This window comes from Gemella haemolysans (assembly GCF_001553035.1).
Taxonomy (GTDB): Bacteria; Bacillota; Bacilli; order Staphylococcales; family Gemellaceae; genus Gemella; species Gemella haemolysans_B.
The window spans coordinates 1-90317 of the sequence record NZ_KQ959924.1 but is presented as its reverse complement, the minus strand read 5'-3'; the positions used below and the strand labels follow the sequence as shown (position 1 = coordinate 90317).

The window sequence follows — 90317 nt, the reverse complement described above, 5'->3', positions numbered from 1 at the left end:
TGCTGCCTAGATTTCATTTCCTATTTTTCTCCGTGCCCCGAATTTGACAAAGAGCCGAAAAAATGTAGTCCATAATTAATATGAACTACATTTTTTCTTATAATTGTTCAGCTACCTTCAGACGAGCACAAGCTTTAGCTAAAGCTAATTCCGCACGTCTTACATCAAGACCATCTTCTTTTTTAGCAAGACGATCTTCTGCACGTTGTAACGCTCTTTTAGCACGTTCAACATCGATATCTTTACCTAATTCTGCTGTTTGAACTATAATAGTTACTTCGCCTTTATGTGTTTCCACAAATCCTTCACTTACAGCTAGATATTCTTCTCGTCCATCAGGAAAAATCACTTTAAGAGGCCCAACCTTTAATGATGCAACCATAGGAACATGGTTAGCCATTACACCAAGTTGTCCACTTGTAGTTCCCAATACAACCATAGAAGCTTCTTTTGCACTATAAGCTTCTCCATTAGGAGTAACAATGCTTACACTTAAAGTATTCATTTATTTACCTCCTATTTGTATTATACTTCTACTCCTAGTTTGCGAGCTTTTTCTAATACGTCTTCAATTCCACCAACTAGACGGAATGCATCTTCAGGAATGTGGTCATATTTACCTTCTAAAATTCCTTTGAAAGCTTGTACTGATTCTGATACTGGTACGTATGAACCAGGTTGACCTGTGAATTGTTCAGCTACGTGGAAGTTTTGAGATAAGAAGAATTGAACACGACGTGCTCTATCAACTGTTTTCTTATCTTCATCACTTAACTCGTCCATACCTAAGATGGCGATAATATCTTGTAATTCACGATATTTTTGAAGAGTTCTTTGAATTGTTGTCGCAACTTGATAGTGTTCTTCTCCTACGATTTCAGGAGCTAATGCTCTTGATGTAGAAGCAAGTGGGTCAACGGCTGGGTAGATACCCATCTCTGTTAACGCACGCTCAAGGTTTGTTGTTGCATCTAAGTGGGCGAATGTTGTCGCTGGAGCCGGGTCAGTATAGTCATCGGCTGGTACGTAAATCGCTTGGATAGATGTAACAGAACCTTTTTTAGTTGATGTGATACGCTCTTGTAAACGCCCCATCTCTGTAGCAAGTGTTGGTTGGTAACCAACGGCTGATGGCATACGTCCTAATAACGCAGAAACCTCAGAACCTGCTTGTGTGAAACGGAAAATGTTATCGATGAATAGAAGCACGTCTTGTCCTTCTTCGTCACGGAAGTATTCCGCCATTGTTAATCCTGTTAATGCTACACGCATACGAGCTCCTGGTGGTTCGTTCATTTGTCCGAATACCATGGCTGTTTTGTTAATAACACCAGAATCTTTCATTTCATAGTATAAGTCATTTCCTTCACGAGTACGCTCACCTACACCTGTGAACACTGATAATCCACCGTGTTGTTGCGCAACGTTGTTGATAAGTTCTTGGATAAGAACCGTTTTACCAACTCCCGCACCACCAAAAAGACCGATTTTACCACCTTTAATATATGGTGCAAGTAAGTCGATAACTTTAATACCTGTTTCAAGAACCTCAACGTGAGTTGATAATTCATCGAATGTTGGAGCTTCTTTGTGAATTGAATCTTTACGAACTTCTGCTCCTGCTTCTTCACCGTGGTCAACTGCTTCACCTAATACGTTGAACACACGACCTAATGTGTAGTTACCTACAGGAACTGTAATTGGTGCTCCTGTATCCACTACTTCTGCTCCCCTATTTAATCCATCAGTTGATGACATAGCAATTGTTCTTACTACGTTATCACCAATTTCTAGAGAAACTTCAAGAACTAATTTTTCTTTTTTCCCATCGCCTTTTTCTATGTAAACTTCTAAAGCGTTTAATAGATTTGGCATATGCCCTGATTCGAATTTAACATCTACTACAGGTCCCATAACTTGGAGAATATAACCTTTATTCATATGTTGTATGCTAACTTAATAGCTTCTCCTTTCTCATTACTATTTTGTTGCTGCTGCTCCACTTACAATCTCTGTAATTTCTTGTGTAATTGCAGCTTGTCTTGCACGATTGTATTTAATCGTAAGTGTATCAATAATATTTCCTGCATTATCAGTTGAATTTTTCATTGCTGTTTTCCTTGCAGAATGCTCACTAGCTTTACTATCTAATATACTTCCATAAATCATACTTTCAGCATATTGAGGTAGTATTACATCTAGTACAGCTGTCTCACCAGGCTCAAACTCGTAAGCTCCTGTAGGTTGTTGCTCTTCTGAATTTGCGAATTTATCTGTATTGTCAATAGGAAGAACTTTACTTTCAGTTACAACCTGTTGAATCATACTAACAAAGTGATTATAATGTAAATAAATTTCATCATATTCTTTATCAATAAAGTATCCTACTACTTTATTCGTAATTTGTTTAACCTGAGTGAAACTTGGCTCATCTGGTATATCTCTATAACTATCAACTACATTATAGCCATTTTTTCTAAAGAATTCTGCTCCATAGTTACCTATAGCAACAATACCATACTCGCTATTAGCATGTCTTTCATTAACAGTATTAACAAAGTTTCTAATAACGTTTGCGTTGAATCCTCCACATAAACCACTATCACTAGTAATTACCACATAAAGAGTTTTCTTAGCTTCTCTTTTTTCTAACATAGGGTGTTTAATACTAGAACTTTTACCAAAAATTGTTCCCATCACCTCTTGCATTTTTTGCATATATGGATTAAATTTTTGTGTGTTTGATTGTGCTTTTAAAAGCTTAGAAGTTGAAACCATCTCCATCGCTTTTGTAATATGACTAGTTTTCTTAGTAGAATTGATTTTGTTTTTTATATCTCTTAGTGACGCCAATTAGTTCACCACCTTTACTCTACTACTTATCATCTTAGGCAAAAGTTTTTTTGAATGCAGCGATTACTTCATCCATAACTTCTGTTGATGGTAAGTCTTTTGTTTCAATAATGTGCTTAACTGCTTCATTTTCATGAGCATCTAAGTATGAATATAATTCTTGTTCGAATCTGTGAATATCTTTAACTTCCACATCATCTAAGAATCCATGAGTTAAAGCATACAGAATCATAACTTGTTTTTCTACTGGAATTGGTTTGTGTAAGTCTTGTTTTAAAACTTCAACTGTACGTTTACCACGTTCTAGTTTTTCACGAGTCGCTGGATCTAGGTCAGAACCGAATTGAGCAAAGCTTTCTAACTCACGATAAGATGCTAAGTCAAGACGTAAAGTACCTGATACTTTTTTCATCGCTTTAATTTGTGCAGATCCCCCTACCCTAGATACTGAAAGTCCGGCGTTAATCGCTGGTCTAATACCTGAGAAGAATAAATCTGATTGTAAGAAGATTTGTCCGTCTGTAATAGAAATTACGTTTGTTGGAATATACGCAGAGATATCACCTGCTTGAGTTTCTACGAATGGTAGTGCTGTGATACTTCCTCCACCGAAATCTTCATTTACACGAGCAGCACGTTCTAGAAGACGTGAGTGTAAGTAGAATACGTCCCCTGGATATGCTTCACGACCTGGTGGTCGTTTTAATAGTAATGATAACTCACGGTAAGCAGCTGCTTGTTTTGATAAGTCATCATATACGATTACTACATCTTTACCATTAAACATGAATTCTTCTGCCATCGCAACTCCTGCATAAGGTGCAATGTAAAGAAGTGGTGCTGGTTGAGATGCTGATGCTGTTACTACGATAGTGTAGTCTAAAGCACCGTGTTCTTTAAGAGTTTCTACAACACTACGTACTGTAGATTCTTTTTGTCCGATTGCTACATAAATACAAATTACATCTTGTCCTTTTTGAGCTAAGATTGAGTCGATAGCAACTGCAGTTTTACCTGTTTGTCTATCTCCGATAATAAGCTCACGTTGTCCACGTCCAATAGGTACTAATGCATCAATCGCTTTAATACCAGTTTGGAATGGAACAGATACTGATTTACGTCCCATAACCCCTACTGCTGGAGATTCGATTGGACGACGTTTTGTAGTATTTACTGGACCACGACCGTCAACTGGTTGTCCTAGTGGATCAACTACACGTCCAATTAATTCTTCACCTACAGGTACGTCCATAACACGCCCAGTACGACGAACTTCGTCTCCTTCTTTAATATCAGTAGTTGGACCTAAAATTACGATACCAACATTTGTGTCTTCAAGGTTTTGAGCAAGTCCCATAACCCCTGTTTTAGTGAACTCAACTAGCTCACCACTCATTATTTCATTAAGACCGTATACACGAGCAATACCGTCCCCAACTTCTATAACTGTACCGACATCTGTTGACTTAACTTCAAACTGATAATTTTCTATTTGTGATTTTAGTAATGAACTAATTTCTTCAGCTTTAATAGCCATTTATGTCCCTCCTTGTTTCAACTTCTTCTAGATTGAAGAAATTTTTGATTTTATAGCATTCAATTTAGCCTTAATAGTAGCATCAACTACTTTGTTATTATAAGTAAGTTTTAAACCACCTAGAAGACTTGCATCTACAAAATTATTAATTTCTACATTTTCTAGTTGTAACTCATTTTTAATTTTTTCTTTTAGATTTTCTAACTGTTCTTCAGTTAAAGGTGAAGCTGATTCAGCTTTCACAACAACATTTCTTGAATATTTATTAAACAATTCAGTATATTGTTCTAAAACGAAATTAATTAATGAGATTTGCAGATTACCTGCTAAGATTTTAACAACATTCACAACATTTTTATTTACTCCTGCAAATGATGCATCAATCAAGTTAATTTTTTTTATTTTTTCTAAATTAGGGTTGTTCATCAATGTAACAAAATCAGAGTTTCCATTAACTACTTTTGCAACTTCCTTTAACTCATAAGAAACTTCTTCTAGTGTGTTATTTTCTTTTGCAACTTCAAATAATGAATATCCAATTTTATTAGCTAATACTGACTTACTCATTATTTCACCCCTACCTCTTTAATGACTTTATCAACATATTCACTTTGTGTTGAGCCATCTAATTCTTTTTCTAAAATTTTCGAAGCTACAAGCACTGATAAATCAGCAATTTGTTTGTTGATTTCTTCAAGCGCTCTTTTCTTCTCGTCCTCAATGTCTCTTTGAGCATTTACTTTTAATTGTTCTGCTTGTTTGCGAGCTTCTTCAAGAATAGCTTGTTTTTCAATCTTAGATTGTTCACGAGCTTCTTCCATCATAACTTTAATTTCTTGTTGCGCATTTTTTAATTTTTCTTGATTTTCTTCAAGTAAAATTAAAGCTTCTTTTTGATTTTTAGCTGCATCATCAAGTTGACCTTCAACTAATTTTTGACGCTCATCTAACATATCAATAAGTTTGTCCCAAGCAAATTTTTTCAGTAATACTAATAAGATTAATACAGCTACAATGTTAATAGCCATATTTCCTAGATTAAAACCTTGATGAGAAGAGTGTTCAGTAGCTAAAAATACTAAATTTTCCATTTACTAAATGCTCCTATTCTTCATAGTTCTTTTGTTTACAGTATTATACTAAATTATTTAGCTAAGATAACGAATGAAATAACGATAGCTAAGATAGGTACTGCTTCTACAAGTGCGAATAATACGAAAGCATTAGATTTTAATCTTGATTCTAATTCTGGTTGGCGAGATACACCTTCGATAAATTTACCGAATAAAAATCCGTTACCGATACCAGCACCAACTGCTGCTAATCCTGCTGCTAAACCTGCTCCAATTAATTCTACCATAATTATATTTTCCTCCTTGGATAATAAATGAATTTTATTAATTATTAGATTTTTGCACATATAGTGCGTTTAAAAAGATTAATGTTCATCACTAATTTTATGTGATAAATAAATGAATGTTAAGACAGTAAAGATATATGCTTGGATAAATCCTATAAATAGAGAGAATCCTTTCCATACTACTAGTCCTGCCATACCAGCTATTGCACCAAAGAATCCTACTGTTGTAAGAGTTGCTAATAGTGCTAATAATATTTCACCTGCATAGATATTACCGAATAAACGCATTGAAAAAGTCATCAAGTTTGTGAATTCTTCAATAACTTTAAATGGTGTAATACCTATACCTGAAGAAGTATATGTACCAAAATAGTGTTTAACTCCTTTATACTTAATTCCTGCAAAATGAGTAAAGACAATCACTAATAATGCAAGAGAGAAAGTAAATGTTGGATCCGCAGTTACAGAGTTGACATAGACTACTTCATTGTAACTAACTTCTATTAATACACCTATAGTATTTGCTACTGCAACAAGTGAAATAATTGTTAGAGCTGTTGCCCATAATCCTTTACCATATTTTTTCCAGTTAACATTACCTTTGATGACATTATCACTAACGAAATACGCAAGTAATTCAACCGCATTTTGACGTTTACTATCTGGTCTTAATTTTATTCTACTAGTTAGAAACATCACAATAACAAAGGTAAGTAATACTGTTATTAAAGTTGTGATTACACTAGGAATATTAACCGTTATATCATAGCCAAATAATTTGGTAATAAGATATGTGTGTTTTTCCATATATTCCCCTCACCTCTTTTCTTAAGTAACTTTTAGATTTCTAAATCTGTTGTAATATAAAAAATTAGAAATACATAATCATATTATAATATGATTTTATAATATTTGCTAGCGATTTCTTAAATTTTATATGATTTAATTAAAAATAATCTACTATTATTTAGTTCTATTTAGTTCCGAAGATTCTGTCTCCAGCATCCCCTAATCCTGGTACAATGTATCCGTGATCATTTAGTTTTTCATCTAGACCAGCGATGAAAATATCTACGTCTGGGTGTGCATCGTGTAATGCTTTTACACCTTCTGGAGCTGCTATTAAACACATAAATTTAATATCAGTAACACCACGTTGTTTAAGTGAGTCAATTGCTGCAATTGCTGAACCTCCAGTTGCTAACATTGGGTCAACAACTATAAAGTGACGTTCTTCTGGATTGCTAGGTATTTTAACAAAATACTCATGTGGTTGTAGAGTTTCTGGATCACGATATAGTCCAACGTGACCTACTCTCGCAGATGGGATTAAATTCATTAATCCATCTACCATTCCTAATCCTGCACGTAGAATTGGAACGAATACAACTTTCTTACCTGCAAGACGTTTACAAGTAGTAGTTTGGATTGGAGTTTCCACTTCAACATCCTCAAGCGGAAGATCACGAGTGATTTCATAAGCCATTAAAGAACCTACTTCGTTAGTAAGTTGTCTAAAGTCTTTAGAACCCGTTCTTTTATCTCTAATAAAAGATAATTTATGTTGGATCAATGGATGATCAAAAACATGAACTTTTGACATAATTATAGTTCTCCTTTGTATTATTATTATATTTATTTTACTCTAATTATTTCATTTTAACAAGGGATATCCGAAAATATTTCACTCGATTCAATAAATATTTTTTTATTAGTTTTGTTATATCACTAGACTTATACTACATAAAATATTACAATAATATAAACAATATTTATGGAGATTTTATCATGCAAAGAAAAACAATTTTGGGGATATTTTTACTCACTAGTATTTTATACTATATTGTTCCCCTACTTTTTTTGAAATTTTATAATGGAACTAGTGATAAAGCTGGCTTTATTTTGATTTTAACTTATGGATTTTCATCATTCGCGGTTACACTATTGGTAACATATTTTATACAAAGAACAATTTATACTCCTCTTCTAAGTATTGCTTTGGCTCTACCACTGTTTTTCATTTTTAATTCAAGTGCCTTAGTTTTAATACTTCTTATAATAGTATTTTCTTTTGTTGCCTATGCTTTAACTGTATTAATAAAATAAATAAGGAGATCATATGACAATTTTTAAACGTAATTTACTAATAGCAACTGGTATATATGTACTTTTTTATCTGTCACCAATATTGGCTAATCCCTTTATGGCTTTAAATTTATTGGAAGCTGCTGTCGTTGGAGCATTAATTTTTGGTGGATTCTACTTAAGTTATATTTTCATGTATACTAATAAAAGCAAACTTGATGAACGTACTAAGAATACTATTATTACAATATTAGTATTAATAATAGCACTATTAATATTTTTTAATCCTTTTAAATTTCCAACTGCATTCAATATTATTGTAAATAGATATTTAGCAATACTAATTCTTCTGCTAATATTAATTTTTATAATATTCTTAGCAAGAAAGATGGATAATTCTATAATACTAGTTTTACTTTTTGCACCATCGATTATCCAAGGATTACTAATGCGTCTATCTTATAAGGCTATGATATTTTATATTGCTAACCCTAACTTTAATTTATATTTAATAGTCGCTATTTTCATTGGATATTATATTTATAACAATAGGAAGTAATTAATACAACAAGGATTGACAATTCTTTTAAATCGCTTCTATCAAATAATAAAAAAACTGATAATCTAGATATTATTTCTAGACTATCAGTTTATTTTTTTAGTTATCTATTTCTACTTTTAAAACTTTACCCGATACAGCATCAACGACTACATCATACTCTAATCCATTTGCACGAGCTTCTACTTCATAAACATATAAAGGAACTCCATTATTTTGAACTGCGTAGTCATCCTCATACTCAGGTTTAATTTTTACAAAATTAATATTTTGTTCTGGCGTTGAAATTGCTTGTGCTACTATAGAACGAATTTCTTGTGGTGATTTTGCATTTTGAACATTTTGTTGAGTGTTGATGTTATTATTATTATTATTATTATTTTGAACATTTGAAGATTGGTTATCATTTTGCGAATTACTGTTTGAACCATTATCACCATTGTTACTATTATTGTTATTGTTTCCGTTATTGTTATTTTGATTTGTTTGCTGTCCAACATTCATCTTTACATTCGAATACGCTTCTTGAATCTTAGCTCTTTGCCCTTCTTCATATTTATCATAAGCATATGCACCAACACTACCAGTAACTATTACTGCTAAACTTCCTATAATTAACGGTTTTAAAAAGTTTCTTTTTGCTCTTTTGGGTTGTTCATTATATTGATTATTGCTATTCATTGTTTCTTCGTAAACTCCTTCTAATGTTTCAATCTCATTGTTATTAATTTTTTTAGTCATTTTATTTACCTCTTTTTTCTTTATGTTTTTATTATAAATTTCTTTTATGAATCTTAGATGAAAATTAAAATATTATTTTTTCTAGTCATCAATTTTCACTTTTAATACTTTTCCTGAAACAGCATCTACTACTACATCATACTCTAACCCGTTAGCTTTTGCTTCAACTTTATAAACATATAAAGATACTCCATTATTTTGTGGTGCATAATCATCCTCGTATTTAGGTTTGATTTTTACAAAGTTAATATTTTGTTCAGGTACCGATATTGCTTCTGCTACAATTGAGCGGATTTCTTGTTGTGATTTTATATTTTGAGTATTTTGTTGTGTATTATTGTTCTGAGTATTATTATTTGAGTTATTATTTCCACTATTGTTATTGTCATTTGAATTAGTTTGATTTCCTGTATTCAACTTAATATTTGAGTAACCATCTTGAATTTTAGTTCTTTGCGCAGTTTCATATTTCTCATAAGCATAAGCTCCAACTCCGCTCGTTACTACTACAGCTAACGCTCCAATAATTAATGGTTTTAGAAAATTTCTCTTAGTTTTTTTAGGTTGTTCGTTATATTGGTTATCATTTTCGATAGTTTCAACATACGTTCCTTCAATTGTTTCGATTTCGTTGTTATTAATATTTTTTGTCATTTTTAATTTACCTCTTTTTCTTTATATTCTCATTTTATATTTCTTTTATGAACGCTAAATGAAGATCTCATTTTTGTTCTTCTCTTTTGATATTTTTATTATATCTTCGTTTTATGAACACTAAATGAAGATTTCATTTTTGTTCATTTCTTTTGATATTTTTATTATATCTTTGTTTTATGAATGCTACATGAAGATTTTCATTATTTTAAAATTTTCTACAATACAAAAAGCACACCTTCCTATTTTAAAGGTGTGCTTCATTATTCTTATAGATTCACTACGAATCTTGTTCCTTTTGGTTTGTTATCTAAGACTGCTATTTTACCATCATGTAATTCTACTATTTTTTTTGTAATAGACAGTCCTAATCCTGAAGAATTATCTTCAGTCGTTGTTCTTGATTTATCTACTTTATAAAATCTATCCCAAATATGTTTTTTCTCATTATCACTTATTCCAATACCATCATCAGCAACTTCAAAAATTATTCTATTTCTTCTAGCTAAACAAACTGTTACTTCTGTTTCTGCGTATTTCAAAGCATTTGATAATAAATTATCTATCATACGCATAATTAGAGCTTCATTTGCATGAACTATGATATTCTCTTCTATATTTATGAATAACTTTATATTCTTATTATCAAATAATATTTTATAATCCTCTAGTGTAGATTTAATTTTATCAGATAATAAAAGTTCTTCTTTTGGAATCTCTAAACGACTATCTAGTCTAGATAATTCTAAAATTTGATTAATCATAGAAGTCATTCTTTTACTCTGCCTTTCAATTACATCAAACGATTCTTTAGCATCTTCTACAGAATCTGTATATTTCGCTCCATATTCACTTTCTGCCCTTATTACAGAAATTGGTGTACGGAGTTCATGCGATACATCCGAACTAAATTGGCGTTCTCTTTTCGATGAATTTTCTAGAGTTTCTAACATTTCATTAAATACTTTCCCTAATTTATGTACCTCATCCGCACCATCTTCTATATGGATTCGTTTAGTAAGGTCGTTACTTTTGGCAATCACCTCAGCAGTTTCGGTCATATCTCTTACAGGTTTCAATGAACTCCTTATTATTAAGTATCCACCATACATTATTACCAAAATAACGAATGGACTACCCACACCAATAATTAAAGGCAATATCCAACCGTTTATATTATTGGTAATTTGTACTATACCTCTCACATATTTTCCATTCCCTAATCTAGCAGAACTAGTTTCTGAATCATAATATAAATACTTATTATTATTTACATCTTTATATTCAGAAATAACTCCTAAACTAAAATCATTAACTTTAAAATTTCTAGGTACAGAACCTGCAACAAGATTCCCATCTTTATCATAAACAGATAAGGTCACTCCATCTTCATACGGGGTAAACTTATCAGATCCACTTGAGATTTCAGCCACCTCTTCTATCAATTTCTTTTCACTACTCTTTTCAACAACACTATCACTAACTAAAAATGTCCCGACTATCAGTGATCCTATTAATAAAACTATAAATGTTGTATACCATAAAGTGATTTTGAAAGTTAATGATACTTTTCTAAATGGAAATATCGATAATTTCTTATTTTTATTTAACAAAGTATCCTAGCCCCCTTTTAGTGTAAATAATAGTCTTATCTGTACCGTTATCTAATTTTTTTCTAATATTTTTTATAATAACATCTACTATATTAGAAGCACCATCATAATCATAATCCCAAACATGATTAAGAATCTGATCACGACTCAATATACTTTCTTTATTCTTCATAAGATACTCTAATACCTCATATTCTTTACCAGTCAATCCAATGTTCTCACCATTTCTAGTAACTTGTTTTTTAGAAATATCAAGTACAATATCATCGACTTGAATAACATTAGTTGCTAAACCATAGTTACGTCTCATTAAAACTCTTATTCTAGCAAGTAATTCATCAAATTCAAACGGCTTAACTATATAATCATCAGCTCCACTATCTAAACCGACAATTTTATCCTCTAAAGTATCTTTAGCAGTTAACATAATAACAGGTGTATTATTTTTACTCTCACGAAGCCTTTTGATAAACTCATAGCCATCAACATTTGGCATCATAATATCAGTAATAATCAAATCATAATCACTATAACTAACAAAATCCAATGCTTCCCCGCCATCGAAACAGCTATCTACACTATAATTATTTCTTTTTAAGTGTTTAGTAATTATTCTATTCAAATCGCGTTCATCTTCTACAACAAGAATCTTCATAACAATCTCCTCATACTAAATTTCTACTATATTTTACTTAATTCACTTATAAATGTAAAACAATTGTTCTTATATATTATAACTTCACTATTTAGAAATATTCTAAAACAAAAAAATGAATCTAAAATGAAAAAAGACACCTATTTAAAAATAGATGTCTTAGACGTAATAGCCCGGATTCGAACCGGAATCTCCTCCATCAAGGCACAATCCCTATATACTACTCCTTACGTTTATCCTTATTATATCATATTATCATGTGAAAAATAAATAGGAGTGACTTAAACTAGATTTTATCAAGTCACCCCATGTAGTTCTACTCACTTTCTTCTAAATTATAAAGTAATTCATATAATGCTTTTGCATCTAGTTTTTCTTTTTCTTCTTTACTGATATCACGAACTAATTCACCACGGTGCAACACTATTATTCTATTACCGTATTTCACCGCATCTTGAATATTGTGAGTTATCATTAAAGCTGTTAATTTTTTCTCTTCAATCTTTTGTCGAGTAAGTTCCATTATCTTCTTCTGTGTTTTAGGATCTAATGCTGCCGTATGTTCATCAAGAAGCAAAAGTTTAGGTGTTGTCATAGTCGCCATTAAAAGTGCAATAGCTTGACGTTGTCCACCAGATAAAAGACCCATTTCACTATCTAATCTATCTTCTAGCCCTAAGTCTAAAGTCACTAGCAATTCTTTAAAAAGTTTTCTATCTTCTTTAGTAGTTCCTGGTTTAAAACCTCTAACTTTACCACGTCGTAGTGCTAAAGACATATTCTGTGCTACAGTCATACGAGGAGCTGTTCCATCAAGTGGATTTTGGAAAACTCTACTAATAAATCCTGCTCTCTTGTGTTCTACTATATTACTTACATCTTTTCCTTCGATTAAAATTTCTCCACCATCTAGTGAGAATGAACCCGCTAAGGCATTAAGAAAAGTTGACTTCCCTGCTCCATTTCCACCAAGAATAGTAATAAAATCACCATCTTTTATTTCAAGACTAACATTTTTTAAAGCATGTTGCTCTCTAATAGTTCCAGGAAAGAATGTTTTATCTATTTTATTAATTTTTATAAACGACATTTTCTACGCATCCTTTCTCTTAGCTTTTAATTTTAGTTGAGGTAGAGTTAAGAAAATTGCAATTACTAAAGCTGAAACTAATTTAAAGTCGTTAGCTCCAATAATATTTAATTTTAACACTCCAACTAGCAGTAATCTATAAATTATCGCACCACAAATTACACAAATTAATCTTGTTGTGAAAGATACATCTTTGAAGATTACCTCTCCTATAATGATTGCTGCTAAAGCTACTACTATAACTCCAATACCACTATTTACATCTGAATAACCATTGTTTTGTGCTAAAATCGCACCAGCTAAAGAAATAATTCCATTAGCAAGCATTAATCCTAAAATCGTCATTGTTTTTGTAGAAATACCTAATGCTGTCGCCATTTTCTCATTATCTCCTGTTGCAATTAAACTCTGACCTAATTCCGTTGAAAAGAATAAAGACATAGCGATAATAATTAATCCAGAAAGAATAATTCCAACAAATACAGTATCATAATGAGTCGGTAAGTCTAATCCTTTAATTTTGCTAAAAATCGTATCTTTATTGATTAAACTTAAATTTGGTCTTCCCATTATTCTAAGATTCACCGATAATAATGCAGTCATTGTTAAAATTCCTGCAAGTAAACTTGGAATTTTACAAACGGTAATTAAGAATCCCGTAACAAGACCTGCTAACATACCTGCCACTATCGAAATCAATGTAGCTATAATAGGGTTGATCCCATTATGTGTACAAATAACACAGACAGCTGCTCCTAAAGGATACGCTCCTTCAGTTGTCATATCCGCAATATTTAAAACTCTAAAACTTATAAACAATCCAAGCGATAATATACCCCACAGCATTCCCTGTGAAATCGCTGAAATAAATAGATCCATCCTGCACCTCTTTTATTTAATATTCCTTCTAATTTGATTTTATATAATTTAGAGCGACTCATAAACAATAATTTTTTCTATTGATTTGATGAGTCGCTCCTTTTAATTATTTATAATTCAAATAGCTTCTTAATAATATAATATCAATAATATTATTTTTTATCTACTACTTTTGCTTTATCTTTAATTTCTTTTGGAATTTCGATTCCTAATTGTTTTACTTTCGCTTCATTTAGATAAATTACACCTTCATTAGCAAGAACGATTGGCATATCTTTAGTGTCAGCACCTTTTAATACTTTAGCAACAACTTTTGCAGTCTCAACACCGATTTGATATTGGTCAACACCTAGTCCTAAAAGTCCTCCATCAGCTACCATTGTGTCTGCAGATGGGAATACTGGAATTTTCTTAGCGTCTGTTACTTTTACCACTGTTGCCATTGCACTGGCGATTGTGTTATCGATTGGAACAAAAATTGCATCAGTTTGTGAAGCAAGACTTTCTGTTACTTGTTGAATATCATTTGTGTTTGCTACTGTTGATACCTTAACCTCTAATCCTAATTCTTTAGCTAATTTTTCAGCTTCTTGAGCTTGTTTCACAGCGTTATCTTCACTTGCTGTGTAAAGAATCCCAACTTTCTTCATGTTAGGTAATACTTTTTTCATGATTTCAAGTTGTTGTTTAATTGGAGTCCTATCACTAACACCAGTAATGTTGTTTCCTGGTTTATCTTCAGCTTTAATTAATCCTGCTTCAACTGGATAAGTAATACCACCCATGATGATTGGTTTATCTTTAGTTGCATTTGATAGTGATAAAGTAGCTGGTGTTGTAATACCTACTAAAATATCGTTGTTATCTGTAACTAATTTTTGACCCATACTTGCTAAGTTACTTTGATCACCTTGAGCATTTTGAAGATCAATTTTTAAGTTCTTACCAACTTCATATCCTTCTTTTTTAAGTCCGTCTTCTAAACCTTTATAAATTTGGTCAAGAGCTGGGTGACTAAGTAATTGAAGTACCCCTACTTTTACTTCTTTATTATCAACCTTTTTAGTTTCTTCTCCTTTTTTACTAGAGAAGAACCCATAACCTAATACACAAACTAATAATACCGCGAATGCTACAAAAATTTTATTTACTTTCATTTTAATAATCTCCTTTTACTTTTATCTTTAATAATATTTTTTATAATCAAATTTTAGAAGCGTATCCATAATAAAAAGACCACTAGCGTATATCTAGTGGTCCTTACGTATAATTTTTAATAATAAATATAAAAAACCACCTAGATATTTCTATGTGGCCTCGATTTTTCCATCACAAATAATCCACATAGATACTTACTTCTCACCTGAGAGCCGTATCTATGTCAAAAAGAAACAAGATCGACTCAGTATCTAGTGGCTTTGCCAACGAATATTTAATTGTAGCGTGTCAACTTGATACAGTTTCATAAATCTTTTTTCTCCTTTACGTTTAATTCTTGTTTACATTATAGCAACACTTTTTTTTATTGTCAATATGTTTTTTCAAAAAAAATATAAAAATTCTGATAATTCAAAAAACACTATATTTCATTATGTAAAACTATACTACTTAATCCCCTCATGATAAACTATTTTCAAGAAATATTATAAATATATTAACCCAACTTTATTTTATATTTCTGTACTGCTTATATCTATTCACATTCAAACTTATTTTTGAAAACTATGAAAATAAGTCGTTTTCATAATTATAAAATTAGTATTTTAAAATCAATATATCTTCTAAACCACTGATAATACTGTTACATATAGAGAATATATTACTTCTCATTGATTATATTTTTCATGAAAATAAAATTGAAAATATATCAATTTTATGAAAATTTACACTTGAAAATATATTTTCATAGGAGTATTATTAATATATATTATTAAAAAATAAGTTAGGAGAATTTTTATGGATAGCCATTCAGCTATAGAAAGAGAAAAATTATTTAATAAAGGATTTATTACAATAACTACAATTAACTTTATCGTATTTTTAATTTATTATTGTTTTGTAGTTATTACAGCAAAATATGCAACTGCTGAATTAGGTGCTACTGCAGCACAAGCAGGTTTTGCCGCAGGTATCTATATTATTGGAACACTTGTCGCTCGTCTTTATATCGGTAAAAAATTAGAAATCATCGGTCGTAAAGAGATCTTACGATTTGGTGCTTTAATTTACTTAATTACAACTGCTGCATATTTAATTTCATCAAACATTATTATTTTAGATACTGTTCGTTTCTTAAATGGATTTGCTTATGGAACTATTTCTACTGCAGCAAACGCAATCGTTACAGCATATATTCCAAAAACACGTAATGGTGAAGGTATTAACTACTATGGTTTAAGCACAAGTTTAGCCGCTGCTATCGGACCATTTATCGGTATGTTATTACTACCAATTACTGGATTCAACGCAGTTATCATCTTGGCAATTGTATTATCAGTTGCGGTTACTATAGCTTGCTTCTTATTCCCAGTGAAAAATATTCAGTTAGATGAAAAACAAAAAAAATTACTAAACAGTTGGTCATTAAATACATTTATTGAATACAGAGTATTATTTATCTCTACTGTAGCCTTCTTAATAGGTTTAGCATATTCAAGTGTACTAGGATTCTTATCAATTTATGCTGATAGCTTAAACTTATCTACTGCAGGTGCTTTCTTCTTTGTAGTATATGCATTAATTATTACAGCCACACGTCCATTTGCAGGTCGTATCTTTGATGCACGTGGTGAAAATGCAGTTATGTACCCAAGTTTCGTATTCTTAACTTTAGGTTTATTAATGTTAAGTTTCACAAATGGTAGCTTCATGTTACTATTCTCTGGTGCATTAATCGGTTTAGGTTATGGAACATTCATGTCAAATGGACAAGCAGTTTGTTTAAAACTTGTTGATTCTACTAAAGTAGGTATTGCTCTTTCTACTTACTTCATCGGATTAGACCTTGGTCTTGGATTTGGACCTTACGCACTAGGTACTGTTCACGGAATTCTTTCATATAGAGGAATCTACATCCTTTGTGCAGTAATCACTATTGGAGTTACAGTTCTTTACGCAATGTTCTACAAAGGTAAAGAAGTACGTGTCTTAAAAACTAAAACTAGTCGATAGTAATATTAAAATCATTAAAAAGTAGTCCTAATGAAGGGCTACTTTTTTTATATAGATTAATTTTCATATTGCATAAAAGAGGTCTGAGCACCACTCACACCTCTTTCTCTTTATTTTTCTGGATATCGTCTTGCGACATCTACTAATTTTTCTTTTATTATCTTCTTAGGATCCTCATTTAGATGATAACACATTGCAAGAGCGTAAATTAGTACATCTGCAAGTTCATCTTTTATCTCTTGAATATTATCCCCATCTTCATTCCATTGAAAATGTTCTAATAATTCTGCCGCTTCTATTGAAATACTTTTAGAAAATCTTTCTAAAGTATCATACTTTTCCCATCCTCTTTTTTCTCTAAATTCCGTTATTATAGTTTTTAGTTCTTCCATATTTTATTCCTTAGATTAAACTATTATTTGTTAAATTATTATATAGGTTATAAAATTCTGCTAAACTTAGAGTTTCACTCCTTCTACCCGGCTCAATATCACTGTCCACACAAGCATTTTGTAAGTCTTGTTTTTTGTCCTTACCATAACTTGAAATTAAATTATTTAATAAAGTCTTTCTGCGTTGTACAAAACATGAGCGTACGAATTTAAAGAACTTAGCATCTGTTTCAAATTCTCTAGTTTCTTTTGTCATGATTTTTACAACTGCACTCTCAACATTCGGTGCAGGTACAAATACTTTTTTCGGTACAGTAAATAGATACTCAACATCAGTGTAGTAATTTAATAAAATCGTTAATGAGTTGTAATCTTTTGTTCCTACTTTCGCATTTAATCTATTAGCAACTTCTTTCTGCATCATAACTACATAACCATCGATTTTCTCAGTATTCTCGATTAAATGAGTTAAAATTGGAGTTGTGATATAGTATGGTAAGTTTGCTACTACCATAATTTTTTCACAATCTGACATCTTCTCAGCGATTATTTTATCAACATCAACTTTTAAGATGTCATTATTAATAATCTCAACATTAGGATAATCAGCAAGTGTCTCAGATAAAATCGGTAAAAGTCTACCATCAATTTCAAATGATATTACTTTCTTAGCTTTTTTAGCTAAAGCTTCTGTAAGAGAACCAATCCCTGGTCCAATCTCTATTACTCCTACATTCCCATTTACTCCAGCTCCGTCTACAATTCTATTTAAGATATTCGCATCTATTAAAAAGTTTTGTCCTAAACTCTTCTTAAACGTGAATCCGTGTTTTTTTAGTATCTCAAAAGTTTTCTTAGGTGTTCCTATCATTATTTTAATCCTTTACTAATTTTTGTCATTTCGTCTAATAAACGTTCTTTAGAAATATTATACATGTTTAATTTATTCAATAGTTGTTTAGCATTGGTATATCCTATATTTAATCTTTCACAAAGTTCTTCTCTTAGAACTTTTGAAGTAGACCCTCCTACTAAACCTAACTCTATCAATATTTCATTACTTATATCATTTTTCACTTCATCCATCGGTGTATAATGATTTTTTATAGCCGCAATAATATCTTCTTTACTCGCAGCTTCTATTCCTATTTTCCCTTTACTATCTACGGCTTTTTTATTTGAAATATACGCATGTTTTGCTGTCGGTATATTTTTTTCTATTATACTTCTAATTCTTTTTCCCGCATAATCAGGGTCAGTTAAAACTATTAATCCTCTTGTTTTTTCCAGAAAGATTAGGCGTTCTATTTTTTTCTTAGTTAGGGCAGATCCATTAGTTTCAAATGTATCACAATCAATTGCTTCTTTAACCCTATTGGTATCATCTCTTCCCTCTACTACTATTATTTCTTTGATTTTCATTTTATTTTCCTTTAATAAATTCATCAGTTTATTATAACATATTTAGACAAATTTTGCTCATGCTAGCATGAATATTTCAAATAGTTGTATATTTCATGCGTAATTTCATTGTGAACTTTATACTTATAACCATCACAAAGAAAATTCTTTTTTAATTCAAATTTATCTTTAAGCTTAATTTTTTCTTGTGCTTTACCCTTCTTACATACTAGTATTTCCCAATGTTTATCAAACTTAACTAAGTAACAATCATAGGTTGTATCTTCCCCATATGCTCCAGCCAAATATAAAAGGCCCACAAGGTCTAATAGTATATGCCAAAATTTTACCGTTTTTCTTCTTTCTAATAAATATACCTTCTCACTTTTAGTAAGATAATTATATAATTCTTCCATAATACCCACCTCTTTATAGTCATTATAACACAAAAAATCCTCTGCAGAAAAACCTGCAAAGGAAATTTTATTAATGTATATCTTTTTTCTTAAAGTTAGCTCCACTTACCTCACTAACTGTTCCAATCGATAGAAAGGCATTCTTATCATTTCTAAAGACTATTTTTTTAAGTTTTGATTCTTCAATACGAGTGATTACACAAAAGATGATTTTTGTTTCATGCCCTGAATAACCACCTTCCCCATGTAATAGAGTCACACCACGACCTAAACGATCTTGAATTTCTTGACTTATTACTTGATAGTTGCTCGTAATAACCATAACCGATTTCGAGTCATTAAGTCCCTCAATAACGATATCCATTACTTTAGACGCAACAAAATAACTTATCATCGAATAAAGTGCCGCTTCCCATGTAAATACAAATCCAGAAGCAATAAATATAATAACATTTATCCCAAGGACCATTTCACCTACAGAAATCGGTAATTTTTTAGTAGCATAGATAGAAAACATCTCACTCCCATCTAGCGTACCGCCATTTCTAATTACTAACCCTACTCCTATTCCAAGGATTATCCCACCGAAAATACACGCTAAGAACGGATCTGTAACAAGTGGTGGAAAATTATGAAAATATGAGGTTGCAAAAGATAAAACCACGATACCAAAAATAGAAGCAATCGCGAATCCTTTACCTATCTGCTTATATCCCAAATATAAAAATGGAATGTTAAATATTAGTATGAAAATCCCAAGTGGTAATCCCAAATAGTGACGTGCAATAATAGATACACCAATCACCCCACCATCTAGAATATTATTTGGAATTAAGAAAAATTCTAATCCCGCCGCAAAAACTAATGATCCAATAATTATACTTATATATTTCTTTAAAAATTCTATTCTGCTTTCCATTGATTCTCCTTTTTATTTCATTTTTTGACAAATAGGACAAAAGTGACTTGAACGCCCTTTTATTGTAACATTTTCTACATCATGACCTAGAGGACAAACTTTTTTCCCATATATTTGATGGAAATTTTGCATATTTCCTTCTCCGCCATCAGCGTGAACATAATCTGAAATAGTAGAACCACCTTCTTTTATTGCAAGCTCCAAAATATCAACCAACTCTTTAAATAAACTCTCCTTCTTCTTTTTAGAGAGTTCACTTGCTTTAGTTAGAGGGTGAATTTTTTGGCGATATAATACCTCACAATCATAAATATTCCCGCAACCACAAAAGACATTTCCCTCAAGAAGCAATGCTTTTATAGAGTGATCTTTATATTTTTTTTCATCCAGTTTATTTAAAAAATATTTTTTTGCAGACTTATCAAATGGTTCTGGCGCAAGATTTACAAAAGGTTTGAATTTAGTTACATCATCAATATATCTTAGTTCTCCAAATCTTCTAATATCACTATAAACTAGCTTTTCTCCCGTTGATAATTCAAAAATTACGTGCTGATGATTATAATAATTTTTATTTGTAATCTCAGCTATATCCTTAACTAAAAAGAATGCTCCTGTCATTCCAAAATGTGTAATTATATATCCCTCATTTAATATGAAATATAAATACTTACCTCGACGCGATAATTTTTCTATTTTTTTACCTTTCACATTTTCTGAAAAAAAGCTAAGTTCTTGCTTCACTATAGCCATTTTATTTTCTTTATGGCTATTTTTTACAATATTAGAGTAAGTTATATCAACAATTTCTTTATCTATAACTCTATTTTCTAGACCAAATTTTATATTTTCAACCTCTGGTAATTCTGGCATAATGTACTCCTATTTTATATACTTACTATTTTATTTTAATACAAATATTTGAAAATTACAAAGATTTCCATTTATTTATATAATTTATAATAATCAAGAATTACAAGTTTTTACCTCATTATTCTAGCATCAAAGAAAAATATGTAGTATAATAATAAAGTTAAATGTAAATTAAAAGGGGTCTTTTATAGTATGGAAGAAAAAATGTCTAGACGAAAAAGAATTAGTTCACCCTCTTTTATAAATGGAGAAAAACCTCCTAAAAAAAGAGGATTTAAAAAAATATTAATGGCAATTTTAGCGCTAGTTATAGTTGGTATAGGTGGATTTTCCGCTTATACATTCTTCAACTTTTCTAGTTCCGCTCAAAAAGGATATAAGAATGTAGATTATTTGAAAGAAGTTGATCCTAACTTCAAAAAATTCTCAGTATTAATCCTAGGTATCGATATGAATGATGATCGTAAAGCTCAAGGACAAACTCGTGAGGACAGCAGAACAGATTCAATGATACTGGCTACTGTTAATAAAGATAAAAAACGTATGGATATGGTTAGTATCCCACGTGACTCTCTAAGTCTTATGAGAGAAAAAGATGATGAAAATAACAATAGTGCTTATTTCTATGATAAAATCACTCACGCACATGCTTATAACGATGTTAAAGGAACTACTAATGCAGTAGAAAACTTATTGCATACTCCTATAAACTTTTATGTACTAATCAACTTTAAAGCCTTTGAACAAACAGTAGATACTTTCGGTGGAATAGATTTATACGTTCCTTTCGATATGGATGAACAAAATGCTAACGGTGAAGAAAATACTGTTAAATTAAAAAAAGGATGGCATACTCTAAACGGTGAACAAGCACTTGCTTTTGCTCGTAGTAGATATTACGATAGTGATATCGAACGTGGTCAGCGTCAACTTCAAGCTATCCATGCTTTAATCGATAAAGCTAAAAGTCTAAACGCCTTAACTAAAATAAATGAGGTCATCAATATTGCTGGAGATAATGTTGAACATAACCTGTCTACAACTCAAATTTCTTCGGCTATCAAGATGTTTATTAACGAGGATATGGAAATAGTATCACACAGAATAGATGGTTATGACGTTTATTATGGTGGTGTGTATTATTACTATCCAAAACCACTATCACTACTTTATGCATCTTCAGCTTTACGAAACAACCTTGATTTACCATTGCCAAAAGCTACGGATCTACTAAATATTTACTATCAAGGTCATATATCTATCGGACTTAAACAATATAAAATCGATAATTTACGTCTAGCACAAAATTATCCAGTATCAAACCTTACGGTTATGTCTCCTGAAGATTTATTAGCTAATCTTCCTGAAAGACTTACAACAGATGATTTAAAAAATGATATTACGGTAAGTAATGAAAATAGACCTGATGAAAATAGTAATACTAAAAACAATGATAACAATAGCAATGAACAGTAAAATATAACAACTGTTGTAGGTACAACAAATACTCATCAAAATATCGGCGTAAATAATAACCAAGAATAATTAATATCCCATCAAAAACTATTTTTGATGGGATATTAATTATTTATTTGAAAATTTTACATTTACAGTTCCAGTTTCCGAAGAAGTGAATAACTGTTTCTTTTTATTTGAACTATTTGTGAAATTTGACTCATCGTCATTTATTTCAGCTATGATGTCACCTGTAGTAGACTTAAGAGTAATAGAATTATTTGCAGTAAGATTACTTAAAGTAATATTACCAGTAGTTGTTTTTAAGTTAATATTGTCTGAACTTTCACTAAGAAGATTACTTACCTTAATATTTCCTAGTTTATTTGTTATATTAATATTTTTTATTATTGATGATGACAGATCTGTATCTCCTGTTTTATTATCAACACTAATATCTTTTAAATCATTAATATTATTTAATTTAACATTTCCTGTAGCAACATTAATTTTTAGAGAATTATTTTTACTATTTAAGTTATCTATATTTAAATTTCCAGTTGCTAATTTAATATCAGCATCTGAAACTGAAATATTAGTTATATATACATCACCTAGTTTACTATTAATTATAAGAGATTTAACATCTAGATTCTTGATAAAATAATCTCCCATTTTATTAACTGAATTGATATCGATATTAGAAGATTTAGGTATTTTTATAATAAGTTTTCTTTTTTCAGTAAAGAAATTAAAATTAATACCCACAATATTTTTATTTTCTTTTATAGATAACTTATTTCCTGTGTGCTCTATATTAACTTTACGTTCTAGAGCAGTATAGTATTCTATTTCCATATTTTTAGAAGCAGTATTCTCTTCTATGGTTACATCAGAATCAATAATATCTAAATCTAAATTTTTAACATCATTAATTGAGACAGTATAATTCTTTTTCTCTAAATTAGAAGAAAATCTAGGTATATGACCATTATTTAAGTAAGTTGCTAATCCTATCAATACTAATCCAAAAATTATAAAACTAATAGAAATTTTTATAAATTTATTCATTTATATACACCTCTTTTTTGAAAATCTTCACAAAAATTGTTCTGATGTTTATACCATTTTGACGTGATTTTTTATATATTTTTATCAACCAGTAAATACCAATTAAACCAGCCCCTGAAATAACAAATCCAAATCCTAAAGTATCTAAGAAATACGAAATATTTCTTTCGTAAATAAGATAAAATGGGGATTTTAATATTAATAAGATTCCACCAATGAAAATAGCTATAATAGAAAGTACAATACTAAATATTATAGACAGAATAACTATAAAAAGACTAGCGACTAGAGAAAATATAGTTATCCAAGCAGGAAATAATAATACGGTAATAATAAAGCCGAGCTCTGTAGGGATTTTTCGAGGTATAAACCTCCATACTAGTTTTGTTTGTTTTTTCCCAATATTATGTTCATCTAAAATCTGACCAACGATGATATTAATATCCCCTAATTGCGATACAGCTTCTTCTTCACTTAAGCCCTCATCAATACGATCATCAATCATTTCTTCGAAAAAATTGAGTGTTTTATATATCTCTTTTGGCGATAAATATGGTTTTAATTTATTTCCCAAAAGAGCGCAAAACTGTGTCTTATTCATATTTTTCATCTCCTAATATATATTTATGTGCATTACTTATTACTTTCCAGTCGATAAGAAATTCCTGAATTTTATTGAGACCAACATCTGTAATTTTATAATACTTTCTTAGTCTACTATTATGTTCTACCGAATATGAGGTAACACAATCGTTTGCTTCCAAGCGTTTTAAGATTGGATATAACGTTGATTCCGATATAGGAATTACATTTGAAACATCTTTTATAATTTTATACCCATATGATTCAGAATTACGTAAAGTAGCCAGAACACATATTTCCAATAAACCTCTTTTTAATTGAGCTTCCATACTAATATCTCCTTTCACATAATACTATATATTACATAGTATAATTTGTCAAGTAGTATAGTGAGAAATATATTCTAATTATTGACATTTTATTTATAATACATCATAATTAATATAGTAAATTTAACAAATTATAAATCACAAAGGATGTACTATGACGAAGAAATTTATTACAATTAAAGAAGATTCATACGATGAATTTGTTGAAAAAAAATCTACATTTATTACTCATCTAATTAGAATCAATAGCGAAGAAGAAGCTAGAGATTTTATTCAAAAAATGAAAAAGAAACATTACGATGCTACTCATGTCTGTTCTTGTTATGTATTTGGTGACAATAACGAAATTACTCGTGCTAACGATGATGGTGAACCTAGTGGAACTGCTGGAGCTCCGATGTTAGACGTACTAGTAAAAAATGAAATAAAAAATGTTTGTGCCACAGTTATCAGATACTATGGAGGAACTAAGCTAGGAACTGGTGGTTTAGTTAGAGCCTACGGTGGTGGTGTAATCAATGCGCTAAAAAATGCAACGTTAGTAGAACGAAAAGATGCATTTGAAGTTAGACTAGAGTTAGACTATAGCCTTAACGGAAAAATAGAATATGAAATTGGAAAAACTAATTTCATCGTGAATAATTTAGAGTATACCGACAAAATCGTTTATACAATCTATGTAATACAGGAAGATTATGATAACTTTGAAAATTGGATTGCTAACCTAACAAATGGTCAATTCAAAATTCTATCATCTAAAGAAAAACAACTTGAATTCGATATTAAATAAAAACAAGAAGGTACAAGAAACCATATTTCACGGTCTCTTATACCTTCATTATTTATTCCTACTAGAAAATTCATCTATCCACTCTTTTAAAACAGAGATACCCTTCTCTACTATTTTTTCTTTATTATTAAATGCTAAATCCAAGCCCTCTACTCTTATAACTTTAACTTTGTCTATTCCTAGGACGCTAAAAATTCCTCTCACATATTGAACTGCAAAATCCAAATTAGTATATTGAATATGCTTGTCAAATTCTCCCCCACTTGTTATGACAAAGGTTATTTGTTTATTAGAATTATCTAAACCTATTAGAGATTCTTCCTCACATTTAAATGTCTCATTTACTATTACGATATTATCTACATAGTCTTTAAATTTTGATACTACGTTAAAATTATGAAGTGGCATATAAATAAACACTGCATCAGCACTTTTCCATTGATTCAGAATCTCTTTTTGCCTAATTTTATCATGTTGTTCTTTTTCTGTTAATTTTTCTTCTTCATAATTAAACATAAACTTATCCATGACTGGAATATTCACACTCGGATCATATAAATTAATCTTTTCTATACTACTGAAGCCTTTTTCAATTAATTTATCTTCACCAATTTTCGCCAAAATATTAGATACTCTATGCTCTCCGTTATAATCTGGATGACACATAATCTGTAAAATTCTCATAAAATCACCTCAAATAATATAATAATAAATAGCTTCTTGACTAAAACTAGACAAGAAGCTATATTCTTACTTAAATTCTGAGTAAATAGTATTTATAGTTTTTTCGTAATCATCGTTATGAACACCTACGATAATATTAATTTCATCATTAGTTTGTGAAATCAATGCAATATTTACCCCAGCTTCTCCTAAAGCTTTGAATAATCTGCCAGATAATCCTTTTGTATTTTTCATTTTTTCTCCAACAGTAGCAATAAGCGAAATTTCGTGAGTTACATTTATCTCGTCCGCTTCTAAAACAGATTTAATTTTAGCTACTAACTCATGAATAAATGGTCTCACATTACCAGTTTCAACAACTACTGAGAATGAGTCAATTCCACTAGGAATATGCTCAATACTAACATTAAAGTCTTCAAAAATCTTAAGTGCTTTCCCAATTAAACCAACTTCATTTGCCATGTGGCGTTTTTTAATCGTAATAATTGAGAAATCTTTTTTCCCTGCAATCCCTGTAACAATTTGTTTTTCGTCAAGGTGTTTATTATCTGAGATAATAGTTCCTTCAGCAGTAGGATCATTTGTGTTACGAATTTGGATTGGAATATCTTTATCACGTACTGGGAAGATAGCTTCTTCATGAAGTACACTTGCTCCCATATATGAAAGTTCACGAAGTTCTGTATAACTAATAACTTTAATCTCGTGTGGATTTTCTATAATACGAGGATCTGCCATTAAAATTCCAGATACATCAGTCCAGTTCTCATAAACACTGGCATTCGCAATATTAGCGACAATCGCTCCACTAACATCTCCTCCTCCACGAGTCATAATCTTAATTTCTCCATTCGGTCTACTTCCATAAAATCCTGGAATAAGCAGGCGATCATATTCTTTTACAACAGCATCAAAAGCTTCTTGAGTTTTCTCAAAATCAATCTCACCTTGATAATTGTAAAAAATTAAGTCTTTAGCATCAACAAAATGGTATCCTAAATATTCAGCCATTAATAAAGCTGTTAAATACTCACCACGACTTACTAGGTACTCTTCATCGATTCCTTTACTAATTTCCGCTTTTAACTTAGCCAGTTCTCCTTCAATATCGAATTTTAAGTTTAATTCGTTTTTGATTGCTACGAATTTATCTTCAATCATTTTAAAGATATTATCGAAATTTATATTATATTTAGTATGAGCATAACATAAATATAATAAATCTGTTACCTTATTATCTTCTTTATTTGCTTTCCCAACAGCACTTACTACAACAAAACGACGTGCATCATCAAGTTCCACAATATTTTTTACTTTTTTAAATTGCTCAGCACTCGCTACCGAACTCCCACCAAATTTTGATACTCTAACCATTTTATCTCCTTTTTCTATTTGTGTTATTTGTATTTTCTATTTCTAATATATATTATATAACTATTTACAAAAAAATCAATGAATTTTCTGAAAAATCCAAATTTTATTTACAATAATCATTTTATTATTTATGGAATTTAGCGACAACAAAACTACTATCTTTTTCTTTCACTTCATCAACTAAATTAGTAAGTTGTTTTAATGAAATCTCTTTTGTTTTCACATAGAAATTCCCTTTATACTGCTCAACACTCTCTACCAGTTCCCCTGATAATTCTACAGACGTACGAACTAAATAATTTCTTCTAGTCAGTTCTTCTGAATAAGATAAGTCGTTCTTAATTACAACATCAACTCTTGTTGAACCTTCATTAATGTCTACTATATCTTGAACAATCGCATTTCCTGTTGGGAATTTCCCTGCACCTTGTCCATAGAACTTAAGTTCTCCGATAAATGATCCATCTAAAGAAATAATATTGTTATTTAGAGGAACAGCAGCTTCTTGAGATTCTTTCCCAAAAATAGAAAGCATTACAGAAGTTTCATACTTACCACCTTCTACATTTGTTTCTCCAATATATTTAACAGCTAAATCATATTGCTTTAAGTAGTCAATATCATTTTTTGTAATATTTCTCATAGAATATGTAGGGAAATCAGGTTGAACATGAATATCAAAAGCAAGTGCGTTACTTAAGATAATCTTATTCACAACATCTCCACCATCTACATCAGCACTTGGGTCAGCTTCTGCATAGCCTAAATCTTGTGCTGTTTTTAATGTAGAATCAAATTCTTGATCATTTCTATACATATTATCAAGAATAAAATTACTTGTTCCATTAAAGATACCATATACACGTTTTACATCATCAACACGTCTAGTTCTTTCTAAGTTTACAAGCCAAGGAATCCCTCCACCTACACTAGCTTCAAAAATAAACTTCACATTATTTTTCTCAGCTAATTCAACAAATTCGTCTAAATATTTTGCAGCAACAGCTTTATTTGCTGTAACTACATGTTTCCCATTCTCTAATGATCTTTTAATGAAGTCATACGCAGGGTTAAGTCCTCCAAGACACTCAACAACTACTGAAATTTCTTCATCATTAATAATTTCATTAATATCATCAGTAGCTAGATGCATCTTATCACGGCTTCTTGCAAAAACACTCTTCACTTCTAATTTCTTTAATTCCTCTGTATTTCCATTTGTTATTATCTCATAAACTCCACTACCTACAGTTCCATATCCTAAAATCGCTATTTTCATTATTATTTTCTCCTAATTTCAATACTTATTTTCAATTTTATTTAAAAGTTTAACAAGTAATTTTCTTATGTCAATTATTTAATATCAAGAATTTTCAAAAAATTTCAATTTTTTGATTATTTCGACTGTTTTTATAACCTATTTTGGTGTAAAATTATAGTTATAAAAAAAATTAAAGTTCTTTTTATAAAAAACACTTGTATTTTTACAAAGAACATTGTATCATATATACAACGATAAAGCAAGGAGATTTTAAATGATTTACGAAAGTACAAGAGATATTAATAGAAAATTAAATCCAAGTGAAGCTATTCTTCAAGGTTTAAGTGAAGAAGGTGGCCTTTTCGTTTTAAGAGATTTAGGAAAAAATAAATTAGACTTAGAAAAACTAATCGGAAAAAGTTATTACGAAGTGGCTGAAGCAGTGTTAAGACTTTTTGTAGATTTTAGCGACGAAGAAATTAAAAAATGTATTGAGGAAGCATATAGAGGTAAATTTTCTCACGAAAACATCACTCCTCTAGTAGGATTAAAAGATAGCTATGTTCTTGAATTATTCAACGGACCAACTAGTGCATTTAAAGACGTAGGTCTTTCACTTCTTCCACAACTTACAAAAACGGCACTTACAAAAGTAGAAGACAAAAATGATATTCTTATCTTAACAGCGACTAGTGGAGACACTGGTAAAGCTGCTCTAGAAGGTTTCAAGGATGTAGATAGAACAAAAATTATGGTCTTCTACCCTAACGATGGTGTAAGTACAGTACAAAAAACACAAATGCAAACTCAAGAAGGGAAAAATACGAAAGTTTGTGCAATTCACGGAAACTTTGACGATGCTCAAAGTGGAATCAAAGAACTATTTGTTGATGAAGAATTCAAAAAAGAACTACTTTCTAAAAACATTAAGTTATCAAGTGCAAACTCAATCAACATCGGACGCCTTATTCCTCAAGTAGTTTATTACGTTGTTTCATACCTAGACCTAGTAAATACAAATAAAATAAAATTAAATGATAAAGTAAACTTTGTTGTACCTACTGGTAATTTCGGTAACATTCTTGCTGGTTACTATGCTGAAGAAATCGGTTTACCTATTAACAAATTAATCTGTGCAAGCAACAACAATAATGTACTTTATGATTTCTTAACGACTGGTGTGTATGATAAGAACAGAGACTTCTTAAAAACAGTATCACCAAGTATGGATATCTTAATTTCTAGTAACTTAGAGCGTCTACTTTACTACATTAGCGGTTGTGATAATGAATATATCGCTAAGCTTATGAAAGATTTAAAAGAAACTGGGCGTTTTGAAGTTACTGGTGACGTGCTAGCTAAGATTAAAGATAAATTCCAAGCTGGATTTGCTGATGACGAACAAACTAAAGAAACTATCAAAGCTATCTATGAAAAAGATAACTACCTACTAGATACACACACTGCGGTAGCCTATAAAGTTCTTCTTGATAATTTAGATAATGAGCATGCTAGTATTGTATTATCAACAGCATCTCCATATAAATTCACAGAAAGTGTCTACTCTTCTCTATTCGAAACACAAGGTGAAGATGAGTTTACTCTTATGAACAAACTTCATGAACAAACAAAAGTTGTTATCCCTGAGAATTTAAGAGATCTTGATAAAAAAGAAATTAGACATAAAGATGTAATTAATAAAGAAGATATGAAGAAATACATCTTAGAGAAACTAGGTGATTTATAATGGTAAGTGTTCGTGTACCTGCCACTTCAGCTAATGTTGGATGTGGATTTGATAGCCTTGGTGTTGCTTTGACACTTTACACTACTTTTAAATTCGAGAAATTAGACAGCGGTCTAGAATTCGTCGGATTTGAAGAACGTTTTTCAAATAAAAATAACCTAGTTTATCAAACATTACTAACTACACTAAAAAAATTAAACAAAGAAATTTCAGGTGTTAGAATATCTATCGAAAATGATGTACCAATTAGCCGTGGTTTAGGTAGTAGCTCTACATGTGTAGTTGCTGGAATTTATGGTGCATACTTATTAACTGACACACCTATTGATAAACAAGAAATCTTTACAATAGCTAACGAAATCGAAGGACATCCTGACAATGTTTCGCCAGCTATTTTCGGAAGTTTAAGTTCATCTTGCACTACTGATAGTAAAGAAGCGGTAACTGTAAGATACGAAGTCGATGAAAGATTTAACTTCTTGGCACTAATACCAAACTTCGAAACTTCTACTGAAGAAGCTAGAAAGGTAATGCCAAAAGAAATTAAACTTCAAGATGCAATCTACTCGTTATCACGTATCGGATCGGTTATTAAGGCATTTGAAACTTATGATTTAGAACTTCTTAATAAGGTTATGGGAGATAAAATCCATGAACCTTACAGAAAAGAAATAATACATGAATATCACGAAGTTAGAGAAATTTGTGAAAAAATTGATAGTTCAGCATTTTTCATTTCTGGAAGTGGTTCTACATTAATGAATATCGTTAGCGATACTAACAATATTGAAAAAATAAAAACTGAACTTGCTAAATTAAAATACAACTGGCAAGCAATTTTATTAAAAGTTGATAAAGAAGGAACAGTAGTTCTAAATTAATACGTTAAAATTTTTGAACTTCTTCTTTCATTACAAAGAAGGAGTTCATTTTGAAATAATTTTATATAAATAAAGGAGAAATTTATTATGCAAAAATCAAGAGTAGCTGTACTTGGGGCAACAGGAATGGTAGGTCAACGCCTATTAGTATTATTAGAAAATCACCCATACTTCGATGTAGTAAAATTAGCAGCATCACCTCGTTCTGCTGGTAAAAAATATGGAGAGCTTATGGAAAGTCGTTGGAAATTAGATCACGCTGTTCCTGAATACACTAAAGAATTAGTTGTTGAAGACTTATACAAAATTGATGAAGTTTCTGAAGGAATTGATATGGTATTCTGTGCCATCAACCTTGATAAAGAAGCTTTAATCAAACTTGAAGAAGACTACGCTAAACGTGAAGTTGTTGTTGTATCTAACAACTCTGCTAACCGTAACAAAGATGATGTACCGATGATTATTCCAGAGATTAACTCAGCACACCTAGATGTTCTTCCTGCACAAAGAGAACGTCTTGGAACTAAAAAAGGATTCATCGTTACAAAACCTAACTGTTCAATTCAAAGTTATGTACCTATCTTTGAAGCAATTAAAGAGTACGGTGTTAAAGAAGCTTCTATCTGTACTTATCAAGCTATCTCTGGAAGCGGAAAAACTTTCAATGAGTGGCCTGAAATGGTAGAAAATATCATCCCTTACATCGGAGGAGAAGAAGAGAAAAGTGAAAAAGAACCACTTAAAATCTTTGGTAAAGTAGTTGATGGGAAAATCGTTCCAGATGATTCTATGAAACTTTCAGCTCAATGTATTCGTGTTCCAGTTCTTGACGGACACCTTGCTTGTGTATCATTCAATTTAGAAAATAACCCTGGACTAGAAACTTTAGTTGAAAAAATTAAAAATCATGTTCCTGAAATTGCTAAACATGAATTACCACTAGCACCAACTCCATTCATTAAATATTATGAAGAAAACGATCGTCCACAACCGGTTCTAGATCGTGATAACGAAAAAGGTATGCAAATAACTGTAGGTCGTCTTCGTGAAGATAACCTATTTGACTACAAATTCGTAGGACTTTCTCACAATACATTACGTGGAGCAGCTGGTGGAGCTGTATTAACTGCAGAATTAATTAAAAAATTAGGATACTTAGATTAATATTATAAAACAATACTCCAAGAGATTTTCTCTTGGAGTATTGTTTTTATTAGTCTCTTATTTTCTATTTCACTATTTCTCTCAACTCTACTTTTCTATTTTCTTTTAAAGACAATGTACATGCATCAGCAGTCGCAATTGACTCTAGAGCTGCGACACCATTTAATAGTTTTTCATATTCTTTTGATACTTTTTCTCCATTCAAAATATTATGCAAATACAACATTTCTTTATCTATACAGCTTTGTAACCAAAGTGGACAACGTACATTAGGATTTCCATAAGCTATTCCTCCGTCCATTCCTCTACCTGTATAAATAGCCGTTCTATCATCATCTTCTTCTTTTGATTCATGGATTAAGAAATAACTCTCTCCTTCTCCCACTACTCTTAAAGTACCTTTAGTATTATATAAATCTAATTTTATAGCTCCTTTTGTACCTTCTATAAGGACATAATGTTCACCCCATCTAAATGCATTCCCATATTCAAGTACTGCATATCGTTTATTAGAAAATTCCAGATTAACTATTAAGAAATCATCTTCATCACCAAAATTTTCACCGACATGACATACATTTCCGCCTATCATAGTTGCTTGCTCAGGTAGACCATCCATAATAAATTGAATACAATCAAGTTCATGAATGTGATGGTATAAGTGTCCTCCAGATTGTGATCGAATTTTTTTCCAAGAAACAGTTTCTTGTTTTTCTTCCCATCCTGTTCTTGCAGCATGACAAAATATTACATCCCCAATTTTCCCTTGCTTAATCAATTCTTTTGCGTGACGTACTCCATTAAAAAAATTCATAATATGACCCGCCATAAAAATCACGTTATTTTCTCTACAAGTCTCAACCATAACCTTACAATCTTCATACGATAAAGAAATTGGTTTCTCACAAAACACATGTTTTCCATTTCTAGCCGCTAACACTACAGGTTCACGGTGTAAATTACTAGGTGTTGCGACGATAACACAATCTACCTCATCTAGACCAACCAACTCTTCCAACGACAAACAATTTTTTGCATTAAGCTCCCTAGAAACTTTCTCTCCATTTTCCGGATCAAAAACTGCAGTCACCTTCGCATCTTTTATTTTCTCTAATGAACGCGCTAAGTCTGCACCAAAATAACCTGTTCCAACAATTCCATAATTTGTCATAATAAAGTCCTCTTTTCATATTCCTAAACAATTAAGAAATAATATTCTATATCCTTATATTTATTATACAACTTACTAATACAAATTTAAAGATTTATTTTCTATTCATTTTTAATATAAATTTAAATCTTTAAATGCAAATCTCATATATTTCATTTACTTAACTTAATTTTAAACATAAAAAAACCCTAAGGACACCTCCTTAGGGTTTGGTAATATTTAAATTATTTAACGTCTAGAACTTGTCTACCTTTGTACATACCAGTTTTTCTATCAACACGGTGACCCATTACGTAGTTACCAGTTGTTGCATCGATAGTAATTGATGGTGCAGATAGTTTTTTGTGAGTTCTTCTTTTTCTTTTAGCTGTTTTTGATGTTCTTCTAAAAGGAACTGCCATAGTTAATTTCCTCCAATTATTTTAAATAATTCTTATTGTTCTTTAAATAATCCATTAAGAGCCGCAAATGGTGATTCTTTCTTTTCTTTAACATCAGTTAAAGATTCTTCAGAAACCACTTCCCAGTCATTACCAGAAACCATTTCTAACTCTTCTTCATCAGAAGTAGTTATTGGAATATTTAAAATTATAAGCTCATTTACTAAAGGTGTTAAGTCAATATACATATCCATTAAATTAACGTCGAATACCTCTTCGCCTGCAAATACAGACTTATCAACGTATTCTTCTCTCTCTTCAATTTCAAATGGAACCACCACTTCTTTAAGTGTTTTTCCTGAAATCATTTCGAAGTTTCCTTTAATTAATAGATAGGCATAGATTTTATCTTGTCCACCTCGAGTTAATTTTCCACTAACAACAACATCTCTAATATCTTTTAGAGAGTTATCATAGTGTTCTACTTTAACATTTATATTTTCTTCAAAAACAAAAGTATCACTATTATTTTTGAATAACGAAGATCTTAACCATTTCATTAAATATCACCTCATAAACACATTATTTATTATATATCTTTTACTTTAAGATGTCAACAAAAAAAGTTGACTCTTTTTATATTTTTTTTAGTTCATTAAATATTTCAGTATATTCGCTAACGACATTATGAATCCTACAAAAATCGTTAACTTAGCTGTTAACACCATGAATGGCGCCATTGTTTTTTTATGATTATTCTCACTAAAACCTTTAATTATTTTTATCGCTAAAGGAATAGTAACAAACACCAGTAGATTCCACCATGAAGCATATTTAGTAATTATAAATAAAACATTTAATAAATATACTACGATAAAGCTAATTGCCATTGTTTTAATAGCATTATTTCTTCCGACTAATATCGCATAAGTTCTTCTTCCTGATTCTTTATCATTATCTAAATCACGGATATTATTCGCTAATAAAATAGCTCCAATCATAATAAACAAAGGTATTGAAACTACAATAATATCAGTATTTACATATCCAGTTTGAAAGTAAAAAGATAAAGCAATAATTATTGTTCCCATAAAGAATCCAGAAACAACTTCTCCAAAAGGAGAATAAGCTATAGGATACTTTCCACCTGTATAAAAATATCCAGCAAGCATACATACTAGCCCTACCAGTAGTACATAAAAACTAGTTATAAAAGTCAAAATTAATCCCAGTACAAAAGCTAGTGCATATAATACCAATGCACCTACCATAACTTCTCTAGGACTTAGATTCCCCTTCACTATCGAACCAGAAATCCCCTCAGAATCAATTTTGTCCAAACCATGCTTATAATCATAGTATTCATTAAACAGGTTAGTTGCTGCTTGAATCAATAGACATGCCAGTAAAAACAAAATAAATTTTAAAATCGAAAACTTAATCTCATATCCTAAAGCATAAGTAGCGCCAAATAAGACTGGTGCTATTGATGCTGGATAACTATGTGGTCTTGTACACATGAAAAATTCTTTTAATTTACTTTTATTCACAATATCCTCCTAGTTATCTTCTTACCTTGAATATTATACCATATTTTGAAGTGCTATGATATTAAATTTCTTTCCTTCTATCTATAATCATTTAGCATAGCGTTTTCATCAATTTGTGATATAATTAAAGAACATAAAACTATTTATTGGAGGCATTCCCTATGAAAATTGCATGGATTGGAACTGGAGTTATGGGAGAAAGTATGGCTGGTCACCTTATGGATGCTGGTCACGAACTTTTCGTCTACAACAGAACAAAGAGTAAAACTGATAACTTAGTAAGTCGTGGAGCTACACTTCTTAACGAAGTAAAAGACGCACCTAAATTTGCTGATGTAGTATTTACAATAGTAGGTTACCCTAAAGATGTTGAAGAAGTTTATTTAGGTGAAAACGGACTTATTACAACAGCTAAAAAAGGTCAAGTATTTGTAGATATGACTACTTCTTCTCCTACTCTAGCTGAAAAAATTAGTAATGAATTTCTAAAAGTTGGTGCATACGCACTTGATCTTCCTGTAACAGGTGGAGATGTTGGAGCAAAAAATGCTACTTTATCAATTATGGCTGGGGGAGATAAGAAAGAATTCGAAGAAGTTGTTCTTCCACTAGTTGAAAAACTAGGTAAAAATATTACATATTTTGGTGAAGCTGGTAAGGGGCAATATACAAAACTTGCCAATCAGATTGCAATAGCTACAACTATGATTTCTGTCGCTGAGAGCTTTAAATTCGCCAAAGAAGTTGGTTTAGACTTAGACTCATTCTTCAAGACAGTATCAACAGGTTCAGGTGGAAGCTTCTCAATGACTTCATACGGACCACGTATCTTGAATAAAGATTTTAAACCTGGATTCTTTACTCATCACTTTATTAAAGATATGAAACTAGCTTTAGAAGAATGTGAAAAAATGAACATTAAACTACCTGGTCTTGAGACAGCATATAAAATTTACAACGAATTAGAAGAAGAAGTTCGTAACACAAATGGAACTCAAGCAATTTCAAAATGGTATAAACTATAAAAATAAATGAGTTGATCAGCTAGATCAACTCATTTTTAATATATATTTTCTCTCCAATTTTTAGTGCTTTAGAGTTTTTCGCATGTCCGACTTCTTGTGTTTTAGCTACTGCTAAAGAAGATGGAATATACTCTTGAACAAGTTCAAATAGTTCCTCTACAGAAATTTCTTTTTCAATTTTTGTAAAAGTTCCTATTAATAATCCTGAAATTTTATCAAAAACTTCAATTTGATATAACTATGTAAGATGTGTAACAAAGACTCTTCTTTTGAATAATTTTAATAAAATAAATAAAATTTTATGTAAACTTAAAAATTAAAACTTCATCAAAACCTAAAATCATGTAAAATAAACTTCTAAGAGCATAAAAAATGATATTTTAAAATTATATGATATAATTAAAGAATAAATTAATTTTATATAGGAGGAATAAAATATGAAAATTGCATGGATTGGAACTGGAGTAATGGGGAACAGTATGGCCGGACATTTAATTGATGCTGGACATGAGCTTTTTGTTTTCAACAGAACAAAAAGTAAAACAGATAATTTAGTAAGACGTGGGGCTACTCTACTTAAAGAAGCAAAAGAAGCACCGCTATTTGCTGATGTAATCTTTACCATAGTAGGTTATCCTAAAGATGTTGAAGATGTTTACTTAGGAGAAAACGGACTAATTAAAACAGCTAAAAAAGGACAAGTATTTGTGGATATGACGACATCATCTCCTACTTTAGCTCAAAAAATTACTAATGAATTTGAGAAAATAGGGGCATATGCATTAGATCTTCCAGTAACTGGTGGGGATATAGGAGCAAGAAATGCTACTCTATCAATCATGGCTGGTGGAGACAAAAAAACATATGAAGAAATTGTCCTACCACTTGTTGAAAAACTAGGGACAAATATTACATATTTTGGTGAAGCTGGTAAAGGGCAATATACAAAACTTGCCAATCAAATAGCTATAGCTACAACTATGGTTTCCGTTGCTGAAAGCTTAAAATTTGCAAAAGAAGTTGATCTTGACTTAGAATCTTTCTTTAAAACAGTATCAACAGGTTCTGGAGGAAGTTTCTCAATGACTTCATATGCTCCCCGTATTTTAAAAGGAGATTACAAACCAGGATCTTTTGTACACCATTTTATAAAAGATATGAAACTTGCTTTAGAAGAATGTGAAAAAATGAATATCAAACTTCCAGGGCTTGAAACAACATACAAAGTATATAATGAATTAGAGGAAAAAGTCCGTAAAACAAACGGAACACAAGCCATCGCTAAATGGTATGATATTTAATGAAAAATGAGTTGGTTTTATACCAACTCATTTTTCATATTTATCATTCCACCGATTCCCAATACTTTAGAATCTTTTGCATGTCCTACTTCACTTGTTTTAGCTACAGGTAAATGTTCAGGAATATATTCTTTTACAAGTTCAAATAGTTCCTCTACAGAAAATTCTTTTTCAATTTTTGTAAAAGTTCCTATTAATAATCCTGAAATTTTATCAAAAACTCCAATCTGCTTTAACTGTGCAAGATGTGTAGCTAATCCCTCTATAGAAGTTCCTAATCCTTCGATAAATAGAATCTTATTTTCTACTTTAGGAAAATATCTAGTACCTGCTAATTTTAGAAAACATCTAATATTTCCCCCGATTACTTCACCTTCCACACTACTACCTTGTAGAAATTTCCATTTTACATCTAATAGAGTCTGTTCATTTTTCATAAAAGTATTTTCAAAGCTATCTCTGATTTCTGTACTCTCAATAATGTTTAGTATTTGATACAAGTAATTCACTTCATTTGTTTGGCTACCCAAAGCATTTAAAATTGTTGTTAAATCACTATAACCAAAGAAGGGTTTATAATTTCTTTTTATTGCATCATAGTCTAAATAATCTAATACCTCATTTGCAATATCTCCACCAGAAATATCAAAAATTGCTTTTATTTCTTTATTTTTATAAAAGGACATTAACTCCTCAGCTCGAACCTGTACTTTTGCTCCACGTCCAACCTTATCTTTGTAGATATATTTAGTAAAGATAGGTACTAAACCCATCTTTACTAAAATATCCTCTAATTTTTCTAATCTACCTTTATCTTCAATATTTTTTCCATTTGAACATACTACCAACGCTATTTTATCATTTCTATTTAATATCATACCTTACTAATTTTCCTCATCATAAAGATTATTTTAATATGTATAAGAAAAGACAGGAATAAATCCTATCTTTCCATTTATTTTTTAGTATTAATTATTTGTTCGACTTTCGATGTAGTATTTAGAACGGCTTTGACCACCTTCATATACTTTATTATTTAATCGAAGAACCATTTGCCCCTTAATTTTCCCACCTTCAAAATTGTTTATTAATGGGATTATTATTTTATCTCCTTCTTCAGTCCATTTATCTGGTGACGTTAAGGTCATTCCCATAGCTCCACCAATTCCTCCAAAGGCTGCTAGATACATTTTATCTTTCTTGAAGTAAAGAACCTCCCCATTACCAATACTCTTATTATACTTAGATTCATTACCTTTATAGCTGTCATCAACTTCTCTATACTTAGCTTGTTTTAATCCTGAAACTTTTTTTATAAACCTGATCCGCATTGTATGTATCTGAAGTTGCAGCATTATACATATCAGTAATTTCAGCTAATGACATTGGAACAACTGTAAGTCCTAATTGAGCATCTGTAACATGCTTACTAAAATCAGAAGAATATGCAAAAATACCTAACATACTATCTACTCCTCCTCCAAGATCAACAGCGAAGAATTTATTAGCAACTGCTTTTGCAGCATCTTTGTCATGCACTTTATTATTTAAGTTAAGCTGCTTCCAGGTTAAATCACCATCATTGATTTTAGAACCTACTTTACCTAAATCGTCACCTGTTGATGTTAATTTTCCAGCATCAACCTTATAAGAACCGATAATTTCATTAATTCCATTGACCTTGCGATCTGTTAAATATCCACCTAAGCGGAAATAAACTTTATCATTTCCTTCGCTATTATCAACTGTATAATATACAGTCGGAGCATATTTTTTCAAAATACCAACAACTGATTGTTATAGGTGTAACTCTGAATTAAGTACATCAATATCATTTAAAGAAGATATCTTTTCAATAATTATCGTTGTTTCCTTATCTAATTTTTTACCATCAGCACTTCCTAAATTTTCACTATTATTTGAAGTAGAATTTTCTTGCATTTCTTCGTATTTTATAATCCCAAATACACATATTACAGCTGCGATAAATATCACAACAAAACCTAATAAATACTTCATTCCTTTATTCATATCTTTTTTCTTTTCCTTAATTATCTCCTTTATCGAACGTTGGAACATAGAAGTGTCTTCCTTCTAGACCAAATAGTTTATCACTAAATGTTCCAGGTTCCACATTCGCTAAGTTTTTCTCAAACATCATCATTCTAGCATCGATGTTATCTATAAAATTAATAATTTCCGCTTCTTTTATCATTGGTAATTTCGGAGAGCCAAATTCATATTTACCATGATGAGCAAGAATTATATGTCTTAACAGCGTAATTTCTTCAGCTTCAATTCCTAATTTGTCAGCCATTCGAGCTACTTCATCACTCATAATAACAATATGCCCCAAAAGTTCTCCCTCTAATGTATAAGATGTTCCTACAGGTCCGCTTAACTCGACAGTTTTTCCTAAATCGTGTAAAATAATTCCACTGTATAATAAATCTTTATTTAACGATGGATAGATTGCTATTAATGCTTTCGCAATTTTTAACATCGTTGTCGTATGATAAATCAAACCTGAATAAAAATCATGGTGCATTGATTTAGCTGCAGGATAACTAATAAATTGGTTTTTATATTTATTTAACAATTCAATAGTCACTGTTCTTAAATTATCATTCCCAATTTCCTTTAAGAAATAATTTAATTCATTTATCATTACATCTTTTGGAACAGGTGCTGTTTGAATATAATCTTGAATATCTATATTATCACTATCAGTTGCCATTCTATAATTTTTTATTTTTAACTGGAGCTTACCTCGATAATCTAGTAAAGTCCCTTCTACGTGGATCATCTTACCAGCTTTTAAATTTTCACTATCTTCATCTTTAACTTCCCAAATCTTACCATCAATACTACCTGTTTTATCTTTTAGATAAAGTGTTAAATATGGTTTCCCACTTGACGCTACTCCACGAATAACATTATCCAATAATAAAAACATACTAATTTCTTGATCAGTTTTAAATTCATTTATGAACATTTCCTCACTCCTTCTTTCTAGTATATTTTATATCCATCTTATATTTTACTTTGTATTACAAAAAAATTCAAATAAATTCGGTAATTTAGTTAACAAAACAAAAAACTCAGGATTTCAATAGGAAATTCAAAACTAAACTTTATATTAATTTTTGAATCTCCAATCTCTATCCTGAGTATATTAATTATTAATCAAATAAATCTTTTGCTTTTCTACTAACTTTGTCTAAAAAGCTTTCATCTTCTTCAACTTTCTCGTCATTTAACTTTGCAAGTTGAAGGTATAATTCACGTTCTTTTGTCGATAAGTTTTTAGGAATTTCAATAGATACTACAATGTAGTGATCTCCTTGACCATATCCCATAACACTTTTAACACCTTTACCTGAAAGACGGAATTTACGTCCATGCTGTGTTCCAGCTGGAACATTTAACTCTATTTCACCTGTTAAAGTACGTACATCTAGTTTTGTACCAAGAGCAGCCTGTGCTGGAGAAAGTTTTAATTCAGTATAGATATCATCACCTTCTCTTTGGAAGTATGAATCCTCAGCAACGATTACTTCTATGAATAAATCACCTGCTGGACCACCATTTTCTCCTGCTCCACCTTTACCACGAAGGCGAACACGTTGTCCTGAGCTAATTCCTTCTGGAATTTCTACTTCGTATTCTACCTCACGGTTATTGTATCCTTTACCGAAACAGTGTGCACATTTATCTTTAATGATTTTACCGCGACCTTGACATTCAGAACATGTACGTTGACTTTGCATACGTCCAAATGGAGTATCTTGAATTACGGCTTCTTGTCCACTACCGTTACATCTGTGACATGTATTTACAGATGAAGAATCTTTTGCACCACTTCCGTGACAGTGATCACATTCTACATCCTTACGAAGTTTAATAGTTTTTTTCGTACCGAATACAGCATCTTCAAAACTTATGCGAATACGGTGTAATAAATCTTCTCCTTGACGAGGTGCGTTCGGATTACGACGCGCTCCCCCACCTCCGAAGAAACTTGAGAAAATATCCCCAAGATCATCAAAACCACCTGAGAATCCAGAGAAGCCTCCGCCGAAGCCGCCAAATCCACCTTGACCTGCTCCGCCTTCAAAAGCTGCGTGACCAAATTGATCATATTGAGCTTTTTTAGTATCGTCACTCAGTACTTCATATGCTTCAGTAAGTTCTTTAAATTTATCCTCAGCGCCTGGCTCTTTGTTGATATCTGGGTGATATTGTTTTGATAATTTACGATATGCTTTTTTTATCTCAGCTGCACTTGCACTTTTACTTACGCCAAGTACCTCATAATAATCTCTTTTAGCCATCTTAATCTCTCCTATAATTAATTATTTAACAAAGGGCTAGCGCATAACGCTACCAGCCCTTAGACTATTTATTTAATTATTTTTTCTCAGTGAAGTCTGCATCGATTGTGTCATCATCGTTATTAGATGAAGTTGCTCCTGCATCTGCACCTTGAGCTCCAGCCGCTGCGTTAGCTTGTTCGTAAAGTTTCATAGTCATTTCTTGAACAGCTGTGTTTAATTCATCTTTAGCAGCTTTAATTTCTTCAAAGTTATTATTTTTAATAGCTTCTTTTAATGTATCATTTTTAGCTTTAATGTTATCTAATAAGCTTTGGTCTACTTTATCTTTAGCTTCTTCTAATGCTTTATCTGCTTGGAATGAAAGTTGATCAGCTTCATTACGTACATCAGCTTCTTCTTTACGTTTAGCATCAGCATCAGCATTAGCTTCTGCTTCTTTAACCATTCTATCGATATCAGCATCTGTTAATGAACTACTTGATTCAATAGTGATTTTTTGTTGTTTTTGAGTTCCAAGATCTTTAGCAGTAACATTTACAATACCATTTTTATCGATATCAAATGTAACTTCGATTTGAGGTACTCCACGTGGTGCTGGTGGTATATCTGAAAGTTGAAATCTTCCAAGAGTTTTGTTATCAGATGCCATTGGGCGTTCACCTTGTAATACGTGGATATCTACTGCTGGTTGGTTATCTGCAGCTGTAGAGAATACTTGTGATTTAGAAGTTGGGATTGTAGTATTTCTTGGAATTAATACTGTCATAACTGATCCCATTGTTTCAATACCTAATGATAATGGAGTTACGTCTAGTAATACAACGTCTTTAACATCACCTGTAATTACACCACCTTGGATAGCAGCACCCATAGCTACTACTTCGTCAGGGTTTACTCCTTTATGAGGCTCTTTACCCATTTCTTTTTTTACAGCTTCCTGTACTGCTGGAATACGAGTAGATCCACCAACTAAGATTACTTGATCGATTTCACTTGGGTTTAATCCAGCATCTTTAAGTGCTTGACGAGTTGGGATTAATGTTCTTTCTACTAAGCTGTGAGTAAGCTCATCAAATTTAGCACGTGTTAATGTGTTTTCTAAGTGAACTGGTCCGTTAGCTCCAGCTGAGATGAATGGTAATGAAATTTGAGTTGAAGTTACACCAGACAAGTCTTTTTTAGCTTTTTCTGCTGCATCTTTAAGACGTTGCATTGCCATTTTATCTTGAGATAAGTCGATAGCTTGTTCTTTTTTGAATTCTTCTACAAGGTAGTCGATAATAGCTTGGTCGAAGTCATCCCCACCTAATAAGTTATCTCCTGATGTAGCTAATACTTCGAATACTCCATCTCCTAATTCTAAGATAGATACGTCGAAAGTACCACCACCTAAGTCGAATACTAATACTTTTTGGTCTACATCTGTTTTTTCTAATCCGTATGCTAATGCAGCTGCAGTAGGCTCGTTAATAATACGTTCTACTTCTAATCCAGCGATTTTACCAGCGTCTTTAGTTGCTTGACGTTGAGCGTCGTTGAAGTAAGCTGGTACTGTAATAACAGCTTTAGTTACTTTTTCACCTAAGTAAGCTTCAGCAGTTGCTTTTAAGTTTTGTAAAATCATTGCTGAGATTTCTTGTGGTGAGTATTTTTTACCATTTACATCTTCTTTGTAATCTGTACCCATGTGACGTTTGATAGAAATTACTGTGTTAGGGTTAGTGATTGCTTGTCGTTTTGCTACTTCCCCTACTTGAATTTCATCACCTTTAAATGCTACTACAGAAGGTGTAGTTCTATTACCTTCTGGGTTAGGGATTACTTTAGCTTCCCCACCTTCTAATACTGATACACATGAGTTAGTTGTTCCTAAGTCGATACCTATAATTTTTGACATATTCTTGTCCTCCTTAAATTTATAATAACTATATTTTCAAATTTATTTGTTAAAATGATTATTTCACTCTAACAAAGTCTTATATTACTTTTTTAAATACTTTTCAGTTTTACACTGAAAATATTCTTCGCAGTAGCTAAATACCAAACTTTTCGTTTTAGGTATAGCTACTATGAGTTTACTTTCACCATTGCTGGTCTGATTACTCTATCTTTTAGTTTGTAACCTTTTTGGAATGTATCTAAGATTACTCCGCTTTCTTTATCACTTTCTTCCCCTTGCATTACTGCGTGGTGGAAGTTTGGATCGAACTGTGCATTTTCAGTTTCCACTAGCTCAACACCTTCTGATTTAAGCGCTGCTTGTAATCCTTCGTATACCATTTGTACACCTTTTAGAACTGTTTGTACTTCTTCATTAGTTGACTCAACTTGTAAAGCACGTTCTAAGTTATCCAAACTTGGTAAGATTTCTGTAATCACTTTTTGACTCTTATAAGCATTTATAGTGTCAATTTCTTGATTTTTACGTCGTTTAAAGTTTTCAAACTCTGCGTAAAGTCGTAAGTATTTATCTTCTGACGCTTTTACTTCTTCTTGCAGTTTTTCAATTTGCTCTTGTAATAACTCTTCTGCAGTTTTTTCAACTACTTCTTCTTTTAAATCTGTCGTTTTTTCAGTCTCAACAGTTTCTTCTGTTGTTACTTCTTCTTGTAGAGTTTCTTTTTGTTCTTCAGTAGCCATCTCTACCTCCTAATTATTTTAAATTATTATTTAAATTATCACGAACACAAGCTATAAGTGTCATGATTTTTGAATAGTCCATTCTCTTTGGTCCGAATACGGCTATTACACCTTGACCTTTAGATGTGTTATAACTACTAGACACTAATGAAAGATCATCTATATTTCCAAGCTTAAGCTCAGTTCCTATTTTAATAGATGGTTTGTCTGTTACTTCATTATTATCTAGAAGCTCGACTATCTTATCATCTTCTAAGAGCGATACTACTTCTTTTAATTTTTCTACATTATCTATATCGGGTTGCTTAAGTAAATTGTACTTACCCCCTAATGCTACAGTCTTTTTAATTTTATTCTGCAACAATCTATTTAAAGCCACTACTATCATATCGTAGTTATTAACTTTATTCTTTAGATATTTTTCTAACTCACCATGAATCATTACATGAGCTGTTGCCATATCTACATCATAGAAGTAACTTTGTAGAAGTTTATTAATCTCCGCTATATCCTCTACAGTGAAATCCGCATCAAGTTTATAGTTTTGTTGGAATACTTCTCCTATGTTTGTTACTAATATAACGAGAATACTACGACTACTTAGAAGAATAACCTCTATCTTATTAATGCGCCTATCCGTTTTTGTCGGGGCTAATATGACCGCCGTACAATCCGTTAAGTCTGATAGTACTATTGCATTTTTTTCTAAATAGTTATTTTCCGATACTATATCACCACCAGAGAGTTGTTTAAGTTTTTCATTCTCACTATTCGATAGTTCATAATCTTTTTTTATGTAATCTACATAATAGCGATAACCTTTTTCCGAAGGTACTCGACCTGATGAAATATGAGTCTTCTTAATCAATCCTTCTTTTTCTAATTTGCTCATATCATTTCTTATCGTTGCCGAACTGAAATCAATATTTTGAGCAATTTGCTTAGAACCTACAGGTTGATTAGTCGTAATAAAATTTTCGACTATAGATTGAAGAATGAGTACTTGTCTATCTATTAACATCGTCATCACCTATTCTCCAATTTTGTGTTTTAGCACTCTAAGCATCTGACTGCTAATAACATATATAATAATATCATTAAGGTCAAAATAAGTCAATAGATTTTTTGAATTATTTTTGACTTTTTTGACCTTTTATTTTACTATTCTTCTTATCCCTTGATACAATCGTATTTCTAAGAATAATTTTTGATGGAAAATTCAACTAATTCTTCCGTAGTATTGCTATACAAAATTAAAAATAAAATAATAATCTGTAAATGAAGCAACTTATAGCAAGAATTTCTAACCTAATTCCTAAATGTATATTTAATCAAAAAGTATTATAATTTGTTCCTACCTTCCTTGTATCTTCAGTAAAATTCTTGTATAATAAGTAAACGAAAGAAGTTAATAGAGGTAAAAATTTTGGAACTTATTGAACTTAGAAAAGAACTCGAAGAAATTAACAAAAGAATAACGGAATTCAAAACTTCACTAAAAATAGAAGATAAAACTGAACGAGTTGCTGAAATTGAAAATATGATGCTTGAAGCTGACTTTTGGAATGATAGCGAAGCAGCTAGTCTACTAGTTACCGAATCAAAAAGTATAAAAAAAGAACTTGACGAATTTAGTGAAATGATAGATTATTTGGAACACTCTGAAGAGATGGTTGAATTTCTAAAAGATGAAGATGATGAAGAAATTTATCAAGATTTACTAGAAACAGTAGTCAATCTAAAATCAAGTGTTGAAGATTTTAGCTTCAGATTATTATTCTCAGAAGAATATGATAACAACACTGCTATACTTGAAATACATGCCGGTGCTGGTGGAACTGATGCAACAGACTGGTCAGAATTAATGTTACGTATGTATGAGAGATTCTTCGCAAAACAAGGATTAAAATACAGTTACTTAAACTATCAATCTGGAGATATCACTGGAGTTAAATCAGCAACTATAAAAATTGAAGGTGACTTTGCATATGGATTATTAAAAGGAGAAAAAGGTGTTCATCGAGTTGTACGTATCTCACCTTTTGATCCGTCTGGAAAAAGACATACATCGTTCGCCTCAATTGATGTAATTCCAGAATTCAATGAAGATGAAATCAATATAGAAATTAATAATGAAGATTTAAAAATTGATACTTACCGTGCTCAAGGGGCTGGTGGTCAGCATATTAATACTACTGACTCTGCGGTTCGCATCACTCACCTTCCTACTGGTATCGTCGTTCAATCACAATCTGAACGTAGCCAAATACAGAATAAAGATGCCGCAATGAAAAACTTAAAATCAAAACTTTATCAATTAGAAATAGAAGAAAAAGAGAAAGAATTAGCAGCTATTCGTGGTGAACAAAAGGATATCGGTTGGGGATCACAAATTCGTTCTTATGTATTTACTCCATATACAATGGTAAAAGATCACAGAACAAACTATGAAGTATCTACAGTAGATAAAGTAATGGATGGCGAAATCATTGATTTTGTCGATGCTTATCTACATTATAATATTAAAGAAAAAGAAGTATTATAGATAAATACACGTAAGACACTTAAATTGTCTTACGTGTATTTATTTCTATATTTAAATTATAGTTTTTCGTATTCTGCCGGAACATCAAATGGATTTTCTTTATTAATGTGATCGTAGAACATAACCCCATTTAAGTGATCAATTTCGTGTTGGAAACAAATTGCTGGTAGGTCTGTTAAAGTTAAAGTAACTTTCTCATCATTTTCATTATAACCAACTACTTTAATTTTTGAATAACGAGGAACATATCCCTTAATATCTTTATCTACAGATAAGCATCCTTCTCCACCAGCTAAGTAACATTTTGCTGCTGAATTTGAGATGATTTTTGGATTGTATAATGCATAAGAAACAGTATCTTCTGGGAACTCCTCATCTGGAATGTGCACAGCTATCATTCTTTTTGAAACGTTGATTTGCGGTGCAGCTAAACCTATTCCAGGTTTTAGTCCTAATTTTTCTGCTTTTTCATCATCTTGAGATGCTATAACATATTCTAATAATCCACGTAAAATAGCTTTATCTTCGTCTGAGATAGGACTTTTTACTTCTTCGGCACGTGCTCTAAGTGTTGCATGTGGATCAATAATTATATCTTTAGTAGTAATCAAATCTTTTCTCCTTTATTTCTAATTATTTATTACGGTATCTTCATACATACATAATTATTTCATAAATACAACAGAATGTCAAAGGTCAAAGTTTCCTAACTGACATTTTTTTAAGAGTTTTATTTTACATAAAATACCCCTTTAATTTTCTATCTTTATTTTTGAATTTTCTGAAAGTTATTTTTGTATTTTTATTTATTTCGTGTTATCATAGTATTATTGATAATTTATAAATAAAAATTTTTAGGAGGGTGAATTATGACTTTTGAAAATTACCAATATACAAGACCAAATACAGATCAATTAAAAGAACAATTAGCAGCATTAGTGGAAAGACTAAACTCTGCAAATACCGCTAAAGAGACACTAGAAATTTTCAACGAATATAATGAACTTCGTGATAACGTAAGTACAATGGCACAATTATCAGAAATTCGTGTAACAATTGACACTACTGATAAATTCTATGAAGCTGAACAAGAATTTTGGGATGAATTCGGTCCTGAATTAGATTCTCTTTACAGCAAATTTGATGAAGCAATATTCAATTCGAAATTTAAAGAAGAACTAAAAAAAGAAATTGGGGAACATTACTTCAATCTAATTGAAACTTCTCTAAAAGTATTTAGCGATGAAATCATTGAAGATTTAAAAGAAGAAAACAAACTTTCTTCAGAATACACTAAACTAACTTCAAGTGCTAAAATTCCATTTGATGGTGGTGAACACAACCTAAGCGGTATGGCTAAATACACACAAGATGCTAACCGTGAAACTCGTCTATTAGCAAACCAAGCTGTAGCTAGATTCTTTAAAGAAAACTTAGAACAATACGATAGCATTTATGACCGTATGATTAAAGTTCGTACTCGTATTGCGAAAAAACTTGGATTTGATAACTTTGTAGAGGTTGCTTACCTACGCTTACGTAGAACAGACTACAATGCAAAAGACGTCGCAAACTACAGAAAACAAATTTTTGAGGAAATCGTACCTGTTGTTGAAGAACTTAAAAAAGCTCAAGCTAATCGTCTAGGACTTGAAAAACTTTCATTCCACGATGAAGGTGTAACATTCAAATCAGGTAATCCTACTCCAAAAGGAGATCGTCCAACACTTGTTGATTACGCAAAAACAATGTATAAAGAATTATCACCTGAAACTGATGAATTCTTCACATTTATGACTGAAAATAACTTATTAGATTTAGATACAAAACCAGGAAAAGCTGGTGGTGGTTATTGTACGTTTATTCCAAATTATAAAGCACCATTTATCTTCGCTAACTTTAACCAAACACCTCATGATGTTACAGTTCTAACTCACGAAGCTGGACATGCTTTCCAAGTTTTCCAAAGTAGACATCATATGCCAGATTATGTTTGGCCAACATACGAAGCTTGCGAAATTCACTCAATGAGTATGGAATTTTTAACTTGGCCTTGGATGAACTTATTCTTCCAAGATGAAACAGAAAAATTCAAATACTATCACATGGCAACATCAATCAAATTCTTACCATATGGTGTAACAGTTGATGAATTCCAACATGAAGTATATGAAAATCCGGAATTAACTCCAAAAGAGCGTCGTATGAAATGGTTAGAAATCGAAAGAAAATACTTACCATCTCGTTACTACGAAGAGATTCCAGAACTTGATGAAGGTCTATTCTTCTATAGACAAGGTCACTTATTCAGTGTCCCATTCTACTACATCGACTACACACTAGCTCAAGTTTGTGCATTCCAATTCTGGAAAAAAGCTAACGAAAATAGAGAAAAAGCATGGAAAGAATACCTACACCTATGTAAACTTGGTGGAACTAAACCATTCTTAGAGTTAGTTAAAGAAGCTAACTTAGAAAATCCATTCGAAGATGGAACTATTTCTAATATTGTTCCAGAACTTAGAAAATACATTGACTCTGTCGATGCAACAAAATTCTAGTAACGTTAAAGGCGAGTAAATCTCGTCTTTAACTTTATAGAAATAAATTTTTTAATATTAGGAGGATAAAATATGAATGAAAAAAAGATAGCAGCATTTTTTGATATTGACGGAACTCTTTATAGAGATTCTCTAATGACAGAACATTTTAAAAAATTAATAAAATACGAAGTTGTAGATGAAAAATATTGGCTAAATGGTGTAAAGGATAGTTACATTAACTGGGATAAGCGATTCGAAGACTACGATAACTATCTTTTCGGTGTTTCTGAAGCTTATGTACAAGCAATTACAGGTCTTCATAAAAAATATATTGACTTCGCGACTGAACAAGTAATGAAACTTAAAGCTGATCGTGTCTATAAATTCACACGAGATATTATAGAAAAACACAAGAAAAATGGACATCTTATCATCTTCATTTCAGGAAGTCCTGACTACCTTGTAGAAGCGATGGGTAAAAAGCATCATGCATTTTTAGCTATAGGTAGTAAATATATTATAGAAGATGAAAAATTCACAGGTGAAGTAGTTCCAATGTGGGACGCAGATAGTAAAAACAAAACTATCGATAGATTAGTTGAAGAATACAATATTGATCTTAATCAATCTTTCGCATATGGAGATACCAATGGTGATTACAACATGTTAAGACGTGTTGGAAATCCGGTAGCCATGAACCCGAGTCGTGAATTACTAAGTAAAATCAAAGAAAATCCAGAACTATCTGAAAAAGCTACTATTCTTATTGAACGTAAAGACGTTATTTATAAAACAAAAGCTAATATAGATATTGTAGAAATATAAAATAAAACTCAAGGTAATTGACTTTATGTCATACCTTGAGTCTTTTTATTAATTCTATGTATTGTATAGGAATTCAGAACCTTCTTCACTATTAAGATTAACTCCAGAAACCAATCTATTTCCTACTTTTTTATAAAGCTGAGGTTGAGTGGTAAAAGTTATCTTACTTCCATCTTCCTTAATAAGTTTAAAGCTCTTACCATTTACAGACCATTCAATTGATTCCCCATTATATTTTTTTAGAAGATATCCTTTATATCGATTAACAAGGTCAGAGCTCATTTTTCTCGCTCCTTCTTCACTTGTTGCTCCACCTATTCCTTGAGCATCTGCAGGCAATGAATTACTATCATTTAATAATGCAGGATTTGGACCTCCCAATTCAACATCAGATCTTTTTTTCTTACGTTCAAACTCTCTTGCTTTTTCGGCAAGTTCCTTAGCTTTTTGTGCAGCTTCTTGAGCTTTTTCATAAAGTTTATTACCTACATCACTTAATAATTGTTTTAGACTATTATTATTGAATTTATATTTTTCTAATATTTGAGAAAGATCTTTGTTAAAGTTCACATCTAGTTTAATATTTTTTATCTCTTCTTCTGCTCTCTTATAATTTTCAATGTCAGCATTTAACCAATTTATAGCTGCTGAAAAGTTTGAATTTGTATCAAGTTTTTTAGCTCTATCTAGACTATCTTTTGCTTCATCAATTTTTTTATCATTTAAACTAATAGAAGTATTTCTAACCTCTTTTGCAACTTTAATATCAGTTTTAATAGTAGGAATAACCTTCTGTGCAACATCTGTAGTTAGAGTTTCTAAACCTTTTGCACCAGCTTCGAAATCGTGACTGATATTAATCATATCAACATATTTTTGATACTCTTCTTTCACCTTCTTATCTTTTCCACTACCAAACATAAAATAGTAAGCTGTAGTACAAATAATAAGAGCGACTATAATGCTCGAAAATATAGCAATACTTTTTTTCATATATATTCTCCTCTAATATAAAATATCTCCATTATGTGGTTTATAAAACTATTATCTCATAGAAAACAATATTTTACTAGAATTTAATTAACATGATATATTTACCTTTAAACTTGATTCTAATTAGTCGTTTATCGAGCACTTTAATTTATAATTCGTACGTAAAAAAGCCGTTGACTCCTGCGCCTTGCAGTTGTCAACAGCTTTAAATCTGTAATTGTAGTTTATTTTATTTTTCAGAATCTTTCCATACAAATAATGCTCCAACACTATTAATGATGTAAAAGATATATTTACCAACGTTAGCGAAGTTTCCTTGAACTACTGCTTTTGTAAGTTGAACAATATTATACAGTAACCAGAATGGCCATTGTGTAGTTAGCTTAAATGTATTTAATCCATTACCCATTAATGAGAATGCAAATGCAATTGTAGTTATATATGCAAGAGTACTCATCTTACCATGATATCCAATGTAGTTTGTTGCATATGAGAATACAAATGAAAGAATCGCAATTGCTGTTAAAACTGTATATAATTTTGCTTTTGACATTGTATTTGGTTTATCTGTAGATTTATTCCATACATAGATCGCACCCAAATAGATTAAAAATGTTACAGGGTATGTGATAATCGCAGCTTTGTTACCCAGGATATAATCAATAACTCCTGATAATACGGCATTAATAATACCTAAGTAGTTACCAAGTTTACTTAATTTTCCTGTGAATCTTGTAGATAGCATTGAGATACCAACATTAATTACAGAAATAAGTCCAAATGGTACAAGTGCAGTCCATGGACCCCAATCAACGAATTTATCTAATCTCGTTGCTAAATAACCTGATGCAATAGCAATACTAATTACTAAAACAACCCCTAGTAAATCAAACCATTTTGATGTTGCGAATATTTTTAATTTTTGTTTCATAAAGCCTTTTATTCCTTTTTAAATGTATCACATTAAGTTAATGTAACCTTAATTTTTTAGGTTCTTAGTAGCTTTTTTATGACGCTTACTAAAAATCTACTTTCATTATACACAAAACATTTTCCACTTTCAATCAATTAATTTCTAATTTCCCACTTAACTATTATATAACATAAATATATTTTTATAAACTAAACACTGAAACATCTTTTATTTTAAATTTTATCTGATGCACAAAAGAGAAAATGCTTTTATTTAGTTTTCTTAAAACAATTTTATTCACCATATAAAACTTTTCTTTTTGTATCAATTTGTTTCTTATCACTTTACTTTCTAACTGATAATGATTATAATTTATAGTAGATAAAACATGAAAGTGAGTATATTTATTAATGAAGAAAAATAAATTATTTATGGCCCTAATGGCTGGTACTATCGTTATTAGCGGATGTGCTGCTAAAACTGATAAAAAAGAAGAAAGCAAAACTGCTCAAGTTGATACATCTAAAGGTACAAAAGAACAACTTAAACAAGCTACTGACCTTTATAAAAAATTCGTAGAAAACCAAGTAGATACTCTACTTAAAGATACTGAAAAATTCGCTGAAACTATTAAAGCTGGAAATCTTGAAGAAGCTAAGAAACAATACCCAGTAATTCGTATGGCTTATGAACGTTCAGAGCCAATCGCGGAAAGTTTTGGTGAACTTGATGTAAATATCGACTTCCGTCTTGCTGACTACTTAGAAGAAAATAAAACAGAAGAAGGATGGCGTGGATTCCACAGAATCGAAAAAATTATGTGGGAACAAAATACTACTAAAGGTACTGAAGAATACGCAGACCAGTTAGTAAAAGACATTAAAGAATTAAAAGCTAAAGTCGCTACTGTTGAAGTTACTCCTGATTTAATGGTAACTGGAGCTGTTGACTTACTTAACGAAGTTGCAACACAAAAAATCACAGGAGAAGAAGAAATTTACTCTCACACTGACCTATACGACTTTAAAGCTAACATCGAAGGTGCTGAAGAAATCTTTAAAATTTTCAAACCTTTAATCGAGAAAAAAGATAGTAAATTAGCTAAGGATTTAACTGAAAAATTTGCTACAATTAATGGATTATTAGACAAATATAAAACTGATGAAAAGCACTACAAACTATATACTGACCTAACAAAAGAAAACACTAAAGAACTTTCTGAAGCAGTAACAAAATTAGGAGAACCACTTTCTCAAATGGGTGTAATTTTAGACGAAGAGGCTAAGTAATATGGAAGAATCTGGTAAAAAATGGATTGACAAAAAAATAACAAGACGTGATTTCCTAAAAAAAGCAGGAATGACTGGAGCAGGTGCGGTTGTTGGAGCTTCTGCCCTTGGTGGATTTTTCGCAAACAAAGCTGAGAATAACCGAGCTATAGCTGACGGAGAAGAAAAAATTACATTCTATGGAAAACACCAAGCTGGAATTACTACTCTTATGCAAAAATGTGTTTATTTTGTCGTACTAGATTTACACTCGACTAAGCGTGATGATGTAATCGACATGTTTAAGGAATGGACTAAATATAGTGAAAAATTAATGAACGGTGAACTAGTTGAACCCGCCCTTAAAAACCATTATTTACCACCAAAAGATACTGGAGAAACGGTAGGGTTAAATCCCTATCGTTTAACTCTGACATTTGGGGTTAGTCCAAGTTTCTTAAAAAAAATGAACTTAGAGAATAAAAGTCTTGAAGAATTTAAAGACTTACCTCCTTTTGCTAGAGAACAATTAAAAGAAAAATATACGGGTGGGGACATTTGTATTCAAGCATGCGCAGATGATGAACAGGTAGCCTTCCATGCAGTACGTAACCTAGTTAGAAAAGCTCGTTCTACTGTAACTATGAAGTGGAGCCAATCTGGTTTTGCCGCTATTGGTAATCGTCTTGAAACACCACGTAACCTTTTCGGATTTAAAGACGGTACTGCCAATGCAACTAAAGAAGACCAATTTGATAAAATTGTATGGTGCGATAAAGATAACTGGATGAAAGATGGTAGCTATATGGCTGTAAGACGTATACAAATGCACCTTGAGACATGGGATAGAACAAGTTTAAATGAACAGGAAAATACCTTCGGAAGATATAAAGATAGTGGTGCTCCTTTCGGAGAAACTGACGAGTTCGCCCCAATTGATCTTAATAAAAAAGGTCCAGATGGGAAACCTTTAATTCCTGTAACTTCTCACGTCCACTTAGCACATAAACCTGGAGTAGAATTATTAAGGCGTTCTTATTCTTATTCAGACGGTATAAATGAAACTACAGGACAATTCGACTCTGGGCTACTATTTATCTCATTCCAAAAAGATCCAAAACAATTTATAACTATCCAGAATAGTCTAGGAAACGAAGATAAGATGAATGAATATATAACTCATATCGGTAGCGGTCTATTTGCATGTTTTGGAGGAATTAAGGAGGGAGAATATATTGGCAAAAAACTATTTGACTAAAATAATTTTAGCTTTTATCGTTCTTTTCAGTTTTAGTTCTCCATTTTTAAAAACTATTGTAGCAAAAGAATCATACAGTAATCTTTTTATAAAAATTACCGATGCTAATACTGCAATAAATAATAATGAACAAGACAAAGCTAAAAAATTAATTGAAGAATTTAAAACAGAATTTGAAGCAACAAAAAATTCAGATTCTGAAGCTGGAAGAAAAGTTAAACAAACATTAAAATCAAATGATATTAATGAAGAACAACTTAGGGAATTATCAACAGCGCTACTCGCTTTTGAAAATGAACAAAACCCTTTAGACGTTGAAGCCGAGAAAAAAACTTTTAAAACGAAACTTTACCCTGTATTTGATAAATTAGAAAAAGCTATCGACACTAAAGATGTTGAAACTATGAAAGCAGAATATGTTAAGTACAATGCTGCTTGGGTGCGCAATGAAGGTATCGTAAGAACACTTGAACCTGCTTACTATGGAAAAGTAGAAACAACAATGTCATTTCTACGTAGTTCTATGGAAGTTGAACCTTATGACTATCAAACTACAAAATTATATTTAACTGATCTAAAAACTTATCTAGATGATTTCCTTGCTGGGAAAAAGCTAGAACAAAATTCAGAAGTTAAAACACTTGAGCAAGGAATAAAACTTCTTGAAGATAGCCTTGCAGCTTTTAAAGATGGAAATAATGCACAAGGTTCACAGAAAATGAAGAAATTCATAGAAGTTTGGCCTATTATAGAAGGAGAAGTTCGAACACGAAACGCTTCACTATATACAAAAGTAGAAAGCGAAACTCCTATAATTATGGTTAAAGGTAGTGAACAAAAATATCAAGAACAACTTAAAAACTTAATTACAGAGCTAAAAAAAATCGATACGAAATCTAACTATACTGCACTAGATTCTATGCTGATCTTACTTCGTGAAGGTGTTGAAGCATTAATTATCGTCTTATCTCTAGCAAGTGCATTAAAAGCTGCTAAACAGAAAAAAGGGTTAATCTGGATTTATGCGGGTGCCTTAGTAGGTATTTTTTCTAGTATACTTGCAGCCGTTATTTTAAAATACTCATTCCCTGCTCTATCATCTGGTACTAACCGTGAAATCATCGAAGGTGTTGTTGGTATCTTTGCAGTAATTATGATGATAGGTATTGGAATCTGGCTACATAGTAAAAGTTCTGTTAAAGCATGGAAGAAATATATGGATACAAAGTTAAATCTAGTACTTTCTACTGGAAGCTTTATATCTATGTTCACACTTAGCTTCCTAGCAGTATTCCGCGAAGGTGCAGAAACTATTTTATTCTATGCTGGTATTATGCCATTAATTTCTACAAGTAACTTACTAATTGGGATAGCTCTTGCTATTGTCGCTTTAATAATCATCGGTATAATTATGGTTAAAGCTTCTGGAAAATTACCAATTAGCAAAGTATTCCTAGTTCTATCTTGGTTAATATACATTCTAGGATTCAAAATGCTTGGAGTAAGTATACATGCTTTACAAATAACTGATATGCTATCAAATAACATTATAGACTACTTACCTACCATCGAAATTTTAGGAATCTATCCTAGTTTTGAAGTAATAATAGCTCAACTCATTTATATCATTGTTGTAGCCATTAGTATATTCTATGAAAAATCTAAAAATAAATAGGTAACTAACGATGAAATATGGAGATAAAGTTTCTACCGTGGATCATCTAACCGAACTTAGAAAGAGACTAATACTAAGCCTTGTGTTTTTTATTGTCTCTTTCATAGTAAGTTTATTATGGTCAACGGATATTTATAAATTTTTAACTAGTAATTTTAATAATAAATTGATTGTTCTTGGACCTAATGATATACTATGGATATATCTAACTCTTGCAGGACTTTGTGCCTTCACATTTTCGATACCATTTATTTGTTATCAAATCTGGGCATTTATAAAACCTGCATTAGAAGAAAGAGAAGCTCGTGCATTATTAGTCTATATACCGGCGGTATTCATTTGTTTTTCAGTAGGATTAGCTTTCGGGTTCTTTCTAGTAACTCCTGCTATCTTAAACGTGCTTCTTTCTATCGGGGATGATTTATTCAACACTCAATTAACAGCTCAAAATTACTTATCATTTGTCATTAATACGACAATACCGATAGCAATACTTTTTGAGTTCCCCGTTATAGTTGCATTCCTAACATCATTAGGTATACTAACACCTAACTTCTTAACTAGAAATAGAAGATATGCATATTTTATACTAATTGTAATAGCAGTAGTCATTACACCTGCTGACTTTATTAGTGATATCGTTATGTCAATACCATTAATTTTAATTTATGAAATTAGCATTATTATTAGCAAGTATATTTACAACAAAAGAGGTGAAAAGTAATGGGATTTTTACGTGATATAGGAGCTCCTGGAGTTATAGTACTTATTATAGCTGCTCTAATAATCTTTGGTCCTAAACGTCTACCTGAACTTGGAGAATCAATCGGAAAAATGTTCACATCATTTAAAAAATCAATTTCGGGATTAACAGAAGAGGAAAACTCAGATAAAAAAGACGAAAAAAAAAGATAATTAAAAATAGACTTTACAATATGTTTTAAGCATATCTGTAAAGTCTATTGTTTTTATTTTCCTAACTCTGTTAAATCATATGGTGTTTGTTGATAAACTTGGTTTAACCAGTTGTGATAGAATAAGTAAGCTACTCCGCGCCATCTATTTTTTGGTGCCTTCGTATCATCATTTCCTGGATAATAATTCACAGGAACTTCGATTGGAAGATTACTATTCTTATCACGTACATATTCGTTATGAAGTGTATCAGCATCATATTCAATATGCCCCGTTACAAAAATCTTTCTAAGATCTTTAGTTGCAGCGATTAATGTCCCAACCTCTTCTGATTTCGCTAATACATCAAGTTCAGAAATAGTAGGTAGTTTCTCTTCTTCTATTTTAGTGTGTCTAGAATGAGGAGCTAAAAAAGTATCTGTAAATCCTCGTGTTAATGTATGATTTTCTATAAGAACATCATGTTCAAAAACTCCAAATATCTTATCAGCAACTTGTTCTTTTTTGACACCAAAATGATAGTATAAACTAGCCTGAGCTGCCCAGCAAATATTTAATGTTGAAAAGACATGAGTCTTACTCCATTCAAAAATGCTATTCAGTTCTCCCCAATAATTTACATCTTCAAATTCTAGTTGTTCAATAGGAGCACCTGTAATAATAAGTCCATCATAGTATTTATCTTTCACTTCATCAAATGTTTTATAGAATTTCTCTAAGTAAGACTGCGCTGTGTTTTTTGCAATATGACTTGTCGTATGAAGAAATTCTACTGTAATTTGAAGCGGAGAGTTTCCTAAAAGTCTTAGTAATTGACGCTCAGTTTCTTCTTTTTTGGGCATTAGATTTAAAATTAAAATTTTTAACGGTCGTATATCTTGATTTTTAGCTCTATTCTCTTCTATTACGACTACTCCTTCTTCTAATAATTTATTCTTTACCGGTAATTCATTTTGAATACATATTGGCATTATTTTATCTCCTTAACTGTTCATTATCTTAAATAAAAAAACTCGCCACTATTGCAAGTTAATGCAATAGGGACGAGTTTATCGTGTTACCACCCATGTTTATGGATATAAATATCCACCTTAATCGGTACGTGTTCATACCGCTGTGCTATATCGCGCACTGACGTAATTACCTATTAGATAATTATTACTCCGAGACCATTTTCAATTACATCTCTTCTTACTTTCTCACACCCACCGAAAGCTCTCTGTTTTGAATCAATTATAATCTACTTATCTCTTCAATGTTTCACATATTAATTTACTTAATAGTATAAAGAATTTAACACTATTTGTCAATAGAAAGCGTCTCAAAAATAAAATCTCTTAAATATTATTTTCGAGTAAAAATACTAAACTTATTTATTAAACTCTATAAGTTCAAACCTCTCTCCATCATAGTCAAGAATACTAACTGAAGTATTTATAATAACTCCACGTCCTACTTCTTTAATACCTTTTTGAGTTAAGAAAGAACGAATTAAACCGCCATGACATACAGCTAGCATTGTTTTCTCCGGATGCTCTTCATATTTTTCCTTAAAGAATGCTTCCACTCTATCAGCAGCTTCAGTATCTAGCTCCATTCCTCTCGTTTCTCCAGCCTTCATTCCTGCTCCATACTCGGCAAAAGAAACTCCTTCATATCCGCCATATGACTTTTCAATTAATCTTTTATCTTTAATTACAGCTAATTTTTTATTATCTTCACTATTTGAATTGTCTAACATATATCTAGCAGTATCAAATGCTCTTCCTAAAGTACTACTATACGCAACATCAATAGTATATCCTTCTATTTTTTTCCCTGCAGCAATTCCTTGGCGGATTCCCTCTTCGTTTAGAGAAATATCAGTATGCCCTTGAACTAATTTATTTTTGTTATAATCTGTTTCTCCATGTCTTGCTAAAATAATACGCATAATCTCATCTCCTTATTAAAAAATTAGGGAGCGACCAATTAAAACTATGATTTCTTAGCCGTTCCCTTAATAATTTTAAATATTAAATTTCTCTAATATAAACTCTTGTCCATCATAATGTACCACATTTAATGCAGTATTATTAATTAGTATATTAGACTCAGGATATAATCCTAATGTTCTTAAAAATACACGAATTAACGCACCATGACAAACTACTAAAATTGTATCATCTTTATGATTTAAGTATTTTTCAGTAAAAAATGAATTAGCTCTCTCATAAACATCTTCATCTTTTTCAACTGACTCTAAACCTTGATTATTTTCAAGAGCAGTAAAATACTCCTCAAATGTACTACCTTCAAAATCTCCAAAGAATTTTTCGATTAAACGCTCATCGGTAGTAATTTCTTTAGAAATATTTTGACTATTATTAGAGTTATCAAGCATAAGTCTTGCTGTTTCTACCGCTCTTTTCAAAGGACTACTAAAAGCATAATCAATATTATGATCAGTTAACTTTTCTCCCGCAGAAGTCGCTTGATTTCTACCAGTTTCATTTAATTCAATATCGCTATGACCTTGGATTAATTTATTTTTATTATAGTTTGTTTCACCATGTCTTACTAATAAAATTTTCATATCACTTACCTATTCAAAAATGAAATCCTCATCTTCAATTGATTCAACATTCATACTAACTACATATCCATCACCTTTAACACTAAAGAAGTCATGGTTCTTAGTATTAGTATTCATCGCATTTTCAATGATTGGGTTAATTTCTTTATCTTCGAAGTATCCAGGATATCCCAAGTTAGCTAAAGCACGGTTAGCATTATATTCAACATAGTCTTTTACTTCTTCATATAAACCAATTTCGCTATATATGTCTTTAGTGTATACTAATTCATTTTCATATAAATCTAATAATAGTTTATACATTTCTTTTTCAGCGCGTTCTTGCTCTTCTTGAGTAAGAGTTTTAAAGATTTCTTGAGCATCAAAACCAGTAAAACTTCCGTGGATAGTTTCATCTAACAAGATTTTACGAATAATTTCTCCAGAAGTAGTTACTTTACCTTGGCCAGCTAAATATAATGGATAGAAGAATCCACTGTAGAAAATGTAACTCTCTAAAAATACAGACGCTACACGAGCCATGTATAAGTCATATGTTGGCACTTCTGGCTTGAATAATCTCATATAATAATCTTCAATTAATTTCGCTTTAAATTGAAGTTCTGGATTACTTGGTACCCATTCATCTAGTAAATAGTCTGTTTCTTGTGAAGGAATTAATGACGTAAAAATAGTAGAATAACTTTTCGCATGAATTTGCTCCATCATTCCCATAAAGCTATAAACAGCTTGTTTTCTCATATCTTCAGTATGTAATGATACAAGTGGCATACCTTTATCACCTTGTTGAGTATCAAGACCAGTTAAACCAGCTAATACTTTTTTATAAGCTTCACGTTCTTTATCGTTTAAATCTTCATTCCAACTTTTAATATCTTTTGACACTTTAAACTCAGTATCAACCCAAAATTGTGCAATATTTTGACGCCAATACATGAAAGTTAAGTCATCTTGTTTATTCCAGTTTACTGCTTTCATAATTAGTAATTTTTCCTCTCTTTTCTATATAGAACAAGAAGTACATTCTTCTACTGAAAGTAGTTTGTTTCTTGTGTAATATAGTGATTTTAATCCTTTGTGATGTGCGTAAATATAGTATCTTGCAAGTTCTCTTGTTGTAATATCAGAATTTACGAATAAAATCACAGAAATACCTTGGTCTACGTGTTCTTGAATAACTGACATTAAATCAATAAGTTTCATTTGGTCCATAGTAAATGCTGATTTATAGAACCATTGAGTCTTTGGACTTAAGTATGGCATTGGATAGAATGTCTCAGCATTACCATAACTTCTTCGTTCAATTTTATCAACAATTGGTAATACGCTTGATGTTGAATTTTGAACATATGAAATACTTTGAGTTGGTGCTATAGCCATTCTATATGCATGATATAGACCATTTTCTTTTACTCTATTTTTTAGACTTCTCCAGTCTTCTTTTGTTGGAATATCAATCCCTTCAAATAATGCTTTCACTTTGTCCGTTACAGGTAAGTAGTCATTTTCAATATATTTTGTAAAGTAACTTCCATTATAGTAATCTGATTTTTCAAAGTCTTTAAATGTTTCATTACGTTTTTTAGCAATTTGCATTGAACGTTCTAATGTATAGTAGTTCATCATCATGAAGAAGACGTTAGCAAAATCTTTTGCTTCTTCACTTTCATAAGCTATCAAGTTTTTCGCTAAATATCCATTAAGGTTCATAGCTCCTAATCCAACAGAGTGGAATTCATCATTAGCTTTTACTACACCTGGTGCATTTTTGATTTTTGTAGAATTACTTACAAATGTTAATGCATCCATACCTGAGTAAATAGATTCTTTAATTTTTTTGCTTTCCATAACATTAACGATATTTAATGACGCTAAGTTACAAGAAATATCACGTTTAATAATATCCCCTTCACCGTAATCTTTAATTACTGAAGTTTCTTGTAATTGGAAAATCTCAGTACATAGGTTACTCATCTTAACTTGTCCAATTTCACGAAGTGCATGATTTTTGTTCGCATTATCTTTGAACATTAAGTATGGGTATCCTGATTGTAATTGAGTTTGTGCTATTAAGTTAAGCATATCACGAGCATCAAATTTACGCTTCATAATATTTTCATTCTCTACAAATTTATCATAGTATTTAGCAATATCGATATCATCTAATACTAAACCATATTCTTCATAAATTGAATGAGGTCCAAACATATAGAAATCTTTATTCTCACGAGCTAAATCAAAAAATAATGACGGTACGATAATACCTGTAGAAATCGTTGGAAGACGTAATTCTTCATCGGCATTAACCTTCTTAGTATCTAAGAATTCTAATACGTCATAGTGGAAGATGTTTAAGTAAACAGCTCCCGCTCCTGGACGTTGTCCAAGTTGATCAGCATATGCAAAACCTTGTTCTAAAGATTTAGCAACAGGAATAACACCCTTAGCTACTCCTTTAATTCCTTTAATACTCTCACCACGTGCACGTAGTTTTGATAAGTTAATCGCAACTCCCCCACCGATTTTTGAAAGTTGTTTAGCTGTTGAATCGATGTAGTTAATAGAGTTAAGTGAATCACCTACTTCTAATAAGAAACACGATACTAACTCACCACGACGACTTCTTCCTGAGTTTAGGAATGTTGGTGTTGCCGGTTGTAATCTTTGCTCAAGCATTGAAATCATAAGCTCTTTCGCTAAAGCAACATCACCATCAGCTAAGTACATAGCTACGATAAATACGTGTTGGTTAAAGTTTTCTAAATATTGTTTTTTATCATTTGTTTTTAATGCATAGTCCTTATAGAACTTACTTGCTGCCATATAACTCTTAAATTCAAACTTGAAGTTCATAGCTAATTCTAAACACTCTAAAATTTCATCTTCAATATACTTATCAAAAATATTATAGTAGAAATTCTCTTCTACTAAATATCTAAGTCTTTTCATTTCCGAATTGAATTTCTTTGTACGAAAGTCTACTTCACGAAGAAATTCTTCTATAGCTTCAACATCTTTTTCTAATTTAAAAAAGCCATTATCGCCTCTTTTTGTTACTTCATTATTTAGTTCAATATGGTTAAATTTCTCCATTCTCTACACTCTCCAAATATATTTTTTTAAATTCAATTATATCTTTTTTATTACCATGTAATTCAATTTTCATTAGTAACGGAATGTTATATTCGCTGCTAATAATTTCAGCAGCATTGGCAAATCGTTCGCCCCAATTTTTATTTCCACTACCAACAACACCTTTTAAATGGTTGTGGTTTTCTTCTAAAAAACTAGAGACCGCAACCGGTACTTCTCCAAAGCCAAATGTTGGTGTTATAAGGATATAATCGAAATTCACATCATAATCAATATCCTGTAAATAAATTACATCTTCTTTGGGAATCTCACACATGTCTACAAATCTTTTACAATTTCCAGTCAATGAATAAACAATAATCTTCATTATTTCCTCACACTCCCATAAAAATATTTCCGAAATTATTTCCCGGAAATTTCTAACATATATTTATTATACACTCTATTTTTTATTTTTTCAACGATTATTTTCGCTTTGAAAATCCATGAAAATATTTTTCAAAATTTCTATACTTATTTAATATTTCATTAGTTCATTTATTACCTTTTAGACAAAATTATAGTGAAAAATATTATAGTAAAAAAAATTACTTAAGAATTTTTCACTTAAAATTTTGAAAAAAAGAACTCAGAACAAATAATATTGTTCAAAGTTCTCTTCTATAAATTTTTTAATTTATTCTATTAGATTTTCTTCTAGCAAATTCTGAGAAATGGAATTTATCGACTCTATGTCGACTTTCTGTATAATGAAGAAAATCAGTTCCTTCCGTATATACATCACTTCTTAGTACTGCGATATGTTTATGACCATTTAAGTCAATATATGTAGAATCTTCCTCGCTAACCGGTTCAATTTTAAAATCTTTATTTCCATATGAAATTTTTATACCTAAGTCATTTTCTAAATATTCATATAACGATTCTTCTACACGGTCTGTAGGTAATTCTCCAATTGCACTCTTTCTAATATAATCTTTATCTAATATTACTGCTTCGCCATCAACAATTCTTTGGCGAACTAAATAAATTAATTTTTCTCCACGTTTCACAAGACCAAGGCGTACTAGAAAATCTGGAGCCTCAACTTCTTCATTTACTATTACCTTAGTAGTTGCTTCAACGTCTTGGAATTGTCGACGTTCTTTAAAACTTAAAAGTCCTGTTACCGGTAGTCTATATCTATGAACATCAAGAACAATAGATCCCTTGCCTTGAATTTTATGGATATAGCCATTTTCTAATAATAATAACAATGCTTTTCTTATAGTTTCCCTAGAAACATCATATTCTCTTGCGAGTTCATTTTCACTCGGCAAAAGGGAATTAGACCTATATTGCCTATTTTCTATTTTTTCTCTTAACTCTAAATAGATCTTAAAAAACTTATTCATGATTTCCCCCAATATAAATAACTATATACGTATATTTTAACATAATTCACCTAAATATTAAATATTTTTTACTCAAAAACTTTTATAAATCCATCTATTTTTGTTAATTCCTGTAAATATGTAAACCAAATTAAAAACAAACCTCTTATCTTCTACAATATTAATGTGCTATAATGTTTAGTGGAGGTATTAATATGAATAAATACATACGACAAACATTAATTGTTTTTCAAAATTTTTCACTATTTATTAGTGCAATACTAGGTATAATATTTTACAATTGTTTTAACCTGGACTTTTATAAAAATTTCTATTCAAAAGAAAATTTAGCACCTAATATCAATACATCAAATGATGAATTAATAAATAATACATCAAATCTTTTAGATTATCTAAATAGTAAAGCTGAGCTGAATACATCATGGTTTACAGAAAAAGATATTCTACACATGAAAGATGTTAGAACACTTTATAATGTAAGTTTTTATACAATGATATTCTTCATAGTATTATTTATAATTACTACAATACTAATTATAATATTGTCTAAACACAAGACAATGTTCTACATTACTAGAACATTCAATAAAACATTATTAGCATTCATTATATTAATAATAGTTTTAGCTGGTATAATTTCATACAATTTTAATTCGTTCTGGATAAAATTCCATCAGTTATTATTCTCTAATGATCTATGGTTATTGAGTCCTGATGAATCCAATCTAATAAAAATGGTTCCCGAAGAATTTTTTATCAGTTTAATTACAACAATTATTCTGCATATATTATTGCTTTTTGTAGCACTTCTTGTTTTAAACAACATATTAAAAAAAAGATTTAGAAATATTTAATTTTTCCATACAAGATTTAAAATGTTATTTATAAGAAATATGTGATATAATAAGTCTTAGTTTAAAATAAATAAAATATGAAAGGATAAATTATGGCTCAAAATGATAAAAATGTTGTTACTGAAGATAAAGTAACATTTAGATTATGCGATGATTGTCTTGGTGTTAATCTTAAAACTTTAATCCCAAAATTGAAAAAGAAAGCACCTAATGCTGAATTCATCATAGGTTGTCAATCTTATTGTGGACCTGGAAGAACACAAACTTTCACACTTGTTAATAGTAGAATCTGTATTGCTGATACTGAAGTTGAACTAATGCCTTTAGTTGATGAAAAACTTAGAGACCGCATGAGTGCTGAAGATGAAGAAAAATACAGAAAACGTCTTGAACGTCGTCTTGAGCGTACTTTCTACTTTATTATTCCTGAAAATGTCACTATTAAAGTAGGGGAAGAGGTTGATTTAGGTAAAGAAGGAATCATTGCTCGTAAGGCCGGAAAATCTTATCTTGACGATCTTATTATCGAAGGTGAAGTAGATAATACTAAACCAGGAACATACGAATTAGTATATAAAGTAACAATTGATGATAAAGAGCACAAAAGAAAACGCCTTATCACTGTGGTTGATGAAAACGTATAATCAATATTCATAAATTTATAAAAGATTAAACCTATAGGAAAATACAAAGTTGTATAGTCCTATAGGTTTTCTTAGCTTTATTTTTAAAAATTAATACTGTTTTCATGAAAATAGCGTTTACTTTTTTTGTAAATGTGATATAATATAAGTAAAGAAATAGAAGTCGGAGGTTCTGATCATGGAAAACAAATATTCTAAAATTTTAGTCGCAGTGGACGGTTCTAAACAAGCTGAGTGGGCATTTACAAATGCTGTAGCTATAGCATTAAGAAATGAGGATGCAGAGTTATATATCGCGTCTGTAATTGATGCGACAATCGCAACTTCTGGTTTATCAGATCCATATATTTTCAACTCATTCTACAAACGTACTAAAGAATTAGTTGATAGTTATGCGGACGCTGCTAAAGAAGCTGGGCTAACAAAAGTATTCGGCATTGTTGAACAAGGTATTCCAAAAATTGTTCTTAGTGAAGACATCGTTGATGAAAAAGGTATCGACCTTGTAGTTTGTGGTTCTTCAGGATTAACTGGATTCAAACGTATGCTTATGGGATCAGTTTCTGAAGGTATCGTTAGATATGCTAAATCTGACGTAATCGTAATTAAACAAAGTTCTATCCCTCAAGATTTTGAAGCGGAAATTGCTAAAAAATTCCAAGAAGAACAAGAAAAATAAGTATCTCTAATATATTTAGATTAATGTTTGTTAATTTAAATTCATTTAAAATTTTTCCTTTTTTAAAAGAAATGACACATGCATTTCATGAGTCATTTCTTTCTTTTATTTCTTTATAAAATTCACAAACAAAAAAAGAGAGTGAGTCAAAAATCACGATTTCTAAGAAATCGATCTTTTCGAATCATTCTCATTATTTTTAGTATATCTTCTTCACTTTCAAACTATTATAATTCAATGCAGCAAGTTGAACAGAATTCGGTCCGAAATACTTAGTATAGTCATGGAGCTGTTGTTTAGCATCATAAATATAAACTCTATCACCTATTTGTTCTTCTTCACCTATTTCTACAACTAAGTGACTCATCATAGTCGAATAAATACTTCTATCTTTTCCATTAATTATACAAGTTTTTCCTTTTAATCTATCTCTCAGTATTCCATCTCCATAACCAATATTAACGACCCCTACTTTCTTATCGTCATCAGCTATATACGAATTAGAATATCCTATGCATTCACCTTTATTTAACGTTACTATATTAATTATTTCACCATAAACGGTAATAGGGTTTTTAATAACTAAATTCTTAAGAGCTACTGGATTTTCCTTGATATTATATGGCATAGCTCCATAAAGAATTATACCTAATCTCTGGTGAGTTGTTTTTTCAAATGAACCATCACGTAAAAATGAGGCACTATTTTGCAAGTGGACTACTTCAAAATCATAATCTTTTTGCACTTTATCAAGAACATTTAATACTAACTCTTTTTCTTTTTCATAGAAACCATCAAACTCATCTGCAAATGAAAAATGAGACCAAAATCCTTTTAATTTTAGTTTGTTTTCTTTGCAGAAATTTATAATTTCTAGCACTTCTTCCAGATTTCTTGCTCCTGCACGTCTCATACTACCCGCAAATTCCAACTGCAACGTTAAATCTTTCAGTCTTTCAATATTTTCTTTTAAATATTCAAGACTCGCTATATTTATCTCGATATTGTATTCTCTTGCTAATGCAAAGTCATAAGTTGGATTTAAAAGAAAAATATTAGCATTCTCACCAAGTGTTTCTCTTATTATCTTGCACTCTTCTTTTTTTGTCGTAGCAAAATAATTAATTCCTACTTCTGAGTATAATTTTACACACTCTCGTAAATCTAAATTATACGCATTATTTTTAACTACAGCTATTATATCCTGTGCCTGTTCTTTTAAATTAATAGCATTTTGTCTTATATTATTATAATTTAACTCAATTATTGCCATAAAGATCCTTTCTTAGATAAAAGGAAGTGACTCAAAAATCGTGATTTTGAGAAATCGATTTTGTTAAGTCACTCCTACAAAGTTTATTAGATATCTAAAAAGTTAACATAAAGCGAATTTAGATATCAATAAACCACTACATTCATGAGTTCTCATATAAACTTTTTAAAAGTTTTGAACTTTTGGGTTAACTTCTATTTTATATTACAAAGTTATTTATTATAGTATCTCAATATACCAAGATAATATTGAACCCCTACTTTTAATATTTTTTCATCGAAGTTGAAAGTTGGTGTATGCAGTCCTGAAACATAGTTTTTCTCTTCGTTTCTCAAACCTAAAAAGCTATAGTTTATAGGAGAAAGCCTACTGAAGAATGAGAAATCTTCTCCATACAGATAAGCTTCCTCTAACTCAATATAGTCGATATTTTCTTTTTCTATAACTTCTCTAATTACTTGATAAGGAGCTTCATCATTAATTACCGCTGGATATCCTTCAGCAAAATCAACACGAATACTTGCACCAGTAAGATGCTCAAGTCCTACACGTGTATTTTCAATCGCAGCTTTAATTGTCGCTAAATCTTCCATACTGTATGTTCTAATCGTTCCTTCCAGATATGCATTCTCAGCAACGACATTCATCGCATCCCCACCGTACATTTTACCGATATGAATAATGTTAGTATTACGTGCTTTAGTATGCAATGCATTAAGCTTTAACATCTCCTGGAAGAACATTGTAGCTACATTAAGAGCATCGATTCCAGTATTTTTCAAACCAACATGCGCCGCACGTCCTTTAATATAAATTCTATATTCATTAGCACTGGCCATAATTTCTTTTGGTTTAGAAACAATATGACCTTCAGGATAATCTGGATTCATATGCAGGGCATAACTTGCTACAATATTATAAGGTGAAAAATCAAAATCATTGATTAATAAATTTCCACCGCCGAAAGTTTCTTCAGCAGGTTGGAATACAAAAATACTATTTACCTTTGTAGTATTATTTTTGTAATAATCAGCCGCTTCTATAACACTTCCTAAAAGCATAGTCGTATGTCCATCATGACCACACGCGTGCATTACGCCATCATTATTTGATTTAAAATCAACATCATTTTCCTCTGAAATAGGAAGTGCATCAATATCAGCTCTAAATAAAATCGTATCTTTAGTTTCCATACTAGCTTTAAAAATCACTACTAATCCTGTCTCAAGCGCTTCTTGATATTCTATATCGTATTCTTTTAAAACACTAGCAATAAATTCTTTTGTTTTATACTCTTCCAAAGATAACTCTGGATTTTGGTGCAAATGTCTACGCCATGATGTTAAATTCTCTTCAGTAATTACTTTCATCTTTTCTTCCTACTTTATTATAAGTTTCTTAATTCTGCAATAATGTCTACTTTTTCTTCTGCAACTTCACTACGTGTTTTAATTACTCGTGCCGGTACTCCCGCTACAACATCACCACTAGCTACATCTTTTGTTACTACACTTCCAGCTGCAACAACGGCATTATCTCCGATTTGTACACCTTCTAATACTACCGCATTAGCACCGATAAGAACATTGTTCCCTACACGTACTGGCGTTGCATTAGCTGGTTCAATAACTCCTGATAATACAGATCCAGCACCAACATGAGAATTTTCCCCAACTTCAGCACGTCCACCTAAAATAGCATTCATATCAATCATAGTGTTTTTCCCAATTTTTGCCCCGATGTTAATAACAGCCCCCATCATAATAACCGCGTTATCTCCGATACTAACATGTTCACGAATTGAACATCCTGGTTCGATACGAGCGTTAAACTGAGTTAAATCGATCATCGGTACACCACTATTACGTCGATCATTTTCCACACGGTGATTTACTACAAGAGCTTTGTTAGCTTCGTAAAATTCCACCCAATCAGCGAAATCCGCAAAAATAACTTTTGAGTTTCCTTCACCATAAACTTCTAATGTTTCTGGAAATTCTACTTCAGCGTTAAAATTAACGTAAACTTTTACAGGTGTTTTCTTTTTAGATGTTGCTATAAATTTAATAATCTCTTCTGTTGATTTCATTTCTTTCTCCTATTATCTATATGATTTTTTTCTATTTTATATTTAATTTTTACATATGTCAATCTAACTTTATTATAGTATTTTTAATTTAAGTGGTATACCAACCACTCTACTTATGAATATTTCTATAAACTTCATAAGGAGGACTCAATAAAACATCTTATAGTATAACTTTGAGTCGCTTCTGACTTTATTATTCTATACCTAGTACATCTTTCATAGAATATAATCTAGGTTCTTCAACACTGTTAAGCCACTGTGCAGCTGTAACAGATCCTTTTGCGAACATTTTTTTACTTAATGCTGTATGTTTAATTTCAATTACCTCATCCTCACCAGCAAAAATCACTTCATGTTCGCCTACTATAGTTCCACCACGAACTGCATGAATTCCAATCTCTTTTTCTTGGCGTTTCATATCTCCATGACGACCATAGACTCTATTATAATCTTCTACGTCTTTAACCGCATCTACTAACATTTTTGCAGTTCCACTAGGTGCATCAACTTTTTTATTGTGGTGTTTTTCAATAACTTCTATATCATATCCTAGTAATAACTCACTAGCTTTTTTCACTAACTCGACTAAGACATTTACTCCTAGGCTGTAATTCCCAGCGTAAACTACTCCAACATGAGTTGCTAGTTCATCGATTAATTCTAATTCTTCTGTAGTATGACCAGTTGTCGCTATTACAACCTTCGTTGCTGTACGTTTAGCATATTCAACTAGAGATGCAGTCCCTGCGTGATGAGAAAAATCAATAATCACATCAGCAACCTTCTCTAAACCTTTATATGAAGTATAAGTTGGAAATTTCTCTTCTAATAATTCTCGCCCTACTCCTGCAACAATTTCTAAATCAGTACTATCTTGAATATAGTTTTTTAGAACTTGTCCCATCGTTCCATTATAACCGCTTAATAAAACTCTCATTTTTACTCTCCTTGTAGTGAATTAAGTCTTGCAATCTCTTGCTCTAATCTTGTTGCTAATGTTGGAGCAACGTGTGTCATAGGTAGACGGTAATGACAAGCTGATTTTCCAATTAATTCTACACATTTTTTAACTGGCATTGGGTTTGGTTCAGCAAATAACATGTGGATGAAGTCTAAATATTTAAGTTGAAGAGCGAAAGCTTTATCCACTTGTCTTTCTAAAGCATATTTACACATTAAGTGCGTAGCTTTTGGATAAACGTTAGCTAAAACAGAAATTGTTCCTTTACCACCCGCTAAAATAATCGGTACATTAATATCGTCATTTCCTGAGTAAATATCAATTTTCTCACCTACTAAGTTTCTAACTGCTAAAGTATGAGCGATGTCACCTACAGCATCTTTATATGCCACGATGTTTTTGTGTTGAGATAAGTGTAAAATAGTCTCAGGCGCCATAACTTGTCCAGTTCTTCCTGGTACATTATAAAGTACGATTGGTAAATCAACACTATTAGCAATTGCTTCAAAGTGCTCGATTAAACCTTGTTGACTAGTTTTGATGTAGTATGGTGTTACTACTAATAATGCATCTGGTCCTAATTTTTCAATCTCTTGGCTTAATCTAATTGAGTGAGCCGTATCGTTAACCCCACTACCTGCGATAACTGGCACTCGTCCTGCTACTCTATCAATAGCGAATTTAATAACCGCTACTTGTTCATCATCAGGCATAGTTGAACTCTCACCAGTAGTTCCCGCTACGATAATCGCGTCTGTTCCTTCACTAATTTGAAATTCGATTAACTCTCCAAACGTATCATAATCTACACTTCCATCCTCTAAAAATGGTGTTACTATTGCTACTCCGCTTCCTGTATAAATTGTCATAATCTTGTTCTCCTCATATCTATGTTATTTTTGTGTATTTTTAATAATATTTTTTATTTTATTTTTTGAATTAAACGTCTTGTCTAATTAAATCTTCTAAAGTCTCACCTTTTACTACTAGGCGGCTAGTTCCGTCTTTTACAAATACTACTGGTAACTTCGGTAATCTATTGTAGTTACTACTCATACTATAGTTATATGCTCCAGTCGATGATACTAATAGTAAGTCACCTTGCTCAGCTTTAGGTAAATTCGCATCCATTACTAGCATATCTCCAGACTCACAGCATTTACCAGCAACTGTATAAGTTGTATCTGCTTCTTCATTCATCTTGTTTGCTAGCATAGCCTCATATTTTGCTTTATATAATGCATAACGAGGATTATCTGCCATACCTCCATCAACAAACACGTATTCACGACCAGCAAAAGTTTTCTTAACTCCACCAACACTGTATAATGTGCTACCTGCGTTACATGTTAAACTTCTACCAGGTTCAATAACTACCTTAGTTAGATCTAAGCCAAAATTATCACTTTCACGTTCAACCACTTCGATATACTCTCTTAAAAACTCAGCAAGTTCAAAAGGGCTATCTTCTTGAGTATAATAAACTCCAAAACCTCCACCTAGGTTAAGAACACTTATAGCTAAACCTAATCTTTCTTGAACTCTTCTAGTAAATTCCATAACCACTTTTACAGCTTCGAAAAATGAAGTTTTCTCAAAAATTTGTGAACCGATGTGTGAATGGAATCCTACGAAGTTAAGATTGCTTTGTTTATTAATATCTGTGATTAAATCATAAATCGACTCATCATATACTGAATAACCAAATTTTGAATCATCTTTTGCTGTTTTGATATATTCATGAGTATGAGCATCGATACCAGTATTAATTCTTAGAAGTACATCTACAGTATTTCCACTCTCTCTTACGATTTCATTAATCATTTCATATTCATAGTCGTTATCTATAACGATAGTTCCTACTCCAACTTCAAGAGCATATTGTAATTCTTCACGAGTTTTATTATTTCCGTGGAAATAAGCTCGTTTCATATCATAACCAGCTTTGTATGCCGTATGAATCTCACCAAGTGAAACCACATCAACACCTAAGCCCTCTCTACTCGCGATTCTTAATACCTCTAAACAACTAAAAGCTTTCGATGCGTAAAGAACTTCTGTATTGAACTTCGAACTTTTAAAATTATTAATAAAAGTTCTACATTGGTTCACTAACATATTTTCATCATAAACATAAAGTGGTGTACCATATTGAGCTTTTAACTCACTTACTCCAACTCCTGAAATATTCAGTTCACCATTTTCTACCGTCATACCATCAAATAATCTCATTACTTTCTCCTTCAAATAAGTTATAAAAAATAGACTACAAGAACAAAAGGTCCTTGTAGTCTAGCTTATAATTCTATCCTATTCCTCTTGCCCTTATTATAAAAAGCTCACCATGAAGAAAATGGGCATTTTCTAATGACAGTGTTATGCCTATTCGACATAACCCCAGTGAATTTAATCACTTCGGCGATGCTACCTTTTAAATTAGTCATCGCGGCCTCTTTTTATAATACTTATCTATTTACGTTATAAAAATGATATCACGTTTTAAAATTATTGTCAATAGTTTTCAGAAAATTTTTATAATATTCTATTTTTGCACCATGTATATACACAATTAATAATAGTTGTAATTAACTTTTAAAACAACTATAATATACACATATTAAAAGAAGACGGCAAACTTCACTGCTTCTTACTAAAATAACAAAAGGAAGATAAAATATGATTGACTTCTCAAAAAACGACAACTTAAATAAAATTATTAGTGACAATGACATAGCGATTATTCAATACGGAAGTGCCACATGTATGCCATGTCACTCAATAAAAAACAGAATTACTACGTGGCAAGAAGATCACAAAGATATTCCAACATACTATATTTCACTAGAAGAAAATATGGAAATTGCTGCACAGCGAGGCATTCTTTCAGCACCAACTGTAGAAGTATATATCGAAGGAAGACTATCTATTCAAAAAAGTGGCTACTTTAGCTTGGATGAGATTCTAGACAAAATAAGTGCTGTAAGTGAACAGATAAAATAAAAAAGAAAGATAAGAAATCACCGAGCTCCTACGGAATTCGGGACTTCTTATCTGTTATCATTGTACTATGAGTCAAATAAAATAGTAACATAAAAAAGAGATGTTAATCCCACACAGTTTATTAGATTTCTAAAAAGCTTTTATAAAGCGAATTTAGATATCAAAAAACACTGCGGTTATGAACTCTCATATAATTATTTAAAATTTGGAGATTTCGAATCACCTTTTATCTTTTATTTACATAATCTTAAAAATATAATTTTAATTCTAAATATTATAAAAATATCTTTTCTGATGAGATTTGTAATGCTATAATAAAAGTAGGCTACTTGCCCGGAAGGGAGGTGTTTATATGGTTGATATATTCATCCAAATCCTTGTTGGGCTATTAGTAGGTGTTATTCTCCTATTTATAGAATATTTTTATTTCCTAAATGATAAAAACAACAAGAAGAAGTAGTCGTATTTAGGCACGACGTACATGTGTCACTTCATGTATGAATATATATTAGCTTACTAAAATGAGTGTGATAGTACATATAAAAAAGCAACTGAATCCGCATTTCAGTTGCTTTTCGTGTTTATATGTGAATATATTCATCCAATTCACTTAAGTACATTCTAACACATTCATTTTCTCCTTGTCAATTAATTTGAAGGATAGGATATAGTAAAATTATTACATTAATTCCCAAAGTAAATTTCAGTTAAAGTAAACATACTGAAATTTACTTTAAAACTAGTTTTTATCTGGAAATTAACCTTTTATAATTAACCAAATTTGACTAAGAACAAAATTTTGTCTAACTTTTTGAGTACAGTACCCTTTTACTACTTTATCTTATCATACTTACACCACAACAAACCTACTTGCTAGTTTGTATACTTGTTTGATTTCCTTAGTTTCTAATTTCCAAGTTTTTAATTCTTCTTTTATTAACTCTGGGAATTTTCTACTTATATCCCTTAATGCATTTCCTACTGATTTTCTTACATATTCACTAGTATCTTCTTTTAATGGGGCTATTCTTTTTATTGCTTCTTGCGGATTTTCTTTGAAATATGGTCTACTAGTCCATATCCTTAATCCTTCTGTAACAGCTCTTCTCGTATTAGGATTATCAGACCTTAGCCACTCATCAATTACAGAGATTGAATTTTCATAACCTTTATTTTTACAATATTCATCGAATGCTTTCGCAAGTACCTCTTGCACTCTCCAATTATCATCTTTAGATACTTCATCCCTCATAAAAGTTAGAATCTCGCTATCATTTGATAAATATCCGAAAAGAAACACACCGTACATTCTAACTTGGTATACTTTTGATTCGTATGATAAGAAAGCCAACTTCTTAATGTAAGCTCTATCGTTATTTTTATAATCAGCCAAGGCTCTCTTCTCTTCTTCCTTAAATCCGCTCTTTATTAGAGAAAATTCTTGTTCTAGGCTTTTAATATATTCGTTCAACTAATGTCACCACCTTATTATCATAAAAAAGCATATAGAATGTTAGTCACTCTATATGCTTAAGGATGATTTGCTAAAATTAGTTGTTAGCTTTTAAGAAATCAACAGTTTTTTGGATTACTAACTCACCACGTAAGTCTTCAACACTAATACGTTGTTTGATTCCTTCTTCAGTCATGTTGTACATAGTAGCAAGTTCTTTAACTTCTGCATCGATGTCAGCTTCTGTTACTTCAACTTTTTCTACTTCAGCGATTTCACCTAGTACGAATGAAGTTTTGATTTTGTTTTCAGCGTCTGATTTCATTTCTGCTTTAAGATCAGCTTCACCTTTTCCAGTGAATTGCTCATATAAGTCGAATGATAATCCTTGACGAGATAAGTTTCCAGTGAATTGTTCGAACATAGAGTTAACTTCTTGTTCTACTAATTTTTCTGGTACAGAAACTTTTGCGTTTTCTACAGCTGTAGAAATTACTTTATCAGAGTAAGATTTTTCTGCTAAGTTTTCTTTTTCTAATTTGATTTCTTCTTTTAATTTTTCTTTGTATTCAGCTACAGTTGAAGCTGCTTCTTTAGAAAATTCTTTAACGAATTCGTCAGTTAATTCTGGTAAAACTTTTTCTTTTACATCGTGAACTGTAACTTCGAATTTAGCTGCTTTACCTGCAAGGTCAGCTACTTGGTAGTTTTCTGGGAATGTTACGTTAACTTCTGTGTCAACTGGTGCAACTTTTCCTTCTAATTGTTCTTCGAATCCAGGGATGAATGAACCTGAACCTAATTCTAATTCGTAACCTTTAGCTTCTCCACCTTCAAAAGCTTCGTCTCCGATGAATCCTTTAAAGTCGATAACTACGATATCACCTTTTTTAGATTCTCCTTCTTTGATTTGCCATTCAGCTTGACGGCTTAATAAGCTATCTAATCTTTCTTCTACATCAGCATCTGTAACTTCTACTGATTCTTTTTCTAATCCAAGGTTTTTGTATTCACCTAATTCAACGTTTGGTTTAACAGTAACAACTGCTTCGAATTTAACACCTTCTTCTTTGCTGATTTCTTTAACATCGATATCAGGCATAGCTAATGGTGAAACTTCTAATTCATCGATAGCTTTTGTATAAGCTGCTGGTAATACAAAATCTACTGCATCTTGGAATAATGCTTCTTCACCGTACATTTTGTTGAATACGGCTCTTGGTAATTTACCTTTTCTGAATCCAGGTGCATTAACACGTTTAACTGCACGTTTGAATGCTTGGTCTAATCCTTTCGCAAATTCTTCTTTTGTTGCTGAAAAAGCGATAACTACTTTTCCATCTTCTTTATTTAAAATTTGTGACATTTATTTTTCCTCCAAAAATACTTTTAAGTATCATCAAAAATGTTAGTATAAAAATACTAAAAACTCTTGATTAATTATATAGTAAATAGCGTAAAAAGTCAATCGTTACATATTCAAATTATTGTTTTTAAGAGTAAGTTAAATAGTTTCAAAAAATTATTTAACCCACTCTCATTTAATAATAAATTTCAAAAAAATTGTAATACTTCTATACTTTTTATCTACCAATTAGTTGTTTACTAAATTCTTTTATCAATTTATCATTTTCTCTGTAATTAGGATAGTATTTTCCTAACAATGTATAAAATCTCGGTGTGTGATTTGTTTCTAACAAGTGAGTAAGTTCGTGAACAATAGTATGTTCCAAACACTCTATTGGATATTTTACAAGTTCGTAGTTTATCCAGATTCTTTTCGCTTCGATATTACATGTTCCCCAACGTGTTTTCATCTTTTTAATTCTAAGTTGTTCAGCATGAACATTCATAATCTTTTCATACTTACTAAGAAACTTCAAGCATTTATTATAAACAATCTTTCTAAGTTCCCTCATTACTATTTGTTCTCTATCTTGGTATTTATCTTTAACACTTAGAATTAACTTATCATTAGAAAGAGTTACCTTATTTTTATCTCCCAATCTAACTTCTAAAGTTAATTCTTTCCCGAAAACATAATGTTTTTCACCTGTTACATAGTTTTTAACAGTATGACCATTCTTCAAGATATTTGTTCTTCTAAGTTTTATCTCATCTATATTTTCTTGAACAAGTTCTTTTATGATATAGTTAGGTGTTCTTGGAGGGGCACTCACTACTATATCAGCATTTTTTTCAACTTTTAAATAGATGTTTTTCATTTTTCTTCTGTATTTAACAGTGACGATTAAATCATCTACAGTTATTACTCTTTGCATGCTACCCCTCCTCTATATTTTATTATTTTAACTCACAACCTACCAATGCAGTACCAACTCTTATATGAGTCGCACCTTCTTCAATTGCAATTTTATAGTCGTTACTCATGCCCATAGATAAAAACTCACATGATGCATATGGTAAATTCAACCCTTTTACTTCATCACGTAACTGTCTTAATCTTCTAAAGCAATTACGTAGTATTTCTTCATCTTCAACAAAAGGTGCCATAGTCATAAGTCCAACAACTTTTATTTTTGAATATTGTTCCAATGATTTAATAAAGTCAATGGCTTCTTCTGAAGTTAAACCATGTTTACTCTCCTCTCCAGAAACATTCACCTGTACAAAACATTTAATTTCTTTTTCTGCACGTTTTTCGATTTCTTTAACTAAGCTATCTCTATCTAATGCGTGGAAATAATCAACCTCATTAATTACATCACGTACTTTTCGTGTTTGTAAACTTCCGATTAGATGCCAAGTCTTATCAGAATATTTACCCTTTCTTTCAACATAATTTTGTGGACGATTTTCAGCAAAATCAATAATTCCAGCTTCTATCGCCTCTTCAACTCTAGTATCAGTAACATATTTAGTTACCGCTATTAACTTCACTTCATCAGCATTTCTTCCTACTTGTTTACAAGTTTCCACTATTTCTCTTGTTATTGTCTCAAAATTTTCTCTAACGTTCATTTTCTCTCCTACTTATTTTCTTTAAACTCTTTCTAATTTTATTATAACATGATGCTTATTATTTTGTTATAAATTAGTGAAACTAATAAAAAAATCCGAAGAAACTGAATTCCTCGGAAATTATGCTTCACGCTTATATTTTTCTGAATTTCGTATTAATATTATTCTTAACCCTAAGAAGGAGTATATTATACAACTAATAAATAATATACCTAAACTAAAGATTAATAGTAATATACTGTACACTAAAAAAAGAAATGCCACTATATTGTGATTTATTCCCTTTTTAAAAATCACAAAAAGCAATAGTAAAAATAAAACTACTAAAAGTGCAAAGTATAACCATGCAAGTTGTCCCATAATTTGAAAGATAAAATGCATATCTTTTGTAGAGACATTAGCACTATCTTGAGTAAGGCGCGTTTGTTCACGAATCTGATCAACAATTTTAGTTCTTAAATACTCATTTCCTACATACTCTCGAAACAGATTGATCATACCTCCAACAAACCCGATGTATACTACATAAACTACACTAGAGATAAGTAATAATATCTTCTCTAATTTGTCAAAATGCATTAATTTCCACCTTTATCCTTACACTTAGCGCAAGTACCATAAAATGATAGAGAGTTGTCCTGAACTTCAAATGAATATTCTTTCTTCATATATTCAATAAGTTTGTTAAATATAGGATTTGATACTTTCTCTATATTATTACAGTTAGTACAAATTAAATGATGGTGTAGTTCATCATCAACAGATTGTCTTAAATGATATTTAGAAACACCATTACTGAAAGAAATTTTCTCTAAGATTTTTAATTCATAGAAAATATCTAAAGTTCTATAAACTGTAGCAATACCGATATCTGGTGTTTTCTCTTTTAAAATAAAGTATAATTCTTCAGCACTAAGGTGCTGTTCATCATTTTCTACTAAAATCTCAACAATTTTTTCCCTTTGAGGTGTTAGTTTATATGGTGATTGTTGAATTATTTTAATTATCTCATCATAAATAGTCATATATTATTTTGCACCTTTCCTATTTTTTAAGTAAGATAATGCAAGCATAGTCTTACTATCAGTTATAACATTATCATCTAAAAGTTTGAATGCTTCTTCAATTTTGTATTTTCGTAAATTAATGAATTCATCATCATCTGGATTCTGTTCTCCAGCATACTCTAAATTATCAACATAATATATAGTGATCAATTCTGAACTATAACCAAGAGCTACATGCACGTCACATAGCATTTCTAGTTTCTCTTCTTCAACCACATATCCTGTTTCTTCTTGTAATTCACGAATAGCGGCTAATTTCTTATTATCTTCTCCAGGCTCTAATTTACCTGCAGGAATTTCTAAAGTTACAGCTTCGATAGCTTTTCTATACTGCTCAACCAGAATAACCTCATCGTCTTTTGTTAAGGCTAATATTGCCACTGCCCCTCTATGATTTATCAGTTCACGTGTTGAAGTTTCTCCGTTTGGCAAAGTAACAGTATGTACTTCTAAATCAAGAACTTTACCTTCGAATATTTTCTCTACTTCAATAGTTTTTTCTTCTAAATCTATTTTCATAATTTCCTCCATCTCTTTACAAAGTATATTCTTCTAGATCATGTGCAATCTTCACACTACATTTATCGCATAGCGACTCTACAGCATCTTTTTCAATATTTCTATCGTATCTTGCACTAATATGTGTTAAAAATAAATTTTCAACCTTACTATTTTCTATCATCTTCTCAACATCTAGTATGCTCAAATGATAATTTTTTCTCGCGTGATGTGCATCTTCTTTTAATAAGTAGGTGCACTCTGTAATAATAATATTACTATTTTTAACAAATTCATCCAATCCTTCAAAGTATCTTGTATCTGGTATAATCGAGATTTCTTTTCCAGGTTTATCTTCAGATAAAAATTCACTTGAATTATACACCTTACCATTAAATTCGAAAGTATCTGATTCCTTTATTTCTCTATAAAAAGGCCCTGGCATAATTCCTAATTCTCTTAACTTATCTACATCTAAGCTCCCTTTTTGTTTTTTAAATATAATTTTATACCCAAAACATTCAACATTATGGGCTAATGGATAGCTAAAAACAGTAACAGTTTTATTATCTATTATACACTGTTCACTAGAAATTTCAATATATTCCACGCTATAAGAAAGTGAACAATGTGTGAACATCATGTTCTTTTCTATAAAATCTTTAATCCCTACTGGCCCATAAATAGTAACCTTTGAAGCATTCGTATCTAAAAGAAAACTTCTAGAAGATAAAAAACCAATTAACCCTAATACATGATCAGCATGAAGATGGCTAATAAAAATTTTAGTTATTTTGGTTGGCTTAATGTTTGTTTTTAAAATCTGATGTTGAGTCGCCTCTCCACAGTCAAACATCCAACACTCTTTTAGTTCTTGCATAAAGTTAAACACAAAACTCTGTGTATTTCTAAATTTTGCAGGAAGCCCAGCTCCTGTTCCTAAAAATTGTACTTCCATCGTATTCCTCTACTTTAAAATTAATAATGGTGGCCTAAAAAGATATTCCATTTAAGCCACCTTATGTAAGTTATAGTTTTACTACAAAAATCTGTGCATCTTGTAAGCAAGTTATTACATGCTCTACCCCTGCTGGAATTTCTAATAGTTCAAATTCATTTACAGTCTCAACCTCTTCTTCAAAAGAAACTGTAATCTTTCCGCTAATATTCAATAATAAAATATTTTTATCATTGCTATATGAGTCTGTTTGATTCCCTACTTTTAGATTCATATGTACCACTTGATATTTATCATTTTCTAATATAATACCACCTAATAGTGCATTTTTATCTAATTTTACTTTTTTCATAATCTTATCTTCCTTTACGTTTATATAACCCGTCTTCTTCAATCATAATTAATTTATTCTTGAACAGTCTTCCTACGGCACGTTTGAAACTTCCCTTACTCATTCCAAACACTGCTTTAATTTCTTCTGGATCTGATTTATCTGTAAACTCACAATACCCGTTATTTTCAATGTAATCCATGATAGCTTGACCATCAGCATCCATTCTTTCATGAGCTCGAGGTAAGAATGAACCATTAATTTCTCCGTTATCTTTAACACCAATAACACGCAGAGTAACTTTTTCTCCTAAACGTGGTTCTTTTTCACGTTCACTTTCATGTACAAACACTTTATAACCGTCTTTTGTTAATAGGAATGTCCCAACTCGCATTAAACGATATGGATAAGCTTCTATATCTTTATTTTTCATATTTCTAGTTGCTTTCGAATAAAGCGATGCTACTATTGTTTCTGTTGCTAAACGTGCAAATAATTGTCCACTAAAATCACGACGTAAAGTAATAAATAGTTCATCACCTTCTTTAGGCCAAACACTTCTTAATTTTGGTAAATCTTCACCTAAAAGCGGAATTTCACGAGAAAATCCAATATCAAGACCTACTCGATCTTCCTCTACTTTTACTACTTTACTAAACGAATAATCTCCAACCGTAACTTCTGGAATATTAGGTGTTGCGAATAATTTCCCACTACGTGAAGGGTATACGAACATTGAATATTCTTCTCCAATTTCGTAATCATCTAAACTTTCTACGTCAGATTCATTACAGCTAATTTCTTCTTCATTCGGTCCTTTAAAAACTAATGATGAACTTTTCTTTTCTACTAGCTCTAAAAAATGGATTTCTCCAGTAATAAATTTTATATCTTCTCTTTCCATCAAGTACCTCTTTCTTTTATTTATTGTATAACTTCTTACAGCATTGTTACTAAATTTCATCTCATAAAAAAAGGTTGATACCTAATATCAACCTTTAAATTAATCGGAAAAAGTAGTATCAGGGCGTACTTACTTAACCATATTTTTTATTTGTTTTAATTGATTTACTCTTATTTCCTTTGGAAGGAATCTTCTTATTTCATCTTCATTATACCCAACTTGTAATCTCTTATCATCAACAATGATAGGTCTTCTAAGCATTCCCGGATTATCTTGAATAACTTTATATAATTCTTGAATTGACATACTTTCAATATCCAAATTCAATTTTTGGAAAGTTTTCGATCTGAATGAGATTATATCTTCTGTTCCGTGCTCCGTGATAGACAAAATGTCTTTAATCTCATTTGTTGTCAGAGCTTCTGAAAAAATATTTCTTTCCACAAAGTCTATTCCATTTTCAATAAGCCAAGCTTTCGCTTTTCTACAAGAAGTACAACTTGGCGATGTAAACAACGTAACTACCACCAGCACTCACACTCCTTTATAAAAATAACATTAATATTTTTATAATTCTATATACTCCTATAATTATACTACATATATTATAGTTTTACAATATACTATTGAAAAAATATTTTAATTTGTCAACTAAAAACACTTATTTTACATTGTTTTACAGTTGACTATCCTTGTAGACACAACCTTTATGTTCTACCCTTACATTTTTATATTTGATTAGTTAAAATAAATCATATAATAATACACTCTATTACTACTTTACATAGTCTTACTATCTTATTATAAACTTTGTAATTAAAATTTAAATTAAATATTATCGATAATTTCTAAATTTTTTTTATCAACTTAACTAAATTGACAATGACTTTCATGTATGATATTATATAATTATGCCAGCATGGCGGAATTGGCAGACGCACTGGACTCAAAATCCAGCGATGGCAACATCGTGCCGGTTCGACCCCGGCTGCTGGTATAATGATTAAGACAAGGTTTTTAAGCCTTGTCTTTTTTATATGTAAATACCTAATTATTAATAACTACCACCCTCTAAGAATTTAAAAAATCAATAGCTTTTTGATATTTTTCTTTTCTCTTTATATCTTTTTCAGTGACTTTCGCTAATCTTGTTAAGTCTGAATTATGACGTAAGTCTGCTAATTTCACTGCTCTAGCAAGTTTATTTTTCTTTACTGAATTTAAATAACTTTGATAGTCTTCTCCCCTCTTTTTAGTTATAATATCAACTGCTTCTATAACTTCTTTAGAAAAGCCATACTCACCCAAATCTTCTAATGTTAGTTCTGTATCTTCAATAATATCATGAAGATATGCTACTGCTTTTTCTTCATCTGTTTTTACAAAACTAGCCACCTTTTCAGGATGTTTTATATAAGCTTCTCCAGCTTTATCGACTTGTCCTAAGTGGGCTTTTTTAGCTATTTCATAGGCTTTTTCACTTTGAAATGGTTTCATATTTTTATTATATACTCACCTATTTTGTTAGTCAAACCATAATAACATGAATTGTCAAACAATTCTTTGTTATAAAACCTCTATTCAACTATATACTCAGCAGTTATTTCATTTAACTATTTTGCTTTACAAGATAACCTGTTTATGATAGTATTATGTATAACAAGATAGCGTAAATCAATAACTTTTTTTATTAATAAATAGAGACTTAAGAAAGGAGTTACAGAATGGAGATAAACACTTCCCAAATACTAAAAGGTACATTAGAAGCATGTATTTTACAGCTAATAAAAAATAAAGAAATGTACGGCTACGAAATAACTGAGCAACTTTCCAATTATGGGCTCGATATGGTTGCCCAAGGAACTATCTATCCTCTACTTTTAAAATTAGAAAAGGAGCATATGGTCACTAGTTACTTAAAGGAGAGTACCTCTGGACCTCCTAGAAAATATTATTCAATTACCAAAAATGGTGAAGAGTATATAAACTCATTTAAAAATGTATGGGGAAATATAAGTACTACAATAACAAAAATTTTAGAAAATAAATAACGCCCACAGGGAGAAATTATTATGAACATCACTGATTTAATGAAACAAAATAACAAACTTAGATCACAACTTAATAAAGATAATAAGAAATATTATGAAGAACTTTTAGTTGCTTGTCGGATAAAAAATAATACAAAAAAAGAATCAGAACTAGAAATTGAATTGCTAGAAATATTACAAGATTTAATACTATATCAAAAACAAGGAAAAAGTTTTACCGATGTTTTTGGAAATGATATAAACAAATTATCTTCATCAATACTTGTAGAACTTCCAAAAGAAAACAAAGTGAAAATATTCAGGTTTTCTCTAGTTTATCTTTTAATATTAATTATTAGTTCTTTAATACCATCTGTATTTTCTAGAACTATCCAACCAGTTTTAACACTATTATCTATAACATTATTGGTATTATGCTTATACCTACCAATTTATAAAAAAACAGAGAAAAATAAATGGTTTATACATATTTCTTCGTTAATTATATTTGAGATTTCTTTTATTCTAATACCTATTCTAAATAAATTAAAGCTACTTCCAGAGTATCTTTCTCTAGAAGTAACAGTATCAAGTAACTTCTTATACTTATTTGGAATTTTTAGTGCACTTTCTTGCATATACATTTTTTTAACTTTTAAAAAATACTATTCTAAAAAGATATAGTAAACTAGCTCGACTATTCTATTTGTCGAGCTAATTTTTATAAAAGTTCACCTAAGAGAAATAATTTTAATTTAAAAATAACATTTTTTCTATTGAATAATTTTTTTAAACCTGTTATAATAGTAAAACATTATTTTAGGAGAGAAGCCATGAATAACTCAATTTTTGATAAATTAAAACATGCCGAACAAGGTGCTAAACTTAGTATTTTATCATATTTGCTACTTACAGTATTAAAACTTGGCGCTGGTATATTTTTTAAATCATCCGCACTTGTTGCCGATGGTATTAACAATGCTACCGATGTAATTTCATCAGTTTGTGTCCTAATCGGTTTGAAAATTTCTAGAAAACCAGCAGATGAAGATCACCTTTATGGTCACTTCAGAGCCGAGCTTATATCGACATTAATAGCTTCATTCATTATGCTATACGCTGGAATTGAAGTAGTAATATACGCGATAAAAAAAATCATTTCAGGAACGATTGAACAACCTAGCATACTTTCTGCAGTTGTAGCATTTATAGCTAGTGTAATTATGCTTGGTGTTTATTTCTATAATATTCGCCTTGCTAAAAAAATCGGTAGCAAGTCACTTAAAGCTGCCGCACTTGACAATCTAAGTGATGCCCTTGTTTCTATAGGTACATTAATCGGTATTATTGCTACATATATCGGTATTCCAATAGCTGATTCAGTAGTCGCAATTATAGTTGGATCACTTATTATTTACACATCAGTTAGCATTTTTAAAGAATCTACACATGTTCTTACCGATGGTGTCGATACTGAAGTGATAGACAAGGTTAATAATATTGTAAATGACATCAACGGTGTAACTTCTATAGTCGATACGAAAGGTAGAACTCATGGCTTATTATATTTTATCGACATTACGGTTACAGTTGACCCTTCTTTAAATGTTAAACAAAGTCACGATATTACTGTTAATATTGAAAAAGCACTCTCTAAAGAATTCTATTATTGTGAAACTTTAGTACACTTAGAACCACATGGTATTCCATGTCATACATATTAAATATATTTTGATGAAATTATACTCACTATAACACCTGTTATTTCAAGTATAATTTCATCTTTTTTATTGTTCGTACGTTTGACAAAAACTAATACTAAAAGTATAATTATTGTACATATAAAAGTATTTTTAGTCTTAGTTATTTTTTAATTAAATAGCTTAAAATAATACTTAAATAAAAATTGGAGTTTTTAAATTTATGACACACGCAAAAGCAATATTCTTCGGTGAACATGCCGTCGTTTATGGATATAAAGGAATAACTATTCCCCTTCCTCAGATGAACGTCGAAGTTACATTAGAAGACACAGAGACAATTCAACAACGTGATGAAATTTTAAGTTTTATCGCTGATACATGTGGAATTGATAAAAAAACAAAAATTAATATAACTAGCACTATTCCAGTTGGACGTGGGCTAGGATCTTCTGCTGCTCTAAGTATCGCTATTGCACGTGCTAAAAAACTCCCAAATGTAAGAGAAATTGCAAATAAATGTGAAAAATTTATTCACGGCAATCCAAGTGGTATAGATGTTAATCAAGTACTTAGTGATACTCCCCTTTTATTTTCTAAAAAAGAAGGAGCTAGTGAATTAGATTTTGACTTAAATAGTTATTTACTAATTATCGATACAGGTGTTATTGGAATTACTAAAGAAACTCTAAAACATATAGCTGATAATTATAATAAATATGAAAAATATATTGCTGAATTAGGTGAAATCACTGATTCAGTAATCGAACCATTAAAAAATAAAGACATCGATCTTGTCGGACAATACATGTACAAAGCCCACGACTTATTACAAAAGCTTGGGGTAAGTCACGCTAGTAACGATGAGGTTGTAGAAATTTGTAAAAATAATAATGCAGTCGGTGCTAAACTAACTGGTGGTGGTGCTGGTGGATGTTGCATTAGTCTTAGCAAAACAAAAGAAAATGCATTAGAAATTCAAAATGCATTAAAAGAGAAAGGATATTCATCATGGATAGTTACAGTTTAGGTTATGCTAATATTGCCCTAGTAAAGTACTGGGGAAAAAAATCTAAAGATCCTGTCTTACCTTATAATCCTAATATTTCTTTAAGATTAGACAATCTTTTATCAAAAACAAAAATCGAAAAAAATGATAATAATATTGATGAATTTTATATCAATGACGAAAAACAAAGTCAAGAAGAAGTAGATAAAATGATTAAGTTCATCTCTAAATTCACACCAACTAATCGTGAAGCTATAACTATTAGAAGTTATAATACTGTACCAACTGCTGCAGGACTTTCTTCAAGTTCTAGTGGTACTATGGCTTTAGTTCTTGCTTGTAATGAATATTTTAAATTAAACAAAACTACTAAAGAATTAGTTGAAATAGCTAAAGAAGGTTCTGGTTCATCTTGCCGAAGTTTCTATAAACTTGCTGCATGGCTTGAAGATGGAAGTGTTGAAGAATTAGAATGTTCTTTAGATTTTGGAATGATGGTTCTTGTAGTTAACGAGGATAGAAAGAAAATTTCTAGCCGTGTTGCTATGGAACGTTGCGTTCAAACATCAACAACATTCGATGCTTGGGTGGAAAAAGCTAAAAGTGATTTCGTATTAATGAAAGAAGCTTTAAAAGATGCTGATTTTGAAAAAATTGGAGAAATTACAGAAAGTAATGCTTTAGCTATGCATGGTACTACTTCTACATCTACTCCTAGCTTCTCATTCTTAACAGAAGAGAGTCATATAGCGATGGATATTGTAAAAGAACTACGTTCTAAAGGTTATAAATGTTACTTCACAATGGATGCTGGTCCGAATGTGAAAGTACTTTACTTAAGGGAAGACCAAGACAAATTATATGAGGAAATTTCAAAATTATGGAAGAAAAAAATCATTTTATGCATGGAGTAGCCTATGGTAAACTCTATCTCGCTGGAGAATATGCGATTTTAGAGGATTACGCTTCTGCACTAATAACAAGTGTTCCTAAAAAAATTACAGTATTTGTAGAAAACAGTAATGAGACTACTATCTTCGATACTATAAATAAAACTTCTGTTGGCCTTCATGAAGAGAATAGTAACTTCACTCTTGTTCAAAAATTTATTCTATTTTTAACAGAATATACAAGTTGTAATAAAACATTTTCTCTTACTATTTATAATGAACTTCACAATGACGATAAAAAATACGGTTTAGGTTCTTCTGGTGCCGTACTTGTGGCTATAGCCCGTGCTATATTATCATTTGAAAATGTATCTTATAACGATTTAACTATTTTCAAGCTAGTTGCCCTATTCAATATAAAACATAATCTAAGTGGATCTATGGGGGACGTTGCTGCAAGCATTAATGACGGTATTACATATTACGAGAAATTCAATGCTGAATTCGTTAATAATATGATACGTCAAGACAAGTCTGTTAAAGAAATAATAAATACAGATTGGGATGGTCTTCGTATTGAGAAAGTTTATCCAAAAGCTGATTTAAGCATACTAGCACGTTGGACAGGTGAAGCTGTAGATACGAAAGAGCACGTAAAACTTTGGAAAAAACATAAAGACAACTACAAAGAAGAATTTAGAGTTTTTGTTGAAACTTCTAATACGCTAGTGAAAACTTTAAAAGAGAATTTAGAAGAAACAGATGCTACATCTGCTTTAAATACAATACGAAAGCTTAGAGAAAATCTACTTTATTTAGAAAGTTTCTCAAAAATACCTATGGAAACAAAAACAATGAAAAACTATATTGAAAATCATTCGGCTGGTAAGCAAAGTGGTTCAGGTAGTGGTGACATTGTATTAGGATTTGAAAAAAATAACGATAAGTATCAGCTACAACTGAACTTAGAAAAATTATAATATATTAAGAAAGGATTAATTATGAGAAAAAAAGACCATATCAGATTGGCACTTGCTGATAAAACAAAAGTAACTAGCTTAGACTCATACGCAATTGATTACAACAGTATCCCCCTATTCGGATTAGACGATGTTGATACTTCTACATCAGTTTGTGGTGACCGTTGGGAATTTCCATTCTTCATAAATGCCATTACTGCTGGCGGGGAAGATTGTAATAAGATTAATCAAGACTTTATGGAAGTTAGTGAAAAATGTGGAATTAAATTTTTTCCAGGATCATACTCTCCTGCTCTTAAGAGTAAAGAGGACGAAGAAGCTTATCCAAAAGGATATTCAGTAAACTTAGGCTTAGATAAAGATCCAAAACTTGTTTTAAAAGCAATCGAAAAATCACAAGCAAAATACATTCAACTTCATACTAATCCTCTTCAAGAAATTGTTATGCCAGAAGGAGATCATAATTTCGAAAGTTGGTACGCTAACCTAAAAGAAGTCAGCTCTAAATCTCCTATTCCTGTAATCTTAAAGGAAACAGGTTTTGGTATGAATGAAGCTACTATTAAACTAGCCATCGACTTAAATATCCCTGCTGTAGACATCAGTGGAATGGGCGGAACAAACTTCGCAAGAATCGAAAATGGACGAAGAACTGATAAATCAACTTACCTAGAAGGAATTGGTTATACTACGGCAGAAAGCCTAGAGACAGCCTATGCCTATAAAGATAAAATTGATATTATCGCAAGTGGTGGTATTCGAAATCCACTTGATGTTGTTAAGTGTCTAGCTTTAGGTGCTAAAGCAGTTGGTATTTCTAAAATATTCTTAGAAATTCTTTTAAGCGAAGGAAAAGATGCTTTAATTCAAGAAATTGAAAAATGGAAAAAAGAAGTTAAATTCTTAATGATCTTAATGAATGCTAGAAATATCTCTGAATTAGATAAAAAAATAAGAAAAATAGAATTTTAAAAATAAGATTCCGTCCTTTTGGATGGAATCTTATTTTAATTTATACTATATTTCTTTGGGGCTGATCCAAAAGACCTAAATTTTAACAAAGTGTATATGAAAACTC

At 31.0% G+C, this 90317-nt stretch carries 99 protein-coding genes, 1 tRNA gene, 1 pseudogene, 1 riboswitch and 1 other annotated feature; of the genes and pseudogenes, 31 read left to right on the top strand and 70 right to left on the bottom strand.

Annotated elements, in window-relative coordinates; translation table 11 throughout:
- Positions 1-97: 97 nt before the first annotated feature.
- From HMPREF3186_RS01230 to upp, 9 genes are all read right to left on the bottom strand, one after another.
- Positions 98-505, bottom strand: a complete 408-nt coding sequence (locus tag HMPREF3186_RS01230; RefSeq protein WP_060913554.1) for a F0F1 ATP synthase subunit epsilon — start codon at positions 503-505, stop codon at positions 98-100.
- Positions 506-525: 20 nt separating this feature from the next.
- Entirely contained in the window at positions 526-1941 is a 1416-nt protein-coding gene (gene atpD, locus HMPREF3186_RS01225) for a F0F1 ATP synthase subunit beta (RefSeq protein WP_060913553.1), read from the bottom strand.
- A gap of 39 nt (positions 1942-1980) precedes the next feature.
- Positions 1981-2853, bottom strand: a complete 873-nt coding sequence (gene atpG, locus HMPREF3186_RS01220) for an ATP synthase F1 subunit gamma (RefSeq protein WP_060913552.1) — start codon at positions 2851-2853, stop codon at positions 1981-1983.
- A 34-nt stretch (positions 2854-2887) separates the two neighbouring features.
- Positions 2888-4390: a F0F1 ATP synthase subunit alpha gene (gene atpA / locus HMPREF3186_RS01215; protein ID WP_060913551.1), complete on the bottom strand. Its 1503-nt coding sequence runs from the start codon at positions 4388-4390 to the stop codon at positions 2888-2890.
- Between the two features lie 27 nt (positions 4391-4417).
- Entirely contained in the window at positions 4418-4957 is a 540-nt protein-coding gene (gene atpH, locus HMPREF3186_RS01210) for an ATP synthase F1 subunit delta (protein ID WP_060913550.1), read from the bottom strand.
- On the bottom strand, positions 4957-5481 hold the full coding sequence (atpF, locus tag HMPREF3186_RS01205) for a F0F1 ATP synthase subunit B (RefSeq protein ID WP_060913549.1): 525 nt from the start codon (positions 5479-5481) through the stop codon (positions 4957-4959). Before atpF ends, atpH begins: the two co-directional genes overlap by 1 nt.
- A 53-nt stretch (positions 5482-5534) precedes the next feature.
- Positions 5535-5750, bottom strand: a complete 216-nt coding sequence (gene atpE, locus HMPREF3186_RS01200) for a F0F1 ATP synthase subunit C (protein ID WP_003143965.1) — start codon at positions 5748-5750, stop codon at positions 5535-5537.
- Between the two features lie 78 nt (positions 5751-5828).
- The gene (gene atpB, locus HMPREF3186_RS01195; RefSeq protein WP_060913548.1) at positions 5829-6557 is read right to left on the bottom strand and encodes a F0F1 ATP synthase subunit A; all 729 of its coding nucleotides are present in this window, start codon (positions 6555-6557) and stop codon (positions 5829-5831) included.
- Positions 6558-6723: 166 nt separating this feature from the next.
- Entirely contained in the window at positions 6724-7353 is a 630-nt protein-coding gene (upp, locus tag HMPREF3186_RS01190; protein WP_060913547.1) for a uracil phosphoribosyltransferase, read from the bottom strand.
- Between the two features lie 185 nt (positions 7354-7538).
- Here upp and HMPREF3186_RS01185 point away from each other — a divergent pair, with 185 nt between their 5' ends.
- Together HMPREF3186_RS01185 and HMPREF3186_RS01180 are read left to right on the top strand one after the other, a co-directional pair.
- On the top strand, positions 7539-7856 hold the full coding sequence (locus tag HMPREF3186_RS01185) for a hypothetical protein (protein ID WP_060913546.1): 318 nt from the start codon (positions 7539-7541) through the stop codon (positions 7854-7856).
- A 13-nt stretch (positions 7857-7869) separates the two neighbouring features.
- Positions 7870-8394 (top strand): hypothetical protein, encoded by a 525-nt coding sequence (locus tag HMPREF3186_RS01180; protein ID WP_060913545.1) that lies wholly within the window; start codon positions 7870-7872, stop codon positions 8392-8394.
- Positions 8395-8493: 99 nt separating this feature from the next.
- Here the strand turns inward: HMPREF3186_RS01180 and HMPREF3186_RS01175 are convergent, their stop codons facing one another.
- The 7 genes from HMPREF3186_RS01175 to trpX form a co-directional block, all read right to left on the bottom strand.
- A complete protein-coding gene (locus HMPREF3186_RS01175; RefSeq protein ID WP_060913544.1) occupies positions 8494-9135 on the bottom strand; it encodes a PepSY domain-containing protein in 642 nt (213 codons plus the stop codon).
- Between the two features lie 81 nt (positions 9136-9216).
- Positions 9217-9789 (bottom strand): PepSY domain-containing protein, encoded by a 573-nt coding sequence (locus HMPREF3186_RS01170; RefSeq protein ID WP_060913543.1) that lies wholly within the window; start codon positions 9787-9789, stop codon positions 9217-9219.
- A 269-nt stretch (positions 9790-10058) separates the two neighbouring features.
- On the bottom strand, positions 10059-11402 hold the full coding sequence (locus HMPREF3186_RS01165) for a sensor histidine kinase (protein ID WP_060913542.1): 1344 nt from the start codon (positions 11400-11402) through the stop codon (positions 10059-10061).
- Positions 11392-12057, bottom strand: coding sequence for a response regulator transcription factor (locus tag HMPREF3186_RS01160; RefSeq protein ID WP_060913541.1), 666 nt, complete (start codon positions 12055-12057; stop codon positions 11392-11394). Before HMPREF3186_RS01160 ends, HMPREF3186_RS01165 begins: the two co-directional genes overlap by 11 nt.
- A 316-nt stretch (positions 12058-12373) precedes the next feature.
- Positions 12374-13147 (bottom strand): ABC transporter ATP-binding protein, encoded by a 774-nt coding sequence (locus tag HMPREF3186_RS01155; RefSeq protein WP_060913540.1) that lies wholly within the window; start codon positions 13145-13147, stop codon positions 12374-12376.
- 3 nt (positions 13148-13150) lie between these two features.
- A complete protein-coding gene (locus HMPREF3186_RS01150; protein ID WP_060913539.1) occupies positions 13151-14026 on the bottom strand; it encodes an ABC transporter permease in 876 nt (291 codons plus the stop codon).
- Between the two features lie 152 nt (positions 14027-14178).
- Positions 14179-15183: a tryptophan ABC transporter substrate-binding protein gene (gene trpX, locus HMPREF3186_RS01145; protein ID WP_060913538.1), complete on the bottom strand. Its 1005-nt coding sequence runs from the start codon at positions 15181-15183 to the stop codon at positions 14179-14181.
- Between the two features lie 799 nt (positions 15184-15982).
- Between trpX and HMPREF3186_RS01140 the strand changes: the two genes are divergently transcribed.
- Positions 15983-17197: an MFS transporter gene (locus HMPREF3186_RS01140; RefSeq protein ID WP_060913537.1), complete on the top strand. Its 1215-nt coding sequence runs from the start codon at positions 15983-15985 to the stop codon at positions 17195-17197.
- 110 nt (positions 17198-17307) lie between these two features.
- Here HMPREF3186_RS01140 and HMPREF3186_RS01135 read toward each other — a convergent pair whose 3' ends face one another.
- The 6 genes from HMPREF3186_RS01135 to mutM form a co-directional block, all read right to left on the bottom strand.
- Positions 17308-17589 (bottom strand): nucleotide pyrophosphohydrolase, encoded by a 282-nt coding sequence (locus tag HMPREF3186_RS01135; RefSeq protein WP_060913536.1) that lies wholly within the window; start codon positions 17587-17589, stop codon positions 17308-17310.
- 10 nt (positions 17590-17599) lie between these two features.
- Positions 17600-18460: a 16S rRNA (adenine(1518)-N(6)/adenine(1519)-N(6))-dimethyltransferase RsmA gene (rsmA, locus tag HMPREF3186_RS01130; protein ID WP_060913535.1), complete on the bottom strand. Its 861-nt coding sequence runs from the start codon at positions 18458-18460 to the stop codon at positions 17600-17602.
- A complete protein-coding gene (gene rnmV, locus HMPREF3186_RS01125) occupies positions 18460-19011 on the bottom strand; it encodes a ribonuclease M5 (protein ID WP_060913534.1) in 552 nt (183 codons plus the stop codon). The genes rsmA and rnmV overlap by 1 nt, the downstream gene beginning before the upstream one ends.
- A 62-nt stretch (positions 19012-19073) precedes the next feature.
- Positions 19074-19406, bottom strand: coding sequence for a hypothetical protein (locus tag HMPREF3186_RS01120; RefSeq protein ID WP_060913533.1), 333 nt, complete (start codon positions 19404-19406; stop codon positions 19074-19076).
- A 70-nt stretch (positions 19407-19476) separates the two neighbouring features.
- Entirely contained in the window at positions 19477-20325 is an 849-nt protein-coding gene (locus HMPREF3186_RS01115; RefSeq protein ID WP_060913532.1) for a YitT family protein, read from the bottom strand.
- A gap of 12 nt (positions 20326-20337) precedes the next feature.
- Complete coding sequence (gene mutM, locus HMPREF3186_RS01110; protein WP_060913531.1) at positions 20338-21198, bottom strand: bifunctional DNA-formamidopyrimidine glycosylase/DNA-(apurinic or apyrimidinic site) lyase; 861 nt, start codon at positions 21196-21198, stop codon at positions 20338-20340.
- A 288-nt stretch (positions 21199-21486) separates the two neighbouring features.
- Between mutM and HMPREF3186_RS01105 the strand changes: the two genes are divergently transcribed.
- Positions 21487-22674 carry an LCP family protein gene (locus HMPREF3186_RS01105; RefSeq protein WP_231724134.1) on the top strand — a complete coding sequence of 396 codons (1188 nt, stop codon included), beginning with the start codon at positions 21487-21489 and terminating at the stop codon, positions 22672-22674.
- A 108-nt stretch (positions 22675-22782) separates the two neighbouring features.
- On the opposite strand, the gene HMPREF3186_RS01100 is transcribed toward HMPREF3186_RS01105, so the two are convergent.
- From HMPREF3186_RS01100 to HMPREF3186_RS01090, 3 genes are read right to left on the bottom strand one after another with little or no spacing between them, the layout of a single operon-like run.
- A complete protein-coding gene (locus tag HMPREF3186_RS01100) occupies positions 22783-23724 on the bottom strand; it encodes a DUF4097 family beta strand repeat-containing protein (protein ID WP_060913529.1) in 942 nt (313 codons plus the stop codon).
- Positions 23717-24325, bottom strand: a complete 609-nt coding sequence (locus HMPREF3186_RS01095; RefSeq protein ID WP_060913528.1) for a DUF1700 domain-containing protein — start codon at positions 24323-24325, stop codon at positions 23717-23719. The genes HMPREF3186_RS01100 and HMPREF3186_RS01095 overlap by 8 nt, the downstream gene beginning before the upstream one ends.
- The gene (locus tag HMPREF3186_RS01090) at positions 24318-24635 is read right to left on the bottom strand and encodes a PadR family transcriptional regulator (RefSeq protein WP_060913527.1); all 318 of its coding nucleotides are present in this window, start codon (positions 24633-24635) and stop codon (positions 24318-24320) included. The genes HMPREF3186_RS01095 and HMPREF3186_RS01090 overlap by 8 nt, the downstream gene beginning before the upstream one ends.
- A 154-nt stretch (positions 24636-24789) precedes the next feature.
- On the opposite strand from HMPREF3186_RS01090, the gene HMPREF3186_RS01085 reads away from it, so the two are divergent.
- Complete coding sequence (locus HMPREF3186_RS01085) at positions 24790-25425, top strand: YigZ family protein (protein WP_060913526.1); 636 nt, start codon at positions 24790-24792, stop codon at positions 25423-25425.
- A gap of 48 nt (positions 25426-25473) precedes the next feature.
- Here the strand turns inward: HMPREF3186_RS01085 and HMPREF3186_RS01080 are convergent, their stop codons facing one another.
- The 3 genes from HMPREF3186_RS01080 to HMPREF3186_RS01070 all read right to left on the bottom strand — a co-directional run bounded on the left by HMPREF3186_RS01080 (position 25474) and on the right by HMPREF3186_RS01070 (position 28762).
- Positions 25474-26109, bottom strand: coding sequence for an NAD(P)H-dependent oxidoreductase (locus HMPREF3186_RS01080; RefSeq protein WP_060913525.1), 636 nt, complete (start codon positions 26107-26109; stop codon positions 25474-25476).
- Positions 26110-26175: 66 nt separating this feature from the next.
- On the bottom strand, positions 26176-27483 hold the full coding sequence (locus tag HMPREF3186_RS01075; protein ID WP_060913524.1) for an aspartate kinase: 1308 nt from the start codon (positions 27481-27483) through the stop codon (positions 26176-26178).
- Between the two features lie 124 nt (positions 27484-27607).
- On the bottom strand, positions 27608-28762 hold the full coding sequence (locus HMPREF3186_RS01070; RefSeq protein ID WP_060913523.1) for a homoserine dehydrogenase: 1155 nt from the start codon (positions 28760-28762) through the stop codon (positions 27608-27610).
- Between the two features lie 256 nt (positions 28763-29018).
- Between HMPREF3186_RS01070 and thrC the strand changes: the two genes are divergently transcribed.
- The 3 genes from thrC (at position 29019) to asd (ending at position 32536) form a co-directional block, all read left to right on the top strand.
- Positions 29019-30491: a threonine synthase gene (gene thrC / locus HMPREF3186_RS01065; RefSeq protein WP_060913522.1), complete on the top strand. Its 1473-nt coding sequence runs from the start codon at positions 29019-29021 to the stop codon at positions 30489-30491.
- Entirely contained in the window at positions 30491-31372 is an 882-nt protein-coding gene (thrB, locus tag HMPREF3186_RS01060) for a homoserine kinase (RefSeq protein WP_004263468.1), read from the top strand. The genes thrC and thrB overlap by 1 nt, the downstream gene beginning before the upstream one ends.
- Before the next feature lie 87 nt (positions 31373-31459).
- Positions 31460-32536 (top strand): aspartate-semialdehyde dehydrogenase, encoded by a 1077-nt coding sequence (asd, locus tag HMPREF3186_RS01055; protein ID WP_060913521.1) that lies wholly within the window; start codon positions 31460-31462, stop codon positions 32534-32536.
- Between the two features lie 64 nt (positions 32537-32600).
- On the opposite strand, the gene HMPREF3186_RS01050 is transcribed toward asd, so the two are convergent.
- The 4 genes from HMPREF3186_RS01050 to HMPREF3186_RS01035 form a co-directional block, all read right to left on the bottom strand.
- Positions 32601-33707 (bottom strand): Gfo/Idh/MocA family protein, encoded by a 1107-nt coding sequence (locus tag HMPREF3186_RS01050; protein ID WP_060913520.1) that lies wholly within the window; start codon positions 33705-33707, stop codon positions 32601-32603.
- A gap of 224 nt (positions 33708-33931) precedes the next feature.
- Positions 33932-34108 carry a 50S ribosomal protein L32 gene (gene rpmF / locus HMPREF3186_RS01045; RefSeq protein WP_003147267.1) on the bottom strand — a complete coding sequence of 59 codons (177 nt, stop codon included), beginning with the start codon at positions 34106-34108 and terminating at the stop codon, positions 33932-33934.
- 32 nt (positions 34109-34140) lie between these two features.
- Positions 34141-34647 carry a YceD family protein gene (locus tag HMPREF3186_RS01040; RefSeq protein ID WP_060913519.1) on the bottom strand — a complete coding sequence of 169 codons (507 nt, stop codon included), beginning with the start codon at positions 34645-34647 and terminating at the stop codon, positions 34141-34143.
- A gap of 87 nt (positions 34648-34734) precedes the next feature.
- On the bottom strand, positions 34735-35637 hold the full coding sequence (locus HMPREF3186_RS01035) for a 1,4-dihydroxy-2-naphthoate polyprenyltransferase (RefSeq protein ID WP_060913518.1): 903 nt from the start codon (positions 35635-35637) through the stop codon (positions 34735-34737).
- A gap of 161 nt (positions 35638-35798) precedes the next feature.
- On the opposite strand from HMPREF3186_RS01035, the gene HMPREF3186_RS01030 reads away from it, so the two are divergent.
- On the top strand, positions 35799-36662 hold the full coding sequence (locus tag HMPREF3186_RS01030; protein ID WP_060913517.1) for an NAD(P)-dependent oxidoreductase: 864 nt from the start codon (positions 35799-35801) through the stop codon (positions 36660-36662).
- 19 nt (positions 36663-36681) lie between these two features.
- On the opposite strand, the gene HMPREF3186_RS09115 is transcribed toward HMPREF3186_RS01030, so the two are convergent.
- On the bottom strand, positions 36682-36891 hold the full coding sequence (locus HMPREF3186_RS09115; RefSeq protein WP_269446624.1) for a hypothetical protein: 210 nt from the start codon (positions 36889-36891) through the stop codon (positions 36682-36684).
- Positions 36892-37099: 208 nt separating this feature from the next.
- Here HMPREF3186_RS09115 and HMPREF3186_RS01025 point away from each other — a divergent pair, with 208 nt between their 5' ends.
- On the top strand, positions 37100-37963 hold the full coding sequence (locus HMPREF3186_RS01025; protein WP_060913516.1) for an NAD(P)-dependent oxidoreductase: 864 nt from the start codon (positions 37100-37102) through the stop codon (positions 37961-37963).
- A 17-nt stretch (positions 37964-37980) separates the two neighbouring features.
- Here HMPREF3186_RS01025 and HMPREF3186_RS01020 read toward each other — a convergent pair whose 3' ends face one another.
- From HMPREF3186_RS01020 to hrcA, 9 genes are all read right to left on the bottom strand, one after another.
- Positions 37981-38841: a S66 family peptidase gene (locus HMPREF3186_RS01020; RefSeq protein WP_060913515.1), complete on the bottom strand. Its 861-nt coding sequence runs from the start codon at positions 38839-38841 to the stop codon at positions 37981-37983.
- Between the two features lie 90 nt (positions 38842-38931).
- Entirely contained in the window at positions 38932-39294 is a 363-nt protein-coding gene (locus HMPREF3186_RS09325; protein ID WP_231724133.1) for a hypothetical protein, read from the bottom strand.
- Positions 39248-39742, bottom strand: a complete 495-nt coding sequence (locus HMPREF3186_RS09320; protein WP_231724132.1) for a hypothetical protein — start codon at positions 39740-39742, stop codon at positions 39248-39250. Before HMPREF3186_RS09320 ends, HMPREF3186_RS09325 begins: the two co-directional genes overlap by 47 nt.
- Before the next feature lie 18 nt (positions 39743-39760).
- Positions 39761-39994, bottom strand: coding sequence for a hypothetical protein (locus tag HMPREF3186_RS09315; RefSeq protein ID WP_231724131.1), 234 nt, complete (start codon positions 39992-39994; stop codon positions 39761-39763).
- A 16-nt stretch (positions 39995-40010) separates the two neighbouring features.
- Positions 40011-40958 carry an HD domain-containing protein gene (locus HMPREF3186_RS01010; protein ID WP_060913514.1) on the bottom strand — a complete coding sequence of 316 codons (948 nt, stop codon included), beginning with the start codon at positions 40956-40958 and terminating at the stop codon, positions 40011-40013.
- Between the two features lie 187 nt (positions 40959-41145).
- A complete protein-coding gene (gene dnaJ / locus HMPREF3186_RS01005; protein WP_060913513.1) occupies positions 41146-42297 on the bottom strand; it encodes a molecular chaperone DnaJ in 1152 nt (383 codons plus the stop codon).
- Positions 42298-42373: 76 nt separating this feature from the next.
- Entirely contained in the window at positions 42374-44197 is a 1824-nt protein-coding gene (dnaK, locus tag HMPREF3186_RS01000) for a molecular chaperone DnaK (protein ID WP_060913512.1), read from the bottom strand.
- A gap of 170 nt (positions 44198-44367) precedes the next feature.
- Entirely contained in the window at positions 44368-44940 is a 573-nt protein-coding gene (gene grpE, locus HMPREF3186_RS00995; protein WP_060913511.1) for a nucleotide exchange factor GrpE, read from the bottom strand.
- 13 nt (positions 44941-44953) lie between these two features.
- Positions 44954-45961, bottom strand: coding sequence for a heat-inducible transcriptional repressor HrcA (hrcA, locus tag HMPREF3186_RS00990; RefSeq protein ID WP_231724130.1), 1008 nt, complete (start codon positions 45959-45961; stop codon positions 44954-44956).
- Positions 45962-46366: 405 nt separating this feature from the next.
- On the opposite strand from hrcA, the gene prfB reads away from it, so the two are divergent.
- A complete protein-coding gene (prfB, locus tag HMPREF3186_RS00985) occupies positions 46367-47485 on the top strand; it encodes a peptide chain release factor 2 (RefSeq protein ID WP_060913509.1) in 1119 nt (372 codons plus the stop codon).
- 56 nt (positions 47486-47541) lie between these two features.
- On the opposite strand, the gene def is transcribed toward prfB, so the two are convergent.
- Complete coding sequence (gene def / locus HMPREF3186_RS00980; RefSeq protein WP_060913508.1) at positions 47542-48096, bottom strand: peptide deformylase; 555 nt, start codon at positions 48094-48096, stop codon at positions 47542-47544.
- A gap of 258 nt (positions 48097-48354) precedes the next feature.
- Between def and HMPREF3186_RS00975 the strand changes: the two genes are divergently transcribed.
- Complete coding sequence (locus HMPREF3186_RS00975) at positions 48355-50046, top strand: M3 family oligoendopeptidase (RefSeq protein ID WP_060913507.1); 1692 nt, start codon at positions 48355-48357, stop codon at positions 50044-50046.
- 72 nt (positions 50047-50118) lie between these two features.
- Positions 50119-50853: an HAD family hydrolase gene (locus tag HMPREF3186_RS00970; RefSeq protein WP_060913506.1), complete on the top strand. Its 735-nt coding sequence runs from the start codon at positions 50119-50121 to the stop codon at positions 50851-50853.
- Between the two features lie 54 nt (positions 50854-50907).
- Here HMPREF3186_RS00970 and HMPREF3186_RS00965 read toward each other — a convergent pair whose 3' ends face one another.
- On the bottom strand, positions 50908-51846 hold the full coding sequence (locus HMPREF3186_RS00965; protein ID WP_060913505.1) for a hypothetical protein: 939 nt from the start codon (positions 51844-51846) through the stop codon (positions 50908-50910).
- A gap of 229 nt (positions 51847-52075) precedes the next feature.
- Positions 52076-52777, bottom strand: coding sequence for a nicotinamide riboside transporter PnuC (gene pnuC / locus HMPREF3186_RS00960; RefSeq protein WP_003144047.1), 702 nt, complete (start codon positions 52775-52777; stop codon positions 52076-52078).
- 392 nt (positions 52778-53169) lie between these two features.
- Here pnuC and efeO point away from each other — a divergent pair, with 392 nt between their 5' ends.
- From efeO to HMPREF3186_RS00935, 5 genes are read left to right on the top strand one after another with little or no spacing between them, the layout of a single operon-like run.
- Positions 53170-54048, top strand: a complete 879-nt coding sequence (gene efeO, locus HMPREF3186_RS00955; protein ID WP_060913504.1) for an iron uptake system protein EfeO — start codon at positions 53170-53172, stop codon at positions 54046-54048.
- 1 nt (position 54049) lies between these two features.
- Entirely contained in the window at positions 54050-55285 is a 1236-nt protein-coding gene (gene efeB / locus HMPREF3186_RS00950; protein WP_060913503.1) for an iron uptake transporter deferrochelatase/peroxidase subunit, read from the top strand.
- Positions 55263-56960, top strand: a complete 1698-nt coding sequence (locus HMPREF3186_RS00945) for an FTR1 family iron permease (protein ID WP_060913502.1) — start codon at positions 55263-55265, stop codon at positions 56958-56960. The genes efeB and HMPREF3186_RS00945 overlap by 23 nt, the downstream gene beginning before the upstream one ends.
- 10 nt (positions 56961-56970) lie before the next feature.
- Positions 56971-57684: a twin-arginine translocase subunit TatC gene (tatC, locus tag HMPREF3186_RS00940; protein WP_060913501.1), complete on the top strand. Its 714-nt coding sequence runs from the start codon at positions 56971-56973 to the stop codon at positions 57682-57684.
- Positions 57684-57875 (top strand): twin-arginine translocase TatA/TatE family subunit, encoded by a 192-nt coding sequence (locus HMPREF3186_RS00935; RefSeq protein ID WP_060913500.1) that lies wholly within the window; start codon positions 57684-57686, stop codon positions 57873-57875. Before tatC ends, HMPREF3186_RS00935 begins: the two co-directional genes overlap by 1 nt.
- A gap of 53 nt (positions 57876-57928) precedes the next feature.
- Here HMPREF3186_RS00935 and HMPREF3186_RS00930 read toward each other — a convergent pair whose 3' ends face one another.
- From HMPREF3186_RS00930 to treR, 7 genes are all read right to left on the bottom strand, one after another.
- On the bottom strand, positions 57929-58846 hold the full coding sequence (locus HMPREF3186_RS00930; RefSeq protein WP_060913499.1) for a homoserine O-succinyltransferase: 918 nt from the start codon (positions 58844-58846) through the stop codon (positions 57929-57931).
- A gap of 65 nt (positions 58847-58911) precedes the next feature.
- Positions 58912-59140: a binding site (T-box leader), on the bottom strand.
- 104 nt (positions 59141-59244) lie between these two features.
- On the bottom strand, positions 59245-59808 hold the full coding sequence (locus HMPREF3186_RS00925; protein ID WP_060913498.1) for a histidine phosphatase family protein: 564 nt from the start codon (positions 59806-59808) through the stop codon (positions 59245-59247).
- A 75-nt stretch (positions 59809-59883) separates the two neighbouring features.
- A complete protein-coding gene (locus HMPREF3186_RS00920; RefSeq protein WP_060913497.1) occupies positions 59884-60450 on the bottom strand; it encodes a histidine phosphatase family protein in 567 nt (188 codons plus the stop codon).
- A gap of 9 nt (positions 60451-60459) precedes the next feature.
- Positions 60460-61428: a class 1b ribonucleoside-diphosphate reductase subunit beta gene (gene nrdF / locus HMPREF3186_RS00915; RefSeq protein ID WP_060913496.1), complete on the bottom strand. Its 969-nt coding sequence runs from the start codon at positions 61426-61428 to the stop codon at positions 60460-60462.
- Between the two features lie 24 nt (positions 61429-61452).
- Positions 61453-63543 carry a class 1b ribonucleoside-diphosphate reductase subunit alpha gene (gene nrdE / locus HMPREF3186_RS00910; RefSeq protein WP_060913495.1) on the bottom strand — a complete coding sequence of 697 codons (2091 nt, stop codon included), beginning with the start codon at positions 63541-63543 and terminating at the stop codon, positions 61453-61455.
- On the bottom strand, positions 63530-63910 hold the full coding sequence (gene nrdI / locus HMPREF3186_RS00905) for a class Ib ribonucleoside-diphosphate reductase assembly flavoprotein NrdI (protein WP_060913494.1): 381 nt from the start codon (positions 63908-63910) through the stop codon (positions 63530-63532). Before nrdI ends, nrdE begins: the two co-directional genes overlap by 14 nt.
- A gap of 304 nt (positions 63911-64214) precedes the next feature.
- Complete coding sequence (gene treR, locus HMPREF3186_RS00900) at positions 64215-64937, bottom strand: trehalose operon repressor (protein ID WP_060913493.1); 723 nt, start codon at positions 64935-64937, stop codon at positions 64215-64217.
- A gap of 194 nt (positions 64938-65131) precedes the next feature.
- Between treR and HMPREF3186_RS00895 the strand changes: the two genes are divergently transcribed.
- The 4 genes and pseudogenes from HMPREF3186_RS00895 (at position 65132) to HMPREF3186_RS00885 (ending at position 67114) form a co-directional block, all read left to right on the top strand.
- Positions 65132-65791: a TIGR01906 family membrane protein gene (locus tag HMPREF3186_RS00895; protein ID WP_060913492.1), complete on the top strand. Its 660-nt coding sequence runs from the start codon at positions 65132-65134 to the stop codon at positions 65789-65791.
- Positions 65792-65883: 92 nt separating this feature from the next.
- Positions 65884-66198: pseudogene (locus HMPREF3186_RS09600) on the top strand (DUF5011 domain-containing protein); the annotation flags it as partial.
- Positions 66199-66210: 12 nt separating this feature from the next.
- Positions 66211-66435, top strand: a complete 225-nt coding sequence (locus HMPREF3186_RS09595) for an immunoglobulin-like domain-containing protein (protein ID WP_419865823.1) — start codon at positions 66211-66213, stop codon at positions 66433-66435.
- Positions 66436-66613: 178 nt separating this feature from the next.
- Complete coding sequence (locus HMPREF3186_RS00885) at positions 66614-67114, top strand: universal stress protein (RefSeq protein WP_060913490.1); 501 nt, start codon at positions 66614-66616, stop codon at positions 67112-67114.
- 199 nt (positions 67115-67313) lie between these two features.
- Here the strand turns inward: HMPREF3186_RS00885 and alr are convergent, their stop codons facing one another.
- From alr to lysA, 6 genes are all read right to left on the bottom strand, one after another.
- On the bottom strand, positions 67314-68387 hold the full coding sequence (gene alr, locus HMPREF3186_RS00880; protein ID WP_060913489.1) for an alanine racemase: 1074 nt from the start codon (positions 68385-68387) through the stop codon (positions 67314-67316).
- A gap of 212 nt (positions 68388-68599) precedes the next feature.
- Positions 68600-69757, bottom strand: coding sequence for a M20 metallopeptidase family protein (locus HMPREF3186_RS00875; RefSeq protein ID WP_060913488.1), 1158 nt, complete (start codon positions 69755-69757; stop codon positions 68600-68602).
- A 17-nt stretch (positions 69758-69774) separates the two neighbouring features.
- On the bottom strand, positions 69775-70476 hold the full coding sequence (gene dapD, locus HMPREF3186_RS00870; RefSeq protein WP_060913487.1) for a 2,3,4,5-tetrahydropyridine-2,6-dicarboxylate N-acetyltransferase: 702 nt from the start codon (positions 70474-70476) through the stop codon (positions 69775-69777).
- A gap of 193 nt (positions 70477-70669) precedes the next feature.
- Positions 70670-71413, bottom strand: a complete 744-nt coding sequence (dapB, locus tag HMPREF3186_RS00865; protein WP_060913486.1) for a 4-hydroxy-tetrahydrodipicolinate reductase — start codon at positions 71411-71413, stop codon at positions 70670-70672.
- 2 nt (positions 71414-71415) lie between these two features.
- Complete coding sequence (gene dapA / locus HMPREF3186_RS00860; RefSeq protein WP_060913485.1) at positions 71416-72306, bottom strand: 4-hydroxy-tetrahydrodipicolinate synthase; 891 nt, start codon at positions 72304-72306, stop codon at positions 71416-71418.
- 70 nt (positions 72307-72376) lie between these two features.
- Complete coding sequence (gene lysA / locus HMPREF3186_RS00855) at positions 72377-73669, bottom strand: diaminopimelate decarboxylase (RefSeq protein ID WP_060913484.1); 1293 nt, start codon at positions 73667-73669, stop codon at positions 72377-72379.
- A 95-nt stretch (positions 73670-73764) separates the two neighbouring features.
- Positions 73765-73900, bottom strand: a riboswitch (Lysine riboswitch).
- A 213-nt stretch (positions 73901-74113) separates the two neighbouring features.
- Between lysA and HMPREF3186_RS00850 the strand changes: the two genes are divergently transcribed.
- Positions 74114-74437, top strand: coding sequence for a thioredoxin family protein (locus tag HMPREF3186_RS00850; RefSeq protein WP_060913483.1), 324 nt, complete (start codon positions 74114-74116; stop codon positions 74435-74437).
- An 850-nt stretch (positions 74438-75287) separates the two neighbouring features.
- Here the strand turns inward: HMPREF3186_RS00850 and HMPREF3186_RS00845 are convergent.
- The 11 genes from HMPREF3186_RS00845 to spxA all read right to left on the bottom strand — a co-directional run bounded on the left by HMPREF3186_RS00845 (position 75288) and on the right by spxA (position 83158).
- Positions 75288-75908, bottom strand: a complete 621-nt coding sequence (locus HMPREF3186_RS00845) for a DNA alkylation repair protein (protein WP_060913482.1) — start codon at positions 75906-75908, stop codon at positions 75288-75290.
- A 79-nt stretch (positions 75909-75987) separates the two neighbouring features.
- Positions 75988-77256 carry a trigger factor gene (gene tig, locus HMPREF3186_RS00840; protein WP_060913481.1) on the bottom strand — a complete coding sequence of 423 codons (1269 nt, stop codon included), beginning with the start codon at positions 77254-77256 and terminating at the stop codon, positions 75988-75990.
- Positions 77257-77473: 217 nt separating this feature from the next.
- Positions 77474-78172, bottom strand: coding sequence for a M48 family metallopeptidase (locus HMPREF3186_RS00835; RefSeq protein WP_060913480.1), 699 nt, complete (start codon positions 78170-78172; stop codon positions 77474-77476).
- 22 nt (positions 78173-78194) lie between these two features.
- The gene (locus tag HMPREF3186_RS00830) at positions 78195-78872 is read right to left on the bottom strand and encodes a YggS family pyridoxal phosphate-dependent enzyme (RefSeq protein ID WP_060913479.1); all 678 of its coding nucleotides are present in this window, start codon (positions 78870-78872) and stop codon (positions 78195-78197) included.
- A 120-nt stretch (positions 78873-78992) separates the two neighbouring features.
- On the bottom strand, positions 78993-79451 hold the full coding sequence (locus HMPREF3186_RS00825) for a DUF4064 domain-containing protein (RefSeq protein ID WP_060913478.1): 459 nt from the start codon (positions 79449-79451) through the stop codon (positions 78993-78995).
- A complete protein-coding gene (locus HMPREF3186_RS00820; RefSeq protein WP_060913477.1) occupies positions 79451-79897 on the bottom strand; it encodes a Fur family transcriptional regulator in 447 nt (148 codons plus the stop codon). The genes HMPREF3186_RS00825 and HMPREF3186_RS00820 overlap by 1 nt, the downstream gene beginning before the upstream one ends.
- A gap of 3 nt (positions 79898-79900) precedes the next feature.
- A complete protein-coding gene (locus tag HMPREF3186_RS00815; RefSeq protein ID WP_060913556.1) occupies positions 79901-80452 on the bottom strand; it encodes an NUDIX hydrolase in 552 nt (183 codons plus the stop codon).
- Positions 80453-80474: 22 nt separating this feature from the next.
- On the bottom strand, positions 80475-81395 hold the full coding sequence (gene rnz, locus HMPREF3186_RS00810) for a ribonuclease Z (RefSeq protein ID WP_060913476.1): 921 nt from the start codon (positions 81393-81395) through the stop codon (positions 80475-80477).
- Positions 81396-81465: 70 nt separating this feature from the next.
- Positions 81466-81747, bottom strand: coding sequence for a cupin domain-containing protein (locus HMPREF3186_RS00805; RefSeq protein WP_060913475.1), 282 nt, complete (start codon positions 81745-81747; stop codon positions 81466-81468).
- 4 nt (positions 81748-81751) lie between these two features.
- Complete coding sequence (locus HMPREF3186_RS00800) at positions 81752-82630, bottom strand: CvfB family protein (RefSeq protein ID WP_060913474.1); 879 nt, start codon at positions 82628-82630, stop codon at positions 81752-81754.
- A gap of 129 nt (positions 82631-82759) precedes the next feature.
- Entirely contained in the window at positions 82760-83158 is a 399-nt protein-coding gene (gene spxA, locus HMPREF3186_RS00795) for a transcriptional regulator SpxA (RefSeq protein WP_004263567.1), read from the bottom strand.
- A 385-nt stretch (positions 83159-83543) separates the two neighbouring features.
- Here spxA and HMPREF3186_RS00790 point away from each other — a divergent pair.
- A tRNA-Leu gene (locus tag HMPREF3186_RS00790) sits at positions 83544-83627 on the top strand.
- Positions 83628-83701: 74 nt separating this feature from the next.
- Here HMPREF3186_RS00790 and HMPREF3186_RS00785 read toward each other — a convergent pair.
- Positions 83702-84127: an HD domain-containing protein gene (locus HMPREF3186_RS00785; RefSeq protein ID WP_060913473.1), complete on the bottom strand. Its 426-nt coding sequence runs from the start codon at positions 84125-84127 to the stop codon at positions 83702-83704.
- 227 nt (positions 84128-84354) lie between these two features.
- On the opposite strand from HMPREF3186_RS00785, the gene HMPREF3186_RS00780 reads away from it, so the two are divergent.
- The 7 genes from HMPREF3186_RS00780 to fni all read left to right on the top strand — a co-directional run bounded on the left by HMPREF3186_RS00780 (position 84355) and on the right by fni (position 90211).
- Positions 84355-84681 (top strand): PadR family transcriptional regulator, encoded by a 327-nt coding sequence (locus HMPREF3186_RS00780; RefSeq protein WP_084812625.1) that lies wholly within the window; start codon positions 84355-84357, stop codon positions 84679-84681.
- Positions 84682-84702: 21 nt separating this feature from the next.
- Positions 84703-85344: a hypothetical protein gene (locus HMPREF3186_RS00775; protein WP_060913472.1), complete on the top strand. Its 642-nt coding sequence runs from the start codon at positions 84703-84705 to the stop codon at positions 85342-85344.
- Positions 85345-85493: 149 nt separating this feature from the next.
- Complete coding sequence (locus tag HMPREF3186_RS00770) at positions 85494-86384, top strand: cation diffusion facilitator family transporter (RefSeq protein WP_060913471.1); 891 nt, start codon at positions 85494-85496, stop codon at positions 86382-86384.
- Positions 86385-86583: 199 nt separating this feature from the next.
- Positions 86584-87390 carry a mevalonate kinase family protein gene (locus HMPREF3186_RS00765; RefSeq protein ID WP_060913470.1) on the top strand — a complete coding sequence of 269 codons (807 nt, stop codon included), beginning with the start codon at positions 86584-86586 and terminating at the stop codon, positions 87388-87390.
- Entirely contained in the window at positions 87372-88283 is a 912-nt protein-coding gene (mvaD, locus tag HMPREF3186_RS00760; protein WP_060913469.1) for a diphosphomevalonate decarboxylase, read from the top strand. Before HMPREF3186_RS00765 ends, mvaD begins: the two co-directional genes overlap by 19 nt.
- Positions 88250-89239, top strand: a complete 990-nt coding sequence (locus HMPREF3186_RS00755; RefSeq protein WP_060913468.1) for a mevalonate kinase family protein — start codon at positions 88250-88252, stop codon at positions 89237-89239. Before mvaD ends, HMPREF3186_RS00755 begins: the two co-directional genes overlap by 34 nt.
- 21 nt (positions 89240-89260) lie before the next feature.
- Positions 89261-90211, top strand: coding sequence for a type 2 isopentenyl-diphosphate Delta-isomerase (fni, locus tag HMPREF3186_RS00750; protein ID WP_060913467.1), 951 nt, complete (start codon positions 89261-89263; stop codon positions 90209-90211).
- Positions 90212-90317: the final 106 nt, after the last annotated feature.

What these genes read in the sequence shown, in the direction of transcription:
- HMPREF3186_RS01070 (WP_060913523.1), bottom strand. Translation starts at nt 28,762, where the DNA reads ATGAAAATAGCGATTTTAGGATATGGAACTGTAGGTAGTGGAGTTTAT.
- HMPREF3186_RS00875 (WP_060913488.1), bottom strand. Translation starts at nt 69,757, where the DNA reads ATGAAAGTAATTACTGAAGAGAATTTAACATCATGGCGTAGACATTTG.
- HMPREF3186_RS01120 (WP_060913533.1), bottom strand. Translation starts at nt 19,406, where the DNA reads ATGGAAGAATTATATAATTATCTTACTAAAAGTGAGAAGGTATATTTA.
- dapA (WP_060913485.1), bottom strand. Translation starts at nt 72,306, where the DNA reads ATGACAATTTATACAGGAAGCGGAGTAGCAATAGTAACACCATTTTTA.
- HMPREF3186_RS00930 (WP_060913499.1), bottom strand. Translation starts at nt 58,846, where the DNA reads ATGCCAATATGTATTCAAAATGAATTACCGGTAAAGAATAAATTATTA.
- HMPREF3186_RS00780 (WP_084812625.1), top strand. Translation starts at nt 84,355, where the DNA reads ATGGAGATAAACACTTCCCAAATACTAAAAGGTACATTAGAAGCATGT.
- HMPREF3186_RS09325 (WP_231724133.1), bottom strand. Translation starts at nt 39,294, where the DNA reads ATGCGGATCAGGTTTATAAAAAAAGTTTCAGGATTAAAACAAGCTAAG.
- dapB (WP_060913486.1), bottom strand. Translation starts at nt 71,413, where the DNA reads ATGAGAGTTTTATTAAGCGGTTATAATGGAACGATGGGACAAGTTCTA.
- atpA (WP_060913551.1), bottom strand. Translation starts at nt 4,390, where the DNA reads ATGGCTATTAAAGCTGAAGAAATTAGTTCATTACTAAAATCACAAATA.
- efeB (WP_060913503.1), top strand. Translation starts at nt 54,050, where the DNA reads ATGGAAGAATCTGGTAAAAAATGGATTGACAAAAAAATAACAAGACGT.
- HMPREF3186_RS01075 (WP_060913524.1), bottom strand. Translation starts at nt 27,483, where the DNA reads ATGGTTAGAGTATCAAAATTTGGTGGGAGTTCGGTAGCGAGTGCTGAG.
- HMPREF3186_RS01105 (WP_231724134.1), top strand. Translation starts at nt 21,487, where the DNA reads ATGGCAATTTTAGCGCTAGTTATAGTTGGTATAGGTGGATTTTCCGCT.
- HMPREF3186_RS00885 (WP_060913490.1), top strand. Translation starts at nt 66,614, where the DNA reads ATGGAAAACAAATATTCTAAAATTTTAGTCGCAGTGGACGGTTCTAAA.
- thrC (WP_060913522.1), top strand. Translation starts at nt 29,019, where the DNA reads ATGATTTACGAAAGTACAAGAGATATTAATAGAAAATTAAATCCAAGT.
- HMPREF3186_RS00830 (WP_060913479.1), bottom strand. Translation starts at nt 78,872, where the DNA reads ATGAACGTTAGAGAAAATTTTGAGACAATAACAAGAGAAATAGTGGAA.
- rnz (WP_060913476.1), bottom strand. Translation starts at nt 81,395, where the DNA reads ATGGAAGTACAATTTTTAGGAACAGGAGCTGGGCTTCCTGCAAAATTT.
- alr (WP_060913489.1), bottom strand. Translation starts at nt 68,387, where the DNA reads ATGGCAATAATTGAGTTAAATTATAATAATATAAGACAAAATGCTATT.
- HMPREF3186_RS01150 (WP_060913539.1), bottom strand. Translation starts at nt 14,026, where the DNA reads ATGGATCTATTTATTTCAGCGATTTCACAGGGAATGCTGTGGGGTATA.
- HMPREF3186_RS01095 (WP_060913528.1), bottom strand. Translation starts at nt 24,325, where the DNA reads ATGAATAAGACACAGTTTTGCGCTCTTTTGGGAAATAAATTAAAACCA.
- HMPREF3186_RS01155 (WP_060913540.1), bottom strand. Translation starts at nt 13,147, where the DNA reads ATGTCGTTTATAAAAATTAATAAAATAGATAAAACATTCTTTCCTGGA.
- HMPREF3186_RS00835 (WP_060913480.1), bottom strand. Translation starts at nt 78,172, where the DNA reads ATGCAAAGAGTAATAACTGTAGATGATTTAATCGTCACTGTTAAATAC.
- hrcA (WP_231724130.1), bottom strand. Translation starts at nt 45,961, where the DNA reads ATGTTAATAGATAGACAAGTACTCATTCTTCAATCTATAGTCGAAAAT.
- grpE (WP_060913511.1), bottom strand. Translation starts at nt 44,940, where the DNA reads ATGGCTACTGAAGAACAAAAAGAAACTCTACAAGAAGAAGTAACAACA.
- HMPREF3186_RS01160 (WP_060913541.1), bottom strand. Translation starts at nt 12,057, where the DNA reads ATGAAGATTCTTGTTGTAGAAGATGAACGCGATTTGAATAGAATAATT.
- HMPREF3186_RS00850 (WP_060913483.1), top strand. Translation starts at nt 74,114, where the DNA reads ATGATTGACTTCTCAAAAAACGACAACTTAAATAAAATTATTAGTGAC.
- HMPREF3186_RS00925 (WP_060913498.1), bottom strand. Translation starts at nt 59,808, where the DNA reads ATGCGTATTATTTTAGCAAGACATGGAGAAACAGATTATAACAAAAAT.
- fni (WP_060913467.1), top strand. Translation starts at nt 89,261, where the DNA reads ATGAGAAAAAAAGACCATATCAGATTGGCACTTGCTGATAAAACAAAA.
- HMPREF3186_RS01100 (WP_060913529.1), bottom strand. Translation starts at nt 23,724, where the DNA reads ATGAATAAATTTATAAAAATTTCTATTAGTTTTATAATTTTTGGATTA.
- pnuC (WP_003144047.1), bottom strand. Translation starts at nt 52,777, where the DNA reads ATGAAACAAAAATTAAAAATATTCGCAACATCAAAATGGTTTGATTTA.
- HMPREF3186_RS01185 (WP_060913546.1), top strand. Translation starts at nt 7,539, where the DNA reads ATGCAAAGAAAAACAATTTTGGGGATATTTTTACTCACTAGTATTTTA.
- HMPREF3186_RS01135 (WP_060913536.1), bottom strand. Translation starts at nt 17,589, where the DNA reads ATGGAAGAACTAAAAACTATAATAACGGAATTTAGAGAAAAAAGAGGA.
- HMPREF3186_RS01175 (WP_060913544.1), bottom strand. Translation starts at nt 9,135, where the DNA reads ATGACTAAAAAAATTAATAACAATGAGATTGAAACATTAGAAGGAGTT.
- HMPREF3186_RS00800 (WP_060913474.1), bottom strand. Translation starts at nt 82,630, where the DNA reads ATGGAAAGAGAAGATATAAAATTTATTACTGGAGAAATCCATTTTTTA.
- tig (WP_060913481.1), bottom strand. Translation starts at nt 77,256, where the DNA reads ATGTCACAAATTTTAAATAAAGAAGATGGAAAAGTAGTTATCGCTTTT.
- atpB (WP_060913548.1), bottom strand. Translation starts at nt 6,557, where the DNA reads ATGGAAAAACACACATATCTTATTACCAAATTATTTGGCTATGATATA.
- HMPREF3186_RS00770 (WP_060913471.1), top strand. Translation starts at nt 85,494, where the DNA reads ATGAATAACTCAATTTTTGATAAATTAAAACATGCCGAACAAGGTGCT.
- HMPREF3186_RS00970 (WP_060913506.1), top strand. Translation starts at nt 50,119, where the DNA reads ATGAATGAAAAAAAGATAGCAGCATTTTTTGATATTGACGGAACTCTT.
- HMPREF3186_RS09315 (WP_231724131.1), bottom strand. Translation starts at nt 39,994, where the DNA reads ATGAATAAAGGAATGAAGTATTTATTAGGTTTTGTTGTGATATTTATC.
- atpE (WP_003143965.1), bottom strand. Translation starts at nt 5,750, where the DNA reads ATGGTAGAATTAATTGGAGCAGGTTTAGCAGCAGGATTAGCAGCAGTT.
- HMPREF3186_RS00765 (WP_060913470.1), top strand. Translation starts at nt 86,584, where the DNA reads ATGACACACGCAAAAGCAATATTCTTCGGTGAACATGCCGTCGTTTAT.
- dnaK (WP_060913512.1), bottom strand. Translation starts at nt 44,197, where the DNA reads ATGTCAAAAATTATAGGTATCGACTTAGGAACAACTAACTCATGTGTA.
- nrdI (WP_060913494.1), bottom strand. Translation starts at nt 63,910, where the DNA reads ATGAAGATTATTGTTTATTCATTGACTGGAAATTGTAAAAGATTTGTA.
- HMPREF3186_RS01090 (WP_060913527.1), bottom strand. Translation starts at nt 24,635, where the DNA reads ATGGAAGCTCAATTAAAAAGAGGTTTATTGGAAATATGTGTTCTGGCT.
- HMPREF3186_RS00965 (WP_060913505.1), bottom strand. Translation starts at nt 51,846, where the DNA reads ATGAAAAAAAGTATTGCTATATTTTCGAGCATTATAGTCGCTCTTATT.
- HMPREF3186_RS01030 (WP_060913517.1), top strand. Translation starts at nt 35,799, where the DNA reads ATGAAAATTGCATGGATTGGAACTGGAGTTATGGGAGAAAGTATGGCT.
- HMPREF3186_RS00775 (WP_060913472.1), top strand. Translation starts at nt 84,703, where the DNA reads ATGAACATCACTGATTTAATGAAACAAAATAACAAACTTAGATCACAA.
- atpF (WP_060913549.1), bottom strand. Translation starts at nt 5,481, where the DNA reads ATGGAAAATTTAGTATTTTTAGCTACTGAACACTCTTCTCATCAAGGT.
- trpX (WP_060913538.1), bottom strand. Translation starts at nt 15,183, where the DNA reads ATGAAAGTAAATAAAATTTTTGTAGCATTCGCGGTATTATTAGTTTGT.
- HMPREF3186_RS01025 (WP_060913516.1), top strand. Translation starts at nt 37,100, where the DNA reads ATGAAAATTGCATGGATTGGAACTGGAGTAATGGGGAACAGTATGGCC.
- HMPREF3186_RS01140 (WP_060913537.1), top strand. Translation starts at nt 15,983, where the DNA reads ATGGATAGCCATTCAGCTATAGAAAGAGAAAAATTATTTAATAAAGGA.
- asd (WP_060913521.1), top strand. Translation starts at nt 31,460, where the DNA reads ATGCAAAAATCAAGAGTAGCTGTACTTGGGGCAACAGGAATGGTAGGT.
- HMPREF3186_RS00805 (WP_060913475.1), bottom strand. Translation starts at nt 81,747, where the DNA reads ATGAAAAAAGTAAAATTAGATAAAAATGCACTATTAGGTGGTATTATA.
- HMPREF3186_RS01080 (WP_060913525.1), bottom strand. Translation starts at nt 26,109, where the DNA reads ATGAGAATTTTACAGATTATGTGTCATCCAGATTATAACGGAGAGCAT.
- treR (WP_060913493.1), bottom strand. Translation starts at nt 64,937, where the DNA reads ATGAATAAGTTTTTTAAGATCTATTTAGAGTTAAGAGAAAAAATAGAA.
- lysA (WP_060913484.1), bottom strand. Translation starts at nt 73,669, where the DNA reads ATGAGATTATTTGATGGTATGACGGTAGAAAATGGTGAACTGAATATT.
- atpD (WP_060913553.1), bottom strand. Translation starts at nt 1,941, where the DNA reads ATGAATAAAGGTTATATTCTCCAAGTTATGGGACCTGTAGTAGATGTT.
- dapD (WP_060913487.1), bottom strand. Translation starts at nt 70,476, where the DNA reads ATGAAATCAACAGAAGAGATTATTAAATTTATAGCAACATCTAAAAAG.
- HMPREF3186_RS00755 (WP_060913468.1), top strand. Translation starts at nt 88,250, where the DNA reads ATGGAAGAAAAAAATCATTTTATGCATGGAGTAGCCTATGGTAAACTC.
- dnaJ (WP_060913513.1), bottom strand. Translation starts at nt 42,297, where the DNA reads ATGGCTAAAAGAGATTATTATGAGGTACTTGGCGTAAGTAAAAGTGCA.
- rnmV (WP_060913534.1), bottom strand. Translation starts at nt 19,011, where the DNA reads ATGAAAATCAAAGAAATAATAGTAGTAGAGGGAAGAGATGATACCAAT.
- HMPREF3186_RS01010 (WP_060913514.1), bottom strand. Translation starts at nt 40,958, where the DNA reads ATGTTCATAAATGAATTTAAAACTGATCAAGAAATTAGTATGTTTTTA.
- HMPREF3186_RS01115 (WP_060913532.1), bottom strand. Translation starts at nt 20,325, where the DNA reads ATGGAAAGCAGAATAGAATTTTTAAAGAAATATATAAGTATAATTATT.
- HMPREF3186_RS01050 (WP_060913520.1), bottom strand. Translation starts at nt 33,707, where the DNA reads ATGACAAATTATGGAATTGTTGGAACAGGTTATTTTGGTGCAGACTTA.
- efeO (WP_060913504.1), top strand. Translation starts at nt 53,170, where the DNA reads ATGAAGAAAAATAAATTATTTATGGCCCTAATGGCTGGTACTATCGTT.
- upp (WP_060913547.1), bottom strand. Translation starts at nt 7,353, where the DNA reads ATGTCAAAAGTTCATGTTTTTGATCATCCATTGATCCAACATAAATTA.
- HMPREF3186_RS01230 (WP_060913554.1), bottom strand. Translation starts at nt 505, where the DNA reads ATGAATACTTTAAGTGTAAGCATTGTTACTCCTAATGGAGAAGCTTAT.
- HMPREF3186_RS01020 (WP_060913515.1), bottom strand. Translation starts at nt 38,841, where the DNA reads ATGATATTAAATAGAAATGATAAAATAGCGTTGGTAGTATGTTCAAAT.
- HMPREF3186_RS00975 (WP_060913507.1), top strand. Translation starts at nt 48,355, where the DNA reads ATGACTTTTGAAAATTACCAATATACAAGACCAAATACAGATCAATTA.
- HMPREF3186_RS01085 (WP_060913526.1), top strand. Translation starts at nt 24,790, where the DNA reads ATGACGAAGAAATTTATTACAATTAAAGAAGATTCATACGATGAATTT.
- HMPREF3186_RS01180 (WP_060913545.1), top strand. Translation starts at nt 7,870, where the DNA reads ATGACAATTTTTAAACGTAATTTACTAATAGCAACTGGTATATATGTA.
- rpmF (WP_003147267.1), bottom strand. Translation starts at nt 34,108, where the DNA reads ATGGCAGTTCCTTTTAGAAGAACATCAAAAACAGCTAAAAGAAAAAGA.
- HMPREF3186_RS00785 (WP_060913473.1), bottom strand. Translation starts at nt 84,127, where the DNA reads ATGAAACCATTTCAAAGTGAAAAAGCCTATGAAATAGCTAAAAAAGCC.
- HMPREF3186_RS00825 (WP_060913478.1), bottom strand. Translation starts at nt 79,451, where the DNA reads ATGCATTTTGACAAATTAGAGAAGATATTATTACTTATCTCTAGTGTA.
- HMPREF3186_RS01170 (WP_060913543.1), bottom strand. Translation starts at nt 9,789, where the DNA reads ATGACAAAAAATATTAATAACAACGAAATCGAAACAATTGAAGGAACG.
- mutM (WP_060913531.1), bottom strand. Translation starts at nt 21,198, where the DNA reads ATGCCAGAATTACCAGAGGTTGAAAATATAAAATTTGGTCTAGAAAAT.
- tatC (WP_060913501.1), top strand. Translation starts at nt 56,971, where the DNA reads ATGAAATATGGAGATAAAGTTTCTACCGTGGATCATCTAACCGAACTT.
- atpH (WP_060913550.1), bottom strand. Translation starts at nt 4,957, where the DNA reads ATGAGTAAGTCAGTATTAGCTAATAAAATTGGATATTCATTATTTGAA.
- HMPREF3186_RS01040 (WP_060913519.1), bottom strand. Translation starts at nt 34,647, where the DNA reads ATGAAATGGTTAAGATCTTCGTTATTCAAAAATAATAGTGATACTTTT.
- HMPREF3186_RS00935 (WP_060913500.1), top strand. Translation starts at nt 57,684, where the DNA reads ATGGGATTTTTACGTGATATAGGAGCTCCTGGAGTTATAGTACTTATT.
- nrdF (WP_060913496.1), bottom strand. Translation starts at nt 61,428, where the DNA reads ATGAAAGCAGTAAACTGGAATAAACAAGATGACTTAACTTTCATGTAT.
- HMPREF3186_RS00895 (WP_060913492.1), top strand. Translation starts at nt 65,132, where the DNA reads ATGAATAAATACATACGACAAACATTAATTGTTTTTCAAAATTTTTCA.
- rsmA (WP_060913535.1), bottom strand. Translation starts at nt 18,460, where the DNA reads ATGATAGGAACACCTAAGAAAACTTTTGAGATACTAAAAAAACACGGA.
- mvaD (WP_060913469.1), top strand. Translation starts at nt 87,372, where the DNA reads ATGGATAGTTACAGTTTAGGTTATGCTAATATTGCCCTAGTAAAGTAC.
- HMPREF3186_RS00820 (WP_060913477.1), bottom strand. Translation starts at nt 79,897, where the DNA reads ATGACTATTTATGATGAGATAATTAAAATAATTCAACAATCACCATAT.
- HMPREF3186_RS00920 (WP_060913497.1), bottom strand. Translation starts at nt 60,450, where the DNA reads ATGAAAATTTTATTAGTAAGACATGGTGAAACAAACTATAATAAAAAT.
- nrdE (WP_060913495.1), bottom strand. Translation starts at nt 63,543, where the DNA reads ATGGAGAAATTTAACCATATTGAACTAAATAATGAAGTAACAAAAAGA.
- thrB (WP_004263468.1), top strand. Translation starts at nt 30,491, where the DNA reads ATGGTAAGTGTTCGTGTACCTGCCACTTCAGCTAATGTTGGATGTGGA.